The following is a 115,343-nucleotide window of genomic DNA, read 5'->3' as shown; positions in this document are numbered from 1 at the left end:
TCATGAAGATCACCGGACGGATCCAACCATCCGGTGCAAGGGTGGGCCTCAGAACTGGACCTTTACGCCCACCCCGATTTCGCGAGGCTCGACCATTGTAGCCTCGTAACCGGCGATTGTACGGCTATAGCGCATGCTGGTCACAGCATCTTCGTCGAACAGGTTGTTGACATAGCTGTACAACTGCAGGTTGTTGCGGGGCGAATATACGATCCGGGCATCGGCGACGGTATAGGAGTCTACAAACGCTGCAGACAGATTGTCATCATCCGAATAGTACGACCCGCTGTGACGGACGTTGCCGCTGACGCTCAGGTCCGGACGGGCCTGCCAGTCAACACTCAGGCTGATCGTCTGGCTTGGCGCGCGGCCAAAGCTGTTGCCGGTGTAATCGCTGGTCGCGCTGGTGAACTCGTCGATCTCTGTCTCCAGCAGGCCCACGCTGCCCTGGATCCGCAAGGTATCCGTTGCGGCCAGATCGAAACCAAGCTCCAGCCCGTAAGAGTGGGCCTTCTCGGCATTGACGGTGACCGCCTCGTAATACCCGTCCACCGCCTCGGAGGTGACATAACGCTGCATGTCGTTGAAGTCGGTGTAGAACAGGTTGGCCGTCAGCCCGAGCCGGTTATCAAGCACCTCGGTCCGCGCGAACAGCTCGTAATCGACTGATGTTTCTTCGTCGAATTCGACCCATTCCTGCGAGGTCAGGCCCAGGGTGACACCACCTGGGTTATACCCCTTGGAAACCATTGCCCCGATCGTCGTGCGGTCATTCACATCATACGAAAGGCTAAGCTTCGGCAACCACGCATCGAATGTCTTGTCATAGTCCAGATCATCAGACGTGAACGGGCTGGAACCCAGCCGTTGCACATTATCATTCTGATAGCGAAGCGATCCGCCCAAATTCCAGCGGTCCGCAAAACGGTAGTTGACCGCGCCGAAGATGCCGGTGCTGTCCTTGGTATCGTCAAAGGTCGAGGTTCCCGAGAGCGATAGCGTCTCGTCGCTTTCGGTATGCGAAACGAACATTCCGAAGACACCGCTGATCACGTCAGCCTCGTTTCCGAACGCAAGGCGCGTCTCGTTCGAAATATTGGTCTGGTCAAGATACGCGCTCCCAGACGTGGAGGGCGAGGTGGTCCGGGTCGTATCCATGGACGAATATTGCAGCTGGTTGGTCAGCGTGATGCCATTGTCGAACGCATAGCTGACATCGGCAACGGTGGTATTCGTCACCTGCTTCCAGCTCGGGTTCGATGTAACGGTGCTCTCGTAATCCGAATAGTCACCGCTGGCCGCTTCCCATGTCGGACGGTTGTTATCCGTATGGGTGAAGGTCAGCTTCGCCGTGAGGGACGGCATTTCGGACGGTTGCCAAAGCAGCTTGGCCCGTGCGGTTTTCGAATAATAGTCCTGGTCGGTATCGCCCATCGAAAACGCAGAATTCGTGTAGTCGATATAGTTGTCACGCGCGGTATAGTCATAGGTGAAGCGTGCAGCGACATCATTGGCAACCTGACCGGATGCCATGATCGACGCACGGCGCTGGCCACCGGTACCTACCTCGGTCTGGATGGCTCCCTCGGGGGTGAAGGTCGGATCCTTGGTCTTGATGACAAGCGCGCCGGCAATACTGTTCGCCCCTTGGCTCACGGTTTGCGGACCGCGGAACAGCTCCACGCTTTCAACATCCCACAACGAGGTCGTCGAATAAACGATTTCGTTGTAGCTCAGGTAGTGTCCATCGACGTTGACCGCGAGACGCGGCGCGGAACCGCCGAAAAAGGCCGTTGCACCCGAATTCGGGCCTTCGCTGTTCTGCCCCCGGATCGTTGGCGTTCCATCCTGTCCGCCCGAGGCAGGCGACGTGATGTTCGCCATGCCTTTGATGATGTCATTGACGGATTCGGTTCCCTTGCGTTCCTCGATATCTTCAGCGGAAACGGCAGTAACGGATGCGGCGGTCCGCTGCAGACTGCGGGTAAGCTTGTCCCCCGTGATCTGGATTGTCCCCAGAGAATAGACATCCCCGGAGCTGTCCTGCGCCATTACCGAAACCGGTGTCAGAACGCATAGTGCCGAAATACTGACACCACCCAAAAGCCCTGCGACTCGCCGCGTTTTCATGCTTGATACCCTGCATTGATTGCGGCTGGCTGCTAATGGCTGGCGACTGATTTGAACGATCCTGCACGCTGCTGTGCATTTCGTGATAGGCGCGTGATACGCGCGTCGGGTGGCTATTGTAATAATAGTTGATATAAATACTAAGGTTGTGCTAAAAAAACCACACACCCTGCGAATACCGTCAGCGGCATACCTTACTGTTTTTATAAATTATCACTTGAACCCGCTGATTCTGCATGTCATTCAGGGCGCAGGCAGCCAGGCTCTGACAGAGCATGTTTGAATCACCACGTTCTAAAGCGGTCGTTTCAAACCAGCAAAAACCCATAGAATTAAACGCCAGCGCATCGGGCATTCCCAAGATCAGACCATGATCCTGCGCCGATTACTGAGGCATTTGTATGACCCTGCCCTTTTCAAATCCCGTCCCCGCGGAAAAGCTATCGCCCGTTCCGGAGCAACCCTTCGCGTTTCGCAACAGCAACCGGCTGATCTGTGCAAAAGGCCCGGTGCAGCAGATTGCCCGCGGACCATCCACCACAATCGGCGATCGCGTCGCAGGGTTCTTTGCCGGCCCCAAGGACGGGGCAATAATGGGCGGAGCGCTGCCCTTCGATAATTCCGCAGAGGATTATCTTTGGCACGCCAAGGACGCCGAAGGCACATGGTTGCCAGACATGAAGCGCCCCGCGCCAGTGATCCCGGCCACGGCCGCCGCGGCTCCGCGATCCGAACCCCTGGCGCGGGACTATATGCAGATGGTGTCACGGGCCCTCGATATTCTGCGGGCAGAAGAAAAACGACCGGACGGGCTAAGCAAGATCGTTCTGGCGCGCACCCTATTGTTGCAACAGCCGCAAAATATCATTCTGGCCGACGTGTTGCAGCAACTGGCGGAAGATACGTCGGTTACAGCGTTTCAGGTTGCACTGCCCCCACGCGCAGGGGACGTTGCACCCCGCGCGCTGGTCGGTGCCACGCCGGAATTGCTATTGCGCAAACGGGGCGCTGCAATTTCGTCGCACCCCTTGGCAGGGTCAGCCAAGCGTCTGGAGGACAGCACTGCCGATGCCGCGGCCGCGCATGACCTGAGCCGCTCCGACAAGGATCGCCACGAACATGCACTGGTGGTCGAATACATTCTGGATACGCTGGCCCCCTATTGCCATCAGTTGGGGGCGCCCGATGGTACGACCCTGACCACAACGCGGTCGATGTGGCATATCGGGACGTTCATCGAGGGCATCCTGAAGGACCCGGAAACACCTGCGATCGTACTCGCCTCGCTCTTGCACCCCACTCCCGCCGTCTGCGGCCTTCCCTGCCAACGGTCGGCCGACCTGATCCGTGACTTGGAGCCGGTTTCCCGTGACTTCTACGCAGGTGCCGTCGGCTGGTGCGACCGGCAGGGGGACGGCGCATGGTATGTGGCCATCCGGTGTGCCGAGATCTGCGGCGCGCAGGCCCGGCTGTATGCAGGGGCGGGCATTGTTCTCGGCTCCGAACCCTATGCAGAGGCAGCGGAAACCGGCGCGAAATTCGGCGCCCTTCTGGCAGCATTCGGATTGCCCCGGGATGCGGCACTTCACGAACTCGAACAACTCTAAGGATATCTGACCCATGGCGCTTCCGAGCATTGCCTCCTATCCCCTTCCTGCGGCTGACGCCTTGCCCCCATCCCGCGCCAAATGGCCATTCGCGCCGGATCAGGCGGCACTGCTGATCCACGACATGCAACGCTATTTCTGCGCCCCTTTTGCAAGCGATGCCGCCCCGCTGACGGATATCGTGCGGAATATTGCGGCGCTGGCCACCGCAGCCCGGGCCTGCGGTATGCCGGTTTTCTATACCGCCCAAGAAGGCGAGCAGCTTCGTGCGGACCGCGGCCTGCAGGCGGATCTCTGGGGCCCCGGAATGTCGCGCAGGCCCGAACATCAGGATATCCTGCCCGAACTTGCGCCCGTTGGTGATGATATTGTGCTGGTCAAACACCGGTACAGTGCGTTTCAACGGAGCAATCTTGAAACGCTCATGCGTGCACGCGGGCGCCGCCAGCTTCTGGTGACCGGCATCTATGCTCATATCGGTTGTCTCGCGACAGCGGCAGAAGCGTTCCAGCGGGATATCGAGCCGTTCGCAGTTGCCGATGCCCAAGCCGATTTCACGGCCACCGACCATGCGATGGCGCTGGACTGGGTGGCACGATGCTGCGGCAGGGTGGTGGCCACCCAGGACCTGCTCGCGGCAATGCAGGGTGCTTCGCAATGCAATTGACCGGATTTGCAGGGCGCAATGTTCTGGTCAGCGGGGCTGCAGGGGGGATCGGGCGTGCCGCTATCACGATGCTGAATGCTGCAGGGGCGCATGTCATCGCTACGGATACCGAACAGGCACTGAGCACGGCTACGGAGCTATCTAAAGATGGCATCGCCCTGATGCCCTGCGATCTACGTGATCCCGCGGCCGTTGAGGCCATGGTGGCCGAGGCCGAGGCCAGTTCAGGCCCCTTGCACCTTGCACTGCACGCCGCGGGTGTGCTGGGAACCGGCCCAATCCTGGATACCACGGCAGAAGAATGGCGGCGTGTTCAGGGGATCAACCTTGATGGCAGCTTCCATTTCATGCAGGCGGTGGGGCGGCGGCTCAGGTCCGGTTCCGATGCGGCGCTTGTGGTCATCAGCTCCAATGCCGCAACGATCCCCCGGCTGGATATGGGACCTTATTGCGCCTCAAAGGCCGCTTTGACCATGCTGACAAGATGCCTCGGGCTGGAGCTGGCCCAATACGGTGTCCGCTGCAATGTCATCGCGCCCGGTTCTACCCTTACACCGATGCAGACCGGAATGTGGCGGGATGAAAACGGCCCCACGCGTGTTTTAGCAGGGGATCTGGCCAGCTATCGCACGGGCATTCCCTTGGGCAAACTTGCCACGCCCGAGGATATCGCACAGGCGGCAATGTTCCTTTTGTCAGATCAGGCCGGACATATCACCATGGCGGACCTTTACATCGACGGTGGCGCCACACTGCGAGGCTAGAGTGCAGGTAGAGCCACTGCGGTCAGGACCCCGGCTTCAAAAGGGATCATCACCACATCGATCTTGCGCCCGGCCTGCCACCCGGGTGCAAGATCGCATGTCAGGCATAGCTGTGGAGCATTCGCAGACAATTGGGCTGCATCAAAATCGAACCGCCGCCCGATAAGCGGACTTAATGCCTTGAACAGGCTTTCCTTAGCCGAAAAGATCATGCCAACTGCCAAAGGGCTGGTCCCGAACAGGCTCCGCTCGGCTGCGGTCAGGGCGACGGGCGCTATATCCTTCGCCACCTCGGGGCAAAGCGCACCTTCTATATCAACCCCTAGTCCGGACCAGGCGTCGGCACGCCCCAACAGGGCCACCGCTTGACCTGCGGAATGACTGATAGAGCCTCGCAATCCCCTTGGCCATACAGGGGCACCGTCCGCCCCCCGCCCTGCAATGAAGGGCGTTCCCGCCAGCGCCATTCCCGCGCGGGAAGCTGCAATCCGCCCCGCGCGAAATTCGGCCCGCCGCTTGGATCGCGCATGACCGACCAATGTCCGGTCATGCGCGCCATAGCTATGCACCTCGGCGCGGCATTCAGGCAGGACGAGGCGCAGACAATCCAGCGCCGCCCCCAATCCATCAGCCCGAGGCGCGATATTATCCGTCACTCTTCTTCCGTTCATCAATCAGCGCGAACCAAGCGTTCAGCGTCGGCTGCTTGGCAAGATCCTCAAAGCTGACCACGATCCCCCGCGTCTTCAGGTCCGCAGCAAGCCGCATCACACGCAATGAATCCAGCCCGTAAAAAATAAGGCTCTCGTCTGGATCGATCGGGCCTTCGTCATCCAGCAGGGCAGTGACGCGCGCCTCGATCCATTCATGGTCGTTCGTTTTATCGACAACGGTGTTCATCCGGTATTCCTTGTTCAATTTTCGGCAAAAACAGTGCTGCGCAGGCGACGTTTGTCGATCTTGCCTACGGCAGTCAGGGGCATTTCATCGATAAAGACAAAACGGTCCGGCAATTTATATTCGGCAACGCCCTGCCCGATCAGATGGCGACGCAGTTCAACCGGGCGTATCGCCTTGCGGACCACCAGAACAGCGCATCCCTTTTCGCCAAGGCGGCTATCGGGCTGGGCCAGTAGCGCGGCCGATATGACGTCAGGATGGCGCAATATCAGCGCTTCAACCTCTTCTGCGGCGATCTTTTCCCCGCCCCGGTTGATCTGGTCCTTCACTCGCCCGACCACACGCAGGTAGCCGTCCGCATCACGCTGAACCAGATCGCCGCTGTGATAGAACCCCTGCCCATCAAACGCCGAAGCGTTATGCTCGGCGCTTCGGTAATATCCGCGAATGGTATAGGGGCCACGCACCCAGAGCTGCCCGGTTTCGCCCGGCGCGCATTGGTTGCCGGCGGAGTCGCGAACCTGCACCTCATCATCCGCCGAGATTGGCCGCCCTTGGGTCGTGAATACCCGTTCAGCACTGTCGCCATGCCGTGTGTAATTGACCAGCCCTTCGGCCATGCCGAACACCTGTTGCAATTTGCATCCCAATATCTCGGGCACCTGCCGTGCCAAGGTTTCGGCAAAGCTGGCACCCCCGACCTGCACCACCCCCAGCGATTTCGGCACAGGCATGCCCGCCCGCGCTGCCTCTACCCATAATCCAACCGCAGACGGCACCAGGGCCGCCATCGTCACCGAATGACGCGCCATCACATCAAAACATAACGTCGGATCAGGACTGTCCGCCAGAACAACGGATCCTCCGGCCATGAACACCCCAAGCGCGCCGGGAGAGCTCAGGACATAATTATGCGGTGCCGGCAGCGCACAGAGAAACCGCGTGTCCGGCGTCAATGCGCAGATATCGGCACTGGCGCGTACCGAATATTCATAATCGTTATGCGTACGCGGGATCAATTTCGGGGTGCCGGTACTGCCCCCCGACAACTGGAAAAACGCGACATCACTCGCGTCGATCTGCGGCAGCTTCCGATTGGTATCCGCATGGGGCCGCATCCATGCCTGCAGATTGCAGGCGTCCCCGGCATCATCCAGATAAAGACAAAGGTGCAATCCGGGCGATGCCGCACGCAATTGCGCCTCAAACACCCCGTCACCGAACAGCGGATGGGCACGGGCCGCAATCAAAAGCGCGGGCTGAAGCTGATCGACATAGGCACCCATCTCCAATGCCCGGTGATTATAAAGCGCATTTACCGGGCGGATGCCTGCCTTCAGCAGTGCAAAGAAAGTAATATAGAATTCGGCTCTGTTCGGCAGCTGGACGACAGCATGGTCGCCAGCCGACAGGCCGGCGTCCAGCAGGCGCAATGCCAGCGCCGTTGAGGCAACGTCCAACTGGCCATAGCTGAATTGCCGCTCACCGCAGATGACAGCAACGGCATCGGGACGGACCGAGGCTTGTTCAGTCAGCATCTGGAACAGCGGCTCGTCCCTCCAGTACCCTTTCTGGCGGTAATTGTCTGCAAATTCGGCCGGCCAAGGTGTATAATCGGTCATAACATATCCGGTGTTTACTTGGGTGGTTACGACCTTTCCCTGCGGATAGCTGATCCATCGAGAAGCGATAACTGCCTAATATTCTGAATATGACCAATATTTCAGGTCATCTGCGCCATCACGCCATCGGTCGTGTATTACAACGGTTGACGATTGCCAATAGTTGAGTATTTGTGTCTGGAATTGTCAACGGGTGATTGCAGATGTACGAAATGACGCCAATGCAGGCCGCTTGTTGGGTTGGCAGCCAGACCGCAGACGAACCCTCCTCGCATCTCTATGTAGAGCTTGATGGTCCGGCGCTGGATGCCGAGCGTCTGGCGACGGCGGTCGCGGTGCTGATTGAACGCCATGAAAATCTGCGTATTTCCGTGACAGCCGACGGACGGCTTTCCCCCGTTGCGCCTCATGCGGGCCATGCCCTGCATCTAAATGATCTACGTGGGCTGGAGGACACAGCAGCCGAGGCCGTGCTGGCCGATATGCGAACCGCCAAAACCCACCAGCGTCTTGCGCTGACACAGGGCATCGGCTGTGAATTTACCCTTACGCTGCTGCGTAATGGCCAACAAAGGCTGCATATCGATCTGGATATGATCGCAGCAGATCCCTCCTGTTTTCCCTATCTATTGTCCGAGTTGGCCCAGCTATACGAAAATCCGACGTCTATGAACGAACGGACTGTCAGCTTTGCGGAATATCGCAACGCGCAAACCAAAGACGCGGAGCGCGAGAAATCTGCACGGGATTGGTGGCAGCATAGGGTAACCACCCTGCCCGAGGCGCCGGATCTGCCCACCCCTGAAAATGCCGCAAAAGCCCCCGACAGCACGCGGTTTGCCGCCCGGCTTTCCCCCGTTCAGACGGAGATCTTTTTAGAAACGGCACGGATGTATCGGGTCACGCCCTCGGCGCTGGCCCTTGCCGTCTTCGGACAGGAGCTGGGAAAGGCCACCGGTCAATCAGCCTTGCGCCTGACAGTGCCCATGTTCCACCGAGATCTTGAAAATGTTTCCATCATGGGGGATTTTTCCGGGGTCACGCTGCTGGGGATACATGACGCAGCGGATGACCTGCCCGATCTTGCGCGGCGGGTGCAGGCAGACATGGCACAGGCCATATCGAACAGCGCTCGGTCCGGGCCACAGATCATGCGCGACCTTGTCCGCCATCTCGGGGCCATGCGGACCGCCCCCGTTGTCTTTACCGCCGGTTTCGATCACCCGATGGGATCGATCGTGCCGGATATAGCCGCAAGAATTTTCGGTGATCTGGTCTGGAGTGTATCCCAGGGATCCGGGGTCGCCCTCGACGCACAGATCGCACGTCTGGGACAAGAGATACTGGTCAATTGGGATGTGCGTCTCGACCTGCTGGATCAGACGTGGGTCCGGGCGGCGTTCGATGCCTACACCACGCGCCTGCAAACGCTGCCGCGCCCAACCGTACCCCATGTGGAAACACCCCTGTCTGCCTTGCAGCGCGCCTATATCATGGGGCGTGACACAATTCTGCCGCTTGGCGGTGTTGCCATGCAGGAGGCGCGCCTGTTCCGTGGCTCGATCGACCTGCCATCCTTCAGCGCCCATGTCGATGAGCTATGCAGGCAGCATCCGGCGCTTCGGCTGCGTATAAATGCCCGCACTCTGACCCAATATACGCTGCCGGTTGCCGATGTCCCGTTGACTGCGGTCGATATGCGGAACAGCCCTGATGCGGATGCAGAACTGGAAAGGTTCTGGCAGACATTCAAATCGGCACCTTGCGATCTGGCCGGCCCCTTATGGCAGATATGCGTGATGCAGATGCCCGCTGGACAGCAGGATGCCGTTGCGGTGAAATTTGATGCGCAGGCGTTGGATGGCCCTGCCATAGCACGCCTTTGCGGGGCGTTGTTCGACAGCACTCCGATGCAAATGAGACTTACCGATACCGTGTCGCAGGACCCGGATACCCTACAGAAAAATACCGATCATCTGTATTGGAAACAGGCGCTGGCTGCGGTCGATGGCGCGCCGCGTCTGCCATGGCGTGCCCCGCTGCATCAGATCAGCACTTCAAGCTACCAGCGCGAAACCCGACAGCTGGAAAAGTCTGACCTGCGCCCGTTGCGCAAGGCGGCAGCAGGGGCAGGCGTCTTTCTCAACACCCTGCTCAATTTCACCATTCTGGAGGTTCTGGCACGGTTCACGCCCGACATGCGTCTGTGCGTAGGACTGCCTACAGCCCCGGCGCTGGACGAAAGCGAATTGGGCAATCGGTCCTCCTTCATTGCGGTGAACTATGACGCCACTATCGGCACGGCGCAGGCGCGGGCTGCAAACCTGCAAAAAGATACCATGGCCGGAATGGGGCATATCGGATTTTCCGGCGTAGATCTTGCCCGGCATCTATTGTCCCAGACGGGAGAAGCGCTTGCATTGCCCGTGGTGCTGACCAATGGCCTCAGCTGGTCCCCGCCTCCGACAACCGAAATGACAGAGGTTGCGGGCCAGACACAGACCCCGCAGGTGGCTCTGGATATCCGCCTGATGCACGGCAGAAAGGGCGGCATCGAAATTGCGGCCGATTATGCCGAAGCAGCCCTCGCCCCCGAAACCATTTCCGCAATGCTAGATGCCATTCACCATCGGCTGCTGGATTTCGGTGATATCAACCAGCCTATAAACCTTATGCCCCTCGCCCTTCCCGCGCAGGAACCCACCGTTACGGACCCTGCACCTTACCTGATGCACATCGCGGAAAACCTGCGCCACACGCAGGGCACAGCCCTCGCCGTCGGAGAGGAGATAATCAGCTACGATACCCTACGGCAGCGGGTAGAAGGGATACTTGCCGGTTTCGAGGCCCATGGCTTGCTGGCAGGCTCGGTGCTGGCGATCCATCTGCCGCGTGGCGTTGATCACGTCGCCCTGCAGCTGGCGGCAGCTTTTGCCGGCATAATCTGGACACCCATAGATGCGGATGCTCCTGATGCGCGGGTGGAATATCTGCTGGCGCAATGTAGCCCCGGGCTGGTCGTTTCCCATATCGATCACCATGACTGGCCAACGGTTCATCCCGACGCATTGCCCCGGCCCGGCGGCGCGATACCGGATGATGAGGTGTTGCGCGCCCGCAGCCATAGCCGTGATCGGGCGTATTACCTGTTCACCTCCGGCACGACCGGTGCGCCAAAATGTGTGGTCCTGAACAATCGTGCCACAGCCAATGTGCTTGAACAGACTTTGGCCTCTTGGAACATCGGGCAAGACGATGTTTTCATATCGGTAACGCCACTGCACCATGATATGTCCCTCTTTGATATCTTCGGGGCGTTCGCTGCTGGTGCAAAACTGGTTCTACCCGAACGGGGCCGTGAAAAGGATGCGAGGCATTGGGCACAGCTGATCGCCCGGCATCAGGTATCCTTGTGGGTTTCAGTCCCCGCAATCGTGGAAATGTTGCTTGACTGTGCCACACCTGCGGACATGCGGACGCTGCGCATTGTGGCCCAAGGCGGAGATTACATCAAACCGGCCCAGATTGCGCACCTGCGCGATATGGGTAACAAGGTGCGGCTGGTTTCACTGGGTGGTCCCACCGAAACCACGATCTGGAGCATCTGGCATGAAATCGGCACCGATGCAGGACCAATTCCCTATGGCACTGCCCTGCGGGGCGCGGAATATCTGATCTGCAACCCGGTGGGGGAACCTTGTCCGGTCGGCGTTACCGGGCGCATTCACACAGCCGGGGACTGTTTAGCCCTTGGGTATCTAGACAATGGCACTTTGGCACAGACGGGCTTCGTGACCTTGCCGGACCAGGCTGGAAATCCGCGGCGGACATTTCGCACAGGGGATCTGGGGCGATGGGCACCCGACGGGACGATCATGTTCGCGGGCAGGATTGGCGGCTACGTCAAGGTCCGGGGTGTTCGTGTGTCGATGGGGGATGTGGAGCTTGCACTGGGCAAACATCCCGCTCTGCGGCAGGTGCTGGTGGTTGATATGGGCGCGAATGGGCAGGACACCACCCTTGCGGCCCTTTATGTGCCGCATGCAGGGAAAAAATCATCCTCCGCCGAACTGCGAACCTTCATGCGGGGGCATCTTCCCCAATCGCATGTGCCTGACAGGTTCGTAGAGGCATCAGCCCTCCCACTGTCGCCCAATGGCAAGGTGGACAGGGCAGCGGCCCGCCGAATCATTGAAATGCCCGCGCAGGTTACGCCCCCCGACCATGGTCATGACCAGACAATCGTGGCGCAGGTGCTGGCGGTTTATCTTGATCACCTAGGCAATCCTGCAGCGGCAGATGCCGATAGTGCCCTGTTCCGTCTGGGCCTGACCCCCCGCCATATCGCCCCGATTGCAAAGGATCTGAGCCAGAAGCTCGGAATCAACATCAGCCCTGCGAAATTGTCTACTGCTCGGACCGCCCGTCAGGCCGCTGCGCTTTGCGAATGTCAACCTGCATGAGCGTGGCCGCGTTCACTCAAAGGATTTCCGATGTCCATTCCGAATGAAGCCCCTCAATGGCTTGAGCTGACGCTTGCCCAGTTCGATTTCTGGGAAGAGTTCCGTTTTCATCCCGACCGCCCGATTTCCACTGTTGCGCATTGCATGATCATAGGAGGTCCGGTGAATGAACCGGCAATAATCGCGGCCCTGCAGCAGCTTGCCAAGGAAACCGAGGTATTCGCGCTGCGTTTTCGTGATGGGCCCGATGGCCCCCGGCAATACGTAGATCCGGCACGCGTCCCCGCAATCGAATACCATGATCTGCGGGAACGGACGGATCCGGAGGGTACGGGAAGGCAAATGATGGCGGATGACATTGCCCGGCCGTTGGATCTGGAAGCCCATCCCCTGTCCGCGTTGTGGCTGCTCCGGGTCGGTGACAGCCGTTGGCTATGGTATATGCGGGGGCATCATATCATTCTGGACGGATACAGCGCCTCTTTGATCGAACGGCGGGCAGCGTCCTTGTATGCCCAACAACTTGGTCAGTCACCGGCAGTTGGCCCGCTCCTGCCCTTTGCCGAATATCTGACCGAGGAGGATGCCTATCGGAACGGCAAGCACCACCAGCGCGACGGCGCTCATTGGGCCGAGGTGTTGCGAGATGCGCCACCGCTGACCGTGCTGCAAAAAGGAGGTGAGGATTATGCCTGCACCGCCCTGACCGCTGAACCCAAAATTCCCGCGGGTTTGCCTGCGCAGTTGCGGCAGACGGCCGCCGCATGCGACCTAGGCTGGCCTGATTTTCTAACCCTGCTCAGCGCGGCATGGCTTGCGCGGGACCTGCCCGAAGATGTGCAGGCGCTGCCTGTCTGGCTTCCATACATGAGCCGCCTCGGAAGCGTCAGCGCCGCCATTCCAGCGCTTGTGGTAAATATCCTGCCGCTGATCGTAACCTGCCGGCCGGATGAGACTTTGGGCACATATCTGCAAAGAACGGCTGCAGACCTGCGGAAAATGCGGCGGCATGGCCGCTACCGCGTGGAGCAGCTGGCCGCCGATCGCGGATTGAAGGCAGGTGAGCGTTTCTATTTCTCTCCCCTTATCAACGTCCTTCCGTTTGATGCACCCCGGTTCGCCGGCTGCACTGTCGAGCGTGAGGTGCTGGCCGCCGGTCCGGGTGACGGGTTCAACCTGACATGGGGCGCAGGGGGCGATGCGTCGGGATTGTTTCTGTCGATTGATGCCGATCCCGCATCCGAAACGGAATTCACAGCCAGCAGCGCCGCTCTCGTTCCCTTTATCGCGCGTGCCTGCGAGGATGGGAGCCTCGATGAAACCCTCGCCACGCTGATGGCTACCGATCATTCGGAACTAGCACAAACCGCCGTCCGCAAGACGACACAGATACGACCGATTGCCGGTCGATTGGAAGAAGCATGATCCCATTGTTCACACGCCGCAGCTTTCTGACCCATGGCACCTGTGCGACAGCCTTGTTGTCTTTTGCAAACAGCCTGCGCGCAGAAACCGGCTGGCCGAGAACCCTGACCAACGCGGACGGGAGCGAGACCGTATTGAACACCCCGCCCATGCGGGTGGTTTCCACATCGGTCACCCTGACAGGCGGACTGCTGGCCGTTGACGCCCCCGTTGTCGCCAGCGCCACGACCGTCCGGGGCGCGTTTTTCGCGCAATGGCAATCTGTGGCCGAAAGTCGGAATGTCGCCCCGCTCTGGCGCGCCGGCTCCATAGATCTGGAATCCGTCTGGGCGCATGAGCCTGACCTGATCGTTGTTTCTGCCACCGGGGCGGACTCTGCACTGATGCATAGGGCCGCTTTGGAAGAAATTGCGCCGGTGCTGGTTCTGGACTACGGCGCGCTGGATTGGCAGGGCCTTTCACGGCAATTGGGCCATGCAACGGGCAAAGATGAACGGGCAAATGGTCTGCTAGAGTCATTTGCCCAATCCTTGGAAACCACACGTGCAACCTTGCATCTGCCGGGCGGGCAGACAAATATCGTCAGCTATAACGGGCCGGGCGCGCCGAACCCGATTGCTACAGCGGATGGCACGCACGGAAGGCTCCTGACCGCACTGGGCTTTCGTATGGAGGATCCACCCCGCAGCTGGCAGGGGGCCGATACGCCGCCTGCTGCAGATTTCATCCGCGCTGCCTATGAGCATCTGACAGAGTTGACCGCAGAAACCACCTTTCTTCTGGCGGGCACCGATACGGATGCCGAACGGTTCATGGCGGACCCGATCCTGAGCAATCTGCCATCAGTAAAGAACCGGCAGGTCTATGGGCTTGGTGCAAATTCGTTCCGCATCGATTATTACAGTGCCAACGAGATTGTCGCAGACATTGCCCGACGTTTTGCCAAGGCCTGATGGATGCATCCCGCCCCTTCCTATCGCCGCAGCCTGTTGTGGATCACGCTGGTTGCCGTCTGCCTGACGGCGGCTGCCAGCCTGTTCGTCGGGCCACGCGCAATTACCGCGCAGGTTACGATGGATGCCCTGTTCCGCTTTGATCCGGCAAATGGTGCCCATCTGCTGGTAATGCAACAACGGCTACCGCGTGTGTTTCTTGCATTAATCGTAGGCGCGGCGTTGGGGGCTGCAGGGGCAGTCATGCAAACTCTGACCCGAAATCCATTGGCCGACCCGGGGTTGCTGGGGATTTCGGCAGGGGCAACGCTTGCCATTGTCATCCTGATTGCGGTGACCGGCAGGATCGATGTGAACGCAGCCTTATGGGCGGGCGTCGGCGGGGCCGCATTGGGCGGAGCCGCCGTGTTCGGTATCGGTGGAATGGCGCAGGGCCATGATCCGGTACGGCTGGTCCTGGCAGGCGCGGCACTATCCATCGTCATGATGACGCTGACAAGGGTCATTACCGTGAATGCGGATGCCCATGTTTTCGACCAGTTCCGGCATTGGGCAGTAGGCTCCTTGCAGGGGCGCGGGTGGGACGTGCTGAATACAAGCGCGGGTCTTGCGTTGGTCGGTGCGATCGGGGCCCTGCTGCTGGCCCGCCCTCTGGATGCACTTGCCTTGGGCCGTGATCTGGGGCAGAGCCTGGGGACGGATCCTCGCCGGATCTGGCTGGTAGCTGCGGCTGTGGTGGTGGTTCTTAGCGGGGCGGCAACTGCCGCCGCAGGCCCCATCAGTTTCATAGGGATTGCCGCACCGCATCTGGCCCGGCATATCTGCGGGCCGGCGCATCGCCCGCTTATCCTGCTGTCGATGCTGATCGGGGCAGCACTGGTCAGCTTTGCCGATCTGGCAGGCCGGCTGATCGGCGGGACCACGCAGATTGATGTGGGCATCATGACCGCTTTGATCGGGGGCCCGATCTTTGTCATTCTGGCGCGCAACCTGCGTATGAACACGTTATGAACATGCCGGGGTATTCAACATTACGCTGGCGGAATTGCTCGTTTCGCATCCACATGCGAACGCTATGGATGAATGCCGTACTCTCCCTGTTCCTTCTGGCAGGGTCGGCATGGGCGTTGATGTCCGGCAGTCTGCCTATAGCCCCTGACGAGATCTGGCAAACCCTGACCGCCACCGCCCCATCGCGCGCCATAGCCCATGTTCTTCTGGACATCCGGATACCCAGACTGCTGGTGACATTGGGGGCTGGTGCCGCACTTGGGGCGTCAGGCGCAGTATTCCAGACGATATCCCGAAATCCTCTGGGATCACCGGATATCATCGGCTTTACCGCAGGGGCCGCAACAGGCGCGCTGGTCTGGATCGTGGCACTGGGGGGAACAGGCGCCGATGTCGTGCCCGCTGCGATGTGCGGTGCCCTTCTGGCAGGTGCAGTCGTATATCTTCTGGCCCGCAAGGATGGCCGGGTAAGCGCATATCGGCTGGTTCTGACGGGGTTGGGCGTGGGGGCGATACTGACTGCCGTCAACGCACTTCTGCTTGTGCGGGGCGATCTGGATGTTGCCATATCAGCCAACCTGTGGCTGGCGGGGTCGGTCGAAGGCCGGGGATGGGCACACGTCTGGCCGCTATGGGTGGGCTTGTGCGTATTGATCCTGCCCATGCTGTTCGGAATGCGCCCGTTGGGGCTGATGGCAATGGGCGATGATCTTGCGGCCCCATTGGGGGTGGCGGTAGAGCCCGTTCGACGCTGGATGCTGCTGGCGGCATTGATGCTGGCTGCCCTTGCCACCAGCGCCACGGGGCCAATTGCCTTCGTCGCCCTTGCGGCCCCGCAGTTGGCCCGACGGATCGGGGTAACCGCAAGCCAGCCGCTTATCGGTGCCGCTTTGGTAGGTGCTGCCCTGATGCTGGGGGCGGATCTCATCACCCGAATTGCGCCATTCGGCATTGTCATGCCCATCGGTCAGGTTACCGGACTGGTGGGGGGGATATATCTGATCTGGCTATTGGCCAAGCGGCGCAATCGCGGCACTTAAATCCGACCAAATTACTTGACATTATACGAGTGGTGGCATCCTTTGCCACCGCTAGGTCCGGCCTGTCTTCTAGGCCCCCCCGCGTATGAATGCACTTCGGACCCGGCAGGACCACCATGACCAGACATATTCCACAACCCGATAATCACATCCGCTGCGCAACCTCGGCAGAGGCGGAGATCTGGTTCGAACACCAGCAGACAGAGGGCGGAATGAAGCCACTTGTCCATGCCGCGCCGCTTCTGGCGGATACGGATGCCGGGCCGCTTGTGACACGATTTGTCCGGCAATGCACATCGGCACCCGAATTGCTTCGTTGCTATCAATTCGATGACAATGGTGAATTGCAGGTCTTGCTGGGCAAGGCAGAACCCGATGTCCGTATCCTGCGCGCACCTTCGGCATTGGACATTGACGGCTTCATCGACAGCAGCGCCGCTGACGTGTGGGATCTGGCAGAGCAACCGCCCCTCCGCTTGGCGATCATTCTGGCCCCCGATTCGGCACATGCCGCCCTGTTGTGCCACCCCATAGCAGCCGATCATGCCGAAACTGCAGAACTACGCGCTGCCCTGTTGCCGCAGGGTGCACAGCATACCACCGGTCCGGGCTGCGATATGACCCGCATCATCCTAGATGAATTCCGCATTGCGCTCGATGCGCCGGAGATGACCCCCGATTGTGATTTTTTCGATCTGGGCGGCCATTCCCTGATTGCCACGCGTGTTATCGGTCGCCTTCACGCGCGACATAATATCGAGGTGGGTTTCAACGATCTATTTGCCCATCCCACTGCCGCGTCGCTTTCGCCCTTGGCACGCCGAACATCGGTCGTCGAAGCGCCCGCCCCGGTTGCGATTGCCCCCGTGGCCCAGAATGCCCGAGCGCCGTTGTCACTCGCCCAGCAATCATTGTGGAAAATATATGAGGCGCTCGGCTTCGGGCCGATGTTCAACATTCCATTTGCCTTACGCTTTCTGGATACGGTCGATGAACATGCCTTTGCCGCCGCTTTCCGCGATCTGATGGAACGGCATCCCGCCTTGCGGAGCCTGTTCATTCCCCAAGATGGGGCGGTGGTGCAGGAATGTGTTCCCATGAGCGTGGTTGACACCATGCAATGGTTCTGGCCGTCCGATGGCGCGGTCGATGTAAGGGCAGCGCTTGGCGCCGAGGCGGGCCATACATTTGATCTCTCCCAGGAACTACCGCTGCGCATGCGGTTCTTCGAAGATGCCGACGGGCAGACACTTTCATTCCTGTTCCACCATATCGTGCTGGATGAATGGTCCGTGAACCTGTTGATGGATGAACTGGCTACGGCCTATCAGGCGCGGGCCATCGGGCAGGCGCCCCGCTGGAGCCATGAGGCCGCAAGTTTCCACGACTTTGCCCGCAATCAGGCAAGGGCCGGGGTTTCGCAATATGCGTTGGGCTACTGGCTCGATGCGCTGAAGGACGCACCCGATCCCCGCCCGATCCGTGCAGCCGCCGCAGGCCCCCTGCCCTTGGATACCGGACATGCAGCAGATGGTGGCTGGACCGAAATCCTGTTGCCTGTTGATGTCTCGGAAGGGCTTTATGCCCTGTCGAAAGACTGCTCCGCCTCGCTGTTCAATACGGTCTATGCCGCAATATCAGCATCGCTACAACGGCTGGCAGGGCTTGACGCACTGACAATCGGGACATCTGCATCCGGCAGGATTGACGCGGAGTGTTTTGATACCGTCGGCTATTTCACCACAGTCACCGCACATTGCACCAGCGCCCCCGGCCATCAGACGCCGCGCGGCCTGATCGCAAATGTGCGCGACATGATCAACGGATCGCTGCCCCATTCCGAAATCCCGATCGATCTAGTCGAGGAGGCTCTGACCGGCGGCAAGGCACCACTGGCCGACCATATGTTCGAGGTGTTCATCCAGATCCACGCCCAGAACAAGCTGAACGGAACATTGCCGGGTCCGAACGGACCGATCCGCTTCCGGCAGATCGATCCGGAAAAAAGCGAATCCGTACTGGGCCTACAGTTCGAGGTGGTCGAGGATGTGATCGACGGCGTGAAACGTTTGCGCATCATGATGAGCTATCGTCGGGCAAATTATACGCCGCAGGATGTTGCTGCCCTTATTTCTGCGGTAAAAGGCGGCTGCACCGCCTTTGCCGGTGTAAATGCGGCGGACAGGCCATTGGCAGATCTGCTATCATAGAACAATTATCGGCCCCGAGGATACCTTGACCGCAAGCCCCCATACCACCGCGCGCCTTCGGGCGCAGGGACTGACGCTGAGTTATGCTGGAAAGCCTGTATGTGCCGACATTTCACTGGGGATCGGGGATGGCAAATTCACGGTCATCATCGGTCCCAACGGCTGCGGAAAATCCACGCTGCTGCGGGGTTTGTGCAACCTTCTGCCACCAAGCAGCGGTACCGTCGTCCTTGATGGTCAGGATATCGCGCAGATCCCGACCAGACAGCTGGCGTGCCGGATCGGACTGCTTCCCCAAAGCGCGCAGGCCCCTTCCGGCATCACGGTGGCCGATCTGGTCGCCCGCGGACGGTATCCGCATCAAGGCCCCTTTCGGCAATGGAGCCGGCAAGACGCCGAGGTGGTTGCCGGCGCGATGGCCGCAACGGGCGTGGCCGATCTGGCAGAACGTGATGTCGAAGCCTTGTCGGGCGGCCAAAGGCAGCGGGTTTGGGTGGCCTTGGTCCTTGCCCAGGAAACGCCATTACTGCTGCTCGATGAACCGACAACCTATCTGGACATTGCGCACCAGCTGGAACTGCTGTCCCTGCTGCGCCGTTTGAACCGGGATCAGGGCCGGACCATTGTCGCAGTCCTGCACGATCTGAACCAAGCCTGCCGTTATGCCGACCATCTGGTGGTGATGGCCGGCGGCCAGGTTGTGGCAGAGGGGGCGCCTTCGGCCTTGATGACGCCCGCATTGCTGCGGGACGTCTTCGGACTGGACGCGATCATACTGGATGATCCCGTCAGCCATACCCCCCTGATCGTACCGCGCTGATCACCGCCCGCCCAGCCACTGTTTGGCGGCCCCTTGGGCTGCCCACATCCGTGCGTAACGGCCACCTTCTTCCAGCAGTTCGGCATGGCGGCCCGATTGGGCCAGCGCCCCCTCTTCGATCACCAGAATCTGGTCAGCCCCCACGATGGTGGACAGCCGGTGTGCGATGACGATGACGGTCTTGCTGGCAACCAATGCATCCAGGGCCCGCTGCACCGCCAGCTCGCTTTCGGTATCCAGCGCGGCCGTCGGTTCATCCAGCACAATGATCGGCGCGTCTTTCAACAGCGCGCGTGCGATGGAGATCCGCTGACGTTCGCCGCCCGAGAGCCTGCCACCGATTTCCCCAAGCGGTGTCTGCCAACCCTGCGGCAGGCGGCCGATGAAATCGAGACATTGGGCAGCTTCCGCAGCGGCAATTACCTCGGCATCCGTTGCCTCTGGCCGACCCATGCGGATATTGGCCATGACGGTATCGTTGAACAGATACACATCCTGGAACACCACCGAAATCAGGCTGTTGATACGATCGGCCGGGATATTGCGCAGATCGACGCCCCCGATCGTAATCGCACCCTGCTGCGGGTCAAAATGGCGCAGCAATAGGCGTGTCAACGTGGTTTTGCCGCAACCGGATGGCCCGACAAGCGCGGTCAATGACCGCTCGGTCAAGGTGGCATTGAACGCGGTGATCGTTTGCCGATCCGCCTGTGCATAGCTGAAGCCGACGTTCTCGAACTTGATGACGTGATTGGTCGGCATCTGTTCGGGCGTGGCCTGCGGCAAGGGTTTGGTGGCCATCAGCGAGCCAATTCGCTCCAGTGCGGCCTCCATGACCTCAAGCATCGCGGTGTAGAGGATGAAGGTGGACAACGGCTCGGAAATACGCACGACGATCACGAACAGCGCCCCCAGCGTGGCCGCATGAAGGCTGCCTGCCATCACGAGCCAGATGCCGAAGGCAAGGACGATCAGCAGGCCGACTTCGACAATGCTGGCAACGATAATGTTCGGTTTGGCCCCTTTACGGTGGCCAAACACCTGAATCGCCTCCAGCTTTTCGAAGGTTTGCGTCAAACGCGCGGCTTTTTCACCAGCACGCCCCGCCGCTCGTAGTACTGGCAAGCCCTGAGTATATTCCAGAACATCGGCGCTGGCGCTTTGGTGGGCTTGGCTCAAAATCCGCTTTCCACGGCCCAAGGCGGGCCGCCGCCAGTGATACAATGGAATGATCGCCGGAAAGATCAGCAAAAGCAGCAGCCCCAGCCGCCAGTCGAACAGCAGGATTCCCAATGCGGCGCACAAAGGCGTTACGATTGCCGTGAAAACCAGGTTGAGTACGGTAAGCGCATAGAGCAGATTTTCATCGACATTGCCCAGCACCATCGAATTCAACTCGCCAGCACGCTTGTCCTGCAAACGCTCCAGCGGGATTTCACGGAGCTTTACGCCCAATTGTCCCCGCAGGCGCCACGTGGCACGCACCATCCGGCCGTCGAAATCGAAACCTTGCGCAATCCACCGCAATGCGGATGCCACGGCCATCAACACAACCATGACGCCGAACCACATCAGCGCGCGGGACAGATCAGGATCTGTCGCAGCGGCGGTGAGCAGAGGCGCAATAGCTGCAAGGCCGAAACCCTGAAGTGCCGAGGCTGCGATCAACCCCGCCAGCGACCAACGCAGGCCCGAGGCCGCCTCTGGCCCCACGCTATGGGCCAATTGGCGGAATGTGGTCAGGAATGAGCTGGCCTGAGCCTTGCGGGGCGGTAGGGATGTTGTCTGTTCCATTATTCAGCCTCCGTCAACGATTGCGCATCCCTGCGCCCGGAACCCAGAGACCAGTTCTGGGCCATTTCGTAATTCCGCCACAGCCGTGCATAAAGACCGCCCTGACCGACCAGATCATCGTGCTTGCCCCGCTCGGCAATCTGTCCGCGGTTGAAGACCAGAATCTGGTCCGCATCGCGAATGGTGGCCAGGCGATGCGCCACCATGATGACCGTTCGTCCGCGCATCAGTTCTGACAGCGCCACGATCAATTCGGCTTCGTTTTCGGGGTCGGCAAAGGCCGTGGCCTCATCCAGAACCAGGATGGGCCTGCTTTGCAGCAGCGCGCGCGCAATGGCGATCCGCTGCCGCTGCCCCCCTGACAGGAACACCCCCCGTTCGCCAACGGGTGTATCATAGCCCTGCGGCAGCTCGTTGATAAAGCCGTGCGCCTGCGCCGAACGGGCCGCGGCAATCACTTCCTCATCACTGGCCTCGGGCCGGCCGATCCGGATATTTTCAGCAATCGTATCGGCAAACAGGAAGCTTTCCTGAAAGACGAAGGCTACCTTTTCCATCAGGCGGTCCGCATCCATGTTGCGGATATCCACGCCGCCCAACTCGATCTTACCAGAAGTCACATCCCAGAACCGCGGGATCAATCGCGCGACAGTCGTCTTGCCAGCACCGGAGGGGCCGACCAATGCCGTCACGCTGCCCGGCGCAACCGAGAAGCTGATATTGCGCAACGCCTGATCGTGGTCGTTGTTGTAGGAAAAGCTGACATCCTCAAAACGCAGGGCGGGTGCATTGGGGTCGGTTGACTCCACGGCCCCAGACCGCGCGGCCAGTTCCGGCGCGTTCATCACTTCCTCGATCCGCGCAACACTCAGCGCGACCTTTTCAATCATATGGCGTAGCATCATCATGGGCATCATAGCCTCGGCCATGCCGGTGCAGATCAGCAGCACGCCGAGCCAGCGGGAAACCGAAAGATCTCCCATGGAGGTAAGCAGCAGACCGGCACCCAGAACAAGTGTCAGTGTCGGCATCGGGCTCAGGACAAGCCACGAAAAACGGGCCGGAAACCCGGCAGCGCGATACCAGTCCAGCATGACCTTCAGATAACCGTCCAGCGCCTCCTGATAGCGTGCAAAGCTCATCTTGCCGCTGTCGAAATTGCGCACAACGGGCATGGCCTGAACATATTCGACCACCGCCGCGCTGACCTTTTCCCGCGCGGCGTTATAAGAGCGGACCATGTCCCGCCGACGGCTTTGTGCGCGGCTCAGGATTCCGTAGCCAATCCCCAGTACCACCAACGCAACCAGCGCCAGCCGCCAATCCAGAACCAGCAGCAGGACAAGCGTGACAAGCGGTGTCACATAGGCGCGGGCATACAACGGCGTGCTGTCGGCAACGAATACGTGAAGCGCCTTCACGTCGTCATGGATAACCTTGGCCAAGGCACCGGCACCCTGCGTTTCGACATAACCGAGCGAAACCTTGGACAGCCGATCCGCCAACCCCATACGCAACAGCCGCTCAAGCCGGAACGCCGCGTAATGGGCCTGGTTGAATGCCCCCAGACGCGCCGCATAGGCCGCCACCGTGCATACCGCCGCACCGCAGAACCATCCCCAAGGCACGACATCCGGATCCTGCAGCAAACGCTGCACGACCATCATGAGCTGCACCATCACAGCCAGCCCGAACAGCGCCGAGCTGGCCGAAATCGCCATCGCAAAACGCACCCGCGCCTGAACCGGCTTCAGAATGCGCCACGGTGACGGATGTTTCCGCCTCTTGGTGTTTTTATCGGGGTATTTGACAGAGGGGTCAGCGCCTTGAGTCGCGCTTGCGGTGGAACTGTCGGTTACCATTGCCTGCCTTCTTATGCTTTGTGCACTTGGTGGCTAGGCGATCGGCATGGCCGATATTCCATGGCTAATCGGTGCCCGTGCTAACGATACAAATCGAGAACTACAACCATAGAGAGCGTCCTGCGCAAATTTTTTCAGCAGAACTGTTGTAATACACGGGCATGTCGCAACGACAAAAGGCTTTCTTGACTAATAATGTCGGGAATCGTAACCCTTGCCGCAACCGCAGATGCAAACGAGGCATATCGTGATCCCCGAATTTCTCACGATCAATATCCCCAAGATCTATGCCTTTCTGGAAATGGGCGGCGGGGCCATGTGGGCGATCGCGGTGCTGTCCGTGCTGACACTGACCGTCATCTTATGGAAGATATTTCAATTGGCGTGGCTAGGCACATGGTCGGGCGGACGGGCAACCAGACGTGCGCTGGCCTTATGGGCCGCAGGTGATCGCAGCGGCGCGCTGAACCTGTTGGCGACCCGCAAATCGCTGCGCGCCCTCGTTGTTCGTGCAGCCATGCAGGCCGCCCATGATCCGGCCCTGTCGAACGATGCGGCGCAGGCCGAAACACTCCGCGTAGCCCGGGCCCAACTGTCCCGTGCCAAGACGGGCCTGCGGGCGTTGGAATTGTTTGCAACGATCGGGCCGCTTCTGGGATTGTTCGGTACGGTGACCGGTATGATCGCAGCGTTCCAGGCCCTTCAGGAAGCGGGCGTCCGGGCGGATCCGGCCACATTGGCTGGCGGCATCTGGGAAGCGCTTCTGACCACGGCAGCGGGGATGGCCATTGCCATTCCTGCACAGATTGCACTGACCTGGTTCGAGGCGATCTCTACCCGTCTGCAGCATGAAATGGAGGATGGGGCGACATTGGTGTTCGTTCCACGCCCCATGGATGCTCCCCAGACCGATGGCCTAAAGTCGGCCGCCGGATAAAAGCGATGTTTGTTATCGAGCCCCCCAAACGCAGACGTCGTCCGGATCTGACGCCGATGATCGACGTGGTGTTTCTGCTACTGGTTTTCTTCATGCTCGCATCACGCTTCTCAACCGAGCAGGCATTGCCGCTGTTGACGGCAGGGCAATCGGAATCCCAGTGGCAGGGGCCGCTCCGGCTTATCGATATTGGCACGGGGGCTGCGGTAGAACTCAATGGGGCCCCTATGCCTATGGCGGACGTCATCGCCCAACTCGGCAGCTTGATGCAAAGCCCCGACGACCCGATCGCCTTGCGGGGCCGGGAGGCAACGACACAGGATATTGTGACGATCATGGAGCAGCTGCGCGGCGCAGGATTTCAGCGTCTGGTTCTGGTGGAGTAGCGATGCAGATTCCCCAACAACCCCCACGGCGCGGGGCGGACACTCTGTTGCCGATGATCAATGTGGTATTCCTGCTTTTGATCTTTTTTCTGATGTCCGCGCAGATCAATTCTCCGGAACCGCTGGTGGTGGAACCCCCTGTGGCAAAGGAAGCTCAGCAGGCCGAGGGCGTTTTCACGGTATTCATTGATGCCGATGCCCGCCTCGGGTTTCTGGATGCGCTGGACGATGATGCTATCGTCGCGCTATCCGCCTCTCGGGATATATATTGCGGGGAAAATGATTGCACGGCTCGGCCTGCGGTCGTGTTCGTCCGGGCGGATGGCGCGCTTCCTGCGTCTGTCCTTGCAAAAACGGTCCGCCAGTTGAAACAGGCCGATTTCACGGATCTGATGCTGGTGACATCACTGCAGGGGGCAGAGCAATGAACATGCGCGCTGCCGCAGGTTTTGCAGGCTGTGCCCTGATATCGGTAGCGCTGCATGCGGCTGTGTTCGGGATGGGCCGCGATGATACAGGCGCCATCGCATCGGGTGCGGGGGGCGAAGACAAGCTTTCAGTCGAGGCCAGTGACGCCTCTCTGGAAGCCATGATTGACGCATTTGATGCCGCACAAGCAGCTGCAGCCGCACCGGTGCAACCACCGCCGCCCGCCCCTGCTCAAGCACCAGAACCCGTGGTTGATTCCCCGGAAATGCCAGAAACACCTGCAATCGAGGGTATCCAGATAGCAACGCCGGAGGCACCGGCCCTGACACCTGCGCCAGAACCCACGCCAATCCCTACGCCGACCCCATCCCCCTTGGAGGTGGAGCCCGCGCAACAAAGCAGCCTTATTCCCCGGGCAAGGCCGCAAAACCTGAGCGCCCCGCCGCCCACCCCTAGGGCAGCACCCAAAGCCACCACCTCCCAGCCCCGCACGCAGGCACAGCGGGCGGCGGGCGCGGGCGGCGGTGCCTATGCCGGGAATAACGGGACGGCAGCCGCAGCGGTTCTGACCGAAGCGCAGCAGAACAGTCTGCGCGCAAGCTGGGGCGCAGCGATCCTTGCGCGTATCGAACGGCGAAAGTCATATCCGGCAGCGGCCGGTCGCGCCTCCGGCCAGGTTACCGTGCAGTTGACGGTGGCCAGCAACGGGACACTGCAAGGGGTATCGATCCGAACCTCATCGGGGAATGCCGCTCTGGATCAGGCGGCGGTTGCCGCCGTGCAGCGTGCCGGGAAATTTCCAGCCGCACCAAAAGGGCTGAGCGAAACCAACCATAATTTCAGTCTCGCCATCGCATTTTCACGCTAGCGTCAAGAAAGCAACCGGCTGGCGCAGTCACCTGTCTGGCCGGTGCACCCCGCTGTCGTGTCTTGCAGAGGAGATGATACGTTCTGCAATGGCAGAGGCCGTCACGACGAATATTCCCAAGCCGCTGATCACGTAGAAGATGGTAAAAACCTTACCCATCGCTGTTTGGGGCGAGAAATCTCCGTAGCCGATCGTCGATATGGTGATGACGGAGAAATAGGCCGCATCTAGCCAGCTCCACCCCTCGGCCCATCGATAGAATATCGAGGCCGTCGTAATCATGACGCATGTCAGCGCCAGCAGGAAACGAACCCAGCTGTCGGTAAATGCGGCGTGGATCCCCGCACCCAGATTACGGACGGGCTTCATCAACCCCCTCATATGCTGCGACATCCCCTGCCAGCAGGACAGCAAAAAGCCGTGTCGGCCCGAAACTGGACAGGATGATGGCGATGATGGATGTCAACGGGATCGCGAGAATGGCACCGGGAATACCCCAGAGTGTTGACCAGAGGGCCAGAGCGACCAATACGACGAAGGGCGACATGTTCATCTTGCGGCCGACGATGCGCGGCTCAAGAAAACTTCCCACCCCGACCTGTGCCGCGGTCAGAAGCACGGTAATGCCCACGGTGGCCTGCAATGAGCCGAACTGGGCCATGCTGAGTGTCAAAGGAAAGAGGACCCCGAGTATGGAGCCGACATAAGGAATGTAATTCAGCAGTGCGATCAGCACGGCCCAGAACAGGGCAAAATCGACCCCGAATGCCCACATGACGGCATATGAAATGACCCCAAGGACAACATTGACCAATGTCTTGACCGCCAGATACCCGCCGATAGACGTGTTGATACGCGAGATGATTTCCGCGGCTTGTGCGCCCTTGTCGCTGGGAAGCGCAACGGCGATCTTATGCGCGAACCCCTTGCGTTCCGCCATCATGAACACGGCATACAGCAGAACAAGAAAGATCAGTCCCGCGGCAGTGCTGATGGAACCCAAAGCCCCCCTGACAAACCGTTCGAGCGATATCGTACTGGTCGCCTCATGCCAGACGGCCTGCCAGTCAAGATGATCCGCGCCGATCACCGTCAGCAGCCGCGCCAGCACACCTGCGACATTATGCTGATAGCTGGGCAGGCGCGCGCTGATCTGGCCAGCCGTGGAAATCATCACCCCGCCGATCATGAAAACGGCAAGCAGGAACAGCGCCAGAACCACGACGCGCCGCAACCATTCGGGCAAAAATCGCCCACCGGGCAAACGGCCGATCGCATCGCTCGCCTCAACCAGGACATAGACCGAAATCACGGCAACGAGGATCGGCAACAGGAACGATTTGCCGACCACCAGCAGCATTCCAAGCATTCCGGCAATGGCCAGGCTCAAGGCAATGGCCAACAGACTGCGAAGTGCTTTGGAGTCGGGATCATACATTCTGTGATTTTCGATAGAGCCCCAGCAGCACCAGTCCAAGGCCGCTGGCCAAAAGCTCTATCCCAAGAAGAATACCGAAATTCAGGTTCAGGCCGAACAAAACCACGGCCCCCAACACGATGGAAACCGCACCCGCGCCATAGACAAGCGGCTGGTTCTGGACCCCCTTCATGGCAAAGCCCGCATATAGTTTGGCAGCACCCGAGCCAAGCAGGAGCAATCCGACCAGCCATTTGAAGAGCGTACCATCGCCGAATGGCCCGAGCAGCAATGAGAGACCAAGGAATGCGGCAGCCAAGGCAATGACGCCGGCACGAATGCGCAACCCCATCGTTGCCGAGCTATAGGTGGCCCATCCTTGCAGAACGGCCACGATCACCAAGGCCCATCCCACGAGGGTCACGGTCGTCATGCTGGCCGCAAGCGGATTTACCAGCGCGAAAAGCCCACCTACCAAGGCGACTATACCCGCAGCCGTCATCTGCACCCAAGATTTCATCATGCACGCTCTCCCGATTTATGCATCAAAGATAACAGCATCCGAGATACATTCACTGAAATAAGCTCTATCGCGGTGAAGATTCCAAGTGCAACCGCTGCGGGACAGCAAAGTTTATGCCCTTGATACCAAAACAGACAATCGCTGGATCTGCCGCAGACCGTAAGGCGAAGGGTACGCGATGGTTGTGCAGGATGATTCCAGGCCACCGAAGTAGCGGGATTGCTGCCTCCGGTAATGGATGCAGCAAATTCCCTAGCCTTCGAACCAGTCGAGAATACGCGCTGACCATCCGGCAGGCACCAGATGCCCCCCTTGGTGCAACATCAGCTCAAGATCTGCGCCGTTGCAGTCGGTCCAGTGACGGAACCAGATGTCATGCTCGAAACTCGTCGTTTCGGGTTGCCGGTTGATGCAACCGTTGGCTTCCCTCATGATCTTGAGAGAAACCCACACATCGCCTTGTGTCACCGTCCCCTGCCCGTCGCGGAAAAAACGACGCCCTTCCAGTGGCACGGTACGGTCGGCCCAGCCATGGGTGTGGAACAGTTTGACCGGACCTGCACAACCGCTCGGCAATTCATCCCAGAACGCCCCTGCCACGGGCGCATAGGCCGTCGCAAATCCTGGCTGCTGGCAGGCAATATCCCAGACCATCGACCCGCCACGTGAAAAGCCGGACAGTAGCGTCGGTGTGGCGGTCACGCCAAACCTTTGGCGTACATCATCCATAACATCGTTCAAGAAGGCGATATCATCACGCTCGAAGCTGGTGTTATCTGCCTTGACCGACCAGTTCCGTGCCGACCTCGCTTCGGGATGATATCCATCCGGGGCGACATATACATATCCGCGTTCCGTCGCATCGCGCGCAAGGTCCGACGTAAGGGAGGATTTGCCCTGAGCGCCGGCACCATGGAGAAAAACGACTATTCCCTCTGGCTTGGTGGCAGGGGCAATGGCGTAATAAGAACCGCTGTCAAGGATACAGGGGCTATCGGCATCGCCGCAGGGCTGTGCATTCGCAGTGCCTGCAATCAGCGCCGAAGCAAGAGCGACACCGGAAAAATAATATCTCATCAGCCAACCTATGTTCGGAACGTCGACTGTGTCATCAACATAGGGCAACGACAAAATTACGAATGCCTTATGTTCGCGGCCAACGAGCTTAGGGCAGCTCCCTGACCGGCTTTTTCAGACGAACAGTCCGGGGTCCCGCCCAAGATCGAGGCCGGGAAAAACCTCATTCTCGATGCGCGATGACTGCAAACCGAACAGCCCGCGCATGGCCCAACCGGCATAGGCCCGCACGTCCGCGGTCGGCCGCAGATCACGACCGGCATATAGATCGCCGGAAGCCAGGCCGGGCCACTGCCCATACACACGACCCCCACGCACGGCGCCACCTGCCATGATCAAAGCGCCACCCGTTCCGTGATCGGTACCGCCCGATCCGTTTTCGGCAGCCATGCGCCCGAATTCCGTCATAGCCAGAACCGTTGTACGGCCCCAGACAGGGCCGGATTCAGCCTTCAGTGTCATCAGAACGGTGGCAAGCTGGTCTAATGACCGGCGGATCGACCCTGCCTGCCCCCGATGGGTATCCCAGCCGTTGAGCGAGAAGGATGCAATGCGCGTTTCCTCTTTCAACCGTTGTGCTGCAAACCGGGCAATGGCGGTCGCATCGGCCTTGGCCCCGGCATCGCCGGCGGCACGGCTGATCTCCAGCGCCTCTGCAGCCGGGCCGGAAAAACGTGGATCGTCATGGTACAGCGCCTCGAACAAGGCCTCGGCCTGCCCGCCCAATTCCAGCCGTGTATCAGGGGCCCATGCCAGAAACGGGGCCGAACCGGCAAGGACGGGCATCGCCTCGGCCCCGACGGAATAGGCCGTCTGCGACCGGACGTCGGGCATGGTCTGCAATAGCCGGTTCAACCATCCATCCCGTACCATCGACGGCGCGACATCCATGCCCGTGCCCGCCTCCAGCATATCCTGCCCGTCGAAATGGCTGCGCTTGTCACGGTAAGGCGTTGAAACTGCATGGGCGAACCCCAGTTCGCCAGCACGCCACATCGGCATCAGCGGTGCCAAGGCGGGGTGCAGCGCGTAAAACCCGTCCAGATCAAGCGCCCCGCCCGCAGGTCCGACAGAAAGGGAGCGGCGCAATTCACGCAGCGATGGATCGCCATACGGCTGCACCACATCCAGCCCGTCCATCGCGCCCCGCAGGATGATCACCACCAGCCTGTTTTCACCCGGCGCGCTGGCAAAGGTGACAGTATTCAGCAGCGGATGCGCCGCAGCAGAGCAGCCAAGCACAGCTGACCCCTTCAGGAACAGGCGGCGGGAAATCTGGGAAGGTCCGGTCATCCTGTCCTCCATCATCGTGTGTTGTATTGCGGCGATGCCAGAACCAGCGCCAGCCCGTCCGCACGTCGTTCGGCCCGGGGCACCAGCATTGCCAGCGTATCCCGCGCGCCGGGCGGGATCGTTGCCTCGGCAACCTCGCGGGGATCAGGTAAATCAGTCATCAGCCGTGACGGCACATTCATCGACCAATTGATCCTTTCGGCCAGACCGGGCGGCGTCAGCCAGGCCCGCTCTTCCTCGGGCCAACCGTCCGGCCCCGCCGGGCTTTGCCATGGCTGACCCATACGCGACAGGGGCGTCATGAACAGATCCCGAACCGACTTGCCCCGCATGCCGGCCAGATCAGCCCCCCGCAGGCCTAACCCCCGCATTGCCGTGGCCATCCAGTCGAATGGCTGACGGGCCTTGCCCCCCGTACCGGCCTGACCGGCGGGATGATCGATCATGGTCCGGTAAACCGGCATCAGGTCGGTATCATGGTCCGAATAGGCCCGAGCCATAGCCGCTACCAGATCCGGGTCGGGATCATCGCTGACGAAATGTGCTGCCAGTTTTCGGGCAAGATGCTGCGCCGTGGCGGGGTGCCGTGCCAGATCCCCCAGAACTACAAGGACATCCCGTTCCGACGGGGTTGCGCCACCATAGCTGCGATTCAGGACCGTTTCGGCCCCCGGCTCTGCCAAGGTCGGAAAGAACGCCCCCTCATAATCCTTGGTCTGCCCCAACCCCGTCAGCAGCAGCGCCAGCTGCCGCACATCCGTCTGGCTATAGCCTGCACCGACGCCAAGGGTGTGCAGCTCCATCACCTCCCGCGCGAGGTTCTCGTTCACCCCGCCGCCGCGTTTTTGCGCCGAAACGGAATTCGGACCTTTCGACTTCGTCTGATCCAGATACCCCAGCATCATCGGGTGGGTCGTTGCCGCCACCAGCATGTCGACAAACCGCCCGCCCATGTAGGGGCGCAAGGCGTGGTCGTGAAAATCCAGCTGCAGCGGAACCTGTGCGATATCCCGCTTTATCGTTGTGAAGTGATCTATCCAGAAGGCGTGCAGCCGTTCGCCAAAGGTGACTGGCGCATCAAGGATACGGGAAAACCGTATCATCAGCCCGTTGTAATGCGCGGACACGAATGAATTCCGCACAGCCTTGTACGCGGCCCTTTCGGCCTCATCCCCGTTGCGAGACGCTCGGCGGATACGGTTGTAGTCGTTAATCATCGTGCCCGCATGGCCGACGGCGACCATCGGCGTGGCAGGCATGACAGATACCGATGACAGAAGCATATCCGTATCGGCGGGTGATGCAAACAACGGCGACAGCCCATGCCCGTACCGGACAGCCGCAATATCGGGAAAAGCCATCGAAGGGTAAGACGACAGGGTCATCGGCAGGCCGTTTCGGCATGAAGCATGCGGTTATCCTACGTATGTTTCCGCATCATTGCGAGACAAACATATAGGTGCAATGTCCGCGATTGCATCTGTCGGCCTCATTTTGCCGAACCCTTTTTCTGGGTGGTTTGTAGATATTGGCATTATGCGCAGAATGTTTACCACGCCGCTGGTGAATGACGCATGGGGCCAGGACGCCGAATGGGCGTAAACACTTTGATTATATCTTGTGCATACTGACGGCTTTTCGAGCAAGAGACGCTTGGGCAATACGTAATCGTCATCTTTGGCCAGATTTAGGGTGGCCGTGCATGACAGGAGGTGATTAATCGTTTTATCAAGCGTGATTTCTGCGTAATATTTTCATATTAGTCTCTGGGAGGAAACTCGTCCTTGCCGCCTCGCCTCATCGATATCGCAACATCCCTGGGCGTTTCGGCAGCGACTGTTTCGAATGTTCTGTCGGGCAAGGGGCGCGTTTCTCCGGAGTTGGCAGATCAGATCCGGTCTGAGGCCGAACGGCGCGGGTATGCCCCCGGCGGCCCCGGAAGGGCCTTGCGCACCGGCCGGTCCGGAGTTCTGGGCTTGGTTTTGCCTGACCTCTCGAACCCGCTGTTTCCACGCATGGCGCAAGCCTTGGAACATGAAAGTGCGGCTGTTGGTTACGGCATGCTGATCGCTGACAGTCATGGCAACGCAAGGAACCAGCAGGGCGCGATCGCCCGCCTGCTCAAAAGCGGGGCCGATGGCATTATTCTGGTACCGCGCCGCGGCGCGCAGCTTGAAGACTGTGCGGCACCTCTGGTCATCATCGACACACCCTCATCACCGGATAACACCGTTTCGGCCGATCATTATCAGGGCGGTACGTTGATCGTGGGCCATCTGACGCGCTTCAACCACCGGTCTCTGGTTTTTGTCGGGGAAAGCAATCTCTCCGGCGTTCAGCGTGACCGGATTGCCGGGATGCGCGATGCGCTCCCATCATATTGTACGGCCAGAACCGTCTGGCTGGAGCAAGAAGGACCGGCAGCCGTCGTCGCCGCCGTGAAACAGGGGGCAACTGCGATTGCCGCCACTTCGGATCTGGTGGCCCTTCGCCTGCTGGCCGTGCTGGAGGACGCGAAAATCGCGGTGCCCCAGCAGGTGTCCCTGAGCGGTTTCGACGATCTGATCTTTGCCTCGGTCATGCGCCCCACGCTGACGACCGTCATCGCCGACGAGTTCGCCATCGCGCGCAACGCGATCAAGGCCCTTATCGCGCAAATCGAGGGAACGGATCATCTCCCTCCCTCGGCCATCCCCATGACCCTGATACCGCGCACATCAACCACCGGTACCCCCTGACCCAGCTGGAGATTTCAGAATGATCAAACGTATCGCCCTTGCCAGCGTCTCGGCCCTGGCTCTTGCCCCCATGGCGGCGCAGGCCGACGATTGCAGCCTGACGATTTCGGTCTATGCCTTTGCACAGGATGATTTCGACAGGATCGTATATCAACCGTTCGAGGATATGACCGGCTGCAAGATCGTGGTCGAGACCGGCAATTCGGTGGAACGTCTGGCCAAGATAGAGGCGAACAGGGAATCGCCCGTGATCGACATGGCCGTGCTTGCCACGCATGATGCGCTTGGCGCGGCTAACGACGGGCTGCTCCAGCCGATCGACGTCAGCAAACTGGAAAACTACGACAAGCTGTATGACATCGCCAAGGATCCGCTAGGGAACCATATGGCGGTCGGTTACACGTTCTACGCCACGTCGATCGTATACCGCACGGATAAGGTCGATGTGACAAGCTGGGCAGATCTGCTGTCGCCCGAACTCGCCGGCAATGTCGCCTTTCCCGATGTGACCACAAATCAGGGTCCGCCGTCGCTCTACATGCTGGGCAAGGCCCTTGGAAGTGACGATACCTCACTTGATGTCCCTATGACCGAGCTTGGCGAACATGCCGATGACATGGTGACGTTCTACGTCCGCTCGTCACAATTGGCGCAACTGATGCAGCAGGAAGAGATCTGGGCAGCGCCGGTTGGCCGGTTCTCCTGGGCGCAATTCAAGGAAAGCGGCCTGCCTATCGCATGGGCCACCCCCAAGGAGGGGCAGACCGGCGGGATGAACGTCATGGTCATGACCGCCAACAACGGAAATGAGGAACTGGCCACGAAGTTCATGGATTTCTGGCTTTCAACCCCGGTGCAGACGGCACTGGCCGAAGCACTGGTAGATAGCCCCGCAAACTCCGAAGTGACCGTGTCGGACGAGATTGCGGACAATCTGACCTATGGCGCCGAAACCGTGAATTCGCTGCATCTTCTGCCGCCCGAGGCGATGATCGCCAACCGTGATGCCTGGATCGAGAAGTGGAACAATCTTGTCGTCAAGTAACGGTCTTTTCGGCAACCGCGCCATCGGTCTGTCGCTCACACTGCCCGCGGCGATATTCGCCGCGGCCCTTTTTCTGGTGCCGGTGGCGATCCTGCTGTCAGAAGGGTTCACAGGGCCCGAGGGCGGTTTCTCGCTGGGACCCTATGTCGATTTCTTTGCCGACCCCCGCTACCGTGCCGTCTTCTGGCGCACGTTGAAACTGGGCGCACTCGTCACTTGTGTGTCGGCAATACTCGGCTATATCGTCGCCTACGCCATCGTAACGTTGCCTTCCGCATCCCGAAGCAAGGTTTTCGGGCTGATCATCCTTCCGCTGATGATCTCGCCGGTGGCACGAACCTATGCGTGGCTTGTCATTCTGGGGCGTACAGGCATCGTGAACGATGCGCTTGGCCTGTTCGGGATCGAGCCGGTCCGTTTTCTTTTCACCGAAACGGCGGTTTTCATCGGCCTGTTGCAATTGTTCATGCCACTGATGATCGTCAGCCTGCTGTCCGCAATGGAAAATATGCCGACAGATGCGGTGCCGGCGGCGCGCATGCTCGGGGCAAACTGGATACAGGTTTTCACCCGCGTCATCGTGCCACTGACACGCGAAGGCCTGGTAATCGGCGGAACACTTGTGTTCACCGGCTCGCTGACAGCCTATATCACCCCTGCAATTCTGGGTGGCTCCAAGGTGCTGATGCTGGAAACGCTGCTTTATCAGCGCGTGACCGTGGGGCGTGATTTTGCATCGGCCAGCGTGATCGCCATGATCCTGATCCTTGTATGCTTTGCGGCAAACCTTGGTCTGCGCCGTCTGGCCACTGTGAAAAAGAGGGCGATGAAATGAACCGCTTTGCCGCTTGGACCATCATCGGACTGACATTGACGTTTCTGATCGGTCCGTTCGTGATCATCATCGGGGCGGCCCTTTCCGCTGGAAACGTGATGTCGTTTCCGCCCGAGGGCCTATCACTGCAATGGTTTGCCAAAGTTTTTGCCATCGACTCCTTCCGGACCTCCTTTGCCATTTCGATCCTGCTCGGCCTCGGCTCTCCTCTGGCTGCGCTGGTGCTGGGTGTACCGGCCTCCTATGCGATGGCGCGTTATGATATTCGCGGTGCAGCTACCGTAAGGTTGCTGGTATCTGCCCCTATCATTGTGCCCGGCATTATCGTGGGCCTCGCGCTGCTTCGTTACATGGTAATTCCCACAGGCATAGGGCTGCTGGGGGCACTTTTTCTGGCGCATACCGCACTTGTACTGCCCTATGCGGTACGGGTCGTCTCTGCCTCGATGGACAATCTGCGTGTCGATATCGAAGAGGCCGCGACCCTGCTTGGATGTTCGCGCATGGGTGCGTTTACGCGCGTCGTCCTGCCGAACATTCGCGGCGGCATCCTCGCCGCCTTCATTCTGGGGTTCGTGACATCGTTCAACGAGGTGCCCGTGGCCCTGTTCCTATCCGGCCCGGGTATTACAACACTGCCGATCGACATGATCGGATATATGGAAATGAATTACGATCCCTCTGTCGCGGCACTGGCAGCCCTGCTGGCCCTTCTGTCGATCACCGTCATTTTCGCCGCCGAAAAGTTTCTGGGATTATCGCGCTATGTCTGATTACGTTTCCCTGCGGGGCCTGACCATTTCCTATGGCAACACCGTGGCGGTGCCGTCCTTGGACCTGAACATCACCAAGGGAGAGCTGATCTGCCTGCTTGGTCCATCCGGTTGCGGCAAGACCACGACAATGCGGGCAATAGCCGGACTGCTGACACCGACTTCGGGCAGCATCACGATCGACGGGCGCGATGTCACCCGCGTTTCTCCGGCCCGACGCGAAGTGGGACTGGTCTTTCAATCCTACGCTCTGTTTCCGCACCTGAGCGTCTATGAGAATGTGGCCTTTGGCCTTCGGCTGAAAAAAGCGACCGACATTGATGCAAAGGTGAAATCGGGTCTTGGGACGGTCGGACTGTCGGATTTTGCCGGTCGGATGCCGGCCGAACTTTCGGGCGGACAACAGCAGCGCGTGGCACTGGCCCGCAGCCTGGTGATGGAGCCGAAGGTGTTGCTGCTGGATGAGCCGCTTTCGAACCTCGACGCCCGCCTACGCCTTGAGATGCGGATGGAGTTGCAGCGGATTCAGCGCGAAACCGGCGTAACGATGGTATTCGTGACCCATGATCAGGCCGAGGCGCTGGCCTTGGCCGACCGCATCATCGTCATGCGCGGCGGCCGGATCGAGCAGCAGGGCTCCGCCGAGGAGATCTATAACCGGCCGGCCACAAGCTTTGTCGCCGATTTCGTCGGTTTTGAAACCATCTTGCCACAACCGGACGGGACCGCATTGGCCTGGCGCCCATCGGCAGTGGTTCTGGGGTCAGGCCCGCATAAGGGGACTGTCCGCGGCGTCAGCTTTGCCGGTGAACGGCGCGAATACGTTCTGGATACCCAGTTCGGCCAGATTACCGCCGAGGTTCCGGCCACAGAGCCGACCCATTCGGTCGCTTCCGTCATCAGCTTTGATCTGCCACGGGACCGCGCTGTAACCGTAGGGTGTACAGAGTGACCGATGCCGTGTGGATCGACACCGATATGGGAGTCGATGATCTTCTGGCAATAGAGGCGCTGCGAGTCCATCGCAACATTGCCGGTCTATCGCTCAGCTTCGGGTGTGCCCCCCTGCCCCGGGCGATTGAGAATGCCTATGGCGCGGCAGAAGCACTTGGATGGGAGTTCCCCGTTACCCGAGGGGCGGCACGGCCGATCCTTGGCGCGATGGAAACCGCCGAACGCATCCTTGGCCCGCGTGGACTGCCGACCCGGGGGCAGACGCTGCCCGTTGGTAGCGGCGAGCCAAACTGCGCCACAGATGCGATGGCCGCCTGGGTGCGGCAGGGGGGACAAGAGATACTGGCGCTTGGGCCACTGAGCAACCTGGCTGCATTGGCGTTGGCGCATCCGGATGTATCATTGCCGCAGATAACGTGGATGGGCGGCAGCCTCGGCCCCGGCAATCATACCGCCCATGCCGAATTCAACGCGCTTGCGGACCCGTTGGCATTGGCCGTCCTGCTGGAGCGTGGGGTCAGGATCCGCATGGTCGATCTTGAAGCCTGCCGAAAGGTGCAGATTACCGAGCCCGATGTGACGCGTGTTGCAGGGTCGGACCACCCGCGTGCGACGCTGATTGCCGATCTTCTGGGTGGCTATCTCGATATCGGATTATCCCGCGGACGTGGATCAATGGCGCTTTATGATCCGGTGGCGGCTGCGGTGGTTGCGGCCCCGCATATGTTCCGGCTTGTGCCTGCCACATTGGCGGTTGATCTGGACGGTACAGTTCGCGGCCGCACCCGTGTTGTGCCAGATACGCCGGATCCCACCGCTGCCATCATTCCCGATCTGGACGCCGAAGCCGTGCGGGATTGGTTTATCTCTTCGCTGGTCTGACCGAAGGATTGATGATGATAGACGTTGATTTGAACGACGCTGACCTGCGGGATCGGGCAGTGGCTGCGGCACGGGGGGACGCACCGTTCGATCTGCTGATCGAGGGTGCTTTGGTTGCCTGCCCCCTGACCCACAGCATGCGCCGCGCCGATGTGGGCCTTGTAGGGGCGCTGATTGCCTCTGTTCATGCGCCTGCGCCTCGCGATGCGATCGCGCGTATCGATGCCACCGGATGTGTGCTGGCACCGGGCTTCATCGATACGCATATGCATGTCGAAAGCTCCATGGTGACACCCGCCGCCTATGCCGCGGCAATGCTGCCCCGAGGTGTCACCACCGCCCTGTGGGATCCGCATGAATTTGCCAATGTCGCGGGCATTGCCGGCGTCGATTATGCGATGCAGGAGGCAGAAGCCTCTGCCATGCGGCTGCTGCCTCTGGTGCCGTCCTGTGTTCCCTCGGTCCCGGGGTATGAAACCGCCGGCGCGGATTTCGATGCCGATGCCATTGCCATGCTGTTGGCGCGCCCCGCTGCGGCCGGTCTGGCCGAGGTCATGGATATGTCTTCGGTCATCGCGCGCACCTCTCGGATGCGCGGTATCGTTCAGGCGGGGTTGCTTTCGGAAAAGCTGGTGTGCGGCCATGCCCGCAGCCTTCAGGGACCGATGCTGCAGGCCTATGCCGCCGCAGGCATAACCTCCGACCACGAGCTTACGTCCGTAGAGGATCTGAAGGCACGGATCGAGGCGGGGCTGACGGTGGAAATCCGTGGATCGCACGACCATCTGCTGCCGGATTTTGCTGCCTACCTTCAGGCATTGCCGCAATTGCCACCGAATATCACCTTTTGCACCGATGATGTCTTTCCCGACGATCTGCAGGCATCAGGTGGCCTTGATGATATGATGCGCCGGATGATCCGCTACGGCCTGTCCCCCATGCGCGCCTTAAAGGCGGCCACCTTCAACGCCGCAACACGATTGAACCGGACTGATCTGGGGATGATCGCTGCCGGCCGCCGCGCTGATATCGTTATCCTTGACGATCTGGAGGCAGTTCGGGTCCGTATTGTCCTGCTGAATGGACGGAGCATTGATACGACCGCGCCGCATCGGACCACGCCGCAGTTCATGAACCAGACAATGAAATGCCCTAAACCGGCAGCATCCGACATCTTGCCCAAAGCCGAGGGGACGCGCGTGCGGATTGCCACCATCGACCAGCCGCGTTTTACCCGGTGGGGTGAAGCAGCGGCCGATGTCGTGGATGGGCGCGTGCATCCGCCCGAAGGCACCACCTTGATCTCGGTAATACACCGCCACGGCCGTGCCGATATGACGCCACGAACCGGGTTTCTGACAGGCTGGGGTAAATGGGCCGGGGCGTTCGGAACCACCGTCAGCCATGACAGCCATAACCTGACCCTGTTCGGAGGTTCGGCGCAGGATATTGCAGTGGCGGCAGCAGCGTTGATCGATTGCGGCGGCGGAATGGTCTGTGTGCAGAACGGTGTGGTCACCGCGCTTTTGCCGCTGCCCATCGGCGGACTGGTGTCCGATGCCCCGCTGCAGCAGGTTGCCGAAGGCTTCACTGCCCTGAAAACGGCCATGAATGCCGTGGTGCCGTGGCAGCCTCCGTATCTGGTATTCAAGGCATTAGTCGGGGCCACATTGGCCTGCAATGCAGGCCCGCACCAGACCGATCTGGGCATTGCCGACCCGATGAACGGGCGGCTGCTAGCAACGCCCGTTCTTGGCCCGGCTTAATCCCGGGCCAGCGCGCGGCGCGCGACCTCTACCCAAAAGGCGATGCCAGTGGGTATTGCATCATCGTTGAAATCATAGCCGGGATTGTGATGCAACGCACCAGCCACTGCCGGACCATTGCCGAGCCAGACATAGGCACCCGGAACCTGCTGCCCGAAAATGGCAAAATCATCTCCGGCCGTCGAAGGAGCAAAGGCGGTATCAACATGGGCGCTGACGGAGCGCGCGGCCTCGAGGGCGATAGCAGTGGCGGTCGCATTGTTTATGACCGGCGGAATACGGCGGATGAATTGATAATCCACCTCCACCGCCATCGCGCTGGCGATACCGTTGGCAAGTCGGCCGATCTCGGTCTCCAGCTGATCGCGGACATCAGGCGAAAAGGCGCGGGCCGTCCCGCCGATCTCAACCTGTGCCGGAATCACGTTGAGGGCATTCATGTCACCCGCCGACATTGCACAGGCGCTGACAATCGCGGGCTGCAGCGGATCGACCACACGCCCCGGAATGGTCTGGAGGGCCGCCACGAATTGTGCGCTGGCGGTCAGGGCGTCGCGTCCCTGGTGCGGCTTTGCCCCGTGCGAACCGATTCCACGAAACGTCACGCGCCAGCTGTCCGAAGAGGCAAGCTGTGGCCCCGGAACCACCGCCATCGCATCACAGGCCATTCCGGGCATATTGTGCAGACCGAATACATGATCGCAGGGAAAACGCGTGAACAGCCCCTCCTCCACCATTCTTCTGGCTCCGCCGCGCCCTTCTTCGGCCGGTTGAAAAATAAAGTGGACCGTGCCCGAAGGCGGCGGATCGGCAGCGAGTATCTGAGCCGCACCCAGCAGCATCGTGGTATGGCCATCGTGGCCGCAGGCGTGCATCCGACCTGCAGTTTCCGAAGCCCATGGTTTGCCGGATGCCTCGGGCATGGCAAGCGCGTCGATATCTGCCCGCAAACCTACGCTACGGCCCTTATCATCATCCTTCGCACGCAAGGTAGCGACAATTCCCGTGCTTGCTATCCCCGTCGTCACCTCCAGACCAAGCGCACGAAGACGTTCGGCAATGGCAGCACTGGTACGATGTTCCTCGAACCCAAGCTCGGGGTGGCGATGAAGGTCTCGGCGGAACGCGACAAGGGCGTCAAGGTCAGTTATCTTTGTCATTTCATCATCATAGACGCATCTAGGGTCGGAAGGTAGCAAAGAATGAACCATCATGAATTTTGGCAGGCCTTTATTCCCGCCGATACTGCGCCAGCTGGCCCTTGGCGTGACGCCTATCCCGCAAGCCTGCCTGACGGACAAGCATTGCTGCTGCCGATCCGGCCCTTGGTTGGCACACGCAATGCTATCGCCTCGCTGATATTGAATCAGGCTTCCTTGGCAGTAGAGGCGCACTTGGCAGATGTTCTTGCAGGGCGGCTTGAAGGATATGCGCCCGATGTCATTGTCGGATTGCCGACACTTGGCCTGTCACTGGCGCGCGCAGTGGCAGAGCGTTTGGGCCACCCGCGCTACATTCCGATGGGGACTTCGCGTAAATTCTGGTACGATGAAGCACTGTCTGTCCCGCTGTCATCCATCACGACTGCGGATTCAACCCGCCGGCTGTATCTGGATCCGCGCCTGCTTCCGCTGCTGCAAGGGCGGCGCGTGGCCCTGATTGATGACGCAATTTCCACTGGCAGCTCTTTGCTGGCGGGGCTTCGGGTGCTTGAACTTGCCGGTGCGAAACCTGTCGTTCTGGGCGCTGCAATGCTGCAGACCGCCCGCTGGCACGCACCGTTGTCGGATCATCCGGTGGAAGGCATTTTCCACTCCCCGCTTCTGGAGGGCGAAACCGGTGCATGGAATATAGCTGCGGACCAGACCAAGCTGACCTACATGTGATACGCTGAATGCTCATTCATGTCGCAATATCTGCCGCAGGCGCTGGATCGCATCCTCGCCCTTGCGGCTATTGCGCCAGAGCTGTGCGGTGACATCCTGATGAAGCTGAACGGATTCCTGTGCCGAGGTAATCGTGGCCACCCCGATCCGGATATTGGCATACAACCCGAGGCGGAACGGACTGACGGCAACCTGCGCCGCACCGCTATTGCGGAATATCTGGAAACTCGTGCCGGGCAGAGAGTCCTCGACCAGTCCGATCTGGACGCCCATCGGCTGATCAACCAAAAGGCGTAGAATGCTCTCTACCTCTGTCCGCGCGGCGGCCTTTCGCTGCCGTAGCTCCGGCCCCGTGATCCCTTGTTTGCCAACGAACCCGGCACCGAGGAACTGGTCCAGCTCTGCAACCGAAACAAGGCTGATAAGCCCCGGACGGCGCCTGCGATATGACGCCTTGCGTGCCGCCAGAACTTCCATGATCTGATCGATATGCGTCTTCAGGCTATGCCTGTTGGGTGCCGTGTCGGGGACACTTTCAAACAGCGCCTTGCGCAAACAGCTATCGTAGCTGTCAGTTGTCAGCAGATAGGATACGGGCCCGAACAGAACGCTGATCTGATCCGAACTCGCCTCCAGTTGCAGCATCCGCTCAAAGAATGTCAAAGATGAGGATATGAATTCGGAACCGACACCCAACAGTGATGTCAGGGAGACGCCGAGAAGATCTGCGATCTTGCCCAGAACATCAACGCGGATCGGCTGGCCTGCCTCATACCGGTAGATCGCGGCCCGCGAAATTCCGGTTCTTGATGCGACATCATCTGGCGTCAGCCCTTGGCCCATGCGAAAGGCCCGCAGCCGTTCGCCAACATGTGAGATGGCTTCCTGTTGTGATGTCATTCTGCTTCAAACTTGGCTGGATGCACAAACGTTATGCGTGCCCGCATTATTTCGCAAGAACAAGACGATCAATGCAGTATTCTCAATTCTGAGACTGGATTTATGTGCCGATTTAGGGTTCTGTCTGCCAAATTTTGCAAGCACTTTGAAAATCGGAAACCCGCTCAGGAGGGCATCATGTCTCGCACCGGAACCTCAATTGGCCGCATCGTCTATTCCGCCATTGCAGCGGGCAGCTTTGCAATCGCACAGCCCGCCCTGGCGCAAGAGTTCGTGGCCCGGATCGGACATCTGGAATCAGCGCAGCAAAGCCGGCATATCGCCTTGGAAAAGGTTGCGGCGGCGGTCAAGGAGCAGACTGGTGGCGAGGTGGAATTCCAGATCTTTCCGCAGGGTCAACTGGGTGACCAGCGCCAGATGACCGAGGGTGTGCAGCTAGGCACCCTTGAGGCAACGGTATCGCCCGCGGCATTTCTGGGTGGCTTCAACCCGGTGGTATCGATTCTGGATATTCCCTATCTGATGCCGTCGGATCCTGCAAAAGCCGAGGCCCTCCGCGAGGGACCGTTCGGGCGGGCCCTTCTTGCATCTTTTGATCAGCGTGGTGTGGTCGGCGTGGCTTTTTGGCCCAATGGTTTCAAGGATTTCACCTCGAACAAGCCCTTGCCGGATCTGGCAGCCTTTGCCGATCAGAAATTCCGGGTGATGGACAGCAAGATCCTGATCGAGCAGTTCAACGCCCTTGGCGCCTCGGCAATCGCGCTTTCCTTCGGCGAGCTTTATACATCGCTACAAACCGGCGTCGTCGACGGGCAGGAAAACCCGCTGGATACGATCCAGCGCATGAAGTTCAACGAGGTGCAGAAATATCTGGTCATTTCCGAACACGGCGCGATGGAGGATGTTGTCCTGTTCAATCCGATGTGGTGGGATTCACTGCCACAGGAATATCAGGACATTATCACAAAGGCCTTCGAGGACGAGGTGCCGGATCTGACGGCACATAAGCAGGCTGCGATTGCCACGGCGCTGGAAGAGATCGAGAAAAGCCCGATCGAGGTCCGCGTAGCATCGCAGGAGGAACGTGATGCAATGCGCAATGCCATGTACCCGCTGGCCCGTGCCGCCTATGAAAAAACCGCAGGCGACGAAGGCGCGGCAATGATCGCATTGTACGAAGCAGAAACAGCCGAATAAGCCGCCAATAACGGCATTGCGGGCCGGGCGCCGGCAATGCCGTTACATACATCGCCCCAAACTGCCGATCATCCGGAGCTGCCATGACCTATCTCACCTACCTCCGACGTTTCGAGAGGGGGCTGCTTGTCGGTATCTTCCTGTCGATGGTGTTTCTATTTTCGCTAGGGGTGGTCGCGCGGGAAATCGGCGGAACCTTTGCCAGCAATTTTGCATGGATCGAGGAAGCCGTACGGCTGATGAACGTGTTTCTGGTGTTTCTGGGCCTAGGCCTCGCACTGGAACGGGGGCGACATATCTGTATCGATGTCCTGCATCACAGGTTCGGCGCGCGAACGACACGGATCCTGCGCAAGACCATCGACCTTACCGGGTGTATATTCTGCCTCTATCTCGTTTGGCTGGGCATCCAGCTTGTGCAATTCGTTCTGCGCACGGGACAACGCAGCCCCACCCTCGATATCCTGATGGGCTATGTCTATCTGGCGCCCGTGATCGGCTTCGCGCTTCTGGCGCTCCGATTTGCACTAAGCTTTCTGGGCACATTCAACCGGTTTGAAAAAACCGATACGCATATGCCAGAGGCTGCGGAATGATTATCGCCATTGTTCTTCTTGCCGTGGCGTTGCTTGCCTTGGGATTTGAGATGTTGCTGGTGCTGGGCATTCCGGCACTGGCGGTCAAGGCAACATTCTTCAACAGGCTGCCGGATGTTGCGGTCGTGCAGAAGATGTTCGGCGGTGTCGATCATACGACGCTTCTGGCAATTCCCTTTTTCATCTTTGCCGCCCATCTCATGAGTTCCGGACGCATTGCCCGCATGTTGACCGAACTGGTCAAATCGCTTGTTGGTCATACGCGCGGGGGCATGGGGCATACGGTCATCGGCGGGTCGATGGCCTTTGGTGCGGTTTCCGGTTCTGCACCTGCAACTGTCGCGGCAATCGGCGGAATGGTCTATCCTGAAATGCGCAAGAACGGGTTCAGCGAAAAGTTCAGCCTCGGGCTCCTGGTGTCCAGCGCCGAAACGGCTCTGCTTATCCCCCCCTCCATTACATTTATCATCTATGGCTGGATGACCGGTACATCCATTTCACGGCTTTTCGCGGGGGGGCTGGCGGTTGGTATCGTGCTGGGCCTGGCCTTTGCAATCATGGTCATGATCGAAGCACGCCGCCAGGGCCTCTTGGCAAAGGATCGTCCTACATTCGCCGATCGTTGCCTGGCGGTGAAAAATTCGGGCTGGGCATTGGGAATGCCGCTGATCATCCTCGGCGGGATCTATAGCGGGCTGTTCACCCCCACAGAGTCGGCAGCTGTCAGCGTCCTTTATGCCATCTTTGTCGAGATGGTCGTCTACCGCGAACTTTCGCTAAAGGACCTGTTCCGCATCACCGAGCAGAGCGCGGTTTCGACCTCGGTCATTTTCGTACTGCTGGCGATGGGGGGGCTGATTTCCTACTTTGTCACGCTGGCGCAGATCCCGAACGAGATCACTGCATTCATCACCCAGATCAATGCGGGTCCGATCACATTCCTGCTGGTGGTGAACATCTGCTTTCTCATCGCAGGGATGTTCATCGATCCGAATTCGGCCCTGCTGATCCTGATTCCATCGCTTTATCCCGTTGCGATGGCACTTGGCATCGATCCGGTCCATTTCGGCATGATCGTGACGCTGAATATCAGCATCGGAATGATCACCCCTCCCTTCGGTCTGGATATCTTTGTGGCGTCTTCTACGCTCAATAAACCGGTCATGACCATCATCAATGGCGTTTGGCCGTTCGTGGTGGTGAATATTCTTGTGTTGCTCATCATCACCTATATTCCGGCGATCTCGCTGTTCATTCCAAATCTGCTGTTCGGATAAGCGTCGTATTCTAGCAGTCATCGACAGGATATGAAAAAGGCCGCCCGGGTGAGGGCGGCCTTTCCTGTGTCTGTATTTCCGGCGCCTCAGATTTCGAACAGCGCCTTGCCGTTGTCCTGATGCCGTTGTGCCAGCTTCTTCATGAAACGACCCTTTTCCGGAATGTAGCGGACGGGTTCGGCCACAAAGTCTTCCTCAAGGATTTCCGGGAATAGGGTCCGGATTTCCTCACGCGCCTCGGGCGAAACTGCCTTGATCGCTTCGGGGCCCGTAAACAGGCTTTCGGTGGCCGCACCGTTGGAGAACACAATCTCATGCTGATCGAACAGCATGTGGAAGTATTCCACCTCGGCCGCTTCACGAACGATGTCGATACCATCAACCGTCAGCAGCTTGTTGGCCGCGATCAGCACCTCGCGTTGACCGAACATCCGCTCCGCAATGGCCGAGCGAAGCAATACACGGTGTTGCGGTGACACAAGCAGGTCGGTCGTGGGCATACCATTGCCCAATGCACCGGCCGCGATACGGATCGGCAGAAGGCGCGGGTGCTGCGTCAGATCGACGACGTCCAGCTTGCGGCTACCGACCCAGGATAGCGCACGATATCCGCGGTCCATCGTGCGGATCATGTCACCAGCCTTCAGATCCTCGATCGCGACATGGCCCGATTGCGTTTCGATCAATGTACCACGTGTAAAGCAGGGAACGCCCGTGCTGTCGGTGGTGAAGCTTCCAGCCACTGCGCCATCGAAAGCGATACCGCCGCCTGCACCGAATTGCGCATTGTTGGTGTAATCGACAGCGGCGCTATTGGATTGGTTCAGAATGCCATCATCCGCAAAGTCTTCCTGCAGCTCTGACATATTATCGTAGAAGGCACCAAGATTGATGTAATCATTGTTGGTGATATCATCATCCGCCAGAGTGTCGGCATCATCACTGTTGAAATCCGTGATCGTGTCGAGCCCATCACCTGCAGCGTAGACATATGTGTCGTTTCCACCGCCCCCGGTCAGGCTGTCATCCCCGGTTCCACCCGTAATCGTATCGGATTGGCTCCCGCCCAGAATGGTATCATTACCGGCACCACCGTTCAGAACGTTGCTGCCCGTGATTGCGGACCCCAGATCACCATTGCCAAGGATAAAGTCGTTACCCGCGCCGCCGTTGATCGTATCATCACCCGAAACGCCGAACAGGGTATCATTGCCCGAACCGCCGGTAATCTGATCGTTTCCGCCGTTTCCGATAATGAAGATGCTATCGGTGCTGGCCGCCGCATTGATCGTGTCATTGCCGGTGCCTGTCGAGATCGTTTCGATTGTATCGAATGTGACAACACCGCTGGCGCTTGTCACAGTGCCTGCCCCATTGGTCACGGTAACGGTCATGGCATCTGTCACGGCCGAACCGTTCAGCGTATCCTGGCCGACGTCGCCAGAGATCGAATCCTGGCCATATCCGGCTTCGAGTACGAAGCTATCGTTGCCATTGCCGCCATAAATCGTGTCGTTGCCAGCACCGCCATAGATGACGTCGTTACCGGCACCCGTAGTTCCCAACAGGCTGTCGCCGTAGATTAGATCATTATTAGCGCCGCCATAAATTGTATCATTGCCAGCGCCGCCAATGATAAAATCGTTGCCGTTCCCGCCAAAGATGCTGTCATTACCGTCATCCCCGAACAGCTGGTCCGCACCACCTGCACCAAGGATCGTATCATCGCCGGTTCCACCGGAGATTGTATCATTGCCAGCGCCGCCGTTGATGGAATCGTTACCACCATTGCCGCGGATAGAATCGGCGCCGGTCGTGATCGTATCGCCCTGTGCGTCGGCGTATCCCACAACCATCGTGTCAGCCGTATCAAGGCCGTCCACTACACCGTCTGGCGGGAAGACCAGTGTTTCGGTCTGGTCGATGGTGAAGTTGCTGAGCACACCGAAGAGAGCAGGAAACCCATCGGGCGCATAGATGTAGACGACCTGCGACGCGCCCGAGCCGGTTGTGAAGATGGATACATCCGTACTATTACCCAATGCATTCGCAGTACCGGACCCTACATAGGTAAGAGTTTGCTGCGTTGTACTGCCATTGAATTGCAATATTGAACTGCCGCCCGGGACCAAAACACCGTCATCGTCGGTGATTGCTCCGTCATAAGGGCCGGTATAGCCCGCCAGGAGGTTAGCCCCCAAAATTGAGGCAAGCGATCCGTTATAGATATACAGATCTTCGGTATTGAAAGTAACGCTCATATGGGACCGCCCGTACTAAAATTTGCAATAAAGGACCATCAAGCCGCAATATGCTGCAAGCCTGCATTCAAATACTGGTGCTGGATAAAGCCAGAGAAGACCCAACGTACGGGTCAACAAAATGAGCACAGGCATTATTATATAAACGCCAGGTGCGAATGAAAGGCACCAACCTCCTCTTCGACCAGTTCAATCTGACAATTAACCTGATCTCAATAATTTGGTTAATTGTCAATTACGTTTTCGTGAATGAAGTTTTACTAGGTGATTCATCCGATATTACCTCATAAGTTACTGTATTCACTTAAGTAACTATGATTCATGTATCTTCGGAATTTTCTATGTATATATTTAGCTTCGAAAACATAGATATTAACAGAAAGTTAACTTCAGTACACAGCGGCTATGGATGTACAATCCTATAGATATATCGGCATAATATTTAAGAGAACGCCTCACAACAGTACTGGACTAACCTTAGTATATACCGACAGTTGTGCCATTTTGTCGCACGCTTATACTATAATTATATACTTATTATATCGCATCGACCTACCATATTATAAGTCACTTAGACATCGGATCTAATATACCTGTAGCCTCAGGTCGCACCCGTTGCGATGCCGCTGAGATATATCAGAACAATCGTAAAAAATAATGTGGAATACCAGTGTCGCATCCAGCATCGCATCACCGGCCTACGTACTTTGGTAAGCCAGATGTAGCGACAAGCAGCTGCGTATAATGCTGACAGAACCTGCTCGGGCGTGCGCCCTATATAAAAAAGTGGCTACGCTTGGCACACGTCCGTTGAACGCTGGCTGCGCGCATAATCGCAGCACGTACTTGGAAGCCACACGGAACAGATCCGCGAGCCCTTTACACCTTAGGCGCAGGCCCGATGGTTGATCGCATGATAAGTTCTACAGGAACGCTGACGACTACAGGAACCTCTGGCGGCTCCGCGCCCTCACGCACCTGAATCATCAGCAGCTCCGCAGCACGTCTGCCGATCTCCACACGGTTCTGCCGAACCGTTGTCAGCGCAGGGCGAAAATACGCTGCGGTCACGATGTCATCGAAGCCGATGACCGAAATATCCTGCGGGACGGACACGCCCAGATCGTTCAGCCCTGCGATAAGCCCCATCGCCATCTGATCGGAAACGCAGAGCACGGCCGTCGGCCGCGGTTCCAGCCCGACCAGCCAATCCGCCGCCTCATACCCGGCCTGCAGACCGAAATCCTGCCCGCCCCCGCAAGTCTGGGACAATTCCAACCCATGCGCAGCCAAGGCTGCCACGGTACCGATCCGGCGTTCTTGGGACAATACGTTGCTAGGGGGGCCGGCCAGGAATGCAATATTCCGGTGCCCCAAGCCCACCAGCGCATCAATGGCAAGTTTCGCCCCGGTCTGATTGTCCGAGCGGACCGAAGGGAACAGCGCCCCGTCGTCACCCGACAGCCATTCGCAGCAAAACACCACGCGCCGCGCAACATCGGGCGCAGCCAGGGCGCGCCGCGTCGCCTCGGGCAGGGCGCCGTCCAGACAGATCAGCCCGTCGACGCGCCCCTGACGCAGGTGGTTCAACATCACCTCGCCGCTGTTTCCGGCCTGACGCGAATCGCGGATCAGCAGGTCGATTCCCGCCGCATGCAGCGCCTCTTCCATCCCCGCCAAAATTGCCGAGAAAAACGGGTTTCCCAGATCGGGCACGATGGCCAGAACCGAGTCGGACCGCTGGCGGCGCAGCGATCGCGCCGCGCTGTTCACATTGTACCCTAGCGTTGCCACCACGGTCATGACCTGTGCCCGTGTATCCTCCGACACCCGGTCGGGATGGGACAAGGTACGGGAAACAGTCGCCGTCGAAACGCCACTCAACCGTGCAATATCCTTGATGCTGACAGACATTCGGCTTCCGATCTCTTTGCCCTAATTATGTAGTCATACGAGGCGATGTAAACAATTACATTTCTGTTGACGGAATATTTCTAACGTGCCAAACTAGCAATTGTAATCGATTTCATGGGAGGCCCCATTCGGGTTTGTAATCGTTTACACAAGTTGGTTCACGCAGGCATGGTGTAATGGCGCACCCGGCCGCTCCGCGTGTTGTGACGCGCCATATCAAGCGCATGACCTGCGCAGAACATTCGGGATTACCCGAGATCTCTGGGAGGAGATAGCATGACGATACGCACCTTTATGCTTGGGGCAGCTTGCGTGGCGCTTCCGCTTACCGCTGGCTTCGCGCCATCCGGGGCCAATGCGGCCGATCTGGAGGTGACCCATTGGTGGACCTCCGGCGGCGAAGCGGCGGCGGTTCGCGAGCTGGCCAATGCGTTCGAGGCTGATGGCAAAAACAAATGGGTTGATGGCGCAATTGCCGGTTCGGGCGGGGTCGCGCGGCCGATCATTATCTCGCGCATTTTGGGCGGCGATCCGATGGGGGCAACCCAGTTGAACCACGGCCTTCAGGCTCAGGAACTCATGGAGGCCGGGCTTCTTCAGGATATCACCGATGTGGCTGAGGCAGGGCACTGGCGCGACATCATCCAGCCCGTATCCCTTCTGGATGCCTGCACTCTTGATGGTAAAGTCTATTGCGCGCCCCTCAATATCCACTCCCCGCAATGGGTCTGGACCTCCCCCGCGGCATATGAGGCAGCAGGCGTCAAACCTGCCACCAACTGGGAGGAGATGAAGGCCAGCGCGGACGCCATGCGCGCCGCAGGCAAGCTGCCTCTGGCTGTCGGGGCGCAGGGTTGGCAGCAGGCCTATGTGCTCGATATGCTCATCCTCGATCTTGTCGGCCGCGAAGGCTATATGGCGGCCTATGGAGACGGTGACGAGGACACCCTGCACGGAGAGGCCGTGACCAAGGCGTTCCAGGAACTTGCCATTGCGCGGGATATGTCCAAGGGCACGAACGTTCAGGACTGGAACCTGGCCACGGCCAAGATCATCAACAACGATGCTGGCGCACAGATCATGGGTGACTGGGCTCAAAGCGAGTTCGCCCTCGCCGGTAAAACCGCAGGCACCGACTATGATTGCTTCATCGGTCTGGGGCATGAACCCGTCATTTCCACCGGTGGCGATGCCATCTATTTTCCGGTGAACAAGGATCCCGAGATTACTGCAGCCCAAAAGGAACTGGCCCGGGTGATTGTAGAGCCGGAAACACAGGTCGCCTTCAACCTGCGCAAAGGATCGCTGCCCATCCGGGGCGATATCGACATGTCGAAAGCAGGGACCTGCATGCAGAAGGGTCTAGCCACGCTTGAGGCGGGGAACACGGTTCCCAGCGGCGATGCCCTGATCACCCCCGATGCCGTGGGCCAGATACAGGATCTGATGGCCGAGTTCTTCGGCGGCGACATGGCCCCCGCTGATGCGCAGGCCCGTTTTGCGGATATCATCGCTTACGATAAGTAAGGATCCGCGCCTTCCCGGGGCAGCGAAAGACCGGTCCGTATCGATCTTCCCCAGCGGTCGGTCTGCTCCCGTCGCTGCCCCCAATATCCCCATGCAAAGGACTGCGACATGTCTGGCCCCGATCGGCTGATCGCCAAGGATCTGCCCCTTATGCCCAACGCCCACACGCGCCTGAAAACCACGCGGCCCCGCAACTTTCTGCGGAACCCTATGGCAAAGATCGCGGCCCTGCCGATGATCCTCACTGCCTTGGTCGTTTTCATCGGGTGTTCGGGCTGGACCGTCTATTACAGCTTCACCAAGTCACGCATGCTGCCCAATGGGGATTTTGCGGGCCTGTCGCAATACGAGCGTTTGTGGAATACCCCCCGCTGGATGCAATCCGTTGAAACCATCGCGATATACGGGGTGCTAGCGCTTCTGCTGTCGCTGGTGCTGGGTTTCGTACTGGCAGCCCTTCTGGATCAGAAGATCCGTATGGAGAGCCTGTTCCGCACTATCTTCCTCTATCCCTATGCCCTGTCGTTCATCGTAACCGGACTAGTGTGGCAATGGATCCTGAACCCTGATTTCGGCATCCAGGAAATGGTCCGCCGTGCAGGATGGGAAACCTTTGCCTTCGACCCCCTTCATAATTCATCCCTCGTGATCGGGGCGCTGCTGATGGCTGGGTTGTGGCAGGGGACCGGCCTTATCACGGTGATCATGCTGGCCGGTCTGCGCGGCGTGGACGAAGATCTGTGGAAGGCCGCCCGCGTGGACGGCATCCCCGCGTGGAAAACCTATGTCTTCATTATTCTGCCCATCATGCGCCCCGTGTTCGCCACGGCGACGGTGCTGATCGGCGCGGGAATCGTGAAGCTCTATGATCTGGTTGTTGCCCTGACACAGGGCGGGCCGGGCATCAGCTCCGAAGTACCGGCGAAATATGTCTACGATTACATGTTTGCCAACCAGAACCTCGGCCAGGGATTTGCCGCATCCACGATGATGCTGCTGGCTGTGCTGATCATCCTGTTGCCATGGGCAATCATCGAATTCGGAGGCAAACGCCGTGGTTGATATTCCATCCCGCATTCTGGACGGCCCGCGCGGCGCCAAGCCGAAATCCGGCATGACGCCGAAACGTCTGATGCTGTACGTCACCCTGTTCGTGCTATCGCTTTACTATCTGCTGCCCCTGTGGGTGATGGTGATGACCTCGCTCAAGGGTTTGCCCGAAATCCGCATGGGCAACATCTTCGCCCCGCCGGTCGAGATCACGTTCGAGCCCTGGGTAAAGGCATGGTCGCAGGCTTGTACCGGTCTGAATTGCGACGGCCTGTCCCGCGGGTTCATGAATTCGGTCATGATCGTGGTGCCTTCGGTCATCATCTCGATCGTCGTGGCCTCGGTCAACGGCTATGCCCTGGTGAACTGGAAGTTCAAGGGATCGGAGATCTTCTTCGGGATCCTCTTGTTCGGGGCCTTCATTCCCTACCAGGTGATGATCTACCCGATCGTGGTCCTGCTGCGCGAGATGGGCCTGATGGGGTCGATCTGGGGGCTCGTGCTGGTCCATACCGTCTTCGGCATGCCGATCATCACGCTGCTGTTCCGCAACTATTTCGCCTCCTTGCCGCCCGAACTCTTCAAGGCCGCGCGGGTGGATGGAGCCGGATTCTGGCGGATCTTCTTGCAGGTGATCGTGCCGATGTCTGTCCCGATCATCACCGTTGCCGTCATCCTGCAGGTAACAAACATCTGGAACGATTTCCTGTTCGGCGTGATCTACACCAAACCGGAGAGCTATCCGATGACCGTGCAGCTGAACAACATCGTGAACTCGGTGCAAGGCGTAAAGGAATACAACGTCAACATGGCGGCGACCCTTCTGACCGGCCTTGTCCCCCTCAGCATTTATCTCATTTCCGGCAAGCTCTTCGTGCGCGGCATCGCCGCCGGTGCGGTGAAGGGCTGATACCCCTCCGCACTCTCGCCGCCCCATTTTCATAGGAGCCTACTCATGCTCGACCAAACAACACCCGATGTGGAAACCTCTGTATCGATCCGGGATCTGCGGCTCAGCTTTGGTGCCGTGACGGTGCTGGAACAGCTGAACCTCGATATCCGCAAGGGGGAGTTTCTCGTGCTGCTCGGCGCGTCGGGATGTGGCAAATCCACCCTGCTGAACTGCATCGCCGGCCTGCTGGAGCCGAGCGACGGCCAGATTTGGATCGAAGGCAAGAATGTCACCTGGGCCGAACCGTCGGAGCGGGGGATCGGCATGGTCTTTCAATCCTACGCCCTCTATCCGCAGATGAGCGTGAAGGGAAACCTGTCGTTCGGTTTGAAGAACGCGCGCCTTCCCAAGGCCGAGATCGAGGCCCGCATCGCCCGGGCCGCCGAAATCCTGCATCTGGAACCTCTGCTGCACCGCAAGCCTGCCGCGCTGTCCGGTGGGCAGCGCCAGCGTGTTGCGATCGGCCGCGCGCTTGTCCGCGATGTGGATGTGTTCCTGTTCGACGAACCGTTGTCGAACCTTGATGCCAAGCTGCGCGCCGAATTGCGGGTAGAGCTGAAGCGTCTGCACCAGAACCTGAAAAACACCATGATCTACGTCACCCATGACCAGATCGAGGCGATGACGCTGGCCGACCGCATCGCCATCATGAAGGGGGGCGTCGTGCAGCAATTCGCCTCGCCGCAGGAAATCTACAACCGCCCGGCAAACCTCTATGTGGCCGGTTTCATCGGCTCGCCTCCGATGAACTTCATCTCAGGCTCCCTGACCGGCACGCGGTTTGACGGCCCTGTGGCTGCCGACATGTCGGACTATGCCTTTACTCGCCATAACGACTGCAAAGCGGTTATGGGAATCCGCCCCGAACATATCCTGATCGGCGACGCGGCGGCTGCCTGCGATGTCCGCGCCACCGTCACCGTCGATGTCGTGGAGCCGATGGGCGCCGACACCCTGATCTGGAGCAGCCTTGCGGGGGAACCCTTCCGCATACGTGTCGATGGCCAGACCGAGATCCGCTCGGGTCAGACGATCGACGTCGGCTTCATGACCAGATCCGCCTCGTTTTTCGACGCATCCACCGAAAACCGCATCTGAATTTTCAAGCCTTCGGGCCATATCGAAAGTTATACCATGCTTCTATCCCTGCAGCTTTTCTCCGCCAAGAACTACACCCCCTATACAGATGTTATCACGCAGCTTGGCGCGATCGGCTATCCCGCCGCCGAAGGGTTCTTCGATATGTTCAATGAGGCAGCGGCCATACGCGCCAAGCTGGACGCGGCGGGCATGACGATGCCGACCCTGCATGTGCCGATCGACATGTGCGAGAACGATGCGGAAGGTGTCGCCAAGATCGCCGCAACGCTCGGTGTCAAAACCGTCTATGCGCCATGGCTCTCCCCCGAGGAGCGGCCGACCGATGCCGCAGGATGGGAAGCCTTGGCCGAACGCCTCGCAAAATGCCATGCCGCCATGGCAAGCCATGGTCTGGCATTCGGTTGGCACAACCATGATTTCGAATTCTTTGCCCTTCCCGATGGCCAGATCCCGATGGAAATCCTGCTGCGTTCGGCACCGATGATCGAATGGGAGGCGGATATCGCATGGATCGTTCGCAGCGGCACCGACCCGATCGATTGGATCAGCCGGCATGGTCAACGCATCACGGCCGCCCACTTCAAGGATCTGGCCCCCGCAGGTGAAAATCTGGACGAAGATGGGTGGGCAGATGCCGGAACCGGCACCCTCGATTGGCCCGCCATCTATGCCGCGCTCAAAACCTCGCGCTGTGCCGTTCTGGTCGCAGAACACGACAATCCCAGTGATTTCGTACGCTTTGCCAAGGCCGCACACGCGACCTTCGCCACCCTCTAAGCCGGAGTCGTTTCATGACCAACCCCCTTCGTATCGGCCTGATCGGCTGCGGCAATATCTCGACCTCCTACCTTTCGCGGGCTGTGAAATTCGGGGATATCAAATTCACGGCCGTGGCCGACATGAACCCTGCCGCGGCGGCCCTGCGCGCCGAGGAATACGGCGTGAAGGCGCTGTCCGTCGAAAACCTCCTTGCAAGCGATGAGGTCGATCTGGTGCTGAACCTGACCATTCCCGCCGCGCATTATGAAATTGCCAAGGCGGCGCTGAATGCCGGCAAGCATGTCTACTCCGAGAAACCCTATGTCCTGAGCCTTGAGGAAGGGCGGGAACTCGCGGCCATTGCCCAAGCGAAGGGTGTGCGCATCGGTTCGGCGCCGGACACCGTTCTGGGTGGATCGCATCAGCTTGCCCGCCATCTGGTGGACAGTGGTGCCATCGGGCGCATCACCTCGGGCACCTGCGCAGTCATGTCGCATGGAATGGAGGCTTGGCACCCCAACCCCGATTTCTTCTTCTTGCCCGGCGGCGGTCCGATCCTTGATCTCGGACCCTATTACATCGCCAATCTGGTGCAGCTGATCGGCCCGGTCAAACGGGTGGCCGCCCTTACCGCGACGCCCGAAACCACCCGCACGATCGGCAACGGCCCCCGCGGCGGGGAGGAGATTCCCGTAAAGACCCCGACCACGATCCACGCCCTTCTGGAGTTCGAGCAAGGGGCGGTCGTCACCTTGGTTGCCAGCTGGGATGTATGGCAGAACGACCTTGCACCGATGGCGCTTTACGGCACCGAAGGCACGCTGCATGTGCCCGATCCGAACTTTTTCGGCGGCGAGGTGCGTCTGACCAAACGGGATCAACCGGCCGATCTGCCGGCATGGGACCATCCGCTCGGGATCGACAACCGCGAAGTCGACTGGGGCATGGCGGCCGATTATCGCACCGCCGGTCTGGCAGATATGGCCCAAGCCATCGCACAAGGCCGCCCACACCGCTGCAACGACAGCTACGCCCTGCATGTGGTCGAAGTGATGGGCGCGATCCTCGCATCGGGCGAAAGCGGCACGTTCATCGAGATCACCACCCCCTGCACCCGCCCCGAAGCGCTTGGCCCCGACGCCGCCCGCGCTTTGCTTGCCTGAGGAGATTGCCATGACCGCACCGAAAGCAATGAAGGGACCGGCGATTTTCCTTGCCCAGTTCGGCGGTGATACGGCCCCTTTCGACGCCCTTGCGCCCATCGCCAAATGGGCCGCCGATCTGGGGTACAAGGGGATTCAGGTTCCCTGCGATCCCCGGTTCATCGATCTGGACCGCGCCGCGACCTCGCAGACCTATTGCGACGAAATCAACGGGGTCTGCGCTGATGCGGGCGTCGCGATTACCGAGTTGTCCACCCATATCCAGGGGCAGCTTGTCGCCGTGCATCCGGCCTTTGCCCCGCAGTTCGATGCCTTTGCACCGTCGCATCTGCGCGGCAAGGCGCAGGCGGAATGGGCGGCGGGTGAATGCATCAAGGCGGCGAAGGCATCCCGCAATCTGGGGCTGTCGGTGCAGGTCGGCTTTTCAGGGGCATTGGCATGGCCCTACCTGTACCCGTGGCCGCAGCGCCCCGCAGGTTTGGTCGAAGAAGCGTTTGACGAACTGGCCCGCCGCTGGACACCCGTATTGAACGCTTGCGACGAAAACGGCGTGGACTACGCCTATGAACTGCACCCGGGCGAGGATCTGATGGATGGTGCCAGTTTCGAACGCTTCCTCGAGGCGACGGATCACCACCCGCGCGTGGGGATTGCCTATGATCCGTCGCATTTCGTCCTGCAACAGCTCGATTACCTTGCCTTCATCGATCTGTACCACGACCGGATCAAGGCCTTCCATGTGAAGGATGCCGAATTCAACCCGACCGGTCGCCAAGGCGTCTATTCGGGGTTTTCCCCATGGGCCGAACGGGCCGGGCGGTTCCGTAGCCTTGGGGACGGTCAGGTGAACTTCGCCGCCATATTCTCCAAGCTGGCGCAATACGGATACGAAAGCTGGGCAGTGCTGGAATGGGAATGCGCGATCAAATCCCCCGCACAAGGCGCGGCGGAAGGTGCGCCCTTCATCCGTCGTCACATCATTGAACCGACACCGCGCGCATTCGACGATTTCGCCTCGGCCGATACCAGCCGGGACGAACTGCGCCGGATGCTTGGCCTGCAAGAGGAGCCTGCGGAATGAGACAATTGCGTTTAGGAATGGTCGGCGGCGGCGAAGGGGCCTTCATCGGGGCCGTCCACCGCATTGCGGCGCGGATCGACGGGCGGTTTTCTCTGGTCGCGGGGGCATTGTCCAGTGATCCCGCCCGGGCGCGCACCTCGGCCGATGCCTTGGGTCTGGCCCGCAGCTATGGCAGCTTCGAGGAAATGGCCCGCGCCGAGGCGGCCCACCCCGAGGGGATCGAGGCCGTGGCCATCGTCACACCGAACCATATGCACTATCCCATCGCGCGCGCGTTTCTGGAAAACGGCATCCATGTCATCTGCGACAAACCCCTGACCGCCACCTTGGCCCAAGCCGAGGAACTGGCAGAGGTGGCCGCCGCCTCCGAAGCGCTGTTTGTGCTGACCCATACCTATGCCGGGTATCCCATGATCCGCGAGGCGCGGCGTCTTGTCCGCGAAGGGGCGATCGGGAACGTGCGGCTGGTTCATGCCGAATACGTGCAGGATTGGCTGGCGAAGGCAGGCACCAGCCGACAGGCCGAATGGCGCGCCGACCCTGCGCGTTCTGGCGCAGGCGGGGCCATTGCCGATATCGGATCCCACGCGGCCCATCTGGTCCGCTACGTCTCGCACCTGCCGATCGAGAGCGTTTCGGCAGAGCTCAGCACCTTCGTGCCCGGCCGGTTGGTCGATGACAACGCGCAGGTCATGATGCGGCTTGGAAATGCCCGAGGCATGCTTTGGGCCACCCAAGTCGCGTCCGGCTATGAAAACGACATTCGCCTGCGGGTAATCGGTGATACCGGAAGTCTCGATTGGAGCCACGCTGACCCGAACCGCCTTCGGTTTGGCGGGCTGGGCACGCCAGAGACGATTCTGACGCGAGGCGGGGCGGGATTTCAAGGTGCGGCCCGTGTGCCTGCTGGCCATCCCGAAGGATATCTGGAGGCTTTCGCCAGCATCTATTCCGATGCCGCGGATGCGATTCTGGCGGGAAAGATGCCGGAGCACCTTCCGGGGATACAGGACGGATTGGACGGCATGCGGTTTATAGAGGCCTGCATCCGCTCCAGCCGGGCCAACGGGGTCTGGACACCGCTTTAACCTACCAGAACAGAAACATTTTTCGCTCCGGCATTTATTTAGATTGCCGGAGCCGTAATACGTTGGGCGGGTAATTCTGCAACGGTTTTCCTGAAATATTATTTACGTAATATCCAAGCCGCAATGCATGATGCATAGGGGGTGCAATCACAACATTTGAATCAGCACTTTGCCTCCAAGGTGCTTTACGCAGGGGGCAAATATGACTCTTTCGACTGTCAATTGGCTTTGGATCGGTAATATCGCAATGCTGGATTCAACCCCGGCAACAAGTATTACGGTTGCAGAGCGTCAGGCCATTACCGGATATGAAGCCTCTGGAAGCTCGGAAATCCAGGCGATCGCTGTTACCGGTGATTATACACAAGTTGGTAGCAGTTCGGCATTCCAATTTGCGACTTATTGGAACGCAACGGCAAATGGCATTCCCCCGACATCATTTTCCTATTCTACAGCGGAAACGACGGTAACGAATGTCACGATGATCTCGGCCTTCGCCGTAACGATGACGGTGCAGACCGGTTCGGACCCTGACGTCTATCGCTCGGAACCGGCAACGCTGGTACAAATGTCGAACGGAGATGTATTCTTCCGTCCGAATGCCGCATATGTCGATAGCTGGTCGGGTATTACCAGTGTTTACAGCATAAAAGTAACTGCAGTAGACAGCGCGGTTACTTCCTCATATGGGTCGATCAATCATCGTACCAGCTTCAATCCGAGCATTTTCAATGTCGCTTTTCCCTGCTTTGCGGCTGACACGCTGATTGAAACCGAAGAAGGAATGCGGGCCGCCGGCACGTTGAAAGTCGGGGATCGTATTCGCATTGCGGGTGAGGGGTTTCAGGCGATCCGCTGGATTTCTTCGCGCAAAATCACGAAGAACGATTTTGCCCGGAATAAGGCGCTTCTTCCCATCAGAATTGCGGCAGGATCACTGGGTACAAATATGCCGCAGCGGGATCTTGTTGTTTCGCAGCAGCACAGGATTCTTATCCGCTCCAGAATTGCCATGCGGATGTTCGATACCGAAGAAATATTGGTGGCCGCAAAGCATCTGGTCGGTGCAGAAGGGATCGATATCATGGAGGATTGCATCGAAGTGGAATATGTACACTTCATGTTTGATCGCCACCACATCGTGCTTGCCGAGGGTTCCGAGGTTGAATCGCTTTATGCCGGCCCTGAAACGCTCAAGGTGCTACCCGACGAATGCCGCCGCGAAATTCTGGCCCTTTTTCCAGAGTTGAATTCCGGGAGTTATCCTGCCCCTGCCCGGCCATTTGTCCGTGGCAAGCGTAGCCCCAGAATGGTTGCACGCCACACACTTGCAAATCAGGCGCTTGTCAGCCGCCCGGATATGTCTGGCATCGGCCATGCGGCCGGGCATTTCTGCGCCGGAAACCGCAAACGCGCGGTATAACGCTAGGCTTAAGAGGCTTCCCTGCCAGCAGTAATGTGGCGGGGAAGCACGCCCGAACGCCGATCAGATGACCCGAGGCTTTGCTGCCGGTTTTACAACGACCCCACCGATCGCCTGCCATGACACAGCGGCGCGGGCGATATGTGTATCATCCCAAGTGCTGAATTCAATCTTGAAGCCTGTGGTCGTCACATCATGTGCTGCCAACCAAAAGCGCAAGTTCTGGTCATGCGCACTATCCACACCAGCCAGACCGAGCGTTACCGCAGGAGGAGCGTTAAACGGGGTCTGGAATGCAATATTCAGTTCCACCTTACGATCGCCATCGCCCGACCACATGGGCATTCCGTGATCGACATGGTTGAAGACTTCATCCACGGCGCTGAGAATTTGCATTTCTCCGACGATCACATTTTGCTGCGCACTCGTATTATGTGATTGGTCCGCCATATTTTCACTCTCCTGAAAAAAAATCATAGATTTACAAAACGCACACTGCCTTTGGTTGTTAGCAAAATCAATTAACAATTGGTTAACCATTACTTTGACTGTCAACAACTGGCGCCCATATCTATAATTTTCGTCGATTTTTCCGTATGTTTGCTGACAATTAGGGATCACAGCCTGAAAGTTACGCGATCCTGAGTTACCCTGATACGAGAGTCACTGCCGGCCCGTTCAGGCCAGTCCGCCCGCAATCAGACTACCGATAGGGACGCTATTGCAACGAGGGAGCCTACGGATTTCTTCGATGAAAATATTGCCTATATGACAATGCCCGCATCCGCTCCATGGAGCATCAAAGCTCATTTAGGGTACGAAAGTTGGTGTAAACCATGCCCGCCCGCTGTCCCGGTCAGCTGCATCGTCTTCAAACTCTATGTATCACGCGCGCCCTTAATCGCTCCGCAGGCGGGATAACCGTTGCTCGAACCCGGTCCTGATCTCCTCCGCGAGGACGTATGGAAAATCAGGGGGCATTTCAGCGATAGCCTCGTCAAATGCCTGGCGGGCCGTAGCTTCGATTTTGGCAAAGATGTCCCTGATCTGCGTGCGCGAAAAACCGGCGTCCAGGCCGGTTTCGACGAAATGGCGACCATGAATTTCCGAGACCCTGTAGTGCCGGTTTCTGCCCACGCGCATTGCCAGCTTCATATCCTTTATCTGCAATCCACCCGTGGCAAAGGTCTGCTGCACGCTCAGCACATCGTATAGCGGCGTCAGTGTGAAGCGCCCCCTGGGCCTTAGCCCGATACTGAAGTTCTTGGCATGGCCATCAGTCGCTGCCATCAGCCAGAAAAGAATTTTGGCTTTGAAAAATGCTGTGCGATCCTGCAGGGGATGGTCACTTGCCTGAAGCAGCTTGCATATCTGTACAATGCCCGGCCCTCCCTCGCTCTGATATTTACGCGTGGGTGGAATAGAGAGAGCTTGGCAGAAATCTTCCTGCGGCAGCCGGATCAACCGGCCATCACGGGCACGCAGCCTGTCGAACCTTTCAATCACCAGTGCCTTCGTTCCGGCAAAATCCATTATTTCGGTTTTTGCCACTGGCAAGCCGAATCCGGCCATCAGACGCAGGCAGAAATGCTCGTTTTCAATGCTATCCGTCAGATCCATGCCGTTGGGCAAGGTACCGATCGCCGGTTTCAGGATATGTGTGGTCGGTGTAGTGCCGCTTGGCGCCACCCATTGTCCTTCGTTATAAAGCAAGGCCGTCTTTTCCTGAGCCCCCGCAACCGAAATACGGAAATCATTTTCGCGGCTTATTCCCAAAGGGGTCTGCCGCAGGTTCTGCAGCATCACGGCAATCTGGTCATCCGTCATCGGAGCGCCGGTCAGACGCTCTCCGGGTTCCGGAACCTCCCCCTCCGATAGAAACTGAAGCGCTCCGACGCAGTCGCGGCCGATCCGCGCAAGCAGGCTATAGGCATCCAACCCGTCGGCCCCGACACGTTCAGCCACTCGTCTGCGAATATCGTCGTTGTCAGGAAGCAAATTATCAAACACCGCCATGACCGGCTGCCCTGCATACCGCTCTGTGCGCAACGGCAGCGAGCGGGATATGGGCAAGGTATTCTCCCATTCCAACCATTCCGCGGCATAGGCGAACACATAGGCCCCGCCCGGATCGCGGTAGAACTGCCCTACCCTGCGGCGGTTCATATATACATCTAGCGGCGCATAGGTGCGCTTGCGCCCCATCAGAATATATCCTGCAGATCTTCAGGGGCGGATTTACTGCGAGGGACGACCACGATTTCCATATCCAATGCTGCCAGCAGGTCGAAAATGGTGTCCAGCTTGGCCCCGCCCGCGTTTGTCTCTATGGTAGAAATCGTACGCTGCCATATGCCCGATCGTGTTGCGAGGTCAGCTTGTGTCATCTGCTGCGCCTTACGCGCATTCCGCAGGGCCTGCCCCATATCCTTCGAACTGCGTGCAATCTGGTCCATGGGAAATATCCATCTGTGGAGAGATATCGTAGTATATTCACCAATATGTCGCCCAGTTCATATAAAATCAATATGACCTCCAAAACATAAAATCAATTTATGATCCAAAGATCATTATTCTCGTGAGAACTCTACCTTGCACGTTGCCGCCCGATCATGTTTATCCGACACTCCGGCGCGGACGGCAGGTGGAGAGACATGACGGCATCAGGTGCACCCATAATTTTCGACAAGGTCGGCAAGGCCTTTCCGAAGCGTGGCGGCATGGTCACCGCGCTTGAAGATGTCTCGCTTACTGTCGAACCCGGCGCAATCACGGGCATCATAGGCCGGTCAGGCGCAGGAAAATCCACTCTGCTGCGGATGGTCAACGGGTTGGAGCGTCCGACATCAGGCACTGTAACGGTGGCAGGACAGGACGTGGGCCGCGCATCAGGCGGCGCATTGCGCGGTATCCGGCGTGAAGTCGGAATGATCTTCCAGCATTTCAATCTGCTGTCATCGCGGACTGTCGCAGGCAACATCGCCCTTCCGCTGGAAATTGCCGGAGCCGCGAACGTTCAGAGACGGGTTGCTGACCTGATTGACCGTGTCGGGCTTACCGAATTCGCAGAGCGATATCCGGCAGAATTGTCTGGCGGGCAGAAGCAGCGTGTCGGCATCGCCCGCGCCCTTGCCACCGGCCCCAAGGTCCTGCTGTCGGACGAGGCGACGTCGGCGCTTGATCCGGAAACCACCCAGACCGTTCTCCGCCTTCTGGCCGACATCAACCGCGATCTTGGCCTGACGATCCTGCTGATTACACATGAAATGGCCGTGGTGCGGGATATTGCCAGCCATGTGGCCGTGATTGATGGCGGCCGGATTGTCGAGGCCGGGGCAACCTATGATATTTTCACCCGTCCACAGCATCCGACGACACGCAGCTTCCTGTCAGGCGTAACCGGCGTCACACTACCTGCATTCATCGCACAACGCCTGTTGCCGTCGGCCGAAAGCGCAAGCCAAGAGGTGGTCCGCATCACCTTTGCAGGCGATCATGCTACGGACCCGATGCTTGCACGGCTTACATCCGAACTTGGCATCGATGTGAATATTCTGGCCGGCGCGGTCGAGGAAATCGGCACCCGCCCATTCGGCAATCTGCTTGTATCGCTGCCGGTGGCACGTGCCGCCGAGGCGCGGGCCTATCTGGAACGCCACCATTTGCTGACGGAGGTTCTGGGCCATGTCCGCTAACCTGATCCACCTGCTGATCGACGCCACATTGCAGACGCTCTACATGGTAGCCATCTCCGGACTCATCGGGGCGCTGTTCGGGCTGCCGCTGGGGATCTATCTGGCCATTTCCCAACGTGGAGAGCTGCTTGCGGCACCTTTGGTCAATCGCGTGCTCGGCCTTGTGGTCAACGCCACCCGTTCGGTGCCCTTCATCATTCTGGTCGTGGCGATCATCCCGTTTACACGCATGATTGCCGGCACCTCCATCGGGACCAGCGCTGCCGTAGTCCCGCTGACCATTGCCGCCATACCCTTCATCGCAAGGCTGGTCGAAAATGCCATCCGTGAGGTCGATGCAGGATTGATCGAGGCAGCGCGCGCCATGGGAGCCACCCCCCTGCAGATCATCACCAAGGTTCTGGTGCCCGAAGCACTTCCCGCCATCTCCTTGGGAATGACCTTGGCGCTGGTCAGCCTGATCGGATATTCCGCGATGGTGGGGGCCGTGGGCGGCGAAGGTCTCGGGGATCTGGGTATCCGCTACGGCTATCAGCGGTTCATGCCAGAGGTGATGCTGGCCGTCGTCATTATCCTGATTGTACTGGTTCAGCTGGTACAATCCTTGGGGGAATGGATTGCCCGCAGGGTAGACCGCCGCGCCCCGCGCAACCGTGGCCATTGATTCAAACCGGAGTAATAATATGCGTCTGTTTCCGCTTACCCTCGCATTCGGCCTGCTTGCCAGCGCCGCCTTTGCCCAGGATATCACCGTTGGCGTCACCCCCGGCCAGCATGGAGAGATCATGGAAGAGGTTGCCAAAATTGCAGCCCCCAAGGGTCTGAACATCAAAGTTGTCGAATTTTCCGACTATGTCGTCCCGAACCAGGCCTTGGCTGATGGCGAGATCGAGGCAAACTCGTTCCAGCACCAGCCTTATCTGGATAACCAGATCCGCGACCGCGGGTTCGATCTGGTTAGCGTGGGCACCACCATCACCACCCCGATGGGGCTGTATTCGGACAAGATAGACACACTTGATGCCCTTGAGGATGGTGACACCATCGGCATTCCGAATGATCCCACAAACGGTGGCCGTGCGCTTCTGGTGCTGCAACAGCTGGGCGTGATCGCACTCGACCCGGATGCCGGACTGACGCCGACCGTTCTGGACATCACTGAAAACGACAAGAACCTTCGCTTCCAAGAGCTGGACGCCGCACAATTGCCACGTTCGTTGGCCGACCTTGATGCAGCTCTGATCAACACAAACTATGCTGTTGCATCAGGCCTCGATCCCCAGACCGATGCCTTCGCCACCGAAAGCGCCGAAGGCCCTTATGTGAACGTCATCGCTGTGCGTACCGAAGACAAAGACCAGCCTTGGGTCCAAGAACTCGTAGACGCCTATCACAGCCCCGAGGTAAAGGCGTTCATCGAAACCAAATACAACGGCAACGTCCTGACCTCCTGGTAAGTACTGCGCCGCCCGGATCATTCAGGGCGCGCAGGACTATCTGCGGAAACGGCCTCGCACCGGGCTGGCTACTTTCGTTGTAGAACCACCGGACGTTCACGCATCATGGCACCCGCAATCCGATTGCGGGTGCCACGGCAATCAACGAACCTTTGCGACACGTCGCCATTCATGCAGCAGCGGCTCCGTGTATCCCGAAGGCTGGGCTGCACCCTTCAGGATCAGATCGCGGGCCGCATGGAATGCCGGACCGTCGAACGAAGTCGCGAGGGGCCGATAGGCCGGATCATTCGCATTCTGCCGATCCACCGCCACGGCCATCCGCCGCAGGCTGTCATCGATCTGCGCCTCGGTGATTACATCGTGCATCAGCCAGTTGCTCAGGAATTGCGCCGAAATCCGCAAGGTGGCGCGATCTTCCATCAGGGCCACATCGTCAATATCCGGTACCTTGGAGCAGCCAATCCCCTGATCCACCCATCGGACCACATATCCGAGGATCGATTGACAGTTCAGATCGATTTCGCGCGCAATCCTGTCTTCGGGCAGGTTGCGGCCATGCAGCAACGGTGGTGTCATGAGCGCGTCAAAGCTGGCAGGTTCCCGCTCGGCCAACTGGGTTTGCAGGCTGGCCACATTCACCTGATGATAATGCATCGCATGCAAGGTGGCGGCCGTGGGCGAGGGAACCCACGCGGTAGAGGCCCCAGCCTGCGGATGGCCGATCTTTGCAACCATCATCTCGGCCATGGCATCGGGCTTCGCCCACATGCCCTTTCCGATCTGCCCCTTTCCCTTCATGCCGCTGGCAAGCCCTGCATCCACATTGCCCGCCTCATAGGCTGACAACCAGACCGCATCCTTGATTTCGCCCTTGGGCAGTACGGGCCCGGCCTGCATGACAGTATGGATTTCATCCCCGGTCCGATCCAGAAAGCCGGTATTGATGAAGCAGATCCGGTCCTTCAGCGCGCGGATACATTCGCGAAGATTGGCCGAGGTACGACGCTCTTCATCCATCAGCCCCACTTTGACCGTGCCATGTGCCAAGCCCAGCAGGGATTCGACCTTTGCAAAAATTCGGTCGGCAAATGCAGCCTCTTCGGGGCCGTGCATTTTCGGCTTGACCACATAAACCGATTTCGCACGGGAATTACGAAGGCCATCCGTCTTGGCCAGATCATGCATTGCTGCCGCGACGGTGACCATCGCATCCAGCAATCCCTCCGGCACTTCCTCACCATTCATGAGCACAGCGTCGGTTGTCATCAGATGCCCGACATTCCGCACCAGAAGCACGGCACGCCCGGCAAGGGAAAGGGACGTACCGTCAGGCGCGATAAAACTGCGATCTTCTGCCAAACGACGGGTCAGGGATTTGCCATTTTTCTCGAAGGTCTCGGTCAGATCGCCTTTCATCAACCCAAGCCAGTTTGAATAGGCCAGAACCTTATCCTCGGCATCGACGGCAGCAACGCTGTCCTCACAATCCTGAATGGCGGTCAGCGCGGATTCCAGAACCACATCGCATAGCCCGGACGGGCTGCTGGCCCCTACCGGATGCGCACGGTCGATCATCAGGATGATATGCAGCCCGTTGTGGCGCAACAAGATCTGACCATCCGCCGTGCCTGCCAAGGCATCAGGGTCGGAAAACCCGGTAATCGTGCCATCCGACAGCGCAACCTCGGACCCGTCATAGGCCATAACATCTGCATGCGACCCTGCTGCCAGTGGCACAGCCATATCCAGAAACTCCGCAGCACGGGCCACAGCCTCAGCCCCGCGGGCAGGATCATAGCCCTTGCCCGCAGGTTGGCCCGCCAAGGCATCCGTGCCGTACAGCGCGTCATAAAGGCTGCCCCACCGCGCATTTGCCGCATTCAGGGCGAAACGTGCATTCATGACCGGCACCACAAGCTGCGGCCCCGCCATGGTCGCGATTTCCGGATCGGCAGGGCCGGTTTCTACCGTGAAATCGGGGCCTACCGGAACGATATAACCGATCTCGCGCAGAAACTCCTGCCAAGCGGCGTTATCCCATGCCTGATGCTTGCGTGCGGCCAGCCATGTATCGATTTTCTGCTGCATCTCGTGGCGCACCTGCAGCAGCCGGCGGTTTTCGGGCGTCATGTCCGCAAGCAGTTCTGCCAGACAGGACCAGAAACCGTCCGCCGTTACGGGCAGACCGGGTAAAAGTTGCCCTTCGACAAAGCTGGCTAGGGATGGAGCCACCTGCAGCCCCGCACGTTCGATATAACCGACCATATGATCCTCCAATTTGGAGCCATCCTGCGCCGGAAATAGCGTGATGCGCCATGCCGAACATGGACCTTTTCCACGATGCGGAATACCCATGCCCGTATGAGGACCGATGACACCGTTCAATCCGTTGACCGCGCCCTGCGATTACTGGAGGCACTGGCTGCCTGTGCCGGCGGCGCGCGGCTGTCGGATCTGGCGCGGCACGTGGGGTTGCCCCCCTCCACCGCGCACCGCCTGCTGACCACATTACAGCGGCGAGGATTTGTGCAATTCGACAATGCACGGGCCGAATGGCATATCGGGCAACAGGCCTTTGCGGTCGGTGTTTCGTTTACCAGGTGGCAGAGCCTTGTGGCGACGGCCATGCCCTATCTGCGGCGCCTGCGCGACATGACGCATGAGACAAGCAATATAGGCGTTCTGGACGGAGCCGAGGTGATAACCGTGGCCCAGATCGAAAGTCGCGAGATCATCCGTGCCATTGCAGCACCGGGCGGGCGGGCCCCTATCATGAATTCGGGAATGGGAAAGGCCATGATAGCCACCTGGCCGGATACTGCCATCGAAGCACTGGTAGCCCGCCAGGGGTTACGCCCGATGACGAGCCATAGCCTGAGGAACATGGATCAGGTCCGCGCTGAAATTGCCCGCGTCCGAACCTTGGGCCATGCCTATGACAATGAGGAATTCACCCCCGGAATGCGGTGCGTGGCCGCAGCAATCCATGGCCCCAGCGGAGAGGTGGTTGCTGGCCTGTCGGTATCCGCGCTGGCATCACGGCTTCCGGAAAAAGAACTGCCCGCGACGGGAGAGATCGTGAAAGGCTTGGCGCAAGAGCTGACAAGGAAATTGTCAGCTGCATGAGGATATCGCCGCATCGCAGCATACCTCTGCCGGGAACTCCAGCGCTCATCAGGTTATCACCACGGCTGCTGCACACGACGCTTCTCGCGTTGGAGAAAGGATGACTACTATCCAACCGACCATCGACAGATCCGTGATTGGCCTTTCGGAATTGCTCCGGTAATCTGCACGCTGTGCCACAGCCTAGCCCGGACATGTCTCCATGAGAAAAAAAGCCGATTATTTACGTTATGTTCCGATCCTTCTTGCTGCGGCGATTACCTTTCTTTCCGGGATACTTGTCCTGTTCTGGTCGGCCTGGGTTCTACCGGTTTTTCTGATAGCCGCAGCACTCTGGATCATCGGGCTGATGGATATGCGGCAGATCAAGCATTCCATCCTGCGCAATTACCCGATCATCGGCCATCTGCGTTTCATGATCGAAAGCGTCCGGCCGGAATTTCGCCAGTATTTCTTCGAATCCGATCGGGATGAGGTTCCCTTCAGCCGTGAGATGCGCGGCCTGGTCTATCAACGCTCAAAGGGGGCCGAAGACAAACGTCCCTTCGGCACCGTTGAGGCCGTCTATGCCTCCGGCTTCAACTGGCTGACGCATTCGATCGCGCCCAAGGTAATCCATGATACGGATTTCCGTGTCCGCATCGGCGGGAAGGACTGCAAACAGCCCTATGATGCCTCAATCTACAATATTTCGGCTATGAGCTTCGGCTCGCTTTCGGCCAATGCCATTTCGGCCCTGAACCGCGGCGCGGCAAAGGGGAATTTTGCCCATGACACAGGCGAAGGCGGCATCAGCCGGTACCACCGCGAAGGGGGCGGCGATCTGATCTATCAGGTAGCGTCAGGTTATTTCGGCTGCCGCAATGATGACGGCACATTTTCGCCCGAAAAATTTGCCGCCCAAGCCCGTGATCCGCAAATTAAGATGATCGAGATCAAACTGAGCCAGGGGGCAAAGCCCGGTCACGGTGGCATGCTTCCCGCGTCGAAAATCTCACCCGAGATCGCCGAGGCGCGGGGCATTCCGATGGGCGTGGATTGCATATCCCCTCCTGCGCATCCCGCATTTTCTACTCCGCTTGGATTGATCGACTTCATTTCCCAGCTACGGGAATTATCCGGGGGAAAACCCGTCGGCATAAAGCTGTGCATCGGCCATCGGCGCGAGTTCATGTGCATCGTCAAGGCAATGCTGGAACGGGACGTTACGCCCGATTTCATTGTGGTGGATGGAAAAGAGGGCGGTACGGGGGCAGCGCCGCTGGAGTTTGCGAACCGTGTGGGCATGCCCATGCTGGAAGGGCTGCACTTTGTTCACAACAGCCTGCGCGGGGCGGGTCTGCGCAAGCAGATCCGGATCGGCGCGGCGGGCAAGGTCGTGTCGGCCTATGACATCGCACGGACCATGGCCTTGGGTGCGGATTGGTGCAACTCGGCCCGAGGCTATATGTTTGCGATCGGCTGTATCCAGGCACAATCCTGCCATACCAACAAATGCCCCGTCGGCATTGCGACCCAGGATCCGAGGCGCATGGCAGCCATCGACGTCGGGGATAAAAGTGATCGCGTTGCCCGTTTTCACCGCAACACGCTGCATGCCTTGGGTGAACTCGTAGGGGCTGCCGGGCTTGATCATCCAGCAGGCTTCCTTCCCTACCACTTCATGATCCGGTCAAAAGATAACGAGTTTCAGGACGGCAACGAGGTATTCCCCGACTTTCCCGAAGGCTTCCTGATTGAAGGCTCGGATCACCCGGAATTGCAGGTATGGCTGGAACGCTGGGGACGCGCCTCTGCAAGCACATTCCTTCCCGCCCTTATGCCGCGCAGCCGTTTTCTTGCCTGAAGATGCAAAGGTCAGGCGATGAAGAAACTGCATGACACGTTAGAGGCATCCTTATCCATAGTCGGATAGGGATGCTTTCTTTCGACCATCGCCGGGGTGGGCCGGCATCAGTTAATATTAGGCACGGGCAATAGCGGTGATAGTGCAACCTTCATCCTCGTCCAAGGCATCACCGCTCATCTCGACAGCACCCAGCACTGGTCCGTTCTGCTCCTCGATCAGCACACCGGCCGGAACAGGAATAAACCTTCACTGTGGTACTCGAGCCGATGCCGCCTGAAAGACCGGACGTGCAGATAGATTTCCGCTGATGCGGTCTGCTGGGCGCCCCCACCCTAAGGCAACCAGAGGTGGTTCGGTTGATCTGAACAGGTTCCGGGCGTTTCTTAAGTGGTTTCCGCCTTGGTTACGCCGCTACCGTTTTGGCCATCGGCAAGTTGAAGTAAGCCTGATCTGGAGTTTTCCCGTCAAGCGATGAATGCGGACGCCGACTGTTGTAAAAGCCGAGATAACGGCCGATCCCGACACGAGCCTCCGGAACGCTGGCGTAAGCTCGCAGGTAAACCTCCTCGTATTTGATGGTCCGCCAAAGGCGCTCAACAAAGACGTTGTCGCGCCATGCCCCTTTTCCGTCCATGCTGATTTTGATCTCCCGACTCGCCAATACCTTGATGAAGTCTGTCGATGTAAACTGGCTGCCCTGATCCGTATTGAATATTTCCGGCTTGCCATGCCGAGCCAGCGCCTCCTCGACGGCCTCGATGCAGAAGTCGGCCTCAAGCGTGATCGACACGCGCCATGACAACACCCGGCGGGTGAACCAGTCCAGGACGGCGGCCAGATAGATGAAGCCGCGCGTCATAGGGATGTATGTGATGTCCATCGCCCAGACCTGATTGGGCCGCGTGATGGGTGATTTCCGCAGCAGATAGGGGTAGATCTTGTGCCCCGGGGCCGGTTTGGAAGTGTTGGGCTTGCGGTAGAGCGCTTCAATGCCCATCAGTTTCATCAGCGTGGAGACACGCAGCCGCCCCGCCTTGAAGCCTTCCTGAACCAATAGGCCCTGCAACATCCGGCTTCCGGCAAAGGGGAACTCCATGTGCAGCTTGTCGATCCGATGCATCAGCTTCAGATCGTCGGCCGAGACCGGGCGCGGCCGGTAATAAACACTGCCCCTGCTGATCCCCAGCACAATAGCTTGGCGGCTGATGCTGAGCTTTGCCGCCGGATCGATCATCTTTTTGCGCTCGGCAACAGACCCGCCTTTCCGAGCGCGCCGGACAAAAAATCATTCTCCAGCGCCAACTCTCCAATCTTGGCATGCAGCGTCTTCACGTCGATCGCAGGTTCCGGCACCGCTTTCGCCGCCTCGCCAAAGACCCCCGTCGCGCCTTCCAGCAGCTGGTCGCGCCATTGCTTGATCTGGTTCGGATGGACATCAAAGTCCTGCGCCAGCTCTATCAGAGTTCGCTCGCCCTTGATCGCAGCTACCGCCACTTTCGCCTTGAAGGCCGGGCTATGGTTCCGGCGTGGCCGTCTCGTCATAGTCATCTCCTTGCATGCAGCATCATGCTGCTGTTGCGCGGAAAATCCACTTATCCTAGCTGTTCAGTTTTCCCGAGCCACCTCTACCCATGCCTCTCCGATCGCGATATGCATCCGCATCAATGCGCTTTCCTGCTGTAATTTCTTAGCGATCAGACAGCTATCAGAATCTATCGAAATCGGATGCAGATTATTTTCACGCGCCATCTCCAGAGCAAGGCCTACAATCTGCCCGGCTACGGACAGTCAGGCTTGATGTCAGCCTCATCTCCTCACTCCTTATCGATGCCGTCATGCATCTGATCAGGGCACTAAGAAAACGTAGGGGAGTATAACGCGCGCGGAGGACCAGTTGGCCCAGCTTTCATACACATTTACGACTAAGGCAAATCAGCTTGCGAGCAAGGATAAGTGCCATGCATGCGCTACCCGCTGATATTGAGCCGATACTTTACACTTTTTACGCCTAAACAGATAATTTTAGGGCCCTGTGCAGCATATGCATGGCCCCTTCCCCTCCCTTATGAACCAGAAAGCAATCGATCCACAGTCAGGTCGCACCATTGATTGCGGGTTAAATAGACACTTTCTCCTCAATACTTTAATATCGACTATAGTATTTCCGAGTCATAAATATCGATATTCGATATGAACCTTAGGACGTCGATGATCATGGAGACTAAGCACATATGAAACTTCTGGTTGGAAATCATGCCGGAATCACATCTGTCTACGGCGTCCGCGCCGATGGTGCGGTGGATTTGGGGGCCGGTCTCGCGAGTGTCGGTACTGATCTACGTGGTCTGATCGGGTCTGACGCACTCCGCACGCAGGCGCGGGAGATGATTGCGGACATGGCAATCCCGACTGTTCGCCTTGACCGCATCACCCCCATGCTCCCCGTAGAAAATCCGGGAAAGATCCTTTGCCTCGGCTTGAATTATATCGACCATATCAAGGAGGGCGGCTATGAGGTTCCGGATTATCCGGCGATGTTCATACGGACCCGGCAATCGGTCATGGCGGCCGGACAACCCCTGATCCGGCCGCTTTGTTCGGATCATCTGGACTACGAAGCGGAATTGATGATCGTCGTCGGCAAGGGCGGTCGCCATATCGATGAAAACAGCGCGCTGGACCATGTGTTCGGCTATACTGTTTTCAACGACGGCTCCATTCGGGATTATCAGAACAAGACCCATCAGTGGATGCCTGGCAAAAACTTCGACAATACGGGCGCGATCGGCCCCTATGTCGTTACACCGGATGATCTGCCGAATGGCGCGTCAGGTCTGAAAATCGAGAGCAGGGTAGGCGCGGAAATCCTGCAAAGCTCCAATACCGCCAACATGATCTGGAATGCGGCGCGCATTATCTCGATCATGTCCGAGTTCACGACACTCGAACCCGGGGATCTGATTGCAACAGGCACACCCCCGGGGGTCGGACACGCGAAGAAGCCCACCCCACGGTGGCTGGTGCCCGGGGAAACAATTGAAATAGAGATCGAGGGGATCGGCATTTGCGCCAGCCCTGTTCAGCAGGAAACCGGAAACTAGGGAACACAGGGCCTGCCCATGACAAGACATGGGCAGGCCCGAACATTTTCAAACCGCAGGTAGCAGACCTGTCCGTGTCAGAAAAGCACCGGTTTTCTGGTAATGCTGCAGCAAGGTCTGGGCAGATTTTTCCACATCACGCGCAATAGCAGCTGTCAGAATATTCCGATGCTCGCCATTTACGTCACGCTGATCATAACCAAGGGCATGTCCGGCAAGATATCGGTAGCGAACGTTCAGATCATACAGCTGGCTGCAATAGCGCATCAGAATGGGCGAGGCGCAATTCTCCAGCAGGGTCATATGGAACGCCTTATGAACCGCCTCGAACTGGTTCCCCGATTGGGTTTCCATTCGCGTCAGGCGGTGATGCGCCAGAACCAGCCGTTCTTCCCATGCATCATCCGCATTGGCGAGGCTTTGACGAAGGGCCATATCCTCCAGCGCACATCGCAATTTAAGGATTTCCGCAAAATTCTGCGCGCTGACAGGGGCGCAACGAAATCCGCGCTGATCAATCCGCTCCACCAACTGATCCGATGTAAGCAGACTCAATGCTTCCCGGACAGGAGAAGCGCCGGTCTGAAGCAACTCCTTGATGCTTTCGATCTTCAACTTCTTGCCGGGAGGCAGATCACCCATGACAATCATCTGGCGGATGGCCGAATAAGCCATCTGCGTTGCAGATACCATCTGCGTAGAAGGAATGGACTGGTCGCTGACGACATCGGAGAGATTCATTCCAATTTCATACCCCAAGGATAGAAAAACTCAACAAACACTTTCGATATGATGTGCCGCCCGTCACAGAAACACGCGTTCAAATGCCCACCACGCCCCGATCAGCGCGATGGCAGTGGACGCAGGAATGACGATGAAGTCCCGATACCATGGTTTGTTTCCGAACGGCAGGCCGAGAAGGGCAAGCGCAACCACGATGACAAACAACTGCCCCCCTTCGACCCCGATGTTGAAGCCGATGAGCCCGACCAGGAACTGACCCGCCGGCAACCCGACATCACTCAGGACCGAGGCGAACCCCAGACCGTGAAGCAGACCGAAGCAGAAGACCACTGCAACCCGCGCCGTCGATACCCCCCTGTTTTTCGACAAGATGTTCTCGATCGCCACATAGACGATCGATATGGCGATCAACGGCTCCACCACGCTGGCGGGCAGGGAGATAACCTTCAGGCTGGCAAGCGCCAATGTGATCGTATGGGCCAGCGTAAAGGCCGTCACCTGTGCCAGAATGGGGCCGATCCGCAGCGAAAACAGAAATAACCCCAGCACGAAAAGAATGTGGTCCAACCCTTTTGGAACGATGTGTTCAAACCCGGACACCACGAACCGTGCAAACAGTTTGACCGGGGAGATAGATACCGGATCTGCGCGCGTCATGGGGGCGGTGGTCTGCCCGCCCTGCAGCAATTCGGTATAGCCGTCACCATCCCCACCGGCCTGATGGATGCTGTAGGGCCCGAAATCCGGACGCCATGTAAATGTCAGCGGGGTGTCATCCGCAGGAAGATCCGCCGTAATGGTAATCGTGCTGAACCGCAGGGTATCGGTATCACCGACTTCGGGGATCGACGCATCCGACAGGGTAAGATCAAGGGGTGTCTTGCCAGCGTATACCGCCAAATTTGGCGCAATAAGGTTCCAATTTTCCTTAAGTTCCGCCTCAAGCGCCGCCGGTGTGTCGCTTCGCAGCTCTTGATACATGCTGTTGACACGATCTGCGTCGGCCTGCGACCGGGGATTGATCGCTGAAATCGCGATTATCGGCTCTATCGCGTCCCGTATTGTGATCTCTACCCTGTCATTCCCGACAAGCGCCGTGATGACGGCAGGATCCAATGCATGGCTGGCAGCGGGGCCTGTCAATCCGAGCCCTATTGCACAAACGACGATCAACCTCACGATCATATGCAGGCAACCCCGAAAGGCGACGTTCAACATCACGCTCACATTCACTTCCTTCAATCAGGGTCTGTTGCAGATGCGGCAATCGGGACCCGGCTGTCGATAGCTGTGCCGGGCACCATCTGATCATCGTGCCTGACATATGCTTTGGCCATAGCACCGAATTCACGAATGCGGCCAGCAAGGAGCCTTTGGCGCTGATACACAGTTGCGTCAGACACCCGCCGCAAAACATCGGGGTAGGTACGCCACCCAAACGCAATGTTTCCACCCCGAATATTTCGGCGACCACCCTCATCACCGCATTTTAAGTAGTTTCGTTGAAATGACGCAACGTCACAATTTGCCTGAATTTTTGAAGAATACCGCATGGCGGCAGAAAATTAGTGTAATTGCCTATCGGATTTCACTGCGACACTAACCAAAGTATAGTCGGCAAAGACGGTGCGGCAGAACAACGCACCCAGACCGATATTTTGTAAATCATACACCATTAATCTATTAATAATTACATAGATTGCATTGGAAACAACTCATTTGAAATAATGTTATGCGGGATATCGCCGTCACTCTCTCTTGTCGCACCAAATAGAGTGAAAACAAGAATACATTTTAACTAATCGTTAACCTTTTTATTTTCACCAAACAGCCATTAATTAACCTTGCCACAGGTCTTTTATTATCGATCATTAATTGGCATATACATAACCAGATCGCGACCAAGCCGATCCGATATGAAATATCCGATTTAGCAATGAATACAGGAGGTTGGAAATCATTGTCATCATTGCACGAAACACTGACAACCAAGTTCCGCGATTTGATCCTCAGCAATCAATGGGAGCCGGGGTATCGACTTCTGTTTGAAACGGAGCTGGCGGAAAAGCACGGCGTTTCACGAATGACGATGAATAAGGTTCTTTCACAACTTACACGTGAAGGGTATCTTATACGTCGGCGAAAATTGGGGACATTTGTCGCCCAACCGCGCACCCAATCCCCGGTAATGGAGATAGCCAGCGTAAAGACCCAAGTGGAGGCGCTTGGTCTGAATTACGATTATCACCTGATTGATCGTGAAATTCGAGCGGCGACGTCAAATGAGAAATTGCGCGGCGAAATTCCGATGGATCACACCGCAAACGTTCTCGCGCTCCAGATGCTCCATTCAGCGGGGGATTCCCCGTTTTGCCTTGAACGCCGTATCATCAATATTGATACGGTCCCCGGCGTGCTTGATGTCGATTTTTCCGAACAGACGCCGAGCGAATGGTTGCGTCAGGAAATTCCGTGGAAGGCCGCCAAGCATACCATCCGCGCGGTCAACGCGGATACGGTTCTTGCCCGCGGATTGGGTTTGGCACTGGGGGAGGCATGCCTGGAGGTGATCCGCCGCACCGAAAGCGCGGGGCAGTGGGTTACAATCGTCAGCCAGACTTATCCGAGCGACCGGCACCAGCTCGTTACCCACTTCACCCCCACCGGAGAGCGGAACCACGATTCAATGTAGCCGCCACGACCGGTTTTATCCGATGGCAGCTTCTCTGATCCGGGCCAAGGCCATCAGAAACTGATCGTTATCCATGATCGACCCTATCGAAACGCGCAGCCAGCTCTCATACCCTTCCTGTCGCCACGGCTTCACGATCACTCCGTGATCGAGCAACCTTTCTGCAATCATGGAAGAGGGCTGGCCTGCATCGAAGAACAGAAAATTTCCACGCGAGGGTAGAACGCGCATCCCCATATCCGAAATTGCTTTTGCAACACGCGTTCGTTCGATCCTGACCAAGGCCACTGCGCGGTCCACCGCATCAGGATGGTCCAATGCAGCTTCGGCAGCAATCTGTGCCATCAGGTTCACGTTGAACGGTGTGCGTGCCAGATCGAAGCCCTGTCTGAGCTGGTCCGAATTCGTCATTGCATAGCCGATACGCAATCCTGCCAGTCCCCATGCCTTGGAGAAGGTTCTCAAAATGACCAGGGGGCGTGCATATGTCGCCAATTGCTCCTCGGCAGAGACATAGTCCGGTCCACTGGCATATTCATGATAGGCTTCATCCACGCATGTTATTGCTTCCGGATGTACTGCAGCCAGAACGCGGCGCAGATCCGCAGGTTGAAGCCAAACACCGGCAGGATTCATAGGATTGGCAAACAGGACCAGCCGAACCGGCTTCGCCACCGCGTCCAGCAGGGCAGGCAGGTCGATCATACCCTCAGCGTCCAATCCGATGCGGATGACTTCTGCACCCATCAGACGGGCGTAATCTTCGTGCAGTGGAAATGAAGGGTAAAGCGTGACCACCTTGTCCCCCGGACGAAGGACCGCTCTGGCAAGTACTGCCAGCAAATCCTCCGACCCGTTTCCCAGAACGAATTTGTCCTGTGGCCAGCCATGCTTTTCAGCAAGCCGCGCGACGAGATTACGCCCGACCGGATCCGGATAGGCCCCGATCGATCGCATCGCGTTTTCCAGTGCATCCACCACGGCCGGATCCGTGCCTGCTGGGTTTTCATTCGATCCAAGCTTGGCCACGCGGGTGACCCCTTTACGTGCCGCGACTTCGGCCAGTGTCAGACCAGCATTATAAGGTGCCAGATTTGTCAGTTCAGGACGCAGGATTGTGGGGTTCGCGGCCATATCGACAAGGCTCCTATTCTGCGGAAAACGCAATTAACAGATGCGCCCCTCGCTAAATACAATATATATACTTGTAAAGAATGCTTTGCCTTGGTGGCCAACAGGCTGATGAAAGGAAATACCATGCCAAACCTGTTTTCCTTGGCAGGCCGTCATGCACTTGTGACCGGGGCCAGCCGCGGGCTGGGGCAAGCAATGGCCGTCGGGCTGGCAGAGGCAGGGGCAGATATCACGATCACCGCTCGCACACTGAACGCCCTTGGCACAACGGCCGAAAAAATCCGTGCAACGGGCCGGTCTGTGGAATGTATCGCACTGGATCAAAGCCAAACGGACCTGATAGTGCCTGCGCTGAACGGCAAGGGACCATTCGACATTCTTGTCAATAATGCAGGGATCGAGCAGATCAGCCCCTCCGAGGATGTTACTCCCGCCCTTTGGAACCGGATCATCGATACAAACCTGCGCGGCAGCTTCTTCACCACACAGGCGGTTGCAAAGACCATGCTGACCCGAGGCAGCGGCGCAATCATCAATCTCTGCTCCCTTACTTCTTATGTCGGGGTACCAACGGCTGTACCCTACGGATCCTCCAAATCGGGGCTTTTAGGAATGACCCGCGCGCTTGCCGCAGAATGGGCGCCACGCGGATTGCGTGTGAATGCGATTGCCCCCGGCTATTTCCGGACAGAAATGACCGAAGCCTTCTATGAAGACCCGCAATGGACAAAGGCGATGCTGGATAAAATCCCTCAGCGCCGTTTCGGTAACAATGATGATGTGGTCGGCACGGTTGTTTTCCTTGCCTCAGATGCCTCTGCATATGTCACGGGCCAATGTATCGGGGTCGATGGCGGTTATCTTGCCTCGATCTAGCCGATAACATTGATTATTGCGCTGCCGAGGCTGGCCGATGGTCAGATGCTCACATATACCCGTCCGCATCCGTAGCCTGCCAGACGACAATGACGCACCACCGACCGGAGACGAACATCGTGAATATGCCCGCAGCACAGCCAGCCGATGGCGAACGCCATGCCGCCGTTCTGGTCCGGGATGTGGACATGGATTTTGGAAATGGCCCGTTGGCGGTACAAAGTGCCAGTTTTTCTCTGGAGGCTGGTCGGTTCCTGACCATTCTCGGTCCGTCAGGTTCGGGAAAAACCACATTGCTGCGGATGATCGCGGGGTTTCAAAAGCCTAGTCGGGGGCAGATACTGATAGGGGGAAAGGCCTCTGATGCCGTTGCGCCGCATAAGCGTACGATCGGCATGGTATTTCAGAAACTGGCCCTTTTTCCGCATATGACGGTGAATGAAAACGTCGCCTTTCCCCTGAAGATGCGCCGTTTCAATCCGAAGGATATTCCCGAACGTGTTGCGCGCTATCTCGATCTTGTCAGGCTTGGGGGATACGGCACGCGCAGGATCCACGAGCTGTCGGGCGGACAGCAACAGCGCGTGGCGATCGCCCGTGCGCTTGTCTTCGAACCTGACCTGTTGCTTCTGGACGAGCCCCTTGCCGCGCTGGACCGGAAACTGCGCGAGGAGATGCAGCTGGAATTTCGTCGGATACAGAAAGAGCTGGGTGTGACCACGATCAATGTGACCCATGATCAACGCGAAGCGCTGGTCGTATCTGACGAGATCATCGTGATGGACCAGGGCCGCATCCAGCAACATGCGGATCCGGTCGCGATGTACCGCAAGCCCGCCTCCCCTTTCGTCGCGAATTTCATCGGAGTTTCCAGCTTCCTGAAGGGAGAGGTCACTGAAACCGGACTATCGGTGAACGGCTTCTCCTGTGCAGGCACGTTGCCCCGGAACATGTCCCTTGGCTCTGTGGCACAAGGGGCGATCCGCGCCGAACAGATCCGCATCAGCGCCACTGCGGCCGATCTTGCTTCATGCGATACCACCCTTCAGGGCACCGTCACCGATACGATTTTCGAAGGAGAGCGTTTGCTCTATTTCGTTGCGGTGCCGGGCCTCGCAACGGCGCTGCAGATCTATCACCATGACCCGCTTGGGCATGCCCCCCATGATCGGGGAGCAGCGGTGACAATCGGATGGAATGCCCGCGATCTGCTGATATTCCCGCCCCAAAACATGTGAAAAACGGCGCGCCGTTCAACAAGGAGACGATCATGGCAAATTCCCACATCCGGCTTTCGCGTCGCGCAATGTTGTGCGGTAGTGCAACTGCCGGCGCAGCCCTTCTGATCACCGGCGCCTCCACGCGCCGCCTGATGGCACAGAACGCACCTGAAAAACCGCGCGAAATCATCGTGCGCGCATGGGGTGGATCATGGGTAGAGGCCTTGAAGGCAGGCGTCTCCGATCCCTTTACCGAAGCAACGGGCATTGCCGTTCGCCATGATCTGACCGAGGATAACGAGATCCAGCCCAAGCTGTGGGCTGCCGTCGCCCAAGGGCGGATTCCCCCGATCCATGTGAACTGGGATACGACCACGAATGCCACCAAGTCGGCGCTGCGCGGCGTGACCGAGGATCTGTCGGACGTTTCCAATCTGGCCAATACCACCGATCTGGCAAAACCGGTCGGGTTGGAAGGATATCCGATCATCAACACTTATGGTTATGTCTACGTACTGGCCTATCGCCCCGAGGCATTCCCCGACGGCCCCCCGACATCCTGGACGGCCCTGCTGGATCCGAAGTTCAAAGGCCGGATCGCACTCTACAATGACGGAATAGGATTCCACTTTCCGGCACAGGTTGCGGGTGGCGGTTCGCTGGAAGATATTCCGGACAACATGCAAGCCGCTTGGGATTTCATTGCCAAGGTCAAAGAGCAGGACCCGTTGCTGGGCGAAGACCCCGATTTCACCAACTGGTTCCAGAACGGTGAGATCGACATTGCCTGCACCATTTCGACAAATGCGCGCGAGGCCAGAAAAAACGGCCTGGAAATCGCATGGGTCGTACCAGAAGAGGGCTGCAAGTTCGACACAGACGGGCTGTGGATTCCGAAAGGTCTGCCGGAAAACGAGCTTTACTGGGCCAAGGAATACGTCAATTTCGCTCTGACCCAACAGGCACAGCAGGTCTGGCTGGACGGATTGGGGCTGCCGGGTGTCGTGCCGGGTCTTACCCCGCCCGAAGATCTGGTCGATGATCCGTCCTATCCCACCAAGCCCGAGGATTTTGCGCATCTGATCCGTATCTCCGCACAGGTACAGGTCCAGAACGAGTCCGAATGGTTCAGCAAGTTCAAAGAGATCATGCAAGGCTGACGCCCACCCATTGGCGGCGCACCTTTGCGCGCCGCCTGTTCCTCCTAAGAAAAGCCACCGCATTCCCCAACTGCGGTGTTTGAAACGGTCCCACGATGCCAGAGACGAACCCCGATTTCCGCTACCCGTTGCGCTGGCGCATCATGGATATGGCTGAGGCGATTGCAGATTTTCTTTGGCCGCGCCGCCTGTCGAAATACACCGGCTGGCTCTTCATCATGCCTGCTTTAATGCTTGTGGGAATATTGGTGCTGGGGCTGATACAGATTGCGGACGCTTCACTGCGTACGTTGGATACCGCAACCTATCTGCCATCGGATAACTGGTCACTGGACAATTTCCAGAAAGCCCTCGGTTCAAGCGTTTATTTCAAGGTCGCATGGAGATCTTTGCTAGGCGCGGCCCTGACAACGGCCATTACCCTCTGCTTTGCCTTCCCCTACGCCTATGCGATGGTACGGACGCAAAGCCCCAAGGTCCGCAAAGCCCTGCTGATTGCGCTTTTTCTTCCGTTTTTCATCGGGCAGGTGGTCCGCGCCTATGGCTGGCTGATCCTTCTGGGCAATGGCGGTATGGTAAACGACGTCCTCGGGCTGGTCGGTATCGGTCCGGTACGGCTGCTGTTCAACTATCCCGCGGTCATTTTCGGCCTGGTTCAATACATGCTGCCGTTCGCAGTGCTCATGCTGGCCCCTGCCCTGACCGCCATTCCGACGGAAACCGAAATTGCTGCCGGATCTCTGGGGGCCAACTGGCTGCAGACGCTGTGGCACGTGATCCTGCCGATGGCAAAGCCGGGATTGGTGGGTGCCGGACTGGTGGTCGGCACCCTTAGCCTGACCGATTTTGCCGTTCCGGCGATGCTGGGCGGCGGATCACAGGATTTTGTAGCAAATGCGATTTACGATCAGTTTTTCCGAACTGCCGATCAGGGGCTCGGGGCAGCACTTGCGCTATTGCTGGTGGCGGTCGGTTCACTGATCGTCGGGTTGGTGTTCATGGTGTTCGGCGCAGGAACCCTGTCGATGGGGGCGCGCAAATGATTTCACAAAGCCAGCGCATCACCATCTGGACCCTCGTCTGGATCGCGTTGCTTACCCTGTCCTTGCCCACGATTGTCGTGCTGGGGGCCAGCTTCACTTCGGGGAACATCATTGCCTTCCCCCCCGATGGGCTTTCGCTGAAGTGGTATGCCAAACTCGCCATGGCCCGCGATCTGCAACAGGCGTTCCTGCGATCCCTTGTGGTCTCCCTGATCTGTACGGCAGTTGCCTTGCCCGTGGGTACCCTGGCCGGGCTTGCCCTGTCCCGCTTTCGCCTGCGGTATGAGGGCGCTATTCAGGTTTACCTGCTACTGCCGTTCACCGTACCGCTGATCGGGTCCGGGATCGGACTTATGCTGGTATTCGGTGAATGGCGGGTTTTGGGTAGCCTATGGCCGGTGGGAGTGGCCTGCGCGGTGATCAACCTGCCGTTTATCGTCTGGTCGGTTTCCTCCTCGGCGGTGCTACTGGACCCGGATCTGGAACTGGCGGCCCAAAGCTGTGGCGCAGGCCGGGTACAGACATTCCTGCACGTGACGCTGCCGGCCGTGATGCCGGGGGTGATTACCGGCAGCTTGCTCATGTTCATCCTGGCAATGAACGAATTTCTGGTCAGCCTGCTGCTGACGGATGCGCGAACCGTTACCTTGCCCGTGCAGATCTATAATTCCATCCGCTCAATCATCACGCCCGATCTTGCGGCGGTATCGGTTGTTTTCATTCTCATCGCGCTTCTGGCGATCTGGCTGCTTGATAAGCTGGTCGGCCTCGAAGTTTTTCTGAAATCCAAATGACGACCGGACCTTTTGCGTCCAGAACTTTCCAGAAGGTATGCTGATATGGGCGACGTAAACTTCAAGATCCTCGCCGATCTTTCCATTTCTGAGCGTGCGGCCCTGATGCAGCGCTCTGAAACCGACATGTCGATGTTTCTGGAAAAGGTCCCCGCCATCCTCGAGGCCGTGCGGACCGAGGGAGACGCGGCGCTGGTGCGTTTCGGCACGGAACTTGACGGGGCAGTCGGCCTGACCGCCGATACACTGCAGGTGACCGAGGCCGAATTCGATGAGGCTTTCACCCTTGTGGACCCGGAGGTGATTGCCGCTATCAAAACCGGTATCGCCAACATTCGCTCATTTCACGAAGAGCAGCTTCCCGAACCGATGACGCTGAAAGAAATCCGCCCCGGTGCCTTCGCGGGGGACCGGTTCCTTCCCATCGAGTCGGTCGCACTCTACGTTCCCCGCGGCAAGGGCTCGTTTCCATCCGTTACGATGATGACCGGCGTTCCGGCAGTTGTTGCCGGCGTCCCGAATGTGGCCATATTCACCCCGCCCACCAAAGAGGGCAAGGTGGATGCAGCCACATTGGTTGCGGCCCGTCTGGCCGGCGTGAAAACCGTCTACAAGGCGGGGGGCGCCCAGGCTGTTGCCGCAGCCACCTTCGGCACGGATACTGTCAGGCCCTGCCACAAAATTGTGGGGCCGGGTAGCCCCTGGGTGGTGGCGGCCAAGCGTTTGTTGGCGGGTCAGATCGATCCCGGCCTTCCTGCCGGCCCTTCGGAATCGATCATCTTTGCCGATGATACCGTACACGGGGGGCTTGCAGCCCTTGATCTGCTGATCGAAGCCGAGCACGGACCGGACAGTTCGGCCTGGCTGGTCACCTCCTCGCGCCGCGTTGCCGAACAGGCCCTCGCGGCCCTGCCCGACCATTGGGCGAACATGACCGAGCAGCGGGTCGCGTTTTCAAAGGCAGTCCTCTGTGGCAAATCGGGGGGCATTCTGCTGACGGAAACGCTGGAAGAAGCCTATGCATTCATCAACGATTATGCGCCGGAGCACCTGCAGCTTCTTTCGGAAAAACCGTTCGAGCATCTGGGCATGATCACCGCCGCCGCCGAGATCCTGATGGGGCCGCATACACCTGTCTCGATCGGCAACTTCTGCCTTGGCCCGAATGCCGTTCTTCCGACATCCCGCGGCGCCCGGACGTACGGCCCGCTCTCGGTGACCGATTTCATCCGCCGCAGTTCTGTCGGGTATGTCACGGCCAAGGCCTATCCGGAACTGGCGCATGCCGCCCGGACCCTTGCCGAATACGAAGGATTTTCCAGCCACGCCAATGCGGTTGGTGAGGCCCGCCAGACATACCTCAAAGGTTGATATGACCCTGTCCCGTACCGCCGAAATACGCGCTGTTGCCCTGCAGGATCCTGCAAGGGCCGAAACGATGCTGACCGCATTCCTGAATGATCTTTTCGCAATCAGGACAGAAGGGATGAAGATCAATGCCGATCAGTATTCGCTGAATTCGCTGAACGGATTTTTCACTTGCGAACACGGCCCGTGCTTTTTCAAGTTCCATCAGGAAGAGGGCGAGGAGGAAATGCATGGTGAGCTGTACCGTGCCGACATTCTTGCGCGGGCCGGACTGCCGGTGGATCAGCCGATCCTGTCCTCGACCCTGACGGGCGATCAGGTACTTGTCTATCGTCGGCGGAATGACCCGCGATTTTCGGATGTCCTGCGAGAGCTGGATCTGGCACCGGACCCCGCAGCCATGAGCCGCGCCCTTGCCGCCGAGGCCGAACTGAATGCGAAACTGCTTCAGGTGGCGCGGGATACATTGCATACGATCCGGCCTGCCCAATCGCGAGCCGAACCGATCCACCGGTTGTTCCACGAACGGCTGGTCAATCCGACCACGGGCGCCTATCCGGCGGGGCGGCTGGCCTCTTTCTACGTGGACAAGGATTTTTCCCTGCCGGGCGTCAGCCTACCATGGAAGGATCTGGCGCATGCCACGCTGCGGCTGAATGGCCGCCAATACGCCCACACGCTAGCCGAATTGTTCGATGCGGCCCATGAACGACTTTTGCCTGAACGGCTTGCGGATGCGGGCGGCATCGTGGCCCATGGCGACGCGCATAATGCCAACGTCTGGTACGAGAGGGGGGAGGATGCCGACCATCTGGCATTCTTCGACCCCGCCTTTGCCGGCGAGGATGTTCCCGCGCTGCTGGCCGAGGTGAAATCGACCTTCCACAACACGCTCGCTCATCCGCTATGGCTATATGACAGCCCTATGGTGCCGGACAGGTGGCACGTCACAGCGGATTATACCGATGGCGTACTTTCATTAACGACCGATTGGCATATCGGCACGCTGCGGGAAAAGCTTCTGGACGTAAAAGCCTCCAGCTATTGGCGGCCATGGCTGCAAACTCTGCAGGATCACGAACTGCTGCCCGCGGATTGGGAGCGTGTCATCCGGCTTGCGCTATTCCTGTGCCCGACACTGGTGATGAATCTTCGTGCCGGGGCCGAAGGGGGGCGGCATAACCCGCAAAGCGCCGGTATCGGGCTGATCCAAGCTGTGACCTGCGGGTCTGTGCCGGTCGATGGTCAGGATCATATGACCCGGTTTTTCGACAGTATTCGCCCCACCCGGCCCTAACCTCGCGCGCGACAGGATCGGCACATGCCTCAAGACCGCCACTATATCAACTGCAACGACTTCCAGCGGGCCGCGCGTCGCCGGCTGCCGAAGATTTTTGCCGATTACATAGATGGTGGCGCATTTTCCGAAACCACGCTGGCACGCAACCGAACGGATTTCGACCGTTACGCCCTTCGCCAACGGGTGTTGCGCAATCTGGTCGAGGCGGATCTGTCAACGACGTATCTGGGCAGGATCCAAGCGCTGCCGTTCTTTCCCGGCCCGGTCGGATTCATGGGGCTGTATCGTCGCGATGGTGACCAGCTTGTAGGACTCTCGGCACGCAGGCATGGCGTTCCGTTCGGCCTGTCTACCTTTTCGATAAAGGGGGTTTCCTCACTTGCGCCGCAGCTTGGGGAAACACTGGCGTTCCAGTTGTATCTGGACAGGGACCCTGAGGTAAATGCCGGCTATCTGGAAGCTTGCCGACATGCGGGGGTGGAAACCATTTTCCTGACCGTGGATACCGCCATCACTTCGGTACGGGAACGTGATGTCAGAAACCAGTTCCGCAGCGTATCGCATATAACCCCCGCCCTCGCGCTGCAGTTCATGCGCCGACCACGGTGGTCGATCGATCTGCTGCGGAATGGCATGCCGGGGGTGGAACTGGTGAATGACCGGCCCGAATTTGGCCGCGGTGCACTTGCACAGGCTGCAAATCTGTCCGCCCGGCTGGACAAGGATCTGACATGGGACAAGGTGAAGGCGTTACGAGACCTTTGGCCGGGCCGCCTGGTCATAAAGGGCATTTCGGATCCGCGTGATGCCGCGATCGCCCGAAGCAGCGGCGCTGATGGGATCATCATCTCGAACCACGGTGGGCGGCAACTGGATCATGGCTGTTCCACGATCTCGCTTGTCCGACCGATCAGGGAGGCGCTAGGCCCCGATATGGAGCTGATGGTGGACAGCGGTTTCAGACGGGGCACAGATATCATCAAGGCGGTTGCGCTTGGTGCCGATGCCGTTCTGATGGGACGCCCGTTTGCATGGGCCGTGGCGGCCGAAGGGGCGTGGGGAGTGGACCGCCTGTTCACCCTGCTGGCGGACGAGATACGCATCACACTGCAGTTGATGGGCATGTCATCATTGGCAGAGCTGAAGGCGGCCCCTGTGCAGGATGTTCTGCGACATTTACCGGACTGAAGGCGTTATTCCGGGGAAAAGGCCTCACTCGTTCCACGTACCAGATGCCCGCCTGTCGGCGTGCCGACCACCTTGCCATCCACGGCAATCGTCTGCCCGCGCAGGATCGTCCGAACTGGCCAGCCGGTAATATCCATGCCTTCGTAAGGTGTGTAATCGCAGCCGTGGTTCAACGCCGTCTGACGGATCGGCCGTGTAAGGGTCGGATCCCATAGCGTCAGGTCGGCATCAGCCCCAATCGCGATACTGCCTTTCTGGGGATAGAGGCCATAAAGCCGCGCTGGATTGGTCGAGGTCAGCGCCACAAAGCGTTGCAGGCTGATCCGCCCTTTCGACACACCTTCGGAAAACAGGATCGGCAGGCGCGTCTCGACCCCCGGAATGCCGTTTGGCACCCATTTGAACGATGTTCGCGCACGCGGGGTATCCTTGCCCGTACCATCGATCCGAAACGGGCAGTGATCGGAGGAAAAGATGTCGAAGGTACCATCCCGCAGGCCCTGCCAGATTGCCGCCTGGCTATCGGCATCGCGGGGAGGCGGAGAACAGACGTATTTTGCCCCTTCGAAATCCATATTCAGGCCGCGCAGATCGTCAGCCGTCAGCGCGATATATTGCGAGCAGGTTTCTGCGTGAACCTTCAGGCCCCGCGCCCGTGCCCATTGGATCTGCTCCATCGGGTCCCGGCCGGATACATGGACAATGACGATCGGCACATCGATCAACTGGGCATGGCTAATTGCGCGATGCGTCGCCTCTCGTTCAGCAATCTGGGCGTGGGCCTGACCGTGATAGAACGGGGCAGTCCGGCCCATATCCTCCAGCCGCCGCGTCAGATGCTTGATGGCATCGTGCCCCTCGGCATGGACCATCACGAGGGCACGTTCGCGGCGGGCCACCTCGAACACATCCAGCAATTCGGCGTCATTCAGCACCAAATCGTCATAGGTCATGAAAACCTTGAACGAGGTATAGCCGTCCTGAACCAGTGCAGGCAGCTCCTGCCCCAGAACCTGGGGCGTCGGGTCCGTCACGATCAGGTGGAATGAGACATCGGTATGGCAGTTTCCATCCGCCTTGCGGTGGTAATCCTCCACGCAGCTTCGCAGGGACTGGCCCTTGATCTGCAGGGCGAAGGGCAGCACCGTCGTATTGCCGCCCGCCGCAGCCGAGCGGGTTCCACTGGCAAAACCATCGGCCATCACGGTCCCGTCCGATGTCGGTTGATCCAGATGCACATGGGCATCAATGCCGCCCGGCAGAACCAGAAGGCCGGTCGCGTCAATCCGCTCGGCCCCTTCCAGCCCCTGCCCGATCTGCACGATGCAGCCATCCCTGATACCGATATCGGCGGCATAACTATCAGATGCGGTGACGACGGTTCCACCGGTAATGACCAGATCCATCACGCGGCGTCCTTCGATACGATATCAGCCAGAGCCGCCGTCAGACGGTCCACCTGCTCCACCGTGTTATAATGCACCATGGACACACGTAGGACGCCATCATCGTGATCTTCGGCCAACCCTTCGATCAGCCGACGGGAGTGGAAATCCCCGAAGCGCATCGCAATGCCGTATCCATCCATAGCCTGTGCAATTTTTCCCGAATTGATACCGTCGAAGCGAAAGCAGATCGTGGGAACGCGCCTGCTGTCCATATTCGTATCCGTACCGATCACGCGACAATCATTGCGTGCCGCGATCCATTTCAGAAGGCGATCGGTCAGCCGGTCTTCCTGTGCGGTAATCAGATCGAAAGCGGCCTTGGTCAAGGCGCGGTCATCGCCCGTTACCCCGTGATGCCGCGCCAGCCCGGTCAGATATTCCAGAATCCCGTCAGCGGCATAGGCCATTTCATAGCTTGGATTGCCCGGCTCCAGCTTGCCCGGTACTTTGTCCTTGCCGTAGAAATAGTGGTACAGGCCGTCCAGCTCTGCCAGCAGGTCATATTTGCCGTACATCACCGCCCCATGCGGCCCATATGCTTTGTACAGACTGAAGACATAGTAATCCACATCCCATGCCTGAACGTCGATCAACCGGTGCGGGGCATAGGCAACGGCATCCACACAGATCAGGGCACCCCGGTCATGAATGAAACGCGCGAAGTCACCCACAGGATGCACCTGGCCCAAAATATTTGAGACATGGGTAACGCAAACCAGCCGCGTGCGGTCGGTCATCAGCGGTTCCAGATCAGAGAGCTGCAGATCCATTGTTTCGGCATTCAGCGGCCATACCTTGATCGTCACCCCGAATTCCGCCAAGCGCGTCCACGGACCGATATTGCTTTCATGATCCGCCATGGTCACGATGACCTCATCGCCCTCGGAAAACTGGCTGCGCATGGCCTGCATCAGATTGCCCATCAGCACGGTAGTAGAGGCCCCGAACACGATTTCCTCTGCCCGGGCGGCGTTAACCAATGTGGCAGCGGCCTGACGCCCCTTGAGCAATGCCTCGGCAGCGGATTGCGACACTGCATAGCTTCCGCCGATCTGCACGTTCCGATGCGTCAGGAACTCCGTCATGCGGTCTAGGGCAGGTTTGGCAATCTGCGCACCACCCGCATTGTCGAAAAACACCCAATCGTCGGTCAGGCCGGGAAATTGGGATTGCACATAGGTCATGTCCAATTGTGTCATCACGTCTCTTTTCAATGATTCAGCACAGCGCCAAGGAAATTGCGCGTGCGTGGTTCTTGCGGGTTCGACAGAACCTGGGCGGGCGGACCCTGTTCGATGATCTGTCCGGCATCCATGAATATGACCCGATCCGCGACCTGCGAGGCAAAGCCCATTTCATGCGTCACAACGATCATGGTCACGCCGGTGCGCGCCAGATCGCGCATGACGTCCAGCACTTCACCCACCATTTCAGGATCAAGCGCGCTGGTCGGCTCGTCGAACAGCATTACCTGCGGTTCCATCGCCAAGGCCCGGGCAATGGCCACACGCTGCTGCTGCCCCCCGGACAGGTGCTCTGGGTATTTATCGGCCTGACTTGCGATGCCTACACGCTCCAGCAAGCGGTCCGCCTGTCTGGCGGCATCGGCGCGGGATGTGCCCCGCACCCTGCGCGGTGCAATCATGATGTTTTCCCGCACAGTCAGATGCGGAAAAAGGTTGAAGGACTGGAAAACCATTCCCACCTCTGCCCGCACCTTGGCCAATGCGCGCCCCGAGGTGACGGCCGTACCGTCCACACGGATTTCACTGCCAGCGGAAAACGGCTCCAGCCGATTGATACAGCGGATCAGAGTAGATTTTCCGGATCCTGACGGGCCGATGATGCAGACCACCTCACCCTTGGCGACATCCAGATCAATACCCTTCAGAACCTCAAACGTCCCGAATGACTTACGAAGATTCCTGATACTGACGAATGCGGTCATCCTAGCGTCTCCTTGCGGCAAAACGCCGTTCCATGCGCGACACACCTGCCACCAATGGCCACAGGAACGCGATATAGATGATCGCGGCCACGATCAGCGGTGTGGGATTGGCGGAAAGGGCCTGTGCTTGTGTCGCCTGTTTCAGCAGGTCCGGCATGGCAACCACCGACGCCAGCGCCGTATCCTTGACTACATTGATCGAATTGTTGGTCAACGGCGGAATGACGATGCGTACCGCTTGTGGCAGGATGATATCAGCCATCATGCGCAGGGGGTTGAGGCCCAAGGCGGCAGAGGCCTCGAATTGGCCCTTTGGAATTGCCTCGATCCCCGCGCGGAATATCTCGGCCGTATAGGCGCCAGACACGAGGGTCAGCGCCCCCATTGCCGAAGCGAAGGGTGACAGCCGCAGCCCCAGAAACGGCAATGCGTAATAGACGATGATCAACAGCACCAGCAACGGGATGGAGCGGAAGATATCGATATAGAGGCGCGTCAGAAACCGGAGCGGGGCCACCCCGTACAATCGCGCCATCGCCAGCAGCAGCCCCAGGATTAACCCCGCCACGATACTTGCTGCACCAAGCTGCAGCGTGATCCACAAACCGCGTATCAGCATCGGGAAGGTTCGCTGCATCACCTCCACATTCAGAAATGTGTCGAAAATATCCATGAATATTCCTTGCCGGCATCCGGCAGGGCCTGCGCACCCGCAGGCCCTCTGGTTAACACTCAGTCCAGCGATGGTATCGGCAGGATCGTGACAGTCGATGACCCTTCATCGGGGGCCGTCCCGAACCATTTCTCGTGCAGCTCCGCCAGGACGCCCTCGGCTTTCAGATCATCCAGTACGGCGTTCACTTCGGTTGCAAGCTCCGCATCCTTGGCGAACATCATCGAATATTTCTCACCGGTCGGAATGCGCGCAACGACCGCCAGATTGGGCTTGTCCTTCACATAATACTGCAGGGCCGGGATGTCGGAAATGTATCCGTCGATCCGCCCCGCAGTCAGATCCAGCATCGCGGGGGACAGGCCTTCATAGCGGCGGATGTCGGCAAAGCCATAGGTTTCCTGCTGGGCGGTGGCCCACATATCGCCGGTGGATCCGGTATCGACGCCCACAACCTTGCCCTTCATATCCTCCAACGAGGTCGCCCCCCCGGCAAGGGCCGTCAGCGACTGATCGCTATCATAATAGGGTTGGGCGAATGTCACCGATTCCAGCCGTTCGTCAGTGATGGTGATCGAAGATGTGGCAATATCGATCCGGCCCGACTGAACGGCGGAAAACAATCCGTTGAACGGAATATTCACCGTCTCCACCTCAGCCCCGAGGCGTTCGGCCACAGCTGCGACAAGATCGATTTCAAATCCGACAAAATCGCCGGTTTCATTCTGAAATTCCCACGGCACGTTGCCGATATTGGCGCCGACCGTCAATTTTTCCTGCGCCATCGCTGCCATGGCAGAACCGGCCAGCAGCATAAGTGCAACAGATGATATACGCATCCCGTTCTTGAACATGATACTCCCCGTTTTTTATAATTCTGGCTTGACCGGACTTACCGGTCCGACCAGCATGAAGCCATGGGTCGTTTCATTTTGCAACACCCGTATTTATAAGACGCGCTTATCAAGGCGCTTATGCGGTTCAGGGGGAATGATGTCGGATAAGGGACCGGTGACGCAGGTCATCGCACGACGGTTGCAGGAGATGATCCGCTCTGGCGAACTGAAAGCCGGTCAGAAATTGCCATCACAGCGGATATTGTCAGAATCGCTGAACGTCTCGCGACCTTCCTTGCGGGAAGCATTGCTGACATTGGAAACGCTGGGGCTGATCCAGACCCTGCCCGCCCGTGGAACATTCGTTCTGGACCCGAGCAGCCGGCCGCAGCCGACCGCGTGGCGCTATGATGATGACCATACGCTGGCTGATGTGTTCCACACCCGCATCCTGATCGAGGGAGAGATGTGCCGCTTGGCGGCCGGGGCAATGACTGCCGATATGTTGCAGAAGATGCAGGATGTTGCTGCGGTGTTTGAGAATGCCTGGCATAGCGGCGATCTGGTCGCACATGTGGAGGCGGATCTGGCCTTCCACCAAGCGATCGCCGACGCCTGTCCGAACCGCATGCTGGCCAATGTTTATCGTAACATGCGCCATCTGCTGAGTGAGACGCAGCGTCAGCCAATCCCGAACACGGCGCCAGAACGGATGCGCCAGTCCATTGCAGAACACCGCGACATTCTGGATGCCCTGATGCGAAACGATCCCGATGCCGCCCGTGACCGGATGCAGGTCCATGTGCGGAATACGGCGCGTTGTGCCGGCATCATCCCCTAGGGTTTAGCCTCCTCAACCTCTGGAAACCATGCGGGGGGCTGCGACGGGCCTATGGGGCCGACACGGGGTCGGACATACGCCGGTCATAATCCAATACGGCCTCCAACAGAACCTGTGCGCCATTCGCGCATTCGGCGGGGGCAGTGTATTCAGCGGGATTATGGCTCAGCCCGTTCGTACTCGGCACGAAGATCATGGTCGTTGGCACATGCCCGGCCAGATGCTGGGCGTCATGCCCGGCCCCCGATACGATATCGCGGGCAGACATGTTCAACCGCGACACCGCATGGCGAACCGAGGTGATGCACTCCGTATCGAACTCCACAGCATCAGTACGGGAAATCGGGGTGATCTTGGCCGTTACCCCAAGGGATGCGACAGTCTCCTGCAAGCTGGCCTCCATCCGGTCCAGTACGGCATCTTTCGGATGGCGCAGATCGACATTCAGCCGCACGACTCCGGGAATGACATTTGTGGAATTGGGCAGAACCTCCATGAAACCCACGCTGCCGACGGCATCTTCTTCGGCCAGCGCCATGGCCTGCACAGCAACCACCAGATGCGAGGCTGCCACCAGCGCGTCCTGCCGCATGCCCATCGGTGTAGAACCTGTGTGCGCGCTGTTACCTGTCAGAACGACTTCGTACCACCGGCAGCCCTGAACCCCTTGCACGATACCGATACTGGCGCCCTCGGCCTCAAGGATTGGCCCCTGTTCGATATGCAACTCAAACATCGCCCCCAGTTCGACCGACCCTGCGGGCCTATCACCACGATAGCCGATAGCCTCCAGCGCATCGCCGAATGTTTCACCGCCTTCATCCTGACGCGCATCGGCATAGCTGCGTTCATGCACCCCGCAATAAACGCCCGACCCGAGCATCGACGGATTGAACCGCGACCCTTCTTCATTCGTCCAGTTTACAAGCATCAGCGGTGCCTCGGTCACATAGCCCGCATCTTCCAGAACGCGGATCACTTCCAATCCCGCCAGAACGCCCAGAATACCGTCGAACCGCCCGCCTGTCGGCTGGGTATCCAGATGGCTGCCCATTGCAATAGGGGGCAGATCGGAGCGACCCTTGCGCAGGGCAAACATATTGCCCACCTCGTCCACTGCCATTTCGAGACCAAGCGCGTTGCACTGCCCCGAAAACCAGTCACGGACCGCCTTATCCTCCGGCCCTAATGTCAGACGACACACGCCGCCATCCTTTGCGCCAAATTCTGCAGTGACCATCAGGTCATCCCAAAGGCGGTTTTCATTGACGATCAGATTTGACATGCGGGCTCCGCTTTCTTTTTTGACAGCTTGGCCATGGTTCCGGATATGCGCGTGCGCTGCCAGAAGAAGCTGGAAACAATCGCCCGACAGGTACGAACCAATTTCGGCTTGCTGGATTTGACTGCATATCTGCACTGTCACTGGGCAGTGTGAAAACAGGGGGCGCGTCCAACAAGCGCCGCGATCATGGGCGTCCACCCTTCATTCGGGTCGTAATTCTGGGCAACAGGCATGAAACGCCAGATTGTGAGAACGAATTACCGCTCAATGGTACGAACCTGTCTGAAGCGCGTCATAGAACGGTAACCGGGATATAACGGAGAGCCGAATGACACTCGGAACACCAGATATTTTGGAAATTGCCCGGCAAATCCGAAACGGTGAAGCAACAGCCGAAGAGGTAACGGCGCTTTATCTTGGCCGCATCGCCACGACGGGGCGTGATTTGCGATGCATCGCTGCGGTGAACCCCAATAGGGCTTTGGCCGAAGCGCGGGCTGCCGATGCGGCCCTTGCGGCAGGTCAGACCCTAGGGGCATTGCACGGGGTTCCTATAGGATTGAAAGACATTTGTGATCTTGAAGGGTATGTTACCGGAAACGGCTCTCACCTGTCCGACGGAGACGCACCCGCCATGGCCGATTGCGTTGTGGCGCAGAAACTGAAGGCCGCAGGTGCAATCATCATCGCAAAAACAGAAACCCACGAATTCGCAATCGGCGGCCCGGATCCGAGCCTTCCACATGGGCCCGCGCTCAATCCCTGGAATACCGCCAATTATCCCGGTGGTTCATCTTCGGGATCGGGCGCGGCGGTAGCGGCGGGGGTGGTACCTGCAGCCATCGGCACGGATACAGGCGGATCGATCCGTATTCCGGCGGGATATTGCGGGCTGGTGGGCATGAAACCGACCTATGGTCGCGTGTCACGTCGCGGTATTTCCCCGCTTGCGTATTCGCTGGATCATGCCGGCCCGATGACCTGGACAGTTGCCGATAATATCGCGATGCTTCAGGCCATTGCGGGCCATGATCCTCTCGATCCCGCCTCCGCGCAGGTAGACGTTCCGGATTTTTCAGCCGACAGTCCCGCAGACGTCAAAGGAATGCGCATCGGTATCCTGAATTGTTGGCACGACGAGATTTCGGCACGCATGACACCCGATGCCCGCGAAGCCTGCAATCTGGCAACGGCACATCTGGCCGAACATGGCGCTATCATCGAGGATTGTGTCCTTAGCCCTTTGGCAGATTATCTGGCAGTAAACCGTATCATTCTGCTATCCGAAGCCTATACCCTGCACGAAGCGGATTTCCGTACGCGGCCCGAAATCTTCGGCCCCTTCATGCGCGAAAGGCTGGCCGTCGGTGCCCTGTTCACGGCTGCCGACTATGTTCAGGCCCTGAGGCGCCGTAGCGAACTGGTCGCAGAGATTGCAAGGGCGTTCGACACGTTTGATCTGCTGATTTGCGTGTCCGGTGCCTCTGATGCGCCGACTGTGGCCGATCTGAGGCCGCGTACCATGCTGGAGGGAATGAATACCACCTCGCAATTCAACACGACCGGAAACCCGGTGCTGTCGATGCCGCTGGGGCTGAACGCAGCGGGCCTGCCACGGTCGGTCCAGATTGTCGCCGCCCCCTTTGCCGAGGCGACGGCCTATCGGGCCGGGCGCATTCTGGAGTCTCTGTCACGGCGGGATGTGCGGCCTGATCTGACCGAACTTGTCGCGAGCGGTACCTGATGATGGCGTATTATTTCGATCCCTCGGGCAACAGTAGCGCGAAGATATGGGCAGGCTCTGCTGCCCTACCACGAGGGGTGCGGACACGCTCCGCCATTTCCGCAACGTAGGGCCAGGCCCGGTGCAGCGCCTCACGCAGGGATGCGTCAGGTGACAGCCCCGCACGAGCAATCAGCGCATCAATCTCGTCAGCATTCAGTTCGGTCGGCATGACCAGTCCTTTTTTGGGGTACGAAATTATCCAGTGGAAACGGCTCAGGTCAGCCCGCAAAGATGCAGCACAGCAAATATCAGGGAGACAAGCGCACCCAGGATGATCGTAAAGCGCAGATTATCGCCGAACATGATCTGCCGCAGCGACGTGTCGAAATCGCGGCACACCACCGAAACGGTAAGCGACGACATGGACAGCATGGCCCCGCAGCACCAGCCGAACAGAATCAGCAGAAATATCGGCAACGGACCCAGTGCGCCATTCAGTGCCGCCGTAACAGCGATAACCATTGCACCGATGACCGAGCTATGCATCCCCACAAGTGCCGCCGATATGCAGATGGCTACAACGATCGCGAAAATCATCGGCACCGGCAGCACTGCCAGCCCCAAACCGGCCAGTACTGCTTGAAAGTGCGGGTTTGCCGCCATGACGGCCCCCATGGAAATAGAGCAGGAGAACAACAGCAACTCGTTACCCATGCCGCCCAATTCCTTGCGCAGCGGTGGTATCAAGCTGGGCAGACCCCGCGGATCACGCAGGATAAAAATCAAGGCCGTTAAAATGGGGGTGGTGATGATGATCACACTCATTGCGGACAATCCGGTGATCTTGTTCAGCCCTGCCAGCACCACTGCCGCAGCAATGACCGGCACGGTCATCGGGCGGACGGCCCTGAAAACCGGCCCTATCCGGAACGGATTACCCCATCCGATCGAGATCACCATTCCCAGCATCGCAATAACCAGACCGCATCCGATACCCTGCCAAAGCGGCACCTGTGGGAAATGGTTTGCCGCAAACCCCATGCCTACGGTGAAGGGGGTCCACAGGATTGCCAGGCTGACGCCGCGGATTGCGACCAGCCCGCTTTGCTGACGCTCTGCAGGGGCCTCGACCCGTTCCAAAGGGGCAGAGAGCGCGGCGAACGCACCAAGCGTCATGACGGATCCTACTGCATGGGCCGCGACCAAGGTCGCATGATCCCGTTCTTTATCCGGCAGGGCGATCAGGCTGTCGCCCACCCTTTGCAACAGATCGGTACGATTGATCAGGCTCCGGATCAGCGCAAGCGCCGGAAAAAATCCGGCGAACAGCAGTGCCGTATCCAATCCGTCATACACGGCGGAAAGGGGAGATCCGGCAACCAGACCAGCCGCACAGATCAGCAGGCAGATCATGGAGATACGCCGTGTCATCAGCCGGCATCGGGACCACGAGAGTGCCAGATACAAACCAAGAAGCACCATGGCCCCCATTCGCACTTCCATAAGGGGGACAAGCGCATTCTGGATGCTTTGTATCCACAGGATCAGCCCTATGGCCACAATTGCCGTCCCTATTCCCGCATTCAAATCGGGGCGGGCGCAGAAGGCGCGCAGATCGATCATATCTGAGATGGCTCGGGGTTATAACACCGGGCCATATGCGTTTTGCCGAAAACCGTCATCTCCGGCATTTTTTCGGTACAGGCCGCAACAGACCTGCCGCAGCGGGGTGCAAAGGCGCATCCCGTTGGAAGATGAGCCAGATTTGGCGGTGCACCCGGAATGGTCTCGATATGATCACCGCGCTGCTGGCCGTGGATCGTTGCCGCAAGGAGGCCCCGGGTGTAAGGATGGCGCGGGGTAAGAATTGCCGCCCTTGTCGGTGCAAGCTCGGCAAAACGCCCTGCATACATCACGCCGATCCTGTCTGCCACTTCGGCCGCGACGCCGATATCATGAGTTACGAAAACGACGGACATTCCCATTTCACGCTGCAATTCGCGCAACAGCAAAAGGATCTGGATCTGGACTGTCACATCCAGCGCGGTGGTCGGTTCATCGGCCAACAGCACCTTTGGCCGACAGGCAAGGGCCAAGGCGATCATCACACGTTGGCGCATTCCGCCAGACATCTCATGCGGGTAGTTCGTCAGCCGTGATTTGGCCGAGGGGATGGCGACCAGCTCGAAAAGCTCCAGAGCGCGGGCCTGGGCGTCCTGCTCGGACACACCATCATGCCGACGGATGGTTTCGGTGATCTGCCGACCCACGGTAAATACGGGATCGAATGAGGTCATGGGTTCCTGAAAGATCATCGACACATCGCGCCCGCGTATGTTTCGCAGGGTTTTCTTGTCCATTGCCAGAAGGTCCTGCCCGGCCAGCCGCACATGGCCCGTGACGTGGGTCCGGCGAGGGAACAGCCCCATCAATGATCGCAGCATGACCGATTTGCCCGAACCGGATTCGCCCAGAATGCCCAGAACCTCCCCCTTGGCCAGGCTGAAATCCACACCGTTGACCACGCTCACCCTGTCCTTGGGCCTACCGAAGGCCACGTGCAGATTGCTGACCTCCAGAATGCCGGGCTCGGCGATGATGTCATGTTTCATTGCGTAACCTCTGCAATGCGGGCGTTTGTGCCGACGCGGCTGTGGCCGGATGCCTCGTTTTCCATATGGCAGGAAACGGCATGAGCGGACGAGCCGGGCAATGTGACAGCGGCAGGATCATGCATCTCGCAGCAGGTTTCTGCAAAGGGGCATCGCGTGCGGAACCGGCAGCCTGATGGCGGATTGATCGGGTTGGGCGGATCGCCGTATATCGGCGCCGCCATTGTACGACGGTCAGGATCAAGGCTGGGAATAGAGGCCAGAAGCGCCTGGGTGTATGGATGGCGCGGATTGTCCCATATCTCGTCCACGCTGCCGGTCTCCACGATCCGGCCCAGATACATCACTGCGATCCTGTCGGAGATGTAGCGCACGACGTTCAGATCATGGCTGACGAAGACATAGGTCAGATCCATCTCTTCCTGCAGGCGGATCAGCAACTGAAGGACCTGCGCCTCTACCGATTTGTCCAACGCGGACACGGCCTCATCCAATATCACGACGCGCGGGTTTACGGCCAGCGCCCGCGCGATATTGACACGCTGCCGTTGCCCCCCCGAGAGTTCGTGCGGATAACGTCTTGCGAACATCGCGGCCGACAGCCCCACCTGATCCAACAGGGCACGGGCAGCCGCAATTGCATCGGACCGGGATGATCCGTTCATCATGGGGGCAAAGGCGATCGTCTCTTCGATCGGCATGCGCGGGTTCAAGGAGGAAAAGCTGTCCTGAAACACCATCTGCATCTGGCGACGCAAACGGCGCGTGGTCAATCCGACCTTGTCATCCACCAGATCCCCATCAAAGATCATTTCACCCGTATCGGGTTCGACAAGGCGCATCATCAGACGTGACAGGGTCGATTTTCCACAGCCCGATTCTCCCACAACGCCAAGGATTTCGCCCTTCATTACCGTCAGCGACACACCGTCGACAGCCTGTACATGCCCGACCGTACGGTTCATCACGCCCTTCCGAATGGGAAAATGCCGCTTGATGTCCTTCAATATCAGCATCGGCTGGCCCGGTCCGCCACGATCCCGCGCATCGGCAAGAATACGTTGCATCCGGTCTGCCCCGGTCGTCGGAACCTGGCCAATCATGATAATCCCCTTCAGACTTTGAGCCGGACATCCATCGCGCTGCGAAGCCCGTCGGAAATGAGGTTGAAGCACATGGATGTCGCAAAAATCAGCACACCCGGCAAAGCGGCGAGCACTGGATCGATGTAGATCATCTGGCGCAGGCTGTTCAGCATCAGCCCCCATTCGGCCGCGGGTGCCGAAACGCCAAGCCCGAGAAACGAAAGCCCCGCCGCCAGAATGATCGACAGTGATACAAGTGACGTCGTGTAGACCAGAATTGGAGCCAATACGTTCGGCAGAACCTGATAGCGCATAAGCGCGAACGACCCTGCCCCTGACGCCCGGGCCGCCTCGACGAAATCGAGGTTCCGGACCTGTGTCGTGACCGACTCGGAAATACGGACGATCGGTGGAATGAACACCAGCGTCAGTGACAGCAGTGTATTGAACAGCCCCGTCCCCAGCATACCGCAGATCGCAATGGCCAACAGGATGGAGGGAAAGGCGTAGAATACATCCGTTACACGCATGATGACGGTATTGACCAGGCCCCCGAAAAAGCCTGCCGTGATCCCCAGCGATCCGCCGATCAACAAGGCGATGGAGACAGGTACCACGCCCGCGATCAGGGATAGCCGCCCCCCGAACAGAAGGCGTGAAAGCATGTCCCGCCCGGTTTCATCTGTACCAAGCAGATGGCCCTCAAAACCGACCGGCTTCATCCGCGTCATGATATTACCGACATATGGATCATAAGGCGCAAGCACGGGTGCAAGAATGGCGGACAGGATGATAACCAGCAGGATCGCTGCGGAAATCAGGGTCACCGGATCCCGCAGGATGCGTTTGCGCACCATGGCCCAATATCCCGGAGACTCCTGAACCTTCAGATCGCGATAGCTTGAAACACTTGGGAATTCGGAACCGGTATCCTTGGCGTAGCTGGTCATGGCTGTCTCTTTGGCTGTCAGCGGCGGATGCGCGGGTCGATCAGCGCCTGTGCGATATCGACAATGAGGTTCAGCAGCACGAAAAATGCGGCAAGAACGATAATTGTGGCCTGCATAACGGGAATGTCGCGCCGGAAAATCGCGAGGTTCAGCAGATTTCCGGACCCCGGCCAGTTGAACACCGTTTCCACCAGGATAGAGCCACCAAGCAGGTATCCGAATTGCAGCCCCATCACGGCAAGTGTCGCGGGGGCCGCGTTCTTCATCACATGCAGCAGTACGCTCCTGTCCCATAGCCCCTTGGCATGAAGCGTATTCACGAACTCTTGGCTCATGACCTCCAGCACGGCAGCGCGGACAACCCGCGCGACAACACCCATCGGAATGAGCGATAGGGTGATGACAGGCAGTATCATGGATTTGAAACCAGCAAGCGTGGTCGGAACGCCGGTGAATTGCATGCCTTGCGCCGGAAGCCAGTTCAGGTTCACCGAAAAGATCACCACCATGACAATTGCGAACCAGTAATGCGGCAAACTTACACCGGTGATTGCGATAGCCGAAAGCAACTTGTCCAGCGGACCACCCTGCGACAGCGCCGCCGACACACCCAGCAGAATACCAAGACCGAAACCTGTGAATGCCGCCGGAATGGCAAGAACGAACGTATTGCCCAAAGCGTCGAACAGCTCATCCGCAACAGGCGCTCCGTTGAAGATGGAATAGCCCAGATTGCCATGAAGCAACTGCCACAGCCAAAGCAGATACTGCTGCCATGCAGGCTTGTCGAAGCCATATGCCTCTTTCATCTGCTCGATCAATTGCGGCGAGGCATCGGGCGGCAGCAGCAGATCCAACGGGCTTCCGGGGATCATCTGGACCATCAGGAACACCATGACCGACACGCCGAACAGGATCGGGATGGCCTGCAGCAACCGCCTGAGAATGAATGATAACATAGAAGCGTCCCTTATCTTCCAGAAGCACCTGGTGGGGGATCGGGGGCGGGCACACCCCCGAGCGGATCAGGATGTACGGTGCCCGATCACTCCTCGATGTACACGCTGGTCAGATCCTGAAACCAGGATTGGGCCGAGACGAAGCCTTTGACATGCTCGCTCATCGCGCGGGGGTTCAGGTCATGGACGATGAACAGCCAAGGTGCCTGGTCCACAATCTTGGCATGCAGCTCGGCCGTCAGCTCTGCCTGCTTTTCCGCATCGAAGGTTGTTTCGATCTGATCCAGAAGGGCATCGGTTTCTGGTGTACCGAAGGCACCCCAGTTCTGCGACACAGGTGAAGCGTTCTTGGAATGGAAGTATTTGGCAAGGTAGCTGATATCAGATGACGCGAACGAAATGTTCAGGGCATCGGCATCCATTGTGGGCGCGGTCCCGGGCGGATTACGCAGTGCAACAAGCAGGCTGCCCCATTCCGTCATTTCAAGATCGATATCGAAGCCGCTTTCGGCCATGGTCTGCTGCAGATATTCGTTCATCTGGACCGGCAGCATCTGACCCGACCCTGATGTGGATGTCAGGATCTTGGCATGGACAGGGTTATCAGGGCCATATCCGGCCTCGGCCAGCAGAGCCCGTGCTTTTTCAGGATCGTAGGTGTAGTCATTTTCAGGCGATCCGAACAGCGGGCTGTCCACATCGAAGAAGCCCTTCGCAGGGGCGGCAGTGCCGTTCATCAATGCCACGATACCTTCACGATTAACCGCGTAGTTTGCCGCTTGGCGAACCCGTACATCGGCAAACGGAGATCCTTCGGTCGTATCGAACTCCCACGGCCAGACGTGCGGATAGGTATTGGTCACCACGTTGAATCCTGCACCTTCCAGTCCGGGGATCGCATCCGGGGGCGGCACCTCTATCCAGTCTACCTGCCCGGACCGCAACGCAGCAAGACGCGTCGTAGGCTCCGGCATGGGGAACAGCTGGATATGATCCAGCTTGGCAATACGGTCAGGGTTCCAGTAATCATCATTACGGGACAGTTCCACCGAAACACGAGGGGTAACATTCGTCACCTTGAACGGTCCCGTACCGGATGGGGCCTTGCCGTATTCATTCCAATCCGAATTGGCGGTCTCAAAGGCCGCAGGGCTCGCAATCAGCATATAGGACATGATGTAGGGGAAATAGGACGCCGGATATTTCGTCGTGATCGCGACGGTCATGTCATCGATCTTTTCCCAGCTATCCAGAATGGGGTTGCGCCCGCGCACGATTGCGGATCCTGCCTGATCGAATTGCGGGCTGGTTTCATCAAAGAAACGCTCAAGGTTCCAGACCACGGCATCTGCATCAAAGGCGGAACCATCGTGAAATTCGACATCGGGTCGAAGATGGAAAATCCACCGTTTCGTGTCCTCGGGGTCGATTTCCCAGCTTTCAGCCAAGCCCGGCCGGATATCTGCCGGTTTGTCCGCACTGCTCAGATCCCAATCGACCAGCGGCTCGAAGACCGGATAGCCCAGAAAGCGCATCCCCTCGAACCCGTTGTTCGGCATGCCGGTCGTTACCGGTACATCCGAAGAGGTCATGGCGATCCGCAATGTACCACCATCGGCCAGAGCGGTGCCTGCCGAAAGCATCGTTCCGATCAACAGCGCCGCAATTTTCCCTGTCACACTTTTTTTCATCGAGGTTGTCCCCACCATGTGTTGTACGGACAACGAAGACAGACCGGATCGAACATGCAAAGGTTCGGACCATCAAAAAGACAGGTCCGAACCTTTTGCCGATTTTTTGCGCTTATATAAGCCGGTCCGCCTGATAAAACGGCGTGATTGTGGGAAGATAAGTGTCAGATAGCAATTTGCGAGCGGAAGCCGCCGAGCCCCGGCGCATGCCACGATCTCGTCTTCATATGCTGTTTTCCGGCATCATCACGGTAGCCCCGTAGAAGCTGTATTCCGGGGCTGACCGTGTCTTCCCCTTCATCGGCCAGCAGGACCGTACATATGTCATCCGGCAAAATAACCGGCTGGATTTCCAGTTCCGCGGTCTTTAGCGAAATCCCGAAATGCCGTTGCAGGATAATGAAAAAAGGGACGCGCAGACATAACTCATGCTCGAACAATCCCGCGAAATCGGCGGGCACGAATGCATGCGTGAACGAAACGGGCTGCCCTGTTGCGATGTCTGTACGTAGCATACCGGCGACCAGCCAATCGGAATATAACGTACGATCAAGTCCAATCGCCTCCAGCGCCATATCCGAAGCAGCGGTGATACCGGTATTCACCAGTTGCGTTCCCTGATCGTAGTGGAAGAATGTTTCAACCGAGGGAATGACAGGAGTTCTGTCCTGCGGCGTGACGGAGATGACGGTTGTCCCCGCGCCCTGCATCCGGCGTATTACGCCGAGGCTTTCAAGATTACGCAACGCCTCCCGCACGGTTGCACGGCTGACACCGTGCATCTCCGACAACTCCCGTTCAGGAGGCAAATTATCACCGACGGCGATGCGGCCAGATTCGATCTGCTGCAATAATATGGATTGCAGACGGATATAACGCAGGCCGCTGCATTGTCCGTGGCGTGGTTTCTTTACCTGTTCCGACACAGACAACCTCCGTCGGTAGTGAATGACCTGACAGGTTCTAAAAGAACTGCCACTGCCGAGCATTCGAGCATTCGAGCATTCGAGCACTGTTACCTGGCAACCAAATACCGGTTCTTATAATACATCGGACTTATCGAACCATATTAAATGTCGATAACATGCCTTTCCTACGGCAATAGCGCGCTGGACGGGTTAGTGGGTTTACACATATGCCAGTTTACCGATCTCGGATTTTAGATGTCTGGCATTGGCCATTTCATTGGGAATGACCAATGTCGACTACTGATGATTTGGCTTTACTTCACCTGACCTATAACAGGATCGGTACGTCAGGGTCGCTCACGCCGACAGCAATAATCCGGTCTGATCCGCAAGAACGATCTGCAGCTTCACGTCCGTAGGCCTTCCCTCTGCGGCACGATCGAATGCAGCGATGCTCTCTTCGAAGGGCAGCGTCGCTGTGATCAGCGGCTTCAGGTCCACTTTGCCCGAAGCTATGAGCGCGATCGCACGGTCATAGACATTCGCATATCGGAAAACGGTTTCCACCCGCAATTCCTTGGCCTGCAAAGCCACAACATCAACAGGCACCGGGTCCACCGGCATTCCAACCAATACGACAGCCCCGCCGGGGCGGGCCACATCGGCCACCCGCAATATTGCAGGTGCCGCGCCCGAACATTCGAATACGATATCGGCGCCCCAACCTCCGGTCGTATCAGAAACCACACTCACCAAAGATTGCTGGCTGATATTGACCGTTTCTATTCCAGAATAGGCACCGATAATGTCCAGCTTCGGCTGTGCCATATCTGCCACGATTACCTTGGCACACCCCCCTGCAAGCGCTGCAAGGGCGACCATGATGCCGATCGGGCCCGCCCCTGTAACGACAGCAATATCTCCGGGTTGGATACGTGCCCGTAGGGCCGCCTGCATACCGATGGCGAATGGCTCCACCATCGCGCCTTCCCCGAAGCTGACGTTATCCGGCAACTTATAGGTGAAGGCCGCAGGATGAACCACCTCTGGGCGCAAACAACCATGTACGGGCGGCGTTGCCCAAAACCGGACGGCGGGATCGACATTATAAAGGCCAAGCTTCGAGGCCTTGGACGAAGCGTCGGGCACCCCCGGCTCCATACAAACGCGATCGCCGACGCTGAGGCCCTGCACCTCCGTGCCGCATTCAACAATGGTCCCTGATGCCTCATGCCCAAGGACCATCGGCGCATCCACAACGAAATGCCCGATCCTGCCGTGCGTGTAATAGTGGACATCGGATCCGCATATGCCGACGGTATGCACCGCGATCCTTACGTCTTTCGGACCCAAGGGCTCGTCAATCTGGATATCCCGCAGCGCAAGCCGATGCTTTTCTTCCAGAACCAGCGCTTTCATATCCAACTCCATTGCTTTGTCTCCGCATGTGCTGGCGCGGAAACGGTGGAATGTAAATATTATTCCGGCATCACCAGGGAAGCGGCTCGCCCGTTCTATCAAGAAAGGCGCCGTTGTTCTCAGGCTTCAGCCTGTCAACACAACCTATCAATGCTTCCGCGGCTGAATCCACAGGTTGAACGGTCAAACCTGATTTGGCGAACTTTCCTGACAATCCCGTATCGACCGTACCAGGATGCAGGGCAACGCAAACGGCTTTCGGATGGCTGCGCCGCAATTCTATCGCCGCGGTATGTACAATCTGGTTCAATGCGGCCTTTGATGCGCGGTAGGAATACCAACCACCCAGATGGTTATCCCCGATGCTGCCGACTTTTGCCGATAACGCTGCCATGACGGACTTTCCTGACTTGGAAAATAGCGGCAGGAAATGCTTCATGATCAGGGCGGGGCCGATGGTATTTACGGCATAGGAATTTGCCATGCTTGCCGCCGTCAGGGCTCGGTGGCTTTTCTCCGGCTCCATCCCTTGGCCATGCAGCACTCCGGTGGCAATAATGACCAAACGCGGTGTGCCCATATCGCCAACATAAGACGCCGCCGATCTGATCGAATCCTCGTCGGTCAAATCCAGCGCTGGATCGCTTGTACGAGATAGGCCGATCACCTTTCGGAACTTCCCGTCGGATTCCAGCTTACGCATCAAGGCGGCACCAATGCCACCCGACGCCCCAATGACTATAGCATTGCCATAAGGATCAAAATTATCGTCCACGCAGCCAGGTCCTTTCAAACGCAAAAAGCCCCGCCGAAGCGGGGCATTCTTGACGGGTATGTTTCAGATATCGTTCCCGAGCTTACCCTTTACGGTACCCGAGACATCTTGCGCATCGCCCTTGGCCTTTTGCGCCTTGCCTTCGGCCTGCAGATCCTTGTTGTCGGTCATGTCGCCGACGCCATCCTTGATGCCACCTGCAATCTTGTTGCCTGCAGCTTTGGTCTTATCTGTAAGTTCGCCCATGGTAAGCTCCTTCCACAGTGTAGTTTCGCAGGCTCAACGCCGGTGCGCCCGTATCGTTCCGCACTGCGTGCGACTGTGGTGGCACATCGGCGTGATCACGCCACCATCACCCGGTGCCCCGGTCCGACCTCGGCCCATTCACGCACGGCAGGAACATAGTCGCGGGGGCGAACCGGGCTTTTGAGTTCGTCCACCGAGGCCGCCCGGCGCAATCCCCTGCGGGCCGGATCCGGTACGGGCACAGCTGCAATCAACTTTTGCGTATAGGGGTGCTGAGGGTTACCGAAAATTGCCTCGCGGGGGCCGATCTCCACAATCTCCCCAAGATACATGACGGCAATGCGGTGGCTGACGCGCTCCACTACCGCCATATCATGGCTGATAAACAGATATGCGATCTTGAGGCGTTCCTGCAGATCCATCAGCAGGTTACAGACCTGCGCCTTGATCGATACATCCAGCGCAGAGACGCTTTCATCGGCAACAATCACCTTTGGGTTCAGACCCAGAACCCGGGCGATGGCGATACGCTGACGCTGGCCACCGGAAAATTCATGCGGATAGCGGTCCATCATTGCTGCCGGAAGGCCAACCTGGTCCAGCAGTTCCGCCACCCGCGCTCTTGCAGCGCCCCCTCGTGCCAGACCATGCTTCACAATCGGCTCGGCAACGGTCTGCCCCACCGTCATGCGCGGATTGAGGCTGGAAAAAGGATCCTGAAAAATCATCTGCCCCGATCGGCGCATGCGTTGCAAATCGGCGGGTGCCAGATGGCGTACATCATATCCATCTAGGGTGATGTCACCCTCTCTCGGCTCCACAAGCCGAAGCACAGATCGCCCGGTCGTCGATTTACCACATCCGGATTCCCCGACAAGGCTCAGGGTTTCACCGTGAAACAGATCAAAAGAGACATTCTCCACCGCGTGCACCGCGCCCGTCGGACGCCCCAGCAGATCGGATCCTACATCGAACCGCGTCACCAGACCTTTTACTGACAACACCGGTGAACCGCCCTGTGCAACACTGCCAACAACCGCCGGTTGGGGCGTGACGGCGCCCGTTTCCATATCCACCTTGGGGAAGCGCAGAGGCCAATCCTGCCCAGTCATTGAACCCAGACGTGGAACAGCGGCCAGCAAGGCACGGGTGTAGGGATGGCGGGGTGCGGCAAAAATCTGGGATGTTGCCCCCGTTTCCACGCAATCCCCGCGAAACATGACCACGGTCCGGTCCGCAATCTCGGCCACCACCCCCATATCATGGGTGATGAACAGTACTGCCATTCCTTGCTCTGCCTGCAGTTCCTTTATCAGATCCAGAATCTGCCCCTGAATCGTCACATCAAGCGCCGTTGTCGGTTCATCCGCAATCAGCAGCTTGGGGCGCGAGGCAAGCGCCATTGCGATCATGACCCGCTGCCGCATTCCGCCCGAAAACTGATGTGGATATTCATCGATCCGCGTCTGCGCATTTGGAATACGGACGCGCTCCATCAACCTCAGGGTTTCCTGACGCGCTGCGGCCCTGGACATGCCTTCATGGCGGATCAGAACTTCACCAATCTGGCGCCCCACGGTAAAGACGGGGTTCAGACTGGTCATCGGTTCCTGAAAGATCATGGCGATATCGTTGCCGCGTATCTTGCGCATGTCCGTTTCCGACAGGGTCAGAAGATTCCGGCCGTCCAGATCGATATCACCTGTCACCCGTGATCGCTTGGGGTCCAGCAATCCGAGAATGGACAGGGATGTGACGGATTTCCCTGATCCGCTCTCTCCGACAATCGCAACGGTTTCCCCCGCATTCACATCGAAGGACACGTCGCGAACCACGGATTTCCAGCCGTCATCGGTTTTGAAGGCCGTCGTCAGATTGCGAACAGAAAGAACTGGTGCCATGTTAACGCCCCACCGCATAGGCCTGCATAAGGCGCGGGGTGGCTGCCGCACGCAGCAGCCCCGAGGTATCGCGGCGGGCCGCAGTCAGCCGCCCGATATCCCAGTCACCTGATACCTCCACATCATGCCCCCTGCGGCGCAGCTCGGCAATCGTCGCTTCGCCCGCGCGCGCCTCGATCAGCATCCCGCCAGGTTTGCCCGTACGCGGATAGAAGCTGGCTGGAAAATGTGTGGAATGGAACAGAGGCAAATCGATTGCAGCCTGCAGATTGGCCTCATGGTGGGCATAGCGCAGGAAGAAGGCTAGCTGCCACTGGTCCTGCTGGTCCCCCCCCGGCGTACCGAACGCCAGCCGCGTGCCATCCTGATGCCAGGCGATGCTGGGTGTCAGCGTGGTGCGCGGGCGTTTGCCCGGCTCCAGGGATGTCGGCAACCCCTCGGTCAGCCAGAACATCTGGGCGCGGCTATTCAGACAGAACCCGAGCGACGGAATGATGGGCGAAGACTGCAACCATCCGCCCGATGGCGTGACCGCCACCATATTGCCCCAGCGATCCACCACATCGATATGAACTGTGTCGCCGCGCTTCTCAGTCAGGTGCGCCATTGTCGGTTCATAGACCGCGCCCTGAGCCATTCCGCCGATCAAATCGAGCGTCGCCCGTCGCTGCGCCTCGAAACCCGAAATAGTGCCGGGGTTCAGGATATTCGAAGCTTTCTCGCCGATGAGTTTCCGCCGGGCGCTGTTGTAATCTGCCGATAGCAGCGTCGCCATGGGAACCTTGGCAAATTCGGGGTCCCCGTAATAGGCTTCACGATCCGCGAACGACAGCTTCATCGCCTCGATCACGCTATGCACGAAATCCGGCCCGGAGGGGTCCATCGCCGCAATATCCAAGCCTTCCAGCAGCTTCAGCGTTTGCAGGAACACTGGTCCCTGCCCCCAAGGGCCGGTTTTCGCCACAGTCCAGTCATGATAGGTCGCGGTCTGCGGCGCTTCGATGGTTGCATTCCACCCAGCCAGATCCGCCCCGTTCAGAACAGCACGATGGCACGACCCCGAGGCATCCATAACCTCGGTTTCCCGGCAGAACGTATCAATTTCCTCGGCAACGAAGCCGTGATAGAACGCGTGCCGGGCAGCCTCGATTCCCAATTCGCGATTTCCGGCGGCATCGGCCTCGGCGGCCAGGCGGTCCCATGTGTCGGCAAGGACGGGGTTCTTGAACAGCTCCCCCGCTTGGGGCAACCGGCCGTTCGGCACCCATGTGGCATAGGACGTTGGCCAGTGTTCTGCAAAGAACCCCGACAATCCGGCAATGGACGCTGCCACGCGCGCCAGCAGCGGATGGCCGTGACGGGCATAATGGATTGCAGGCTCCAGCACCTCGCGCACGGTCATGCTCCCGTAATCGCGCAACATCAGCATCCAGCCGTCAAACGCACCCGGAATGACGGTTGCGAGCATCCCGTCTCCCGGAATCACATCGATCCCTTCGGATTTGTAATGCTTGATGGTGGCACCGGCAGGCGTCGTTCCCTGGGCGCATATGACTTCGGTTCTGGCGCTTTCAGCAGAATAGATCACTGCGGGCATATCGCCGCCCGGCCCGTTCAGATGTGGTTCCAGTACGTTCAGCACAAATCCGGCTGCAACAGCAGCATCGAAGGCGTTCCCCCCTTTTTCCAGCATGCTCATCCCCACCGAGGATGCGATCCAATGCGTGGAGGTTACCATGCCGAAGGTGCCGGTCAGTTCGGGGCGGGTCGTGAATTGGGTCATGGTCATCTCTTAATGTTCGCGAGGGTCAAGCGCGTCGCGCAACCCGTCACCCAGAAGGTTGAAGCCGATCACCACAAGGAAAATTGCAGCGCCCGGCCAGATCGCCATCCAGGGCGCCTGTGTCAGAAAATTCTTGGCCACGTTCAGCATGGATCCCCAGCTGGGCGCAGGGGCCTGTTGGCCCAAACCCAGAAACGACAGGCTGGCTTCGGCAATGATCGCGGTTGCCACGGTCAGCGTGGCCTGTACAATCAACGGTGGCACGATGTTTGGCAGGATATACCGCGACATGATATCGATATGCCCGAGGCCCACGGAGCGTGCCCCCTCGACATAATCCTCGGTCTTGACCGCCAATACCTGACCACGTGTCAGACGGATGAACACGGGCATAGCGGACAGGCCGATCGCGATCATGGCATTGGTCAGGCTTGGCCCCAGAAAGGCCGCAAGCGCAATGGCCATGATCAGGAACGGCATGGCAAGCAGCGCATCGGTAAAGCGCGAGATGATGATATCCACCCAACCGCCGAAATACCCCGCAACCAACCCCAGTGGCACGCCTGTAAAGAGAGCGATCGCCACCGAGATCACACCCGCCATCAACGAGGCTTGCGCGCCCCAGATCATACGCGATAGCACGTCACGTCCGATATCGTCCGATCCCAAAAGATAGATGTCGGACGGCGGCTTGCGGATGGCAGTCCAGCTTGTGGCGAGTGGATCGGCAATGGGCAATACCGGCGCCAGAACCGCCAGGGCCACGAAAAACCCTACGATCAGCAGCCCTGCAAGCGCGGCGGGGCTACGGCGCAGCTTGCGCCAGACGCGGCTGCGGGAACGGGGCGGAACAGTTGCCTCGGTCATAGCGCGCTCCTCATACGGGGATTCATGATGACGGATAGAACGTCGGCAATCAGGTTCATCAGCAGAAAGCCCACGGCCGTGCAAAGGACAACGCCCTGCACGACGGCATAATCACGGTTGAAAACCGCGTCCACAATCAGCTTGCCGAAACCGGGGATCGTGAAAATCTGCTCGGTCAGCACCGCACCTGCCAGCAATTCGCCAAACAGCAGCGCCGAAAGCGTGATGATCGGCAAAAGCGCATTACGGAACGAATGGGTCAGCACCACCTCGGATGTTGAAAGGCCTTTGGCCCGCGCAGTCCGGATATAATCGGCACTCATGACCCCCAGCATTGCCGAGCGGGTGTGGCGCATCAGCGTCGCCGCCAGCCCCGTGCCCAATACGAATGCGGGCATCAGCATCGTCTTGATCGAAAGCCAGAAATCCACCAAGGGGGATTCATACCCGGATGCAGGGAGCCATCCAAGATTCACCGATACCAGCAGGATGAGCATAATTCCCAGCCAGAAGTTCGGGATGGACAGACCGGAGAGAGCGACGATATTCGCAATCCAATCCAGCAGCGTATTCTTTTTCACTGCCGCGATGATTCCGGCAGGAATGCCGATCAGCATCGCGAATATCATCGACATTGCGGCAAGCTGAAGCGTCACGGGCAGCTTTTGTCCGATCAGTTCCAGTACCGGTTGGTTGGTGCGAAGCGAAATGCCGAAATCCCCCGTCAGCACCCCCCCCAGCCAACGGAAGTACTGCGTGACCAGTGGATCGTTAAGATGGTACTGCTCGCGCAGCAACGCCAGAGTCGCGGGGTCACGCTCTTCGCCTGCCAGGGCCAGAACCGGATCACCGGGCAACAGCTTTTGCAGCAGGAATACCAGAACCGACACAATCAGCAGTGTCGGCAAGGCCCCGAGAATACGCTTCAGGATATAGATGGGCATGGATGGCTCCTATAAAAGCGGGCGGGGCACGACGGCCCCGCCCGCCGTAATCAATCGGCGTCGGTCACGCCCTCAAGGCGGATCATGCCGTCGGGATAGGCTTCGAACCCCTCCACGCCGTCGTCCATCGCGAAAATGTAGGTCTGGTGGCCCAGATAGATGATGGGCAGATCCTCTGCGAGGATCTTGCCTGCCGCATCATAATTGGCCTTACGCTCGGCAAAATCCTGCGTTGCGCGGGCGGCGTTCAGATGCTCGTCCACCTCGGGATTACAATAACCTGCATCATTGATCCCGCCGTCACAGGTCACGAACTGGTGGATATTGCCATCAGGATCCACACGACCCGACCAGTCGGAACGGGACATCTGGTAATTGCCGGCCGTTTGCTCCGACAGCAGGGTGGCGAATTCGGTGGCCCGCAATTCTACATCAAACCCTGCTTCGGCCACCATGGCCTGAATAACCTGCATGGTTTGCGTGACAACGGGGTTGTTCGCGTGTTGCAGAACGATCGGCACGCGATCGTAGCCCGCTTCGGCCAGCAGGGCCTTTGCCCCTTCTACGTCCCGCTCGGGCACTGGATTGCTCTGGTCATACCACCGGCTGTTTGGTGGAAACGGCTGGTTGCCGGCCTTTGCCGTCCCTTCGAACACAACCTGGTTCAGGGCTTCCCGGTCAATCGCCATGGAGAAGGCCTGACGGACACGGGCATCCTGACCCAGCGGGTTATCTGCGCGGTCGCCATTGCCGACGTTGTTGTAGATTGCCATGTAGCCAAGCCCGACAGCCTCGGCCAGGGAAAGGTCCGGATCGGCTTTTACCGAGGCTACATCTGGCGCGGCCACACGTTCGATCATGTCGAACTGCCCCGAACGCAGGTTCGCCAGCCGCACGGTAGTGTCCGGGATGGGAAGATACGTGACGCGATCGATATGGATATTGTCGGCATTCCAGTAATCGTCAAATTTTTCCAGCACGATACGATCCTGCTGAATGCGTTCCACGAATTTGAACGGGCCGGAGCAGACGGGATTTGATCCGAAATCGGCCCCCATCTCTTCGGCTGCGGTGGGCGAGATCATCATGCCTGCGCGATCTGCCAATTGCGCGACCAAGGACGCATCGGGCGCAGTCAGGGTGAATGTCACCTGCAGGGGGCCTGTCGCCTCGATGCTTGCGATGGAAGCAAGTTCCGATTTACGGCGGGATTCCGGCAGGGTCATGCCACGGTTGATGTTGTACACGACCGCTTCGGCATCAAACGGTGTACCGTCGTGGAACGTCACGCCGTCGCGCAGGTTCATGACCAGGCTCAACCCGTCTTCGGAAGTTGTCCAGTCGGTTGCGAGCTGCGGCACGATTTCCACGTCCTGATCGAGATCAACCAGCTTGTCGCATAGTGCGGTATAAACGATCCGCCCGACGAATGTCCGCGACTGCGCGGGATCAAGGACATCCGGATCATCTTGCAAACCGATGCGCAATTCATTTGCCGCGGCGGGCATTGCGGCCATCAGGGCTACAAGCGCGGTGGCCGTAAGGGAAAGTCGTTTCATATGGCTGTTCCTTGCTGGAGGGGTTGCGGCTCCGGTTGGTCCGGGCTCGGGGTATGAAGGGTTCCGATCATGGAGGTCTGGCGGATCAAGGTTTCATGCATCAGCAGCAGATGTTCCCGCATCGCCTCTCCGGCGGCGACGGGATCCCGCGCAGCAATGGCCTCGACAATATCATGGTGCTGCATTGCCGTTTGCGCACGCGACTTGGCAATCCGGCGTGCCTGCTCGCGCATGGCGCGCCACGCCTCGTCCTGCCGGATGCGGTTCACGATATCGAACAACGACAAAAACAGCCGGTTGCGGGCAGATTGGGCGATCAGACGGTGCAACGTACCATCCCAAAGTTCGCGGCTGTCGGCGTCCTCGCTTTCGGCCAGACGTTTCGTAAGCGCACGCATTCGCGTTATCTCTTCAGGGCGTGCTCGGAGGGCCGCCAACTGCGCCAACTGCGGCTCTATCCGCAGGCGGACCTCCATGATTTCGTTGAAATCGGTTACCTGCATCAGAACGTCGGGCGTTGCGTCATCCTCTCGCATGCCCACGAAGGTTCCCGCCCCTTGCCGCCGCCACAGTACGCCCTCAGCCTCAAGGGCATCCAACGCGCGGCGCAGTGCACGCCGTCCAACCTGAAATTTTTCCGCAAGCTGCCGTTCGGTGGGAAGACGACTGCCCTGCCCCAATCCACTGGTGGTCAGAAACGCACGAAGCTGTTCCAACGCATAGGTCGAGTTTGGCTCGGATGGGGGAGATGACTGTGTCATGAATACCGGATCAATCAGCAATTGGTTCAACTGAACCTATTTCCGGATTGGTTCGCAAAGGTTTTGTGGCTAAAAAATAAAAAAGGCACTCCATCAATGATGAAGTGCCTGTTTTTTGGGCGTAGTAGCTTGATTAGCGTGCTATTGGGGAGCAGCGGTAGCAGTTGCCGCCGTTGCCGGACGCGGACCAATTCCCGCGCCTGCCGTGGCTACACTCAGAGTGACAAAGTTCTGTGCCTGCTGACGTACCGCTTGGGAAAGCGAATTGCGCGCATCGAGCAGTTCACGTTCCGCATCCAGAACGGTGAAGAACTCCGTATCCCCAATATCGAAGCTGGTCCGCGACAGCGTTACCGTTTCCTGCGCCGCATCCACCAGACGACGCTGCGCGGAAATGTTGCGGCTGTCGCGGTTATAGGCTGCCAGCGCACTTTCGACTTCTTCTACCGCGCCAAGTACCGTTGCCTGATACCCGAGCCGGGCCTGTACGGCCTGGGATTCGGCGATGGTCAGATTTGCGTTGTTCTCGCCCGAGAAGATCGGCAGGCTGAGTGTCGGCCCGAAGCTCCATGTTTTATAGCTGCCACGACCATTCACATTTACCGGCGTAAAGGATCCGGTGAGGGACAGGGACGGATAAAAAGCCGCCTTTGCCACGCCGACGTTATAAACCGATGCGGCATATTGGCGTTCTGCGGCTTGGATATCGGGACGGTTGCGGATCGCCTCTGCCGGAATGCCGACGCTGGCCGAATAACGGGGGCGTGGTTGTGGTGCCCCTTTTTGCAGCCGCGATTTCAGGGATGATACCGACTGGTTCGTCAAAGTGGCCAAGCGGTTGATCGATTGATCAAAGCCTACTTCCAGTGCCGGAAGCTGCGCTTCGGCCTGCGCAACCAGTTGCTGGGCCTGAACCAGTTCCAGACGCGGTGCGCTGCCATATTCAACCTTGGTTTCTGTCAGCCCCAAGGATTCACGCCGGCTCGAAATGCTCTGGCGGGTCAGTTCGATGGTTTCCTGATAATAGCGCGCGTCGATATAGGCCGACGCGATCGCACTCATCATTGTCAGGCGCGCCACGTCGATCGACAGGTAGGCTGCATCGAGCTGCGCCTCGGCAGCCGCCCGCGAATTGCGGTTCTGCCCGAAAAGATCGATCATCCACGATACATCAAGATCGGCATAGGACCCGGAAGTAACGAAACCTGTCGCATCGGGATCACCGCGATAGTAGGTGCCGCTGACCGATGCGCTTGGCAGATCCGATGCGCCTGCAAGACGTGCATTCCCACGAGCCTCGTTCACCGCCTCGATCGCCTGAGCGACATCAAGGTTGCGCTGCAGACCGGCCGAGATCAGCCCGTTCAATTCGGAATCGTTAAAGGCGGCCCACCATTGCATGCCGCGCGTGGCATCCCGTTCGGGCGCGGGTGCGCTGAACTCTGCGGGCAGATCGGTGCTGGGGGCCGTATATTCCGCCAGGCCACAGCCAGCCAGCACGGCCGCAATTGCGAACAGGGCAGTCCCGTTGCGGGCAATTCGAAGGGCGGTAGAGGGCTTCTCGCTCATGAGTATCTCGTTTTTGACGGAGATCGGTATCCGTGCACATATGTTCCAAGAGCGCCGAAGCGGCGCGATCCCCCGCTGTTATCAAAACGAGCGTTCGGATACCTTCGCTCATACTGATCGTTTCAGGCGTAGTAAACACCTCCGACGATATCGGAAGAAAAAAGCGGCGACAGAGTGTTCTGCCGCCGCTTTTATCATCAGGTGATAAGACCTGCATCTTCCGGAACCGCCAGCATTTCCTTGAAATGCCTTGTGGTCCGATCGCTCCACGCTGAAATGTTCCAACGCTTTGCCGATGCCCGCAAATCCGCCATACGGGATGCCCGTTCTTCCGCACTCATGGCCAAGGCCTGATCCAGAGCCCGATCCATGGAGGCAAAGGAGAAGGGATTCACCGGAATTGCGCCATTCAGCAATACCGCGCAGCCCGCGAACTCCGAA

General features: G+C 58.6%; 100 protein-coding genes (1 of these 100 only partly in view). 51 read left to right on the top strand and 49 right to left on the bottom strand.

Translation table 11 applies throughout. The features are described 5' to 3' along the window. Positions 1-48: 48 nt before the first annotated feature. Entirely contained in the window at positions 49-2,130 is a 2,082-nt protein-coding gene (locus TR36_RS11020; protein ID WP_045392570.1) for a TonB-dependent receptor, read from the bottom strand. 401 nt (positions 2,131-2,531) lie between these two features. On the opposite strand from TR36_RS11020, the gene TR36_RS11015 reads away from it, so the two are divergent. From TR36_RS11015 to TR36_RS11005, 3 genes are read left to right on the top strand one after another with little or no spacing between them, the layout of a single operon-like run. Then, positions 2,532-3,737, top strand: coding sequence for an isochorismate synthase MenF (locus TR36_RS11015; protein ID WP_062763229.1), 1,206 nt, complete (start codon positions 2,532-2,534; stop codon positions 3,735-3,737). A 13-nt stretch (positions 3,738-3,750) separates the two neighbouring features. Further along, positions 3,751-4,404 carry an isochorismatase family protein gene (locus TR36_RS11010; protein WP_045392575.1) on the top strand — a complete coding sequence of 218 codons (654 nt, stop codon included), beginning with the start codon at positions 3,751-3,753 and terminating at the stop codon, positions 4,402-4,404. Beyond that, positions 4,395-5,168, top strand: coding sequence for a 2,3-dihydro-2,3-dihydroxybenzoate dehydrogenase (locus TR36_RS11005; protein WP_045392578.1), 774 nt, complete (start codon positions 4,395-4,397; stop codon positions 5,166-5,168). The genes TR36_RS11010 and TR36_RS11005 overlap by 10 nt, the downstream gene beginning before the upstream one ends. Here TR36_RS11005 and TR36_RS11000 read toward each other — a convergent pair. The 3 genes from TR36_RS11000 to TR36_RS10990 are packed head-to-tail and all read right to left on the bottom strand — an operon-like array spanning position 5,165 to position 7,690. Then, on the bottom strand, positions 5,165-5,824 hold the full coding sequence (locus TR36_RS11000; protein WP_062763227.1) for a 4'-phosphopantetheinyl transferase: 660 nt from the start codon (positions 5,822-5,824) through the stop codon (positions 5,165-5,167). The two genes, TR36_RS11005 and TR36_RS11000, sit on opposite strands and share 4 nt — an antisense overlap. Then, the gene (locus TR36_RS10995) at positions 5,814-6,068 is read right to left on the bottom strand and encodes a phosphopantetheine-binding protein (RefSeq protein ID WP_045392581.1); all 255 of its coding nucleotides are present in this window, start codon (positions 6,066-6,068) and stop codon (positions 5,814-5,816) included. Before TR36_RS10995 ends, TR36_RS11000 begins: the two co-directional genes overlap by 11 nt. A gap of 14 nt (positions 6,069-6,082) precedes the next feature. Beyond that, a complete protein-coding gene (locus tag TR36_RS10990; protein WP_062763225.1) occupies positions 6,083-7,690 on the bottom strand; it encodes a (2,3-dihydroxybenzoyl)adenylate synthase in 1,608 nt (535 codons plus the stop codon). Between the two features lie 203 nt (positions 7,691-7,893). On the opposite strand from TR36_RS10990, the gene TR36_RS10985 reads away from it, so the two are divergent. From TR36_RS10985 to TR36_RS10955, 7 genes are all read left to right on the top strand, one after another. Further along, on the top strand, positions 7,894-12,153 hold the full coding sequence (locus TR36_RS10985) for an amino acid adenylation domain-containing protein (RefSeq protein WP_062763223.1): 4,260 nt from the start codon (positions 7,894-7,896) through the stop codon (positions 12,151-12,153). A 30-nt stretch (positions 12,154-12,183) separates the two neighbouring features. Continuing rightward, the gene (locus TR36_RS10980) at positions 12,184-13,578 is read left to right on the top strand and encodes a condensation domain-containing protein (RefSeq protein WP_052362649.1); all 1,395 of its coding nucleotides are present in this window, start codon (positions 12,184-12,186) and stop codon (positions 13,576-13,578) included. Beyond that, positions 13,575-14,531, top strand: coding sequence for a Fe2+-enterobactin ABC transporter substrate-binding protein (gene fepB, locus TR36_RS10975; RefSeq protein WP_045392592.1), 957 nt, complete (start codon positions 13,575-13,577; stop codon positions 14,529-14,531). Before TR36_RS10980 ends, fepB begins: the two co-directional genes overlap by 4 nt. A 3-nt stretch (positions 14,532-14,534) precedes the next feature. Beyond that, complete coding sequence (locus tag TR36_RS10970; RefSeq protein WP_045392594.1) at positions 14,535-15,542, top strand: iron ABC transporter permease; 1,008 nt, start codon at positions 14,535-14,537, stop codon at positions 15,540-15,542. A gap of 68 nt (positions 15,543-15,610) precedes the next feature. Continuing rightward, complete coding sequence (locus tag TR36_RS10965) at positions 15,611-16,582, top strand: iron chelate uptake ABC transporter family permease subunit (RefSeq protein ID WP_237763567.1); 972 nt, start codon at positions 15,611-15,613, stop codon at positions 16,580-16,582. A gap of 116 nt (positions 16,583-16,698) precedes the next feature. Beyond that, on the top strand, positions 16,699-18,792 hold the full coding sequence (locus TR36_RS10960; protein WP_062763219.1) for a condensation domain-containing protein: 2,094 nt from the start codon (positions 16,699-16,701) through the stop codon (positions 18,790-18,792). 25 nt (positions 18,793-18,817) lie between these two features. Beyond that, positions 18,818-19,612, top strand: coding sequence for an ABC transporter ATP-binding protein (locus TR36_RS10955; protein WP_237763566.1), 795 nt, complete (start codon positions 18,818-18,820; stop codon positions 19,610-19,612). Here the strand turns inward: TR36_RS10955 and TR36_RS10950 are convergent, their stop codons facing one another. Both TR36_RS10950 and TR36_RS10945 read right to left on the bottom strand, forming a co-directional pair. Next, entirely contained in the window at positions 19,613-21,406 is a 1,794-nt protein-coding gene (locus TR36_RS10950) for an ABC transporter ATP-binding protein (RefSeq protein ID WP_045392597.1), read from the bottom strand. Then, the gene (locus TR36_RS10945; protein WP_082714931.1) at positions 21,406-23,268 is read right to left on the bottom strand and encodes an ABC transporter ATP-binding protein; all 1,863 of its coding nucleotides are present in this window, start codon (positions 23,266-23,268) and stop codon (positions 21,406-21,408) included. The genes TR36_RS10950 and TR36_RS10945 overlap by 1 nt, the downstream gene beginning before the upstream one ends. Before the next feature lie 247 nt (positions 23,269-23,515). On the opposite strand from TR36_RS10945, the gene TR36_RS10940 reads away from it, so the two are divergent. The 4 genes from TR36_RS10940 to TR36_RS10925 are packed head-to-tail and all read left to right on the top strand — an operon-like array spanning position 23,516 to position 25,888. Continuing rightward, positions 23,516-24,205: a MotA/TolQ/ExbB proton channel family protein gene (locus TR36_RS10940; RefSeq protein WP_237763565.1), complete on the top strand. Its 690-nt coding sequence runs from the start codon at positions 23,516-23,518 to the stop codon at positions 24,203-24,205. Between the two features lie 5 nt (positions 24,206-24,210). Continuing rightward, positions 24,211-24,591 (top strand): biopolymer transporter ExbD, encoded by a 381-nt coding sequence (locus tag TR36_RS10935; protein WP_045392602.1) that lies wholly within the window; start codon positions 24,211-24,213, stop codon positions 24,589-24,591. Positions 24,592-24,593: 2 nt separating this feature from the next. Next, complete coding sequence (locus TR36_RS10930; RefSeq protein ID WP_045392605.1) at positions 24,594-25,019, top strand: biopolymer transporter ExbD; 426 nt, start codon at positions 24,594-24,596, stop codon at positions 25,017-25,019. Next, on the top strand, positions 25,016-25,888 hold the full coding sequence (locus tag TR36_RS10925; RefSeq protein WP_052362651.1) for an energy transducer TonB: 873 nt from the start codon (positions 25,016-25,018) through the stop codon (positions 25,886-25,888). The genes TR36_RS10930 and TR36_RS10925 overlap by 4 nt, the downstream gene beginning before the upstream one ends. Before the next feature lie 27 nt (positions 25,889-25,915). Here the strand turns inward: TR36_RS10925 and TR36_RS10920 are convergent, their stop codons facing one another. From TR36_RS10920 to TR36_RS10895, 6 genes are all read right to left on the bottom strand, one after another. Further along, positions 25,916-26,257, bottom strand: coding sequence for a potassium channel family protein (locus TR36_RS10920; protein ID WP_045392608.1), 342 nt, complete (start codon positions 26,255-26,257; stop codon positions 25,916-25,918). After that, complete coding sequence (locus tag TR36_RS10915) at positions 26,241-27,326, bottom strand: AI-2E family transporter (RefSeq protein ID WP_052362653.1); 1,086 nt, start codon at positions 27,324-27,326, stop codon at positions 26,241-26,243. Before TR36_RS10915 ends, TR36_RS10920 begins: the two co-directional genes overlap by 17 nt. Beyond that, entirely contained in the window at positions 27,319-27,828 is a 510-nt protein-coding gene (locus TR36_RS10910; RefSeq protein ID WP_202814411.1) for a DUF308 domain-containing protein, read from the bottom strand. The genes TR36_RS10915 and TR36_RS10910 overlap by 8 nt, the downstream gene beginning before the upstream one ends. Positions 27,829-28,080: 252 nt before the next feature. Then, positions 28,081-28,905: a PHB depolymerase family esterase gene (locus TR36_RS10905; RefSeq protein ID WP_045392611.1), complete on the bottom strand. Its 825-nt coding sequence runs from the start codon at positions 28,903-28,905 to the stop codon at positions 28,081-28,083. Positions 28,906-29,019: 114 nt separating this feature from the next. Continuing rightward, positions 29,020-30,198, bottom strand: a complete 1,179-nt coding sequence (locus TR36_RS10900) for a DUF1501 domain-containing protein (RefSeq protein ID WP_045392614.1) — start codon at positions 30,196-30,198, stop codon at positions 29,020-29,022. A gap of 11 nt (positions 30,199-30,209) precedes the next feature. Beyond that, a complete protein-coding gene (locus tag TR36_RS10895) occupies positions 30,210-31,583 on the bottom strand; it encodes a DUF1800 family protein (RefSeq protein WP_052362654.1) in 1,374 nt (457 codons plus the stop codon). A 399-nt stretch (positions 31,584-31,982) separates the two neighbouring features. Here TR36_RS10895 and TR36_RS10890 point away from each other — a divergent pair, with 399 nt between their 5' ends. From TR36_RS10890 to TR36_RS10860, 7 genes are read left to right on the top strand one after another with little or no spacing between them, the layout of a single operon-like run. Beyond that, positions 31,983-32,936, top strand: coding sequence for a LacI family DNA-binding transcriptional regulator (locus TR36_RS10890; protein ID WP_045392618.1), 954 nt, complete (start codon positions 31,983-31,985; stop codon positions 32,934-32,936). Between the two features lie 19 nt (positions 32,937-32,955). Continuing rightward, the gene (locus TR36_RS10885; protein ID WP_202814409.1) at positions 32,956-33,981 is read left to right on the top strand and encodes an ABC transporter substrate-binding protein; all 1,026 of its coding nucleotides are present in this window, start codon (positions 32,956-32,958) and stop codon (positions 33,979-33,981) included. Continuing rightward, entirely contained in the window at positions 33,968-34,816 is an 849-nt protein-coding gene (locus tag TR36_RS10880) for an ABC transporter permease (protein ID WP_237763564.1), read from the top strand. Before TR36_RS10885 ends, TR36_RS10880 begins: the two co-directional genes overlap by 14 nt. Next, on the top strand, positions 34,813-35,589 hold the full coding sequence (locus tag TR36_RS10875; RefSeq protein ID WP_062763217.1) for an ABC transporter permease: 777 nt from the start codon (positions 34,813-34,815) through the stop codon (positions 35,587-35,589). The genes TR36_RS10880 and TR36_RS10875 overlap by 4 nt, the downstream gene beginning before the upstream one ends. After that, positions 35,582-36,541: an ABC transporter ATP-binding protein gene (locus TR36_RS10870; RefSeq protein ID WP_045392624.1), complete on the top strand. Its 960-nt coding sequence runs from the start codon at positions 35,582-35,584 to the stop codon at positions 36,539-36,541. The genes TR36_RS10875 and TR36_RS10870 overlap by 8 nt, the downstream gene beginning before the upstream one ends. After that, positions 36,538-37,425 (top strand): nucleoside hydrolase, encoded by an 888-nt coding sequence (locus TR36_RS10865; RefSeq protein ID WP_052362655.1) that lies wholly within the window; start codon positions 36,538-36,540, stop codon positions 37,423-37,425. Before TR36_RS10870 ends, TR36_RS10865 begins: the two co-directional genes overlap by 4 nt. A 14-nt stretch (positions 37,426-37,439) precedes the next feature. Then, positions 37,440-39,191, top strand: a complete 1,752-nt coding sequence (locus TR36_RS10860) for an adenine deaminase (RefSeq protein ID WP_082714930.1) — start codon at positions 37,440-37,442, stop codon at positions 39,189-39,191. Here TR36_RS10860 and TR36_RS10855 read toward each other — a convergent pair. After that, the gene (locus tag TR36_RS10855; protein ID WP_045392630.1) at positions 39,188-40,351 is read right to left on the bottom strand and encodes a M20 aminoacylase family protein; all 1,164 of its coding nucleotides are present in this window, start codon (positions 40,349-40,351) and stop codon (positions 39,188-39,190) included. The genes TR36_RS10860 and TR36_RS10855 overlap by 4 nt on opposite strands. A gap of 42 nt (positions 40,352-40,393) precedes the next feature. On the opposite strand from TR36_RS10855, the gene TR36_RS10850 reads away from it, so the two are divergent. After that, positions 40,394-41,077, top strand: coding sequence for a phosphoribosyltransferase (locus TR36_RS10850; protein WP_045392633.1), 684 nt, complete (start codon positions 40,394-40,396; stop codon positions 41,075-41,077). 12 nt (positions 41,078-41,089) lie between these two features. Here the strand turns inward: TR36_RS10850 and TR36_RS10845 are convergent, their stop codons facing one another. Then, positions 41,090-41,977: a helix-turn-helix domain-containing protein gene (locus TR36_RS10845; RefSeq protein ID WP_045392635.1), complete on the bottom strand. Its 888-nt coding sequence runs from the start codon at positions 41,975-41,977 to the stop codon at positions 41,090-41,092. Between the two features lie 177 nt (positions 41,978-42,154). Here TR36_RS10845 and TR36_RS10840 point away from each other — a divergent pair, with 177 nt between their 5' ends. The 3 genes from TR36_RS10840 to TR36_RS10830 all read left to right on the top strand — a co-directional run bounded on the left by TR36_RS10840 (position 42,155) and on the right by TR36_RS10830 (position 45,047). Next, the gene (locus TR36_RS10840) at positions 42,155-43,174 is read left to right on the top strand and encodes a TRAP transporter substrate-binding protein (RefSeq protein ID WP_045392638.1); all 1,020 of its coding nucleotides are present in this window, start codon (positions 42,155-42,157) and stop codon (positions 43,172-43,174) included. A gap of 83 nt (positions 43,175-43,257) precedes the next feature. Next, on the top strand, positions 43,258-43,770 hold the full coding sequence (locus TR36_RS10835; protein WP_045392641.1) for a TRAP transporter small permease: 513 nt from the start codon (positions 43,258-43,260) through the stop codon (positions 43,768-43,770). After that, positions 43,767-45,047 (top strand): TRAP transporter large permease, encoded by a 1,281-nt coding sequence (locus TR36_RS10830; protein ID WP_045392644.1) that lies wholly within the window; start codon positions 43,767-43,769, stop codon positions 45,045-45,047. The genes TR36_RS10835 and TR36_RS10830 overlap by 4 nt, the downstream gene beginning before the upstream one ends. 86 nt (positions 45,048-45,133) lie before the next feature. Here TR36_RS10830 and TR36_RS15510 read toward each other — a convergent pair whose 3' ends face one another. Next, complete coding sequence (locus tag TR36_RS15510; RefSeq protein WP_052362656.1) at positions 45,134-47,308, bottom strand: Hint domain-containing protein; 2,175 nt, start codon at positions 47,306-47,308, stop codon at positions 45,134-45,136. 879 nt (positions 47,309-48,187) lie between these two features. After that, positions 48,188-49,222, bottom strand: a complete 1,035-nt coding sequence (locus TR36_RS10820) for a LacI family DNA-binding transcriptional regulator (RefSeq protein ID WP_045392647.1) — start codon at positions 49,220-49,222, stop codon at positions 48,188-48,190. 276 nt (positions 49,223-49,498) lie between these two features. Between TR36_RS10820 and TR36_RS10815 the strand changes: the two genes are divergently transcribed. The 9 genes from TR36_RS10815 (at position 49,499) to TR36_RS10775 (ending at position 59,366) form a co-directional block, all read left to right on the top strand. Beyond that, positions 49,499-50,749 (top strand): ABC transporter substrate-binding protein, encoded by a 1,251-nt coding sequence (locus TR36_RS10815; RefSeq protein WP_062763215.1) that lies wholly within the window; start codon positions 49,499-49,501, stop codon positions 50,747-50,749. 210 nt (positions 50,750-50,959) lie between these two features. Next, positions 50,960-51,811, top strand: a complete 852-nt coding sequence (locus TR36_RS10810) for a carbohydrate ABC transporter permease (RefSeq protein ID WP_202814425.1) — start codon at positions 50,960-50,962, stop codon at positions 51,809-51,811. Positions 51,812-51,863: 52 nt separating this feature from the next. Further along, positions 51,864-52,709 carry a carbohydrate ABC transporter permease gene (locus tag TR36_RS10805; RefSeq protein WP_082714947.1) on the top strand — a complete coding sequence of 282 codons (846 nt, stop codon included), beginning with the start codon at positions 51,864-51,866 and terminating at the stop codon, positions 52,707-52,709. A gap of 45 nt (positions 52,710-52,754) precedes the next feature. Continuing rightward, positions 52,755-53,849, top strand: coding sequence for an ABC transporter ATP-binding protein (locus tag TR36_RS10800; RefSeq protein ID WP_045392655.1), 1,095 nt, complete (start codon positions 52,755-52,757; stop codon positions 53,847-53,849). A gap of 36 nt (positions 53,850-53,885) precedes the next feature. Further along, entirely contained in the window at positions 53,886-54,629 is a 744-nt protein-coding gene (locus TR36_RS10795; RefSeq protein WP_062763213.1) for a sugar phosphate isomerase/epimerase, read from the top strand. 14 nt (positions 54,630-54,643) lie between these two features. Continuing rightward, complete coding sequence (locus TR36_RS10790; RefSeq protein WP_062763211.1) at positions 54,644-55,774, top strand: Gfo/Idh/MocA family protein; 1,131 nt, start codon at positions 54,644-54,646, stop codon at positions 55,772-55,774. A 10-nt stretch (positions 55,775-55,784) separates the two neighbouring features. After that, complete coding sequence (locus TR36_RS10785; protein WP_045392664.1) at positions 55,785-56,855, top strand: sugar phosphate isomerase/epimerase; 1,071 nt, start codon at positions 55,785-55,787, stop codon at positions 56,853-56,855. Continuing rightward, positions 56,852-57,943 (top strand): Gfo/Idh/MocA family protein, encoded by a 1,092-nt coding sequence (locus TR36_RS10780; protein WP_045392667.1) that lies wholly within the window; start codon positions 56,852-56,854, stop codon positions 57,941-57,943. Before TR36_RS10785 ends, TR36_RS10780 begins: the two co-directional genes overlap by 4 nt. Before the next feature lie 202 nt (positions 57,944-58,145). Next, the gene (locus tag TR36_RS10775; protein WP_052362657.1) at positions 58,146-59,366 is read left to right on the top strand and encodes a Hint domain-containing protein; all 1,221 of its coding nucleotides are present in this window, start codon (positions 58,146-58,148) and stop codon (positions 59,364-59,366) included. A 63-nt stretch (positions 59,367-59,429) separates the two neighbouring features. Here TR36_RS10775 and TR36_RS10770 read toward each other — a convergent pair whose 3' ends face one another. The 3 genes from TR36_RS10770 to TR36_RS10760 all read right to left on the bottom strand — a co-directional run bounded on the left by TR36_RS10770 (position 59,430) and on the right by TR36_RS10760 (position 61,822). Next, positions 59,430-59,921, bottom strand: coding sequence for an H-type lectin domain-containing protein (locus TR36_RS10770; protein WP_237763563.1), 492 nt, complete (start codon positions 59,919-59,921; stop codon positions 59,430-59,432). A 342-nt stretch (positions 59,922-60,263) separates the two neighbouring features. Beyond that, positions 60,264-61,571, bottom strand: a complete 1,308-nt coding sequence (locus TR36_RS10765) for a type II toxin-antitoxin system HipA family toxin (protein WP_045392670.1) — start codon at positions 61,569-61,571, stop codon at positions 60,264-60,266. Then, positions 61,571-61,822: a helix-turn-helix domain-containing protein gene (locus tag TR36_RS10760; RefSeq protein WP_045392673.1), complete on the bottom strand. Its 252-nt coding sequence runs from the start codon at positions 61,820-61,822 to the stop codon at positions 61,571-61,573. Before TR36_RS10760 ends, TR36_RS10765 begins: the two co-directional genes overlap by 1 nt. A gap of 198 nt (positions 61,823-62,020) precedes the next feature. Between TR36_RS10760 and TR36_RS10755 the strand changes: the two genes are divergently transcribed. Genes TR36_RS10755 through TR36_RS10745 form a run of 3 tightly spaced genes read left to right on the top strand, consistent with a single transcriptional unit; the run spans position 62,021 to position 64,518 of the window. Beyond that, on the top strand, positions 62,021-63,061 hold the full coding sequence (locus TR36_RS10755; protein ID WP_045392676.1) for a methionine ABC transporter ATP-binding protein: 1,041 nt from the start codon (positions 62,021-62,023) through the stop codon (positions 63,059-63,061). Continuing rightward, complete coding sequence (locus TR36_RS10750) at positions 63,051-63,725, top strand: methionine ABC transporter permease (RefSeq protein WP_045392679.1); 675 nt, start codon at positions 63,051-63,053, stop codon at positions 63,723-63,725. The genes TR36_RS10755 and TR36_RS10750 overlap by 11 nt, the downstream gene beginning before the upstream one ends. Positions 63,726-63,744: 19 nt before the next feature. Beyond that, a complete protein-coding gene (locus TR36_RS10745) occupies positions 63,745-64,518 on the top strand; it encodes a MetQ/NlpA family ABC transporter substrate-binding protein (RefSeq protein WP_045392681.1) in 774 nt (257 codons plus the stop codon). Positions 64,519-64,659: 141 nt separating this feature from the next. Here TR36_RS10745 and TR36_RS10740 read toward each other — a convergent pair whose 3' ends face one another. After that, positions 64,660-66,786: a malate synthase G gene (locus tag TR36_RS10740; RefSeq protein ID WP_062763309.1), complete on the bottom strand. Its 2,127-nt coding sequence runs from the start codon at positions 66,784-66,786 to the stop codon at positions 64,660-64,662. Between the two features lie 75 nt (positions 66,787-66,861). Between TR36_RS10740 and TR36_RS10735 the strand changes: the two genes are divergently transcribed. Further along, positions 66,862-67,647: an IclR family transcriptional regulator gene (locus TR36_RS10735; protein ID WP_045392684.1), complete on the top strand. Its 786-nt coding sequence runs from the start codon at positions 66,862-66,864 to the stop codon at positions 67,645-67,647. 202 nt (positions 67,648-67,849) lie between these two features. Continuing rightward, complete coding sequence (locus tag TR36_RS10730) at positions 67,850-69,493, top strand: FMN-binding glutamate synthase family protein (protein WP_062763209.1); 1,644 nt, start codon at positions 67,850-67,852, stop codon at positions 69,491-69,493. A 406-nt stretch (positions 69,494-69,899) separates the two neighbouring features. On the opposite strand, the gene TR36_RS10725 is transcribed toward TR36_RS10730, so the two are convergent. After that, positions 69,900-71,038 (bottom strand): IS3 family transposase gene (locus TR36_RS10725; protein ID WP_237763562.1). Its coding sequence is split into 2 segments (ribosomal slippage): positions 69,900-70,772 and positions 70,775-71,038, totalling 1,137 coding nucleotides; the frame shifts between segments, so codons are not numbered across the junction. Between the two features lie 689 nt (positions 71,039-71,727). On the opposite strand from TR36_RS10725, the gene TR36_RS10715 reads away from it, so the two are divergent. Beyond that, complete coding sequence (locus TR36_RS10715; RefSeq protein ID WP_045392087.1) at positions 71,728-72,597, top strand: fumarylacetoacetate hydrolase family protein; 870 nt, start codon at positions 71,728-71,730, stop codon at positions 72,595-72,597. A 48-nt stretch (positions 72,598-72,645) separates the two neighbouring features. Here TR36_RS10715 and TR36_RS10710 read toward each other — a convergent pair whose 3' ends face one another. Together TR36_RS10710 and TR36_RS10705 are read right to left on the bottom strand one after the other, a co-directional pair. Then, entirely contained in the window at positions 72,646-73,338 is a 693-nt protein-coding gene (locus tag TR36_RS10710; RefSeq protein ID WP_045392089.1) for a GntR family transcriptional regulator, read from the bottom strand. A gap of 63 nt (positions 73,339-73,401) precedes the next feature. Continuing rightward, positions 73,402-74,559 carry a HupE/UreJ family protein gene (locus TR36_RS10705; RefSeq protein ID WP_062763207.1) on the bottom strand — a complete coding sequence of 386 codons (1,158 nt, stop codon included), beginning with the start codon at positions 74,557-74,559 and terminating at the stop codon, positions 73,402-73,404. Positions 74,560-75,277: 718 nt separating this feature from the next. Here TR36_RS10705 and TR36_RS10700 point away from each other — a divergent pair. After that, positions 75,278-76,033, top strand: coding sequence for a UTRA domain-containing protein (locus tag TR36_RS10700; RefSeq protein WP_067397930.1), 756 nt, complete (start codon positions 75,278-75,280; stop codon positions 76,031-76,033). A gap of 15 nt (positions 76,034-76,048) precedes the next feature. On the opposite strand, the gene hisC is transcribed toward TR36_RS10700, so the two are convergent. Continuing rightward, positions 76,049-77,167 carry a histidinol-phosphate transaminase gene (gene hisC / locus TR36_RS10695; RefSeq protein WP_045392093.1) on the bottom strand — a complete coding sequence of 373 codons (1,119 nt, stop codon included), beginning with the start codon at positions 77,165-77,167 and terminating at the stop codon, positions 76,049-76,051. A 123-nt stretch (positions 77,168-77,290) separates the two neighbouring features. Between hisC and TR36_RS10690 the strand changes: the two genes are divergently transcribed. The 8 genes from TR36_RS10690 (at position 77,291) to TR36_RS10655 (ending at position 86,116) form a co-directional block, all read left to right on the top strand. Then, a complete protein-coding gene (locus TR36_RS10690; protein ID WP_153010543.1) occupies positions 77,291-78,043 on the top strand; it encodes a glucose 1-dehydrogenase in 753 nt (250 codons plus the stop codon). Positions 78,044-78,168: 125 nt separating this feature from the next. Then, the gene (locus TR36_RS10685; RefSeq protein ID WP_045392095.1) at positions 78,169-79,281 is read left to right on the top strand and encodes an ABC transporter ATP-binding protein; all 1,113 of its coding nucleotides are present in this window, start codon (positions 78,169-78,171) and stop codon (positions 79,279-79,281) included. Positions 79,282-79,313: 32 nt separating this feature from the next. After that, on the top strand, positions 79,314-80,423 hold the full coding sequence (locus TR36_RS10680; RefSeq protein ID WP_045392699.1) for a PotD/PotF family extracellular solute-binding protein: 1,110 nt from the start codon (positions 79,314-79,316) through the stop codon (positions 80,421-80,423). A gap of 95 nt (positions 80,424-80,518) precedes the next feature. Continuing rightward, a complete protein-coding gene (locus tag TR36_RS10675) occupies positions 80,519-81,466 on the top strand; it encodes an ABC transporter permease (RefSeq protein WP_045392097.1) in 948 nt (315 codons plus the stop codon). After that, entirely contained in the window at positions 81,463-82,260 is a 798-nt protein-coding gene (locus TR36_RS10670; protein WP_045392099.1) for an ABC transporter permease, read from the top strand. The genes TR36_RS10675 and TR36_RS10670 overlap by 4 nt, the downstream gene beginning before the upstream one ends. A 45-nt stretch (positions 82,261-82,305) precedes the next feature. Next, complete coding sequence (gene hisD / locus TR36_RS10665; protein WP_062763203.1) at positions 82,306-83,631, top strand: histidinol dehydrogenase; 1,326 nt, start codon at positions 82,306-82,308, stop codon at positions 83,629-83,631. 1 nt (position 83,632) lies between these two features. Next, complete coding sequence (locus TR36_RS10660; protein WP_045392104.1) at positions 83,633-84,925, top strand: hypothetical protein; 1,293 nt, start codon at positions 83,633-83,635, stop codon at positions 84,923-84,925. Positions 84,926-84,949: 24 nt separating this feature from the next. After that, the gene (locus tag TR36_RS10655) at positions 84,950-86,116 is read left to right on the top strand and encodes an alpha-hydroxy acid oxidase (protein WP_045392108.1); all 1,167 of its coding nucleotides are present in this window, start codon (positions 84,950-84,952) and stop codon (positions 86,114-86,116) included. 5 nt (positions 86,117-86,121) lie between these two features. Here the strand turns inward: TR36_RS10655 and hydA are convergent, their stop codons facing one another. The 5 genes from hydA to TR36_RS10630 are packed head-to-tail and all read right to left on the bottom strand — an operon-like array spanning position 86,122 to position 91,039. Next, a complete protein-coding gene (gene hydA, locus TR36_RS10650) occupies positions 86,122-87,522 on the bottom strand; it encodes a dihydropyrimidinase (RefSeq protein ID WP_045392111.1) in 1,401 nt (466 codons plus the stop codon). Next, positions 87,522-88,763 carry an aminotransferase class V-fold PLP-dependent enzyme gene (locus tag TR36_RS10645; RefSeq protein ID WP_045392114.1) on the bottom strand — a complete coding sequence of 414 codons (1,242 nt, stop codon included), beginning with the start codon at positions 88,761-88,763 and terminating at the stop codon, positions 87,522-87,524. The genes hydA and TR36_RS10645 overlap by 1 nt, the downstream gene beginning before the upstream one ends. An 11-nt stretch (positions 88,764-88,774) precedes the next feature. After that, the gene (locus TR36_RS10640) at positions 88,775-89,512 is read right to left on the bottom strand and encodes an amino acid ABC transporter ATP-binding protein (RefSeq protein ID WP_045392117.1); all 738 of its coding nucleotides are present in this window, start codon (positions 89,510-89,512) and stop codon (positions 88,775-88,777) included. Between the two features lies 1 nt (position 89,513). After that, the gene (locus TR36_RS10635) at positions 89,514-90,185 is read right to left on the bottom strand and encodes an amino acid ABC transporter permease (RefSeq protein ID WP_045392119.1); all 672 of its coding nucleotides are present in this window, start codon (positions 90,183-90,185) and stop codon (positions 89,514-89,516) included. A 59-nt stretch (positions 90,186-90,244) separates the two neighbouring features. After that, a complete protein-coding gene (locus tag TR36_RS10630) occupies positions 90,245-91,039 on the bottom strand; it encodes an ABC transporter substrate-binding protein (RefSeq protein WP_045392121.1) in 795 nt (264 codons plus the stop codon). 139 nt (positions 91,040-91,178) lie between these two features. On the opposite strand from TR36_RS10630, the gene TR36_RS10625 reads away from it, so the two are divergent. After that, complete coding sequence (locus TR36_RS10625; protein WP_045392124.1) at positions 91,179-91,862, top strand: FadR/GntR family transcriptional regulator; 684 nt, start codon at positions 91,179-91,181, stop codon at positions 91,860-91,862. A gap of 49 nt (positions 91,863-91,911) precedes the next feature. On the opposite strand, the gene TR36_RS10620 is transcribed toward TR36_RS10625, so the two are convergent. After that, positions 91,912-93,147 (bottom strand): M20 family metallo-hydrolase, encoded by a 1,236-nt coding sequence (locus TR36_RS10620; protein ID WP_045392127.1) that lies wholly within the window; start codon positions 93,145-93,147, stop codon positions 91,912-91,914. 328 nt (positions 93,148-93,475) lie between these two features. Here TR36_RS10620 and TR36_RS10615 point away from each other — a divergent pair, with 328 nt between their 5' ends. After that, entirely contained in the window at positions 93,476-94,891 is a 1,416-nt protein-coding gene (locus TR36_RS10615) for an amidase (protein ID WP_045392130.1), read from the top strand. A 10-nt stretch (positions 94,892-94,901) separates the two neighbouring features. Here the strand turns inward: TR36_RS10615 and TR36_RS10610 are convergent, their stop codons facing one another. The 19 genes from TR36_RS10610 to ggpS all read right to left on the bottom strand — a co-directional run. Continuing rightward, entirely contained in the window at positions 94,902-95,102 is a 201-nt protein-coding gene (locus TR36_RS10610) for a hypothetical protein (protein WP_045392133.1), read from the bottom strand. 44 nt (positions 95,103-95,146) lie between these two features. After that, the gene (locus TR36_RS10605) at positions 95,147-96,496 is read right to left on the bottom strand and encodes a hypothetical protein (RefSeq protein ID WP_062763201.1); all 1,350 of its coding nucleotides are present in this window, start codon (positions 96,494-96,496) and stop codon (positions 95,147-95,149) included. Continuing rightward, positions 96,493-97,485, bottom strand: a complete 993-nt coding sequence (locus TR36_RS10600) for an ABC transporter ATP-binding protein (RefSeq protein ID WP_045392138.1) — start codon at positions 97,483-97,485, stop codon at positions 96,493-96,495. The genes TR36_RS10605 and TR36_RS10600 overlap by 4 nt, the downstream gene beginning before the upstream one ends. Then, on the bottom strand, positions 97,482-98,588 hold the full coding sequence (locus tag TR36_RS10595) for an ABC transporter ATP-binding protein (protein WP_255357361.1): 1,107 nt from the start codon (positions 98,586-98,588) through the stop codon (positions 97,482-97,484). Before TR36_RS10595 ends, TR36_RS10600 begins: the two co-directional genes overlap by 4 nt. Before the next feature lie 11 nt (positions 98,589-98,599). Further along, a complete protein-coding gene (locus TR36_RS10590; protein ID WP_045392140.1) occupies positions 98,600-99,520 on the bottom strand; it encodes an ABC transporter permease in 921 nt (306 codons plus the stop codon). Positions 99,521-99,537: 17 nt separating this feature from the next. Next, positions 99,538-100,479, bottom strand: a complete 942-nt coding sequence (locus TR36_RS10585) for an ABC transporter permease (RefSeq protein ID WP_045392142.1) — start codon at positions 100,477-100,479, stop codon at positions 99,538-99,540. Between the two features lie 86 nt (positions 100,480-100,565). Next, positions 100,566-102,170, bottom strand: coding sequence for an ABC transporter substrate-binding protein (locus TR36_RS10580; RefSeq protein WP_045392144.1), 1,605 nt, complete (start codon positions 102,168-102,170; stop codon positions 100,566-100,568). Between the two features lie 164 nt (positions 102,171-102,334). Then, a complete protein-coding gene (locus TR36_RS10575; protein WP_082714929.1) occupies positions 102,335-103,159 on the bottom strand; it encodes a GntR family transcriptional regulator in 825 nt (274 codons plus the stop codon). Positions 103,160-103,435: 276 nt separating this feature from the next. Continuing rightward, positions 103,436-104,497 carry an NAD(P)-dependent alcohol dehydrogenase gene (locus TR36_RS10570; protein ID WP_045392704.1) on the bottom strand — a complete coding sequence of 354 codons (1,062 nt, stop codon included), beginning with the start codon at positions 104,495-104,497 and terminating at the stop codon, positions 103,436-103,438. Between the two features lie 70 nt (positions 104,498-104,567). Next, on the bottom strand, positions 104,568-105,272 hold the full coding sequence (locus TR36_RS10565) for an SDR family oxidoreductase (protein WP_045392148.1): 705 nt from the start codon (positions 105,270-105,272) through the stop codon (positions 104,568-104,570). Between the two features lie 63 nt (positions 105,273-105,335). Further along, a complete protein-coding gene (locus TR36_RS10560; RefSeq protein WP_045392150.1) occupies positions 105,336-105,518 on the bottom strand; it encodes a CsbD family protein in 183 nt (60 codons plus the stop codon). Between the two features lie 95 nt (positions 105,519-105,613). Continuing rightward, positions 105,614-107,419: an ABC transporter ATP-binding protein gene (locus tag TR36_RS10555; protein WP_202814405.1), complete on the bottom strand. Its 1,806-nt coding sequence runs from the start codon at positions 107,417-107,419 to the stop codon at positions 105,614-105,616. Between the two features lies 1 nt (position 107,420). Next, positions 107,421-109,202: a gamma-glutamyltransferase family protein gene (locus TR36_RS10550; RefSeq protein ID WP_062763199.1), complete on the bottom strand. Its 1,782-nt coding sequence runs from the start codon at positions 109,200-109,202 to the stop codon at positions 107,421-107,423. Between the two features lie 9 nt (positions 109,203-109,211). Continuing rightward, positions 109,212-110,069 (bottom strand): ABC transporter permease, encoded by an 858-nt coding sequence (locus TR36_RS10545; RefSeq protein ID WP_045392155.1) that lies wholly within the window; start codon positions 110,067-110,069, stop codon positions 109,212-109,214. Beyond that, entirely contained in the window at positions 110,066-111,013 is a 948-nt protein-coding gene (locus TR36_RS10540) for an ABC transporter permease (RefSeq protein WP_062763196.1), read from the bottom strand. Before TR36_RS10540 ends, TR36_RS10545 begins: the two co-directional genes overlap by 4 nt. A 50-nt stretch (positions 111,014-111,063) precedes the next feature. Further along, on the bottom strand, positions 111,064-112,572 hold the full coding sequence (locus TR36_RS10535; protein ID WP_045392161.1) for an ABC transporter substrate-binding protein: 1,509 nt from the start codon (positions 112,570-112,572) through the stop codon (positions 111,064-111,066). Continuing rightward, complete coding sequence (locus TR36_RS10530; RefSeq protein WP_045392707.1) at positions 112,569-113,333, bottom strand: FadR/GntR family transcriptional regulator; 765 nt, start codon at positions 113,331-113,333, stop codon at positions 112,569-112,571. The genes TR36_RS10535 and TR36_RS10530 overlap by 4 nt, the downstream gene beginning before the upstream one ends. A 141-nt stretch (positions 113,334-113,474) precedes the next feature. Further along, the gene (locus TR36_RS10525) at positions 113,475-114,902 is read right to left on the bottom strand and encodes an efflux transporter outer membrane subunit (protein WP_052362632.1); all 1,428 of its coding nucleotides are present in this window, start codon (positions 114,900-114,902) and stop codon (positions 113,475-113,477) included. A 197-nt stretch (positions 114,903-115,099) separates the two neighbouring features. Beyond that, on the bottom strand, positions 115,100-115,343 hold the 3' end of the coding sequence (ggpS, locus tag TR36_RS10520) for a glucosylglycerol-phosphate synthase (RefSeq protein ID WP_045392164.1). Its footprint extends 1,277 nt past the window's final position; 244 of the gene's 1,521 nt are visible here — the last part of the coding sequence; the start codon falls outside the window, past its right edge; its stop codon occupies positions 115,100-115,102.

It is taken from the genome of Falsirhodobacter sp. alg1, assembly GCF_000739715.2.
In the GTDB taxonomy this organism is placed as follows: domain Bacteria; phylum Pseudomonadota; class Alphaproteobacteria; order Rhodobacterales; family Rhodobacteraceae; genus Falsirhodobacter.
This window is presented reverse-complemented; position numbering and strand designations above follow the sequence as displayed.

Excerpts from the sequence above, each read along its gene's own strand:
- TR36_RS10980 (WP_052362649.1), top strand. The coding sequence starts at position 12,184 with ATGTCCATTCCGAATGAAGCCCCTCAATGGCTTGAGCTGACGCTTGCC.
- TR36_RS10900 (WP_045392614.1), bottom strand. The coding sequence starts at position 30,198 with ATGACCGGACCTTCCCAGATTTCCCGCCGCCTGTTCCTGAAGGGGTCA.
- TR36_RS10605 (WP_062763201.1), bottom strand. The coding sequence starts at position 96,496 with ATGATCGATCTGCGCGCCTTCTGCGCCCGCCCCGATTTGAATGCGGGA.
- TR36_RS10530 (WP_045392707.1), bottom strand. The coding sequence starts at position 113,333 with ATGACACAGTCATCTCCCCCATCCGAGCCAAACTCGACCTATGCGTTG.
- TR36_RS10670 (WP_045392099.1), top strand. The coding sequence starts at position 81,463 with ATGATTTCACAAAGCCAGCGCATCACCATCTGGACCCTCGTCTGGATC.
- TR36_RS10760 (WP_045392673.1), bottom strand. The coding sequence starts at position 61,822 with ATGGACCAGATTGCACGCAGTTCGAAGGATATGGGGCAGGCCCTGCGG.
- TR36_RS10680 (WP_045392699.1), top strand. The coding sequence starts at position 79,314 with ATGGCAAATTCCCACATCCGGCTTTCGCGTCGCGCAATGTTGTGCGGT.
- TR36_RS10815 (WP_062763215.1), top strand. The coding sequence starts at position 49,499 with ATGACGATACGCACCTTTATGCTTGGGGCAGCTTGCGTGGCGCTTCCG.
- TR36_RS10615 (WP_045392130.1), top strand. The coding sequence starts at position 93,476 with ATGACACTCGGAACACCAGATATTTTGGAAATTGCCCGGCAAATCCGA.
- TR36_RS10830 (WP_045392644.1), top strand. The coding sequence starts at position 43,767 with ATGATTATCGCCATTGTTCTTCTTGCCGTGGCGTTGCTTGCCTTGGGA.
- TR36_RS10740 (WP_062763309.1), bottom strand. The coding sequence starts at position 66,786 with ATGGTCGGTTATATCGAACGTGCGGGGCTGCAGGTGGCTCCATCCCTA.
- TR36_RS10925 (WP_052362651.1), top strand. The coding sequence starts at position 25,016 with ATGAACATGCGCGCTGCCGCAGGTTTTGCAGGCTGTGCCCTGATATCG.
- TR36_RS10870 (WP_045392624.1), top strand. The coding sequence starts at position 35,582 with ATGTCTGATTACGTTTCCCTGCGGGGCCTGACCATTTCCTATGGCAAC.
- TR36_RS10580 (WP_045392144.1), bottom strand. The coding sequence starts at position 102,170 with ATGAAAAAAAGTGTGACAGGGAAAATTGCGGCGCTGTTGATCGGAACG.
- TR36_RS10810 (WP_202814425.1), top strand. The coding sequence starts at position 50,960 with ATGGCAAAGATCGCGGCCCTGCCGATGATCCTCACTGCCTTGGTCGTT.
- TR36_RS10660 (WP_045392104.1), top strand. The coding sequence starts at position 83,633 with ATGACCCTGTCCCGTACCGCCGAAATACGCGCTGTTGCCCTGCAGGAT.
- TR36_RS10735 (WP_045392684.1), top strand. The coding sequence starts at position 66,862 with ATGCGGAATACCCATGCCCGTATGAGGACCGATGACACCGTTCAATCC.
- TR36_RS11015 (WP_062763229.1), top strand. The coding sequence starts at position 2,532 with ATGACCCTGCCCTTTTCAAATCCCGTCCCCGCGGAAAAGCTATCGCCC.
- fepB (WP_045392592.1), top strand. The coding sequence starts at position 13,575 with ATGATCCCATTGTTCACACGCCGCAGCTTTCTGACCCATGGCACCTGT.
- TR36_RS10910 (WP_202814411.1), bottom strand. The coding sequence starts at position 27,828 with ATGATGAAATCTTGGGTGCAGATGACGGCTGCGGGTATAGTCGCCTTG.
- hydA (WP_045392111.1), bottom strand. The coding sequence starts at position 87,522 with ATGGATCTGGTCATTACCGGTGGAACCGTCGTCACCGCATCTGATAGT.
- TR36_RS10545 (WP_045392155.1), bottom strand. The coding sequence starts at position 110,069 with ATGACCGAGGCAACTGTTCCGCCCCGTTCCCGCAGCCGCGTCTGGCGC.
- TR36_RS10750 (WP_045392679.1), top strand. The coding sequence starts at position 63,051 with ATGTCCGCTAACCTGATCCACCTGCTGATCGACGCCACATTGCAGACG.
- TR36_RS10970 (WP_045392594.1), top strand. The coding sequence starts at position 14,535 with ATGCATCCCGCCCCTTCCTATCGCCGCAGCCTGTTGTGGATCACGCTG.
- TR36_RS10705 (WP_062763207.1), bottom strand. The coding sequence starts at position 74,559 with ATGTTGAACGTCGCCTTTCGGGGTTGCCTGCATATGATCGTGAGGTTG.
- TR36_RS10620 (WP_045392127.1), bottom strand. The coding sequence starts at position 93,147 with ATGTCAAATCTGATCGTCAATGAAAACCGCCTTTGGGATGACCTGATG.
- TR36_RS11020 (WP_045392570.1), bottom strand. The coding sequence starts at position 2,130 with ATGAAAACGCGGCGAGTCGCAGGGCTTTTGGGTGGTGTCAGTATTTCG.
- TR36_RS10855 (WP_045392630.1), bottom strand. The coding sequence starts at position 40,351 with ATGACAAAGATAACTGACCTTGACGCCCTTGTCGCGTTCCGCCGAGAC.
- TR36_RS10775 (WP_052362657.1), top strand. The coding sequence starts at position 58,146 with ATGACTCTTTCGACTGTCAATTGGCTTTGGATCGGTAATATCGCAATG.
- TR36_RS10630 (WP_045392121.1), bottom strand. The coding sequence starts at position 91,039 with ATGTTCAAGAACGGGATGCGTATATCATCTGTTGCACTTATGCTGCTG.
- TR36_RS10700 (WP_067397930.1), top strand. The coding sequence starts at position 75,278 with ATGAATACAGGAGGTTGGAAATCATTGTCATCATTGCACGAAACACTG.
- TR36_RS10820 (WP_045392647.1), bottom strand. The coding sequence starts at position 49,222 with ATGTCTGTCAGCATCAAGGATATTGCACGGTTGAGTGGCGTTTCGACG.
- TR36_RS10675 (WP_045392097.1), top strand. The coding sequence starts at position 80,519 with ATGCCAGAGACGAACCCCGATTTCCGCTACCCGTTGCGCTGGCGCATC.
- hisC (WP_045392093.1), bottom strand. The coding sequence starts at position 77,167 with ATGGCCGCGAACCCCACAATCCTGCGTCCTGAACTGACAAATCTGGCA.
- TR36_RS10840 (WP_045392638.1), top strand. The coding sequence starts at position 42,155 with ATGTCTCGCACCGGAACCTCAATTGGCCGCATCGTCTATTCCGCCATT.
- TR36_RS10850 (WP_045392633.1), top strand. The coding sequence starts at position 40,394 with ATGAACCATCATGAATTTTGGCAGGCCTTTATTCCCGCCGATACTGCG.
- TR36_RS10595 (WP_255357361.1), bottom strand. The coding sequence starts at position 98,588 with ATGATTGGCCAGGTTCCGACGACCGGGGCAGACCGGATGCAACGTATT.
- TR36_RS10845 (WP_045392635.1), bottom strand. The coding sequence starts at position 41,977 with ATGACATCACAACAGGAAGCCATCTCACATGTTGGCGAACGGCTGCGG.
- TR36_RS10590 (WP_045392140.1), bottom strand. The coding sequence starts at position 99,520 with ATGACCAGCTACGCCAAGGATACCGGTTCCGAATTCCCAAGTGTTTCA.
- TR36_RS10585 (WP_045392142.1), bottom strand. The coding sequence starts at position 100,479 with ATGTTATCATTCATTCTCAGGCGGTTGCTGCAGGCCATCCCGATCCTG.
- TR36_RS10535 (WP_045392161.1), bottom strand. The coding sequence starts at position 112,572 with ATGAAACGACTTTCCCTTACGGCCACCGCGCTTGTAGCCCTGATGGCC.
- TR36_RS10785 (WP_045392664.1), top strand. The coding sequence starts at position 55,785 with ATGACCGCACCGAAAGCAATGAAGGGACCGGCGATTTTCCTTGCCCAG.
- TR36_RS10990 (WP_062763225.1), bottom strand. The coding sequence starts at position 7,690 with ATGACCGATTATACACCTTGGCCGGCCGAATTTGCAGACAATTACCGC.
- TR36_RS10790 (WP_062763211.1), top strand. The coding sequence starts at position 54,644 with ATGACCAACCCCCTTCGTATCGGCCTGATCGGCTGCGGCAATATCTCG.
- TR36_RS10575 (WP_082714929.1), bottom strand. The coding sequence starts at position 103,159 with ATGCTCGGCAGTGGCAGTTCTTTTAGAACCTGTCAGGTCATTCACTAC.
- TR36_RS10930 (WP_045392605.1), top strand. The coding sequence starts at position 24,594 with ATGCAGATTCCCCAACAACCCCCACGGCGCGGGGCGGACACTCTGTTG.
- TR36_RS10635 (WP_045392119.1), bottom strand. The coding sequence starts at position 90,185 with ATGGATATTTTCGACACATTTCTGAATGTGGAGGTGATGCAGCGAACC.
- TR36_RS10690 (WP_153010543.1), top strand. The coding sequence starts at position 77,291 with ATGCCAAACCTGTTTTCCTTGGCAGGCCGTCATGCACTTGTGACCGGG.
- TR36_RS10610 (WP_045392133.1), bottom strand. The coding sequence starts at position 95,102 with ATGCCGACCGAACTGAATGCTGACGAGATTGATGCGCTGATTGCTCGT.
- TR36_RS11010 (WP_045392575.1), top strand. The coding sequence starts at position 3,751 with ATGGCGCTTCCGAGCATTGCCTCCTATCCCCTTCCTGCGGCTGACGCC.
- TR36_RS10645 (WP_045392114.1), bottom strand. The coding sequence starts at position 88,763 with ATGACACAATTGGACATGACCTATGTGCAATCCCAATTTCCCGGCCTG.
- TR36_RS10920 (WP_045392608.1), bottom strand. The coding sequence starts at position 26,257 with ATGAAGCCCGTCCGTAATCTGGGTGCGGGGATCCACGCCGCATTTACC.
- TR36_RS10885 (WP_202814409.1), top strand. The coding sequence starts at position 32,956 with ATGATCAAACGTATCGCCCTTGCCAGCGTCTCGGCCCTGGCTCTTGCC.
- TR36_RS10550 (WP_062763199.1), bottom strand. The coding sequence starts at position 109,202 with ATGACCCAATTCACGACCCGCCCCGAACTGACCGGCACCTTCGGCATG.
- TR36_RS10625 (WP_045392124.1), top strand. The coding sequence starts at position 91,179 with ATGTCGGATAAGGGACCGGTGACGCAGGTCATCGCACGACGGTTGCAG.
- TR36_RS10640 (WP_045392117.1), bottom strand. The coding sequence starts at position 89,512 with ATGACCGCATTCGTCAGTATCAGGAATCTTCGTAAGTCATTCGGGACG.
- TR36_RS10570 (WP_045392704.1), bottom strand. The coding sequence starts at position 104,497 with ATGAAAGCGCTGGTTCTGGAAGAAAAGCATCGGCTTGCGCTGCGGGAT.
- TR36_RS10995 (WP_045392581.1), bottom strand. The coding sequence starts at position 6,068 with ATGAACACCGTTGTCGATAAAACGAACGACCATGAATGGATCGAGGCG.
- TR36_RS10950 (WP_045392597.1), bottom strand. The coding sequence starts at position 21,406 with ATGGAACAGACAACATCCCTACCGCCCCGCAAGGCTCAGGCCAGCTCA.
- hisD (WP_062763203.1), top strand. The coding sequence starts at position 82,306 with ATGGGCGACGTAAACTTCAAGATCCTCGCCGATCTTTCCATTTCTGAG.
- TR36_RS10835 (WP_045392641.1), top strand. The coding sequence starts at position 43,258 with ATGACCTATCTCACCTACCTCCGACGTTTCGAGAGGGGGCTGCTTGTC.
- TR36_RS10945 (WP_082714931.1), bottom strand. The coding sequence starts at position 23,268 with ATGGTAACCGACAGTTCCACCGCAAGCGCGACTCAAGGCGCTGACCCC.
- TR36_RS10905 (WP_045392611.1), bottom strand. The coding sequence starts at position 28,905 with ATGAGATATTATTTTTCCGGTGTCGCTCTTGCTTCGGCGCTGATTGCA.
- TR36_RS10710 (WP_045392089.1), bottom strand. The coding sequence starts at position 73,338 with ATGAATCTCTCCGATGTCGTCAGCGACCAGTCCATTCCTTCTACGCAG.
- TR36_RS10765 (WP_045392670.1), bottom strand. The coding sequence starts at position 61,571 with ATGGGGCGCAAGCGCACCTATGCGCCGCTAGATGTATATATGAACCGC.
- TR36_RS10915 (WP_052362653.1), bottom strand. The coding sequence starts at position 27,326 with ATGTATGATCCCGACTCCAAAGCACTTCGCAGTCTGTTGGCCATTGCC.
- TR36_RS10685 (WP_045392095.1), top strand. The coding sequence starts at position 78,169 with ATGCCCGCAGCACAGCCAGCCGATGGCGAACGCCATGCCGCCGTTCTG.
- TR36_RS10795 (WP_062763213.1), top strand. The coding sequence starts at position 53,886 with ATGCTTCTATCCCTGCAGCTTTTCTCCGCCAAGAACTACACCCCCTAT.
- TR36_RS11005 (WP_045392578.1), top strand. The coding sequence starts at position 4,395 with ATGCAATTGACCGGATTTGCAGGGCGCAATGTTCTGGTCAGCGGGGCT.
- TR36_RS10780 (WP_045392667.1), top strand. The coding sequence starts at position 56,852 with ATGAGACAATTGCGTTTAGGAATGGTCGGCGGCGGCGAAGGGGCCTTC.
- TR36_RS15510 (WP_052362656.1), bottom strand. The coding sequence starts at position 47,308 with ATGAGCGTTACTTTCAATACCGAAGATCTGTATATCTATAACGGATCG.
- TR36_RS10715 (WP_045392087.1), top strand. The coding sequence starts at position 71,728 with ATGAAACTTCTGGTTGGAAATCATGCCGGAATCACATCTGTCTACGGC.
- TR36_RS10540 (WP_062763196.1), bottom strand. The coding sequence starts at position 111,013 with ATGCCCATCTATATCCTGAAGCGTATTCTCGGGGCCTTGCCGACACTG.
- TR36_RS10895 (WP_052362654.1), bottom strand. The coding sequence starts at position 31,583 with ATGACCCTGTCGTCTTACCCTTCGATGGCTTTTCCCGATATTGCGGCT.
- TR36_RS10860 (WP_082714930.1), top strand. The coding sequence starts at position 37,440 with ATGATAGACGTTGATTTGAACGACGCTGACCTGCGGGATCGGGCAGTG.
- TR36_RS10960 (WP_062763219.1), top strand. The coding sequence starts at position 16,699 with ATGACCAGACATATTCCACAACCCGATAATCACATCCGCTGCGCAACC.
- TR36_RS10600 (WP_045392138.1), bottom strand. The coding sequence starts at position 97,485 with ATGAAACATGACATCATCGCCGAGCCCGGCATTCTGGAGGTCAGCAAT.
- TR36_RS10805 (WP_082714947.1), top strand. The coding sequence starts at position 51,864 with ATGACGCCGAAACGTCTGATGCTGTACGTCACCCTGTTCGTGCTATCG.
- TR36_RS10800 (WP_045392655.1), top strand. The coding sequence starts at position 52,755 with ATGCTCGACCAAACAACACCCGATGTGGAAACCTCTGTATCGATCCGG.
- TR36_RS10935 (WP_045392602.1), top strand. The coding sequence starts at position 24,211 with ATGTTTGTTATCGAGCCCCCCAAACGCAGACGTCGTCCGGATCTGACG.
- TR36_RS10525 (WP_052362632.1), bottom strand. The coding sequence starts at position 114,902 with ATGAGCGAGAAGCCCTCTACCGCCCTTCGAATTGCCCGCAACGGGACT.
- TR36_RS10755 (WP_045392676.1), top strand. The coding sequence starts at position 62,021 with ATGACGGCATCAGGTGCACCCATAATTTTCGACAAGGTCGGCAAGGCC.
- TR36_RS10745 (WP_045392681.1), top strand. The coding sequence starts at position 63,745 with ATGCGTCTGTTTCCGCTTACCCTCGCATTCGGCCTGCTTGCCAGCGCC.
- TR36_RS10875 (WP_062763217.1), top strand. The coding sequence starts at position 34,813 with ATGAACCGCTTTGCCGCTTGGACCATCATCGGACTGACATTGACGTTT.
- TR36_RS10555 (WP_202814405.1), bottom strand. The coding sequence starts at position 107,419 with ATGGCACCAGTTCTTTCTGTTCGCAATCTGACGACGGCCTTCAAAACC.
- TR36_RS10560 (WP_045392150.1), bottom strand. The coding sequence starts at position 105,518 with ATGGGCGAACTTACAGATAAGACCAAAGCTGCAGGCAACAAGATTGCA.
- TR36_RS10730 (WP_062763209.1), top strand. The coding sequence starts at position 67,850 with ATGAGAAAAAAAGCCGATTATTTACGTTATGTTCCGATCCTTCTTGCT.
- TR36_RS10655 (WP_045392108.1), top strand. The coding sequence starts at position 84,950 with ATGCCTCAAGACCGCCACTATATCAACTGCAACGACTTCCAGCGGGCC.
- TR36_RS10985 (WP_062763223.1), top strand. The coding sequence starts at position 7,894 with ATGTACGAAATGACGCCAATGCAGGCCGCTTGTTGGGTTGGCAGCCAG.
- TR36_RS10965 (WP_237763567.1), top strand. The coding sequence starts at position 15,611 with ATGAATGCCGTACTCTCCCTGTTCCTTCTGGCAGGGTCGGCATGGGCG.